At 72.7% G+C, this 115343-nt stretch carries 106 protein-coding genes; 43 read left to right on the top strand and 63 right to left on the bottom strand.

The features are described from left to right. Positions 1-23 precede the first annotated feature (23 nt). The 3 genes from V7S47_RS16755 (at position 24) to V7S47_RS16745 (ending at position 1622) form a co-directional block, all read left to right on the top strand. Positions 24-512 (top strand): GNAT family N-acetyltransferase, encoded by a 489-nt coding sequence (locus tag V7S47_RS16755; RefSeq protein ID WP_336562643.1) that lies wholly within the window; start codon positions 24-26, stop codon positions 510-512. A gap of 10 nt (positions 513-522) precedes the next feature. Next, a complete protein-coding gene (locus V7S47_RS16750; RefSeq protein ID WP_336562642.1) occupies positions 523-1272 on the top strand; it encodes a hypothetical protein in 750 nt (249 codons plus the stop codon). Positions 1273-1349: 77 nt separating this feature from the next. Then, positions 1350-1622 (top strand): hypothetical protein, encoded by a 273-nt coding sequence (locus V7S47_RS16745; protein ID WP_336562641.1) that lies wholly within the window; start codon positions 1350-1352, stop codon positions 1620-1622. On the opposite strand, the gene V7S47_RS16740 is transcribed toward V7S47_RS16745, so the two are convergent. The 11 genes from V7S47_RS16740 to V7S47_RS16690 form a co-directional block, all read right to left on the bottom strand. Beyond that, positions 1550-2335, bottom strand: a complete 786-nt coding sequence (locus V7S47_RS16740) for an ABC transporter permease (protein WP_336562640.1) — start codon at positions 2333-2335, stop codon at positions 1550-1552. The genes V7S47_RS16745 and V7S47_RS16740 overlap by 73 nt on opposite strands. Next, positions 2332-3123 (bottom strand): ABC transporter permease, encoded by a 792-nt coding sequence (locus V7S47_RS16735; RefSeq protein ID WP_090860125.1) that lies wholly within the window; start codon positions 3121-3123, stop codon positions 2332-2334. The genes V7S47_RS16740 and V7S47_RS16735 overlap by 4 nt, the downstream gene beginning before the upstream one ends. Positions 3124-3128: 5 nt before the next feature. After that, positions 3129-4097 carry an ABC transporter ATP-binding protein gene (locus tag V7S47_RS16730; RefSeq protein WP_442945356.1) on the bottom strand — a complete coding sequence of 323 codons (969 nt, stop codon included), beginning with the start codon at positions 4095-4097 and terminating at the stop codon, positions 3129-3131. Between the two features lie 113 nt (positions 4098-4210). Beyond that, a complete protein-coding gene (locus V7S47_RS16725; protein WP_336562639.1) occupies positions 4211-4786 on the bottom strand; it encodes a hypothetical protein in 576 nt (191 codons plus the stop codon). A 12-nt stretch (positions 4787-4798) separates the two neighbouring features. Continuing rightward, a complete protein-coding gene (locus tag V7S47_RS16720) occupies positions 4799-5797 on the bottom strand; it encodes an LLM class flavin-dependent oxidoreductase (protein WP_336562638.1) in 999 nt (332 codons plus the stop codon). Positions 5798-5860: 63 nt separating this feature from the next. Then, positions 5861-6229, bottom strand: a complete 369-nt coding sequence (gene mnhG / locus V7S47_RS16715; RefSeq protein WP_336562637.1) for a monovalent cation/H(+) antiporter subunit G — start codon at positions 6227-6229, stop codon at positions 5861-5863. Next, positions 6226-6528 (bottom strand): monovalent cation/H+ antiporter complex subunit F, encoded by a 303-nt coding sequence (locus V7S47_RS16710; RefSeq protein ID WP_090860129.1) that lies wholly within the window; start codon positions 6526-6528, stop codon positions 6226-6228. The genes mnhG and V7S47_RS16710 overlap by 4 nt, the downstream gene beginning before the upstream one ends. Continuing rightward, positions 6525-7091, bottom strand: a complete 567-nt coding sequence (locus tag V7S47_RS16705) for a Na+/H+ antiporter subunit E (protein WP_139175720.1) — start codon at positions 7089-7091, stop codon at positions 6525-6527. Before V7S47_RS16705 ends, V7S47_RS16710 begins: the two co-directional genes overlap by 4 nt. After that, positions 7088-8773, bottom strand: a complete 1686-nt coding sequence (locus V7S47_RS16700; protein WP_336562759.1) for a Na+/H+ antiporter subunit D — start codon at positions 8771-8773, stop codon at positions 7088-7090. Before V7S47_RS16700 ends, V7S47_RS16705 begins: the two co-directional genes overlap by 4 nt. A gap of 2 nt (positions 8774-8775) precedes the next feature. Next, complete coding sequence (locus tag V7S47_RS16695; protein ID WP_336562636.1) at positions 8776-9309, bottom strand: Na(+)/H(+) antiporter subunit C; 534 nt, start codon at positions 9307-9309, stop codon at positions 8776-8778. Beyond that, a complete protein-coding gene (locus V7S47_RS16690; RefSeq protein ID WP_336562635.1) occupies positions 9306-12185 on the bottom strand; it encodes a Na+/H+ antiporter subunit A in 2880 nt (959 codons plus the stop codon). Before V7S47_RS16690 ends, V7S47_RS16695 begins: the two co-directional genes overlap by 4 nt. Before the next feature lie 141 nt (positions 12186-12326). Here V7S47_RS16690 and V7S47_RS16685 point away from each other — a divergent pair, with 141 nt between their 5' ends. Beyond that, positions 12327-16862, top strand: a complete 4536-nt coding sequence (locus V7S47_RS16685; protein ID WP_336562634.1) for an ATP-dependent helicase — start codon at positions 12327-12329, stop codon at positions 16860-16862. Between the two features lies 1 nt (position 16863). After that, on the top strand, positions 16864-17679 hold the full coding sequence (locus V7S47_RS16680) for a DNA-formamidopyrimidine glycosylase family protein (protein WP_336562633.1): 816 nt from the start codon (positions 16864-16866) through the stop codon (positions 17677-17679). Positions 17680-17683: 4 nt separating this feature from the next. Here the strand turns inward: V7S47_RS16680 and V7S47_RS16675 are convergent, their stop codons facing one another. The 10 genes from V7S47_RS16675 to V7S47_RS16630 form a co-directional block, all read right to left on the bottom strand. Continuing rightward, complete coding sequence (locus V7S47_RS16675; RefSeq protein WP_090860136.1) at positions 17684-17992, bottom strand: helix-turn-helix domain-containing protein; 309 nt, start codon at positions 17990-17992, stop codon at positions 17684-17686. Between the two features lie 34 nt (positions 17993-18026). Further along, on the bottom strand, positions 18027-18530 hold the full coding sequence (locus V7S47_RS16670) for a CinA family protein (protein ID WP_336562632.1): 504 nt from the start codon (positions 18528-18530) through the stop codon (positions 18027-18029). A gap of 102 nt (positions 18531-18632) precedes the next feature. Next, the gene (locus tag V7S47_RS16665; RefSeq protein ID WP_336562631.1) at positions 18633-21974 is read right to left on the bottom strand and encodes an ExeM/NucH family extracellular endonuclease; all 3342 of its coding nucleotides are present in this window, start codon (positions 21972-21974) and stop codon (positions 18633-18635) included. A 76-nt stretch (positions 21975-22050) separates the two neighbouring features. After that, the gene (locus V7S47_RS16660) at positions 22051-24678 is read right to left on the bottom strand and encodes a bifunctional metallophosphatase/5'-nucleotidase (protein WP_336562630.1); all 2628 of its coding nucleotides are present in this window, start codon (positions 24676-24678) and stop codon (positions 22051-22053) included. A 194-nt stretch (positions 24679-24872) separates the two neighbouring features. Further along, positions 24873-25478 (bottom strand): CDP-diacylglycerol--glycerol-3-phosphate 3-phosphatidyltransferase, encoded by a 606-nt coding sequence (gene pgsA, locus V7S47_RS16655; protein ID WP_336562629.1) that lies wholly within the window; start codon positions 25476-25478, stop codon positions 24873-24875. A gap of 1 nt (position 25479) precedes the next feature. Next, positions 25480-26904 carry a 30S ribosomal protein S12 methylthiotransferase RimO gene (gene rimO, locus V7S47_RS16650; RefSeq protein ID WP_336562758.1) on the bottom strand — a complete coding sequence of 475 codons (1425 nt, stop codon included), beginning with the start codon at positions 26902-26904 and terminating at the stop codon, positions 25480-25482. A gap of 233 nt (positions 26905-27137) precedes the next feature. Next, positions 27138-27536: a universal stress protein gene (locus tag V7S47_RS16645; protein ID WP_336562628.1), complete on the bottom strand. Its 399-nt coding sequence runs from the start codon at positions 27534-27536 to the stop codon at positions 27138-27140. Continuing rightward, positions 27533-29059 carry a tripartite tricarboxylate transporter permease gene (locus tag V7S47_RS16640; protein ID WP_336562627.1) on the bottom strand — a complete coding sequence of 509 codons (1527 nt, stop codon included), beginning with the start codon at positions 29057-29059 and terminating at the stop codon, positions 27533-27535. The genes V7S47_RS16645 and V7S47_RS16640 overlap by 4 nt, the downstream gene beginning before the upstream one ends. Continuing rightward, a complete protein-coding gene (locus V7S47_RS16635; RefSeq protein ID WP_336562626.1) occupies positions 29059-29583 on the bottom strand; it encodes a tripartite tricarboxylate transporter TctB family protein in 525 nt (174 codons plus the stop codon). The genes V7S47_RS16640 and V7S47_RS16635 overlap by 1 nt, the downstream gene beginning before the upstream one ends. After that, a complete protein-coding gene (locus V7S47_RS16630) occupies positions 29580-30566 on the bottom strand; it encodes a Bug family tripartite tricarboxylate transporter substrate binding protein (RefSeq protein ID WP_336562625.1) in 987 nt (328 codons plus the stop codon). The genes V7S47_RS16635 and V7S47_RS16630 overlap by 4 nt, the downstream gene beginning before the upstream one ends. A gap of 86 nt (positions 30567-30652) precedes the next feature. On the opposite strand from V7S47_RS16630, the gene V7S47_RS16625 reads away from it, so the two are divergent. Both V7S47_RS16625 and V7S47_RS16620 read left to right on the top strand, forming a co-directional pair. Then, positions 30653-32284 (top strand): sensor histidine kinase, encoded by a 1632-nt coding sequence (locus V7S47_RS16625; protein ID WP_336562624.1) that lies wholly within the window; start codon positions 30653-30655, stop codon positions 32282-32284. Continuing rightward, on the top strand, positions 32277-32945 hold the full coding sequence (locus V7S47_RS16620) for a response regulator (RefSeq protein WP_336562623.1): 669 nt from the start codon (positions 32277-32279) through the stop codon (positions 32943-32945). Before V7S47_RS16625 ends, V7S47_RS16620 begins: the two co-directional genes overlap by 8 nt. Here V7S47_RS16620 and V7S47_RS16615 read toward each other — a convergent pair. Both V7S47_RS16615 and V7S47_RS16610 read right to left on the bottom strand, forming a co-directional pair. After that, the gene (locus V7S47_RS16615) at positions 32927-34627 is read right to left on the bottom strand and encodes a helix-turn-helix domain-containing protein (RefSeq protein WP_336562622.1); all 1701 of its coding nucleotides are present in this window, start codon (positions 34625-34627) and stop codon (positions 32927-32929) included. The genes V7S47_RS16620 and V7S47_RS16615 overlap by 19 nt on opposite strands. Then, positions 34624-37347, bottom strand: coding sequence for an FtsK/SpoIIIE family DNA translocase (locus V7S47_RS16610; RefSeq protein ID WP_336562621.1), 2724 nt, complete (start codon positions 37345-37347; stop codon positions 34624-34626). Before V7S47_RS16610 ends, V7S47_RS16615 begins: the two co-directional genes overlap by 4 nt. Positions 37348-37635: 288 nt before the next feature. Here V7S47_RS16610 and V7S47_RS16605 point away from each other — a divergent pair, with 288 nt between their 5' ends. Beyond that, on the top strand, positions 37636-40962 hold the full coding sequence (locus V7S47_RS16605) for a M4 family metallopeptidase (protein ID WP_336562620.1): 3327 nt from the start codon (positions 37636-37638) through the stop codon (positions 40960-40962). A gap of 103 nt (positions 40963-41065) precedes the next feature. After that, entirely contained in the window at positions 41066-41656 is a 591-nt protein-coding gene (locus tag V7S47_RS16600) for a hypothetical protein (protein WP_336562619.1), read from the top strand. Positions 41657-41662: 6 nt separating this feature from the next. On the opposite strand, the gene V7S47_RS16595 is transcribed toward V7S47_RS16600, so the two are convergent. Genes V7S47_RS16595 through dapA form a run of 3 tightly spaced genes read right to left on the bottom strand, consistent with a single transcriptional unit; the run spans position 41663 to position 44990 of the window. Further along, complete coding sequence (locus V7S47_RS16595; protein WP_336562618.1) at positions 41663-42334, bottom strand: hemerythrin domain-containing protein; 672 nt, start codon at positions 42332-42334, stop codon at positions 41663-41665. Between the two features lie 51 nt (positions 42335-42385). Further along, positions 42386-44071 carry a ribonuclease J gene (locus V7S47_RS16590; RefSeq protein ID WP_336562617.1) on the bottom strand — a complete coding sequence of 562 codons (1686 nt, stop codon included), beginning with the start codon at positions 44069-44071 and terminating at the stop codon, positions 42386-42388. Between the two features lie 10 nt (positions 44072-44081). After that, complete coding sequence (dapA, locus tag V7S47_RS16585) at positions 44082-44990, bottom strand: 4-hydroxy-tetrahydrodipicolinate synthase (RefSeq protein ID WP_336562616.1); 909 nt, start codon at positions 44988-44990, stop codon at positions 44082-44084. Between the two features lie 463 nt (positions 44991-45453). Here dapA and V7S47_RS16580 point away from each other — a divergent pair, with 463 nt between their 5' ends. Further along, complete coding sequence (locus tag V7S47_RS16580) at positions 45454-46707, top strand: HNH endonuclease signature motif containing protein (RefSeq protein ID WP_336562615.1); 1254 nt, start codon at positions 45454-45456, stop codon at positions 46705-46707. Between the two features lie 19 nt (positions 46708-46726). Here the strand turns inward: V7S47_RS16580 and V7S47_RS16575 are convergent, their stop codons facing one another. From V7S47_RS16575 to V7S47_RS16565, 3 genes are read right to left on the bottom strand one after another with little or no spacing between them, the layout of a single operon-like run. Continuing rightward, positions 46727-47590 (bottom strand): phosphotransferase family protein, encoded by an 864-nt coding sequence (locus V7S47_RS16575; protein ID WP_336562614.1) that lies wholly within the window; start codon positions 47588-47590, stop codon positions 46727-46729. Between the two features lie 19 nt (positions 47591-47609). After that, on the bottom strand, positions 47610-48527 hold the full coding sequence (locus tag V7S47_RS16570) for an LLM class F420-dependent oxidoreductase (protein ID WP_336562613.1): 918 nt from the start codon (positions 48525-48527) through the stop codon (positions 47610-47612). Between the two features lie 28 nt (positions 48528-48555). Then, on the bottom strand, positions 48556-49170 hold the full coding sequence (locus tag V7S47_RS16565) for a TetR/AcrR family transcriptional regulator (RefSeq protein ID WP_336562612.1): 615 nt from the start codon (positions 49168-49170) through the stop codon (positions 48556-48558). 98 nt (positions 49171-49268) lie between these two features. On the opposite strand from V7S47_RS16565, the gene V7S47_RS16560 reads away from it, so the two are divergent. Next, entirely contained in the window at positions 49269-50711 is a 1443-nt protein-coding gene (locus tag V7S47_RS16560; RefSeq protein ID WP_336562611.1) for an MFS transporter, read from the top strand. Here V7S47_RS16560 and V7S47_RS16555 read toward each other — a convergent pair. The 7 genes from V7S47_RS16555 to gcvT all read right to left on the bottom strand — a co-directional run bounded on the left by V7S47_RS16555 (position 50704) and on the right by gcvT (position 56497). Beyond that, entirely contained in the window at positions 50704-51444 is a 741-nt protein-coding gene (locus tag V7S47_RS16555; RefSeq protein WP_336562610.1) for a hypothetical protein, read from the bottom strand. The genes V7S47_RS16560 and V7S47_RS16555 overlap by 8 nt on opposite strands. Positions 51445-51469: 25 nt before the next feature. After that, positions 51470-51955, bottom strand: coding sequence for a dihydrofolate reductase (locus V7S47_RS16550; protein WP_336562609.1), 486 nt, complete (start codon positions 51953-51955; stop codon positions 51470-51472). Continuing rightward, positions 51952-52761 carry a thymidylate synthase gene (locus V7S47_RS16545; protein WP_336562608.1) on the bottom strand — a complete coding sequence of 270 codons (810 nt, stop codon included), beginning with the start codon at positions 52759-52761 and terminating at the stop codon, positions 51952-51954. Before V7S47_RS16545 ends, V7S47_RS16550 begins: the two co-directional genes overlap by 4 nt. Before the next feature lie 9 nt (positions 52762-52770). Beyond that, positions 52771-53601 (bottom strand): PhzF family phenazine biosynthesis protein, encoded by an 831-nt coding sequence (locus tag V7S47_RS16540; RefSeq protein WP_336562607.1) that lies wholly within the window; start codon positions 53599-53601, stop codon positions 52771-52773. 22 nt (positions 53602-53623) lie between these two features. Then, a complete protein-coding gene (locus V7S47_RS16535; RefSeq protein WP_336562606.1) occupies positions 53624-55030 on the bottom strand; it encodes a hypothetical protein in 1407 nt (468 codons plus the stop codon). 93 nt (positions 55031-55123) lie between these two features. Continuing rightward, positions 55124-55381: a hypothetical protein gene (locus V7S47_RS16530; protein WP_336562605.1), complete on the bottom strand. Its 258-nt coding sequence runs from the start codon at positions 55379-55381 to the stop codon at positions 55124-55126. Positions 55382-55384: 3 nt separating this feature from the next. Then, complete coding sequence (gene gcvT / locus V7S47_RS16525) at positions 55385-56497, bottom strand: glycine cleavage system aminomethyltransferase GcvT (RefSeq protein WP_336562604.1); 1113 nt, start codon at positions 56495-56497, stop codon at positions 55385-55387. A 40-nt stretch (positions 56498-56537) separates the two neighbouring features. Between gcvT and V7S47_RS16520 the strand changes: the two genes are divergently transcribed. Continuing rightward, positions 56538-58034: a leucyl aminopeptidase gene (locus V7S47_RS16520; protein ID WP_336562603.1), complete on the top strand. Its 1497-nt coding sequence runs from the start codon at positions 56538-56540 to the stop codon at positions 58032-58034. Between the two features lie 3 nt (positions 58035-58037). Here V7S47_RS16520 and V7S47_RS16515 read toward each other — a convergent pair whose 3' ends face one another. Together V7S47_RS16515 and V7S47_RS16510 are read right to left on the bottom strand one after the other, a co-directional pair. Then, positions 58038-58589, bottom strand: coding sequence for a hypothetical protein (locus V7S47_RS16515; protein WP_336562602.1), 552 nt, complete (start codon positions 58587-58589; stop codon positions 58038-58040). A gap of 37 nt (positions 58590-58626) precedes the next feature. Then, positions 58627-58998, bottom strand: coding sequence for a hypothetical protein (locus V7S47_RS16510; RefSeq protein WP_336562601.1), 372 nt, complete (start codon positions 58996-58998; stop codon positions 58627-58629). Between the two features lie 108 nt (positions 58999-59106). Between V7S47_RS16510 and lpdA the strand changes: the two genes are divergently transcribed. Further along, positions 59107-60501, top strand: a complete 1395-nt coding sequence (lpdA, locus tag V7S47_RS16505) for a dihydrolipoyl dehydrogenase (RefSeq protein WP_336562600.1) — start codon at positions 59107-59109, stop codon at positions 60499-60501. Between the two features lie 41 nt (positions 60502-60542). Continuing rightward, the gene (sucB, locus tag V7S47_RS16500; protein ID WP_336562599.1) at positions 60543-62351 is read left to right on the top strand and encodes a 2-oxoglutarate dehydrogenase, E2 component, dihydrolipoamide succinyltransferase; all 1809 of its coding nucleotides are present in this window, start codon (positions 60543-60545) and stop codon (positions 62349-62351) included. Positions 62352-62366: 15 nt separating this feature from the next. On the opposite strand, the gene V7S47_RS16495 is transcribed toward sucB, so the two are convergent. Continuing rightward, positions 62367-65498 carry a response regulator gene (locus V7S47_RS16495; protein WP_336562598.1) on the bottom strand — a complete coding sequence of 1044 codons (3132 nt, stop codon included), beginning with the start codon at positions 65496-65498 and terminating at the stop codon, positions 62367-62369. Positions 65499-65547: 49 nt separating this feature from the next. On the opposite strand from V7S47_RS16495, the gene V7S47_RS16490 reads away from it, so the two are divergent. After that, positions 65548-66447, top strand: coding sequence for a TIGR01777 family oxidoreductase (locus tag V7S47_RS16490; protein WP_336562597.1), 900 nt, complete (start codon positions 65548-65550; stop codon positions 66445-66447). Here the strand turns inward: V7S47_RS16490 and V7S47_RS16485 are convergent. After that, entirely contained in the window at positions 66428-66946 is a 519-nt protein-coding gene (locus tag V7S47_RS16485; RefSeq protein ID WP_336562596.1) for a hypothetical protein, read from the bottom strand. The genes V7S47_RS16490 and V7S47_RS16485 overlap by 20 nt on opposite strands. 81 nt (positions 66947-67027) lie before the next feature. Between V7S47_RS16485 and V7S47_RS16480 the strand changes: the two genes are divergently transcribed. The 4 genes from V7S47_RS16480 (at position 67028) to V7S47_RS16465 (ending at position 71027) form a co-directional block, all read left to right on the top strand. Then, positions 67028-67915 (top strand): alpha/beta hydrolase, encoded by an 888-nt coding sequence (locus V7S47_RS16480; protein WP_336562595.1) that lies wholly within the window; start codon positions 67028-67030, stop codon positions 67913-67915. Further along, complete coding sequence (gene lipB / locus V7S47_RS16475; RefSeq protein WP_336562594.1) at positions 67912-68637, top strand: lipoyl(octanoyl) transferase LipB; 726 nt, start codon at positions 67912-67914, stop codon at positions 68635-68637. Before V7S47_RS16480 ends, lipB begins: the two co-directional genes overlap by 4 nt. Positions 68638-69141: 504 nt before the next feature. Continuing rightward, positions 69142-70080 carry an ABC transporter ATP-binding protein gene (locus V7S47_RS16470; protein WP_336562593.1) on the top strand — a complete coding sequence of 313 codons (939 nt, stop codon included), beginning with the start codon at positions 69142-69144 and terminating at the stop codon, positions 70078-70080. Continuing rightward, on the top strand, positions 70077-71027 hold the full coding sequence (locus V7S47_RS16465; protein WP_336562592.1) for a hypothetical protein: 951 nt from the start codon (positions 70077-70079) through the stop codon (positions 71025-71027). Before V7S47_RS16470 ends, V7S47_RS16465 begins: the two co-directional genes overlap by 4 nt. A 4-nt stretch (positions 71028-71031) precedes the next feature. Here V7S47_RS16465 and V7S47_RS16460 read toward each other — a convergent pair whose 3' ends face one another. The 3 genes from V7S47_RS16460 to V7S47_RS16450 are packed head-to-tail and all read right to left on the bottom strand — an operon-like array spanning position 71032 to position 72601. Further along, complete coding sequence (locus tag V7S47_RS16460) at positions 71032-71676, bottom strand: collagen-like triple helix repeat-containing protein (protein WP_336562591.1); 645 nt, start codon at positions 71674-71676, stop codon at positions 71032-71034. Positions 71677-71735: 59 nt separating this feature from the next. Beyond that, positions 71736-72233: an SRPBCC family protein gene (locus V7S47_RS16455; protein ID WP_336562590.1), complete on the bottom strand. Its 498-nt coding sequence runs from the start codon at positions 72231-72233 to the stop codon at positions 71736-71738. Further along, positions 72230-72601 (bottom strand): ArsR/SmtB family transcription factor, encoded by a 372-nt coding sequence (locus tag V7S47_RS16450; RefSeq protein WP_336562589.1) that lies wholly within the window; start codon positions 72599-72601, stop codon positions 72230-72232. The genes V7S47_RS16455 and V7S47_RS16450 overlap by 4 nt, the downstream gene beginning before the upstream one ends. A gap of 84 nt (positions 72602-72685) precedes the next feature. Between V7S47_RS16450 and lipA the strand changes: the two genes are divergently transcribed. Together lipA and V7S47_RS16440 are read left to right on the top strand one after the other, a co-directional pair. Further along, on the top strand, positions 72686-73642 hold the full coding sequence (gene lipA, locus V7S47_RS16445; RefSeq protein WP_090860214.1) for a lipoyl synthase: 957 nt from the start codon (positions 72686-72688) through the stop codon (positions 73640-73642). A gap of 37 nt (positions 73643-73679) precedes the next feature. After that, positions 73680-74387 (top strand): DUF4191 domain-containing protein, encoded by a 708-nt coding sequence (locus tag V7S47_RS16440; RefSeq protein ID WP_336562588.1) that lies wholly within the window; start codon positions 73680-73682, stop codon positions 74385-74387. 4 nt (positions 74388-74391) lie between these two features. Here the strand turns inward: V7S47_RS16440 and V7S47_RS16435 are convergent, their stop codons facing one another. Together V7S47_RS16435 and V7S47_RS16430 are read right to left on the bottom strand one after the other, a co-directional pair. After that, positions 74392-75297, bottom strand: a complete 906-nt coding sequence (locus tag V7S47_RS16435; protein WP_336562587.1) for a hypothetical protein — start codon at positions 75295-75297, stop codon at positions 74392-74394. A 98-nt stretch (positions 75298-75395) separates the two neighbouring features. Then, positions 75396-75803, bottom strand: a complete 408-nt coding sequence (locus V7S47_RS16430) for an RDD family protein (RefSeq protein ID WP_244509504.1) — start codon at positions 75801-75803, stop codon at positions 75396-75398. A gap of 190 nt (positions 75804-75993) precedes the next feature. Here V7S47_RS16430 and glnA point away from each other — a divergent pair, with 190 nt between their 5' ends. Beyond that, the gene (gene glnA / locus V7S47_RS16425; protein ID WP_090860183.1) at positions 75994-77421 is read left to right on the top strand and encodes a type I glutamate--ammonia ligase; all 1428 of its coding nucleotides are present in this window, start codon (positions 75994-75996) and stop codon (positions 77419-77421) included. A gap of 620 nt (positions 77422-78041) precedes the next feature. After that, positions 78042-78371 carry a LuxR C-terminal-related transcriptional regulator gene (locus tag V7S47_RS16420; RefSeq protein WP_336562586.1) on the top strand — a complete coding sequence of 110 codons (330 nt, stop codon included), beginning with the start codon at positions 78042-78044 and terminating at the stop codon, positions 78369-78371. Between the two features lie 652 nt (positions 78372-79023). On the opposite strand, the gene V7S47_RS16415 is transcribed toward V7S47_RS16420, so the two are convergent. After that, positions 79024-79608, bottom strand: coding sequence for a response regulator transcription factor (locus V7S47_RS16415; RefSeq protein WP_336562585.1), 585 nt, complete (start codon positions 79606-79608; stop codon positions 79024-79026). A 208-nt stretch (positions 79609-79816) separates the two neighbouring features. Between V7S47_RS16415 and V7S47_RS16410 the strand changes: the two genes are divergently transcribed. From V7S47_RS16410 to V7S47_RS16385, 6 genes are all read left to right on the top strand, one after another. Then, the gene (locus V7S47_RS16410; protein ID WP_336562584.1) at positions 79817-80623 is read left to right on the top strand and encodes a sigma-70 family RNA polymerase sigma factor; all 807 of its coding nucleotides are present in this window, start codon (positions 79817-79819) and stop codon (positions 80621-80623) included. A 54-nt stretch (positions 80624-80677) separates the two neighbouring features. Continuing rightward, entirely contained in the window at positions 80678-80821 is a 144-nt protein-coding gene (locus tag V7S47_RS16405) for a hypothetical protein (protein ID WP_336562583.1), read from the top strand. Between the two features lie 44 nt (positions 80822-80865). Continuing rightward, on the top strand, positions 80866-82443 hold the full coding sequence (locus V7S47_RS16400; protein ID WP_336562582.1) for an FMN-binding glutamate synthase family protein: 1578 nt from the start codon (positions 80866-80868) through the stop codon (positions 82441-82443). Between the two features lie 14 nt (positions 82444-82457). Then, entirely contained in the window at positions 82458-83054 is a 597-nt protein-coding gene (locus V7S47_RS16395) for a cysteine hydrolase family protein (RefSeq protein WP_336562581.1), read from the top strand. 437 nt (positions 83055-83491) lie between these two features. Continuing rightward, the gene (locus tag V7S47_RS16390; protein ID WP_336562580.1) at positions 83492-83722 is read left to right on the top strand and encodes a hypothetical protein; all 231 of its coding nucleotides are present in this window, start codon (positions 83492-83494) and stop codon (positions 83720-83722) included. After that, positions 83719-84948: a sensor histidine kinase gene (locus V7S47_RS16385; RefSeq protein ID WP_336562579.1), complete on the top strand. Its 1230-nt coding sequence runs from the start codon at positions 83719-83721 to the stop codon at positions 84946-84948. Before V7S47_RS16390 ends, V7S47_RS16385 begins: the two co-directional genes overlap by 4 nt. Here V7S47_RS16385 and V7S47_RS16380 read toward each other — a convergent pair. Continuing rightward, a complete protein-coding gene (locus V7S47_RS16380; RefSeq protein WP_336562578.1) occupies positions 84935-85936 on the bottom strand; it encodes an FKBP-type peptidyl-prolyl cis-trans isomerase in 1002 nt (333 codons plus the stop codon). The genes V7S47_RS16385 and V7S47_RS16380 overlap by 14 nt on opposite strands. Positions 85937-86029: 93 nt before the next feature. Further along, positions 86030-86395, bottom strand: coding sequence for a hypothetical protein (locus tag V7S47_RS16375; RefSeq protein ID WP_336562577.1), 366 nt, complete (start codon positions 86393-86395; stop codon positions 86030-86032). A gap of 109 nt (positions 86396-86504) precedes the next feature. Here V7S47_RS16375 and V7S47_RS16370 point away from each other — a divergent pair, with 109 nt between their 5' ends. Beyond that, on the top strand, positions 86505-86951 hold the full coding sequence (locus V7S47_RS16370) for a hypothetical protein (protein WP_336562576.1): 447 nt from the start codon (positions 86505-86507) through the stop codon (positions 86949-86951). A 3-nt stretch (positions 86952-86954) separates the two neighbouring features. Here V7S47_RS16370 and V7S47_RS16365 read toward each other — a convergent pair whose 3' ends face one another. Then, the gene (locus tag V7S47_RS16365; RefSeq protein WP_336562575.1) at positions 86955-87191 is read right to left on the bottom strand and encodes a hypothetical protein; all 237 of its coding nucleotides are present in this window, start codon (positions 87189-87191) and stop codon (positions 86955-86957) included. Positions 87192-87332: 141 nt separating this feature from the next. Then, a complete protein-coding gene (locus tag V7S47_RS16360; RefSeq protein ID WP_336562573.1) occupies positions 87333-87737 on the bottom strand; it encodes an NUDIX domain-containing protein in 405 nt (134 codons plus the stop codon). 96 nt (positions 87738-87833) lie between these two features. On the opposite strand from V7S47_RS16360, the gene V7S47_RS16355 reads away from it, so the two are divergent. The 7 genes from V7S47_RS16355 (at position 87834) to V7S47_RS16325 (ending at position 93771) form a co-directional block, all read left to right on the top strand. Continuing rightward, a complete protein-coding gene (locus tag V7S47_RS16355; RefSeq protein ID WP_336562572.1) occupies positions 87834-88136 on the top strand; it encodes an STAS domain-containing protein in 303 nt (100 codons plus the stop codon). 29 nt (positions 88137-88165) lie between these two features. Continuing rightward, a complete protein-coding gene (locus V7S47_RS16350) occupies positions 88166-88861 on the top strand; it encodes a hypothetical protein (protein ID WP_336562571.1) in 696 nt (231 codons plus the stop codon). Positions 88862-88977: 116 nt separating this feature from the next. Continuing rightward, positions 88978-89748 (top strand): DsbA family protein, encoded by a 771-nt coding sequence (locus tag V7S47_RS16345; RefSeq protein ID WP_336562570.1) that lies wholly within the window; start codon positions 88978-88980, stop codon positions 89746-89748. Then, on the top strand, positions 89745-90359 hold the full coding sequence (locus tag V7S47_RS16340; RefSeq protein ID WP_336562569.1) for a vitamin K epoxide reductase family protein: 615 nt from the start codon (positions 89745-89747) through the stop codon (positions 90357-90359). Before V7S47_RS16345 ends, V7S47_RS16340 begins: the two co-directional genes overlap by 4 nt. A 93-nt stretch (positions 90360-90452) precedes the next feature. Continuing rightward, on the top strand, positions 90453-91952 hold the full coding sequence (locus V7S47_RS16335; RefSeq protein WP_336562568.1) for an arylsulfatase: 1500 nt from the start codon (positions 90453-90455) through the stop codon (positions 91950-91952). Further along, positions 91952-92872, top strand: a complete 921-nt coding sequence (locus V7S47_RS16330; protein ID WP_336562567.1) for a formylglycine-generating enzyme family protein — start codon at positions 91952-91954, stop codon at positions 92870-92872. The genes V7S47_RS16335 and V7S47_RS16330 overlap by 1 nt, the downstream gene beginning before the upstream one ends. Then, positions 92872-93771, top strand: a complete 900-nt coding sequence (locus V7S47_RS16325; RefSeq protein ID WP_336562566.1) for an HAD family hydrolase — start codon at positions 92872-92874, stop codon at positions 93769-93771. The genes V7S47_RS16330 and V7S47_RS16325 overlap by 1 nt, the downstream gene beginning before the upstream one ends. A gap of 260 nt (positions 93772-94031) precedes the next feature. Here V7S47_RS16325 and V7S47_RS16320 read toward each other — a convergent pair whose 3' ends face one another. After that, the gene (locus V7S47_RS16320) at positions 94032-94763 is read right to left on the bottom strand and encodes an SDR family NAD(P)-dependent oxidoreductase (protein ID WP_336562565.1); all 732 of its coding nucleotides are present in this window, start codon (positions 94761-94763) and stop codon (positions 94032-94034) included. Positions 94764-94864: 101 nt separating this feature from the next. On the opposite strand from V7S47_RS16320, the gene V7S47_RS16315 reads away from it, so the two are divergent. After that, positions 94865-95710, top strand: coding sequence for a LysR family transcriptional regulator (locus tag V7S47_RS16315; RefSeq protein ID WP_336562564.1), 846 nt, complete (start codon positions 94865-94867; stop codon positions 95708-95710). A gap of 6 nt (positions 95711-95716) precedes the next feature. Here the strand turns inward: V7S47_RS16315 and V7S47_RS16310 are convergent, their stop codons facing one another. The 7 genes from V7S47_RS16310 to V7S47_RS16280 all read right to left on the bottom strand — a co-directional run bounded on the left by V7S47_RS16310 (position 95717) and on the right by V7S47_RS16280 (position 101819). Beyond that, positions 95717-96313 carry an HAD family acid phosphatase gene (locus V7S47_RS16310; RefSeq protein ID WP_336562563.1) on the bottom strand — a complete coding sequence of 199 codons (597 nt, stop codon included), beginning with the start codon at positions 96311-96313 and terminating at the stop codon, positions 95717-95719. Beyond that, on the bottom strand, positions 96310-97575 hold the full coding sequence (locus tag V7S47_RS16305) for an MFS transporter (RefSeq protein WP_336562562.1): 1266 nt from the start codon (positions 97573-97575) through the stop codon (positions 96310-96312). Before V7S47_RS16305 ends, V7S47_RS16310 begins: the two co-directional genes overlap by 4 nt. Then, positions 97572-98903 (bottom strand): YcaO-like family protein, encoded by a 1332-nt coding sequence (locus V7S47_RS16300; RefSeq protein ID WP_336562561.1) that lies wholly within the window; start codon positions 98901-98903, stop codon positions 97572-97574. The genes V7S47_RS16305 and V7S47_RS16300 overlap by 4 nt, the downstream gene beginning before the upstream one ends. After that, positions 98900-99907, bottom strand: a complete 1008-nt coding sequence (locus V7S47_RS16295; protein ID WP_336562560.1) for a CocE/NonD family hydrolase — start codon at positions 99905-99907, stop codon at positions 98900-98902. The genes V7S47_RS16300 and V7S47_RS16295 overlap by 4 nt, the downstream gene beginning before the upstream one ends. Continuing rightward, the gene (locus tag V7S47_RS16290; protein ID WP_336562559.1) at positions 99904-100587 is read right to left on the bottom strand and encodes a hypothetical protein; all 684 of its coding nucleotides are present in this window, start codon (positions 100585-100587) and stop codon (positions 99904-99906) included. Before V7S47_RS16290 ends, V7S47_RS16295 begins: the two co-directional genes overlap by 4 nt. Positions 100588-100652: 65 nt before the next feature. Then, positions 100653-100772, bottom strand: coding sequence for a streptamidine family RiPP (gene amiA, locus V7S47_RS16285; protein ID WP_244509448.1), 120 nt, complete (start codon positions 100770-100772; stop codon positions 100653-100655). 90 nt (positions 100773-100862) lie between these two features. Further along, on the bottom strand, positions 100863-101819 hold the full coding sequence (locus V7S47_RS16280; protein ID WP_336562558.1) for an ABC transporter substrate-binding protein: 957 nt from the start codon (positions 101817-101819) through the stop codon (positions 100863-100865). 31 nt (positions 101820-101850) lie between these two features. Here V7S47_RS16280 and V7S47_RS16275 point away from each other — a divergent pair, with 31 nt between their 5' ends. From V7S47_RS16275 to V7S47_RS16260, 4 genes are read left to right on the top strand one after another with little or no spacing between them, the layout of a single operon-like run. Further along, the gene (locus tag V7S47_RS16275) at positions 101851-102843 is read left to right on the top strand and encodes a FecCD family ABC transporter permease (protein WP_336562557.1); all 993 of its coding nucleotides are present in this window, start codon (positions 101851-101853) and stop codon (positions 102841-102843) included. After that, positions 102840-103826, top strand: coding sequence for a FecCD family ABC transporter permease (locus tag V7S47_RS16270; protein WP_336562556.1), 987 nt, complete (start codon positions 102840-102842; stop codon positions 103824-103826). Before V7S47_RS16275 ends, V7S47_RS16270 begins: the two co-directional genes overlap by 4 nt. Further along, the gene (locus V7S47_RS16265; RefSeq protein ID WP_336562555.1) at positions 103823-104611 is read left to right on the top strand and encodes an ABC transporter ATP-binding protein; all 789 of its coding nucleotides are present in this window, start codon (positions 103823-103825) and stop codon (positions 104609-104611) included. The genes V7S47_RS16270 and V7S47_RS16265 overlap by 4 nt, the downstream gene beginning before the upstream one ends. Continuing rightward, a complete protein-coding gene (locus V7S47_RS16260) occupies positions 104608-105270 on the top strand; it encodes a nitroreductase family protein (protein WP_336562554.1) in 663 nt (220 codons plus the stop codon). Before V7S47_RS16265 ends, V7S47_RS16260 begins: the two co-directional genes overlap by 4 nt. On the opposite strand, the gene V7S47_RS16255 is transcribed toward V7S47_RS16260, so the two are convergent. The 5 genes from V7S47_RS16255 to V7S47_RS16235 all read right to left on the bottom strand — a co-directional run bounded on the left by V7S47_RS16255 (position 105271) and on the right by V7S47_RS16235 (position 114697). Beyond that, positions 105271-106524, bottom strand: coding sequence for an APC family permease (locus V7S47_RS16255; protein ID WP_336562553.1), 1254 nt, complete (start codon positions 106522-106524; stop codon positions 105271-105273). Between the two features lie 198 nt (positions 106525-106722). Next, positions 106723-107745 (bottom strand): NADP-dependent oxidoreductase, encoded by a 1023-nt coding sequence (locus tag V7S47_RS16250; protein ID WP_336562552.1) that lies wholly within the window; start codon positions 107743-107745, stop codon positions 106723-106725. Between the two features lie 28 nt (positions 107746-107773). After that, on the bottom strand, positions 107774-110224 hold the full coding sequence (locus V7S47_RS16245; protein WP_336562551.1) for an excinuclease ABC subunit UvrA: 2451 nt from the start codon (positions 110222-110224) through the stop codon (positions 107774-107776). A gap of 124 nt (positions 110225-110348) precedes the next feature. Then, positions 110349-113177 carry a phosphoenolpyruvate carboxylase gene (gene ppc / locus V7S47_RS16240; RefSeq protein WP_336562550.1) on the bottom strand — a complete coding sequence of 943 codons (2829 nt, stop codon included), beginning with the start codon at positions 113175-113177 and terminating at the stop codon, positions 110349-110351. 59 nt (positions 113178-113236) lie between these two features. Continuing rightward, positions 113237-114697: an MFS transporter gene (locus V7S47_RS16235; RefSeq protein WP_336562549.1), complete on the bottom strand. Its 1461-nt coding sequence runs from the start codon at positions 114695-114697 to the stop codon at positions 113237-113239. Between the two features lie 122 nt (positions 114698-114819). Between V7S47_RS16235 and V7S47_RS16230 the strand changes: the two genes are divergently transcribed. Next, a complete protein-coding gene (locus V7S47_RS16230) occupies positions 114820-115068 on the top strand; it encodes a hypothetical protein (RefSeq protein ID WP_336562548.1) in 249 nt (82 codons plus the stop codon). The last annotated feature ends 275 nt before the right edge of the window (positions 115069-115343 follow it).

Genomic DNA, 115343 nt, shown 5'->3' with positions numbered 1-115343 from the left:
CGACGACGGCGGAGAATGGGCCCATGCCTGTGCGCTCCGCCACTCCCGCCGACCTGCCCGCGATCAAGGCGATCTACGACGGGCAGGTCGCCGGCGGCATCGCGACCTTCGACCTGGAGCCGCCGCCGGTGTCGTACTGGGAGCACCGCCTGGCCAGCACCGACCGCGGCGACCACCTGCTCGTGGCTGACGAGGACGGCGTCGTCGGCTACGCCTACTCGTCCGCCTACCGCCCGCGGCCGGCGTACCGCCACACCCGCGAGACCTCCGTGTACGTCGACCCGGCCGCCCACGGCCGCGGCCTCGGCCGGGCGCTGTACGACGAGCTGCTGCGCCGCCTGCGCACGGACGGGATGCGGACCGCCGTGGCCGTGGTCGCGCTGCCCAACCCGGGCAGCCGGGCGCTGCACCGGGCGTGCGGGTTCGAGCCGGTGGGGGTGCTGCGCGAGGTCGGGCACAAGTTCGACCGCTGGATCGACACGGAGTGGTGGCAGATCGCCCTGGCGGGGTAGACCTCCCCTCGTGCCGATCCCCCGCCGTCCTCTCGCGATCGCCGCTCCCCTCGTCGCGCTGCTGCTCGCCGCCTGCGCCGTCCGCGGCGGCGCGCAGACCGTCACGGACTTCGAGGACTGGCTCGCCGAGCACCCCTTCGAGGGCATGGCGGTGGCGGACGCGACGAGCGCGGAGGCGCTGCCGTTCGCGGGCAGCGCCGACATCACCGTGACCGTGGCGGGCACCGACGTCGGCGCGGCCGCAGCGCACGTCTGCGACTTCGACCCGCCGGGAGCGGCCACCCTGGCGCTGTCGGTGTCCGCCGACGGGCTCGCCGTGCCCGTCGACTGCGACGATCCGGCGGCCAGCGCGACCACCTGGGAGGTGGTGGCCGGGATCGACGGTCTCACCGACGTCGCGATCGCGGCGCCCGAGACCGTCGCGGTCTTCGACGACACCGAGGCCGCCCTCGCCGGCTGGGACGCGCTGCGTCGACTGCGGTCCGCGTCGTACACGGTCGAGGGGCCGACCTGGGTCCTCACCGACCGGCCGGGCACCAGCGCGGCGGCCCGGGCCGTCGCGCGCGACGCGCTGTCCTCGATCTACATCGTCGAGCGGGTGAGCGTCCTCCCCGCCACCGAGTCCGGGCCCGAGCACGTCGATGTCGAGGTGGCCTTCGACGCCCCGCTGCTGGAGCGCGAACTGCTGACCGGGCACCCGGAGCGACGCGACCTCGTCACGGTCCGGGAGGGAGCCCGGGTGGGCGGCCAGACGCCATAGCCCGTCCGGGCCTGGTTCCCGCTGGGGTCCCGGCGCAGGCTGGACGTCCGAGACGGGAGAGGGACGAGGTGGTCGCGATGCACCCGAGCGTGGTGGAGCGCCTGCAGCACGGCGTCGACGAGGCGGCGACGCTCGCCTGCCGGGCCCTGCTGGAGCTGCAGGAGCACCGGCGGTCGCCGGACCCGCGGATGCGAGCGGCGTACCACGCCGTGCACGACCTCATCGGCGATCTCGGCAGCCTGCGGATCGGACTCGCCGTCCTGGAGGAGGACCCGGCTCAGGTGAGCAGCAGCGCGTCCAGCCGCCGTCGTACGACGAGCAGCCCGACCAGGCCCATCACCAGCAGGTAGACCACCGAGATCGCCGAGTCCCACGAGAGCGCGCCGGTGGTGAGCTCGCGGCAGAGCACCACCCCGCGGTAGAGCGGCGTGCACTCGACCACCCAGCGCAGCCAGCCGTCGAAGGCGGTGACCGGGAAGAAGGTCGCGGAGAAGAGGAACAGCGGGACCTGGACGAGGGTGACCTTGTCGAAGTCCTGCCACGAGGTCATGTAGGTGGTCAGCGCCATGCACACCGCGCTGAACGCGAAGCCGATCAGCAGCGCGGCCGGGAAGGCCAGCACCGCCCACCACGAGTCGATCAGCCCCATCGCCAGCATGACCAGCAGGAAGGCCAGCGAGTAGCTCCCGCCGCGCAGCTGGCCCCACAGGATCTCCGAGCGCGCGATGTCGCCGGTGGTGAGCGGGGTGGCGAGCAGCTGGTCGTAGAGCTTGATGAACTTCAGCTTGAAGAACACGTTGAAGGTCGAGTCGAGCAGCGCGCCGTTGAACGCCGAGGCCGCGAGCATCGCCGGGGCGACGAACTCGGCGTACGGCACCTGGCGGCCGTTGAACTCGAAGGTGTCGATGAGCTGCCCGACGCCGATGCCGATGGACAGCAGGTAGAGGACGGGCTCCAGGAAGCCGGTCAGGAAGAGCTTCCAGGCGTCCTTGTAGACGAGGTAGTTGCGCAGCACCAGCAGGCGCATCGCCTGGGTGCTCGACAGCGGCTGGACGGCGCTCACGAGACCAGCCGCTTCCGCAGCCCGGCCAGCGCCCAGAACCAGCCGGCGACCAGCAGCACCACCAGCACCGTCACGTTGACCGCGGCCGTCGACCAGTCGACGGTGTCGAGGCAGAACATCCGCGACAGGTTCACGCCGTGCCACAGCGGCGTGAGGCGCGCGGCCCAGGCACCGACGTGGCCGAGGTTCTCGACCGGGAAGAACGCGCCCGAGAACAGGAACAGCGGGAACACCCCGATCCGGAACAGCACCCCGAAGGCCTGCTCGTCCTCGAGCCGGGCGGTGAACCCGTAGACCCACACCGCGAACGCCATCCCGACCAGCACCTGCGAGGCGAACGCGACGAACGGGCCCCACCACGACTCGAAGACGCCGAACGGCGCCAGCACCAGCATGTAGACGCCGCAGGTGGTGACCAGCCGGAACAGCACGAAGGTCATCGTCGCGCCGGCGAGGTGCTGGACCTGCAGCGGCGTCGCGAGCATCGAGTCGTAGACGCGCTGCCACTTGATCAGCCCCATGACGGGGTACGTCGTCTCCCCCACCGCCGTCTGCATGGCGTGCGCGGCGACCAGTCCCGGCACCACGAAGGCGAGGTACGACGTCGCGCCCTCCAGCTGGTCGGGGTCACCCTCGATGAAGCCGCCGAGGAGGACGCCCATCGCCACGACGTAGAACAGCGGGGCGACGAAGGAACTGATGACCGACGCGCGCCAGGTGCGCTTGTAGACGGTGAGCCAGTAGTCGGCCTGGCGGCGGACGCCGTCGGCGAGGGCGAGATCGGGCATGGACGTCAGTCCACGAGGGTGCGGCCGGTGAGGCGGAGGAAGACGTCCTCCAGCGAGGAGCGTCGTACGAGCGTGGCGACGGGTGTCAGGCCGCGCTCGTGGACCTTGGCCACCACCTCGTCGCCGTCCTCGCTGTAGACGAGCAGCCGGTCGGGCAGCACCTCGACCCGGTCGCCCAGGTCGGCGACCTTCTCGGCCAGCGCCTCGTGGCTGTCGCCCTCGTCGGCGACGCCGAAGCGCAGCTCGGCGACCTCGCGGGTGGAGTGCTCGCGGATCAGCTGCAGCGGCGAGCCCTCGGCCACGATCCGACCCTTGTCCATGACGACCAGGCGGTCGCAGAGCTGCTCGGCCTCGTCCATGTAGTGGGTGGTGATGACCAGCGTGACGCCGGCCTGCTTGAGCCGGAACAGGCGGTCCCAGAGCACGTGCCGGGCCTGCGGGTCGAGACCGGTGGTGGGCTCGTCGAGGAGCAGCAGGTCGGGGCGGTTGACCAGGCTGCGGGCGATGGTCAGCCGGCGCTTCATGCCGCCGGAGAGGTCCTCGACCTTCGCCTTGGCCTTCTCCGTCAGCTGCACGAACTCCAGCAGCTCGTCGACCCGGTCGTTCACCTCGCCCTTCGGGATCCCGAAGTAGCGGCCGTAGATGTAGAGGTTGTCGCGCACGTTCAGCTCGACGTCGAGGGTGTCCTCCTGCGGGCACACGCCGAGCCGACCGCGGATCGCCGGGCCGTCGACCGCGGGGTCCATCCCGAGGATGCGCAGCTCACCCCCGCTGACCGGCGAGACCGCGGCGACCATCCGCATCGTCGAGGACTTGCCGGCGCCGTTGGGGCCGAGGAAGCCGAAGGCCTCGCCCCGTCGTACGTCGACGTCGATGCCCTTGACGGCCTCGAACTCCGCGCCGGGCTTGCCGAAGGTCTTGCGCAGGCCGCGCGCCAGGACCATGGAGTCCGGATCCACCGAGATGTCGGGCACGGGCAGCACCCTAAGCCCGGGTGAGCGCTTGACGGTGAACCTCGTCCGCGCGACCGCACCGGAAGCAGTGTCGGGACCCACGACGCCGCTGGGTGGGCGGGAGCGCCGCGGGCTCAACCCTCGGACAGGCCGAGCCGCAGCACGATCTCCTCGGCCGCCTCCACGGCGGTCAGGTCGGTGTTGTCGATGCGCAGGTGCGGATGGTCGAGCGGGAACGGCAGGTCCGGTCCCGTCGAGAGCCGGTAGCGCCGGCCCCAGTCGACGAGGTGCTCCCGGGCCCAGGCGACGTCCCGCTTCGAGGGCTTGGCCGCCAGCCGCAGCTCGGTGCCCTCGCGCGCGAGCCGGGTCGCCTCGTCGGCGTACAGCTCGACGAAGTCGACGCGACCTCCGGCCGCGACGACCAGGTCGACGACGCCCGCGACGTAGGCCGTGTCCTCGGGGACGTCGAGACCCCACGCGTAGGTGAAGACGAGGCCCGGCAGTCCGCTGGCCAGCGCCTCCTCCAGGATGCGGCGCCGGAACTCCTCCTTCAGCGTCTCGAAGGCCGGAGTGCCCCAGTCGAAGACCTCGAGCAGGGGCTCGATGGTGGCGTGGTTGTGGAGGAGCCGGTACGGCGTCCGCGCAGCGACCTCCCGGCCGACGGCGAGCTTGCCGACGGCCTGCGGGCCGAACAGGAGGACCAGGTGCACGCCTCCAGCGTGTCAGGCGGTCGCCACCGATTTCCCGCTGATCGCCTCGGCGGTGAGCTCGATCGAGCGCAGCCGGCTCTCCGTGTCGGGCGCCTGGTGGGCGGTGATCAGCTCGTCGGCGTCGACCAGGTCGCGGAAGCCGTGCAGGTACTCGGCGACCTCGGGCGGTGTGCCGAGGGCGACGTAGGCGAACATCTGGTCGACCTGCTGGCCGGCACCGCGGCGCAGCAGGACGTCGGCCTCGACGTCGGAGACCTCCCGACCGCCGGCGAAGAGCGCGACCGCGAACGAGCGGCGCATCGCCTCGTGGCTGGCCCTGGCCTGCTCGACGGTATCGGCGGCGATGACGTTGACCGCGGCGATGACATGGGGCGCGTCCAGCTGGGCCGAGGGGCGGAACTCACGCCGGTACGCCGCCACGGCGGCCTCGAGGGCCTGCGGCGCGAAGTGGCTGGCGAAGGCGTACGGCAGGCCGAGCCGGGCGGCCAGGTGGGCGCCGAACATCGACGAGCCGAGGATGTAGAGCGGCACGTGCGTGCCCTTGCCCGGGGTGGCGTCGACGCCCGGGACCCGCGACTCCCCCGCCAGGTAGGCCTGGAGCTCGAGGACGTCCTCGGGGAACCGGTCCGAGGAGCTCGGATCGCGACGCAGCGCGTACATGGTGTTCTGGTCCGAGCCGGGCGCCCGGCCGAGACCGAGATCGATCCGGCCGGGGTACATCGCCTCGAGCGTGCCGAACTGCTCCGCGATGGTCAGCGGCGCGTGGTTCGGCAGCATCACGCCACCGGCCCCCAGCCGGATCGTGCTGGTGTGGGCACCGACGTGCGAGATCAGCACGCTGGTCGCCGAGGACGCGATGCGCGGCATGTTGTGGTGCTCGGCGTACCAGACGCGCTCGTAGCCGTGGGCCTCCGCGCGCTGCGCGAGCGCGACGCTGGCGGCGATGCTGCTGCCGACGCTCTCGCCCTTGGCGACGGGAGCGAGGTCGAGCACGGACAGCGGGATCTGCATGAGGAGCCTTCCGATCGGGGTCTGCTGCAGGGACAACAACCGTGGGTCCCGCACCCTTCCCGGCTACGGCGCGCCGCGCGGCTCCTGCCAGTCCGCGGCCTCGTCGCCGAGCTCGTCGACCACCAGCAGGTCGTGGCGCACCTGGCCGGCCCGGAACGCCGCGCGCCCGACCATGTGGCTGGCCACGACGCTGGTCGACATCTGCAGCACCACCACGAGCGCCAGGATGCCCAGCGCGGACGGCTCCCGCAGCCTCAGCGCCACCCCCGCCAGGACGAGCACCAGGCCGATCACCTGCGGCTTGGTGGCGGCATGCATCCGACTCAGCAGGTCGGGCAGCCGCAGCACCCCGATCGCGGCGACCAGGGCGAAGCCCGCGCCCGCCAGCAGGCAGGCCGCGGCCAGGGCGTCCGCGACGTCGGTCCAGCTCATCGCTCGGCCCCCCGCTGATCGTCGTCGTCCTCGGCGGCGACGTCGTCGCTGCCGCTGGCGTACCGGGCGATGCTCACCGCGCCGACGAAGCCGACCATGCTCAGCGCAAGCAGCAGCGGCAGGGCGACACTGGAGTCGCTGCTCGCAGCGTGCAGCCCCACCCCGCAGATGGTCACCGCCATCAGCACGTCCAACGCGACGCTGCGGTCGAGGATCGTGGGGCCGACGGTCATGCGGACCAGGAGCAGGACCCCGGCCACGCCCAGCATGGCCGCGGCCAGCGTGATGACGACGCTCATGCGGTCCTCCCGGAGTGGTGGTCGTCGCGTGGCACGAACGCCGCCAGGAAGCGCTGCTCGACCGCGAGGGCCTCGGCGCGGAACCTCTCGGCGCGCGCCCGGTCGGGGGTGTCGAGCACGTGCAGGTAGAGCGTGTGGGTCGAGCGCCGGGCCTCCACGACCACCGAGCCGGGGACCAGCGAGAGGATCGTGGCGACCCCGGTGAGGACGAAGTCCGAGGAGCTCTCGAGGTCGACGGCGACCACCGCGTTGCGCACCGGTCGGCGCCGCAGCACCACCGCCGACACCTGGAGGCTGGCCCGGACGACGTCGACGAGGAACCCGCCCGCCAGCACCGCGAGCGGCCACGGGCGGACCCGCGCGAAGAGGGCGATCGGAGGCAGCGGGAAGACCAGGCAGACACCGACCGCGACCAGGACACCGGACCCGACCACCAGCAGGCTGAGGTCGCGCCAGAGGATCGACCAGACCACGGTCAGCCAGACCACCGACAGGGGCTGGACGGCCCGGTGCCGGGTCGGCCGGGTCGTGCCGTCGCGGCGGGTGCGCATGCGCGGGCTCACGGCTGCTCCCCCTCTGGACCGTCCGGCAGCACGACCTCGACGTACGACGAGGGGTCGAGCAGGTCCTGCGCGGCCCGGTCGGAGTAGGCGAAGAGCGGGCCGGCCACCACCGTCAGCGCCACGCTCAGCGCCACCAGCGAAGCCGCGGGGACGACCATGCTGGCGGGCAGGTGGCGGATGTCCTCCCCGGCCTGGATCAACTGGTGGAAGTCGCGGTCGGAGCGCTCGTCACCGTCACCGCCGAGCCGGCGGGCGTCCTCGATGTCGCCGGTCGAGACCACCCCGGTCGCGGTGTGGACGTGACCCCGGTGCCGGGTCCCCTCGACGACGTCCTCCTGGTGCCCGAGGCTGACCAGGGCCTCGTGCGCCTCCTCGGGGGTGCGCCAGAACGCGACCGCCCAGGTCTTGGCGACGGCGTACAGCGTCAGGAGGCTGGTCAGCACCCCGCCGACGACGAGCACCCAGGCCAGGCCGCTCCCGTGCTGCTGGGCCGCCTGGAGCAGGCCGACCTTGCCGATGAAGCCCGAGAAGGGCGGGATGCCGGCCAGGTTCATCGCCGGGACGAAGAAGAGGACCGCCAGGAACGGGGCGACCCGGGCGAGACCACCCATCCGCAGCAGCGAGGTGGTGCCCGTACGGCGCTCGACCAGTCCGACGATCAGGAACAGCGCGGTCTGCACGGTGATGTGGTGGACGATGTAGAAGATCGTCCCGGAGACGCCGGCCCGGTTGGCCAGCGCGATCCCCAGGACCAGGTAGCCGATGTGGCTGACCAGGGTGAAGGACAGCATCCGCTTGACGTCCGACTGGGCGATCGCGCCGAGGATGCCGATCACCATCGTCAGCAGGGCCGCCCAGAGCAGCAGGTCCGTGAGCGGGCTGTCGGGGAACAGCAGGGTCTGCACGCGCAGGATCGCGTAGACGCCCACCTTGGTCAGCAGGCCCGCGAAGACCGCGGTCACCGGCGCCGGCGCCGTCGGGTAGCTGTCGGGCAGCCAGAACGAGAGCGGGAAGACCGCCGCCTTGATGGCGAAGGTGGTGAGCAGCAGCAGCTGGAGCATCAGCGCGACGTGGTCGGGCAGGTCGGCGATCCGCCCGGCCAGGTGCGCGAGGGTGAGGGTGCCGGTGGCGGCGTACACGACGGCGATCGAGATCAGGAACAGCGTCGAGGACAGCAGGTTCACCAGCACGTAGATGGTGCCGGCCCGGATCCGGGTGGCGGTGCCACCCAGGGTCAGCAGCACGTAGCTGGCGAAGAGCAGCATCTCGAAGCTGACGAACAGGTTGAACAGGTCGCCGGCCAGGAACGCGTTCGCGACACCTGCCACCAGGACCAGGAACGTCGGGTGGTAGATCGAGAGCGGCGCCCCCTCCTCGTCCTCGGTCATGCCCTGGCCGATGGAGTAGCCGAGGACGGCGAGGGTCACCAGCGCGCTGACCAGCAGCATCAGCGCGGCGAGCCGGTCCGCTACAAGGACGATGCCGAGCGACTCGGGCCAGCCGCCGACCCACTGCGTCTGCGGCCCGGACGTGTCGGCCTGCACCAACAGCACCGCTGCGACGGCCACGATGCCGACCAGGACCACGATGCTGACCCAGCGTTGGATCCGGGGGTGGTGGCCGAGGACCAGCGAGACGCCGACGCCCAGCAGGGGCAGCGCGACCGGGAGCGGCACGAGCATGTTCACGGGCGCTCCTCTCGGTCGTCGGGGTGATCGGTGTGTTCGGCGTGGTCGGGGTCGAGCGGCTCGTCCGGCTCCTTCGGGGGGCCGAGCTCGTCGGGCCCCGGCTCCTCGCGCGGGTCGTCGGACCCGTCCGAGTCCGTGACCGCGGCGTACGCCTCCGACGTCACGTCGGCCGTGGCCAGCCGCCGGATGGTGGCGTCCTCGACGTCGTCCTGCACGTCGTCGTGACCGTTGAGCTGCCAGCTGCGGTAGGCCATCGCCAGCACGAAGGACACGGTGGCGAGGGTGATCACGATCGCCGTCAGCACCATGGCCTGCGGGAGCGGGTCCGCCATCGGCTCGCCGCCGCCCTCCCCCACGATCGGCGGCGATCCCGCCGGTCCGCCGGCCACCAGGAAGGCGATGCTGACGCCGTTGCCCATCAGGACCAGCCCGACGAGCACGCGCGAGAGGCTGCGCTCGAGCAGCAGGTAGACCCCGCAGCCCAGCAGCGCCGCCGAGATCAGGATCAGGGTCAGGTTGGCGTCGTTCACGCGGACACCTCCGAGGTGGCGGCGTCGACCGCGCGCCGCTCGCGCAGCACCTGCCGGTCGACGTGCGAGCCGAGGGCCCGGAGCAGGTCGAGGACCAGGCCCACCACCACCAGGTAGACGCCGACGTCGAAGATCGCCGAGCTGACCAGGTGCAGGTCGCCCAGCAGCGGCACGTGCAGGTCGACGACGGCGCTCTGCAGGACCGAGCCGCCGAACGCGAGCGGGGCGAGCGCCGAGACCGCGGCCAGGGCGAGCCCGCTGCCGATCAGCCGGCCGGCGTCGACCGGCGCGGCCTCGTCGAGCTCGTAGCGGCCGCCGGCCAGGTAGCGGATCACCAGCGCGAGCCCGGCGACCATGCCGCCGGCGAACCCGCCGCCGGGATCGTTGTGCCCGGCGATCAGCAGGTAGACCGAGAAGACGATCACGGTGTGGAAGACCATCCGGGTGATGACCTCGAAGATGATCGACCGCTTCTCCGGGGGCAGGGTCCGCGGGGCGGGGAGCCACGCGCGCCGGCCCGGTCGGGTCGTCTGCTTGCGCACCCCGGCCGGGAACGGGATCTGGCTGACCCGCCGGATCCCGGCGCCGCGGGTGTCGATGAAGACCAGGCTGGCGACGCCGGTCGCGGCCGCGACCAGGACGGAGATCTCGCCCAGGGTGTCCCAGGCCCGGACGTCGACCAGGATGACGTTGACGATGTTGTAGCCGCCGCCGTACTCCACCGCCTCGGCGGGCAGGGCGGTCGACACCGGCTCCGCCGTACGGGCGGCGACGCTGACGAGCATGAACCCCGCGGCGGCCACGGCGACGCCGAGGCCGAGGGCCATCCGCCAGTAGCGCTGCCGGCTCAGCGGCCGGTCGGTGAAGTACTGGGGCATCCGGCGCAGCGCGAGCACGAAGACGACGACCGTGAGGGTCTCGACGAGGACCTGGGTGAGCGCGAGGTCGGGTGCCCCGTGCAGCACGAAGATCATGGCGGTGCCGTAGCCGGTCGCCCCGGCGAGCAGGACGGCGCGCAACCGCCGCCGCGACCGGACCGCCAGCAACGCCGCGGCCACGACCACGACGCCGATCACCGCCTGCACCGGGGTGTCCCAGGCGCGCACCGAGACGCCGTCCCAGGCGCCGAGCAGCGTCGAGCCGGGGAGCAGGACCACGACCAGCAGGATGATCCCGAGGTACGCCGAGGCCGAGCCGCGCTGGACGACCGCCGTCACCTCGACGGCGGTGCGGTCGAGCAGTCGTACGCCGCCCCGGTAGGCGTTCTCGAGCGAGTAGCCGTGGGTCAGGCCCGCCTGCAGCCGCTCGACCGGCGTACGCGCCAGGACGAGCAGCGCGCCCAGGGCCAGCGTCACCAGCGTGGCGCCCAGCGGCAGCCCGACGCCGTGCCACAGCTCGAGCGCCGGGTGGTGGTCGCCCGCCGGCACCGTGTCGGCGTACGACGCGATCGCGCTGGTCAGCGGGCCGCCGGCGAACCCCAGCGCCAGGGAGCCGACCGCCAGCACGACGGGTCCGATCGCGAAGCCCGCCCGGACCGGCCGGACGACGGGCTCCTCCTCCACCGGCCGGTCGCCGAAGGCACCCCAGACGAAGCGGACGGAGTACGCGACGGTGAGAGCCGAGCCGAGCACCACCCCGGCGAGGAGCAGCCACCCGGCCGGCCCCGCCAGCCCGGTGCCGTCCCCGGTCCGCGCGACGTCGACGAGCGCGACGAACACGCTCTCCTTGGCGAGGAAGCCGAGGGTCGGGGGCAGTCCGGCCATCGAGGCGGCGGCGATCGTCGCGGCGACCGCGACCACCGGCATCCGACGCCGCAACCCGGTCAGGCGGCGCAGGTCGCGCGTGCCGGCGCACCGGTCGACGACGCCGACGATCAGGAACAGGGTCGCCTTGAACAGCGCGTGGGCCAGCAGCAGCCCGAGCCCGGCGACCAGGGCGCTGCGCGAGCCGAGGCCGAGCACCAGGATCAGGAACCCGAGCTGGCTGACGGTGCCGTAGGCGAGCAGCAGCTTCAGGTCGTGCTGGCGGAGCGCGCGGATCCCCCCGAGGAGCATGGTGCTGAGCCCGAGGATCAGCAGGACGGCGCGCCACCCCGCGACGTCGGCGAACGCCGGCGCCAGCAGGGCGACCAGGTAGACGCCGGCCTTCACCATCGAGGCTGCGTGCAGGTAGGCGCTCACGGGGGTCGGCGCGGCCATCGCGGCGGGCAGCCAGAAGTGGAACGGCAGCAGCGCCGACTTGCTGACGGCACCGACGAGGAGCAGGTGGACGGCGACCACCACGGCGGTGCCGCCCGGCGGGTCCGCCAGGATCGCGCTGATCCGGTGGGTGCCCGCCTCGTGGCCGAGCACCAGGGCGCCCACCAGCATCGCCAGGCCGCCGAGCGTCGTGACGACGAGGGCCTGGATCGCCGCCTGCCGGTTGGCCCGGCGCGCGGGGTCGTGACCGATCAGCAGGAAGGAGAAGACGGTCGTCAGCTCCCAGAAGACGTAGAGGAGCAGCAGGTCGTCCGAGAGGACCAGCCCGAGCATCGCCGCCACGAAGGCGGTCAGCACGCCGGCGAAGCGCCCGGCGCCGAGGCTGTCCTCGTGGAAGTACCAGCCGCAGTACGCCAGCACCACGGCGCCGACCCCGAGCACGACCAGGGCCATCAGCCACTGGAGCGGACCGAGCCGGAGGGCCAGCTCCATCCCGACGGTCCCGACCCACGGGTGCACCTCGACGAGCGGGTCGCCGTCGAGTACGGCGGGCCCCTGCGCGGCCACCCAGACGGTGCCGGCGAGCGGGGCGAGGGACAACAGCGAGAACGCCCGGCGACCCATCCGGAGCACCAACCACGGCGCGACCGCCGCGAGGACGAACAACGCGACGACCACGAACAACAACAGGGTGGGGCCTCTCGGGGACGCGGGGTGGCGGGTGGTCTCCTCCATTCTGTCCACCGGGGGCAAGAACAGCCATGGGGTCCACCACCCATCCCCTGGGTCCTGTCGGTGGCGTCGGACACACTGGGCGACATGCCCGACGCGCTCGCCCGGTTCAGCGCCCCGACCCGCACCTGGTTCGGGGCGGCGTTCGCCGAGCCCACGCCCGCCCAGGCCGGGGCGTGGGAGGCGATCGGCGCGGGCCGGCACGCGCTGGTGGTGGCGCCGACCGGCTCCGGCAAGACCCTGAGCGCGTTCCTGTGGAGCCTCGACCGGCTGCTCTCCGGCACGCCCCCGGATGACAAGCAGCGGCGCTGCCGGGTGCTCTACATCTCGCCGCTCAAGGCGCTGGCGGTCGACGTGGAGCGCAACCTGCGCGCCCCGCTGACCGGCATCCGCCACACCGCCGACCGGTTGGGCGAGCCGGTCGCCGAGGTCCGGGTCGGTGTCCGCTCCGGCGACACCCCGGCCGCCGAGCGGCGCAAGCTCGTCTCCGCGCCGCCCGACATCATGATCACCACCCCCGAGTCGCTCTTCCTGATGCTGACCTCGCAGGCCCGCGAGTCCCTGCGCGGCGTCGAGACGGTGATCCTCGACGAGGTGCACGCGGTCGCCGGCACCAAGCGCGGCGCCCATCTCGCGGTCACCCTCGAGCGCCTCGACGCCCTGCTCGATCGGCCGGCCCAGCGGATCGGGCTCTCCGCCACGGTCCGCCCGCTGGAGGAGGTCGCCCGGTTCCTCGGCGGCACCACCCCGGTCGACATCGTCGCGCCGCCCTCGGCCAAGGAGTGGGACCTGAAGGTCGTGGTCCCGGTCGAGGACATGACCGCCCCCGAGCAGTACGACGAGGACAGCGACGAGCCGACCCGTGCCCAGTCGATCTGGCCCCACGTCGAGGAGCGGGTCGTCGACCTGATCGAGCAGCACCGCTCGACCATCGTCTTCGCCAACTCCCGGCGGCTGGCCGAGCGCCTGACGGCCCGGCTCAACGAGATCGCCACCGAGCGGGCGGGCGGCGAGCTGGAGGACGGCGCGGTCCCGGCGCAGGTGATGGCCCAGTCGGGGCAGTCCCAGGGCGCCGAGACGGTGATCGCCAAGGCCCACCACGGCTCGGTCTCGAAGGAGCAGCGGGCCCTGATCGAGGACGACCTCAAGCGGGGTCGGCTCCCCGCCGTGGTCGCCACCAGCAGCCTCGAGCTCGGCATCGACATGGGCGCGGTCGACCTGGTCGTCCAGATCGAGTCGCCGCCCAGCGTGGCCAGCGCGCTGCAGCGGGTCGGCCGGGCCGGCCACCAGGTCGGCGAGGTGTCGCGCGGGGTGCTCTTCCCCAAGCACCGTGGCGACCTGGCCCAGACCGCGGTGGCCGTCGAGCGGATGCGCAGCGGCGCCATCGAGTCCCTGCGGGTGCCGGCCAACCCCCTCGACGTGCTCGCCCAGCAGGTCGTCGCGGCCACCGCGCTCGACGCCTGGGACGTCGACGAGCTCTTCGCCCTGGTCAAGCGGGCCGCTCCGTTCACCCAGCTGCCCCGCTCGGCGTACGACGCGACCCTCGACCTGCTGAGCGGCCGCTACCCCTCCGACGAGTTCGCCGAGCTCCGCCCGCGGATCGTCTGGGACCGGGTGGGTGGTGTGCTGACCGGACGGCCGGGCGCGCAGCGGCTCGCGGTGACCAGTGGCGGCACCATCCCCGACCGCGGTCTGTTCGGCGTGTTCCTGGTCGGCGACGGCAGCGGCCGCCGGGTCGGTGAGCTCGACGAGGAGATGGTCTACGAGTCCCGGGTCGGCGACATCTTCGCCCTGGGCGCGACCAGCTGGCGGATCGAGGACATCACCCACGACCGGGTGATGGTGACGCCGGCGCCGGGCATCCCGGGCCGGCTGCCCTTCTGGAAGGGCGACGCCCTGGGCCGGCCCGCCGAGCTGGGCGCGGCCATCGGCGCGTTCACCCGCGAGCTGGCTGGGATGTCGAAGGAGAAGGCGGTCGTCCGGGCCCGCGAGAACGGCCTGGACGCGTGGGCCGCCGACAACCTGGTGGCCTACCTCCACGAGCAGCTCGAGGCGACCAACGTGCTGCCCAGCGACACCACCCTGCTGGTCGAGCGGTTCCGCGACGAGCTGGGCGACTGGCGGTTGGTCGTCCACTCACCGTACGGCACGCCGGTCCACGCGCCCTGGGCGCTGGCCATCAACGCCCGGCTGCGCGAGCGCTTCGGCGTCGACGGCCAGGCGGTCGCCTCCGACGACGGCATCGTGATCCGGGTCCCCGACACCGACGCGGAGCCGCCCGGCGGGGAGCTGCTGGTCTTCGAGGCCGACGAGATCGAGCAGCTGGTCACCCAGGAGGTCGGCGGCTCGGCCCTGTTCGCGTCCCGCTTCCGCGAGTGCGCGGCCCGGGCCCTGCTGCTCCCCCGGCGCGACCCGGGCCGGCGCTCCCCGCTGTGGCAACAGCGCCAGCGCGCGGCCGCGCTGCTCGAGGTCGCCTCGCGCTACCCGTCGTTCCCGATCGTGCTGGAGGCGGTGCGCGAGTGCCTTCAGGACGTCTACGACCTCCCCGCCCTGGTGGCCCTGATGCGCCGGGTCGACCGGCGTGAGGTGCAGGTCTCCGACGTCGCGACGCACGCCCCGTCCCCGTTCGCGCGGAGCCTGCTGTTCGGCTACGTCGCCCAGTTCATGTACGAGGGCGACTCCCCCGTCGCCGAGCGCCGGGCCGCCGCGCTCTCCCTCGACCAGGGGCTGCTGGCCGAGCTGCTGGGCCGAGCCGAACTCCGCGAGCTGCTCGACCCCGAGGTGCTGGCCGAGGTCGAGGCCGAGTTGCAGCGCCTCGCCCCCGACCGGCGGGCCCGTGACGCCGAGGGCCTGGTCGACACGCTGCGCCTGCTCGGCCCGCTCACCACCGAGGAGGCTGCGCTCCGCTCCGTCGAGGGCGCCGCCACCGGGGCATGGCTGGCCGACCTCACCGCCAGCCGCCGCGTCGTCGAGGTGCGGATGGGCGGCGAGGAGCGCTGGTCGGTCGTCGAGGACGTGGGCCGGCTGCGCGACGGCCTCGGTGTCCCGGTGCCGCCCGGCACGCCCGACGCGTTCACAGATCCCGTCGAGGACCCCCTCGGCGACCTCGTCGCCCGGTTCGCCCGCACCCACGGCCCGTTCACCACCGACCAGGTCGCGGCCCGGCTCGGGCTCGGCGCGGCGGTCGTCCGGCACACCCTGCAGCGGCTGGCCGCCCAGGGCCGGGTCCTCGACGGGGAGTTCCGACCCTCCGGCTCGGGCTCGGAGTGGTGCGACGCGGAGGTGCTGCGCAAGCTGCGCCGCCGCTCGCTGGCCCGGCTCCGCAAGGAGGTCGAGCCGGTCGAGCCCGCCGCCCTCGGCCGCTTCCTGTCCGCCTGGCAGCACGTCGACACCGGTGGACGCGGTGGTCCCCGCGGGGTCGAAGGCGTGCTCAACGTCATCGACCAGCTGGCCGGCTGCCCGGTGCCCGCCAGCGCCCTTGAGCCGCTGGTGCTGGGCTCCCGGGTGCGCGACTACGAGCCGTCGTACCTCGACGAGCTGACGGCGTCCGGCGAGGTGATCTGGGCCGGCCACGCCTCGCTCCCCGGCTCCGACGGCTGGGTCAGCCTCCACCTCGCCGACCAGGCGTCGCTCACGCTGCCCGAGCCGACCGCCTTCGAGCACACCGAGCTGGCGCAGGCGGTGCTCGACGCCCTCGCGCCCGGTGGCGCCTGGTTCTTCCGCCAGCTGGCCACGAGCGTCGGCTCGACCGACGACCAGGCGCTCTCCGCGGCCCTGTGGTCGCTGGTGTGGTCGGGCCGCGTCAGCAACGACACGCTCACGCCGCTGCGCGCGCTCACCCGCTCCGGCTCGGCCAGCCACCGCACCAAGCGCCCGCCCGCGCGTCCGCGGATGTCCTCCACCACCGGCGTGCGCGGCCGGATGCCCGCCCGCACCGGGCCCCCCGAGACGGCCGGCCGCTGGGCCCTGCTGCCCGAGATCGACACCGACCCGACGCGGCGGGCCCACGCGACCGCCGAGCACCTCCTCGACCGGCACGGCGTGGTGATCCGGGGCGCGGTGATGAGCGAGCGGGTGCCCGGCGGGTTCGCCGCCGCCTACAAGGTGCTCGCCGCCTTCGAGGAGTCCGGGCGCTGCCGGCGCGGCTACTTCGTCGACGGTCTGGGTGCCGCCCAGTTCGGCACGGCCGGCGCCATCGACCGGCTGCGCACCTTCAGCGAGCTGCCGACCGACGCCAAGCCCACCGCGGTCGCGCTCGCCGCGACCGACCCGGCCAATCCGTTCGGTGCCGCACTCCCCTGGCCCGAGGCGACCGGTGAGGGTGGCGGCCACCGCCCCGGCCGCAAGGCCGGCGCCCTGGTGGTCCTGGTCGACGGCCGGCTCACGCTCTACGTCGAGCGTGGCGGCCGCACCCTGCTCACCTGGTCCGATGACCCCGACCTGCTGACCCCCGCCACCGCCGCGCTGGCCGACTCCGCCCGCCGCGGGTCGCTGGGCCGCCTGACCGTCGAGAAGGCCGACGGCACCCAGCTGCTGGGCACCCGCGGGTCCCCGCTGCGGGAGGCGCTGCAGGCCGCTGGGTTCGTCGTCACGCCGCGGGGCCTGCAGCTCGGGAGGTCGTGAGGTGCCGGAGGGCGACACCGTCTACCGCGCGGCCCGGCTGCTCGACCGCTCGCTGTCCGGACAGGTCCTGACCGCGACCGACTTCCGGGTGCCCCAGCACGCGACAGCCGACCTGGCCGGCGGGACCGTGCTGGCCACGCTCAGCCGCGGCAAGCACCTGCTGACCCGGATCGCCGGGCCGGACGATGCGCGCTGGACGCTGCACACCCACCTGAAGATGGAGGGCGCCTGGCGGGTCTACGACCCCGACCGGCCCTGGAAGCGGCCGGCCCATCAGGCCCGAGTCGTGCTGCGCACCGACACACGGGTCGCCGTCGGCTTCTCGCTCGGCATCGTCGAGCTGCTCCCGACCACCGGCGAAGGCGACGTCGTCGGTCATCTCGGGCCCGACCTGCTCGGCCCCGACTGGGACGAGGACGAGGCCCTGCGCCGCCTCCACGAGGACGACACCCGGCCGCTCGGCGAGGCGCTGCTCGACCAGACCCGACTGGCCGGGATCGGCAACATGTACATGGCCGAGCTGTGCTTCGTCTCGGGCGTGCACCCGGCGACGCCGGTCGGCGAGGTCGGCAACCTGCCGCGGCTGGTCCGCCGGGCGCGCCAGATGCTCGAGCTCAATAAGGAGCGAGCGGTCCAGTCGACCACCGGCGACCTCCGCGAGCGGGAGCGGATGTGGGTCTACCGGCGTGACCGCTCGCCCTGTCGCCGCTGCCGGACCCCCGTGCGGGTCGAGCAGCGCGGGCCGGCCGGGCGCGAGCGGGCGTCGTACTTCTGCCCGTCGTGCCAGCCCGAGCCTCGGCTGCAGGACGACCGCTGAACCGTCAGGCGGCGGAGGCGACGACCTGGCCGGCCGCCGGACGTGCTCCGACGGTGATGGGGGTGGCGACCAGTGCGGCCTCCTCGACCGCGACGGCGTCGGAGACCTCACGCAGCACGTCGGAGAGCGCCACGTCGAGGGCGGTGCACAGCGAGGCGAGCAGCTCGGAGGAGGCCTCCTTCTGCCCGCGCTCGATCTCGGAGATGTAGCCCAGGCTCACCCGCGCCTCGGCCGAGACCTCACGCAGGGTCATCCCACGCTCCATGCGCTGGGCACGCAACACGTCGCCCAGCTGTCGGCGGAACAGCACCATGCGGGGTCTCCTCTCTGGCCTGTGTGGCCCAACGCTACCCGAGTCCTGCTTCTTCCCTCCGGAGGATGCCAGCGAGCGCCGACAGGGCTTCGTCACAGGTCCGGTCCGTGATGCCGGCTCGATCACCCGACAGCTCCAGCGCGACGGCCTCCAGCAACCCCGGCCCGGCGATGCCGACGAAGACGGTCCCGACCGGCCTGCCCTCCTGCTCGTCCGGGCCTGCGACTCCCGTCGTGGCCAGCCCGTACGACGCCCCCGTGCGCTCGCGGACGCCGGCCGCCATCGCGCGGGCGCACTCCGCGGAGACCACGCCGTACCGCTCGACGACCTCGTCCGGCACGCCCAGCAACGTCTGCTTCAGCTCCGTCGCGTAGGCGACCACGCCGCCCCGGTACGTCGCGGAGGCGCCCGGGGTCTCGGTGAGGCGAGCGGCCAGCCGACCGCCCGTCAGCGACTCCGCGGTCGAGACGGTGAGCCCGGCGTCCCGCAGCAGCCGGTGCAGGGTGCTCGCCTGATCCCGACCGGCCCGTGCGCGCATGGGCGCAGCGTAGCCAGGGGTCGGAGGCGAGGGTCACACCCTCCGAAATCGGCCGGTGGGAGCCGGTCCTGAGGACCGACTCCCACCGTGGTGCTGGTGCTGCTACCGCTTGCGGACCTTGATGGTCAGCTTGTCGGTGCTCCGCTCGAGCAGGTCGCTGCCCAGGTACTGGATCGTGACCCGCTTGGCGCCCCGGCTGCCGAACTTCTTCAGCCGCAGCATCGCGCGACCGTTCCGGACCGTCACCGTCCGGGTGCCCTGCCCCTTGACCGTGATCCGGGCCTTGCCCGTCGCTCGCACGCCGTCGGCACCGGCGACGCGGACCACGATGGTGGCCCGGGTCCGGTCGGCCACGACCTTCTTGGGCTTCACCGTGCCCCGGGTGACCGATCGGGCCTTCGCGACGGTCGCGATGAACGACGCCGATGCTGCGGCGTACGTGTCGTCCCCGGAGTACGACGCCGTCAGCGTCGTCCGTCCGGGAGCGAGCGACCGGGCCGGCAGGACCACGGTGGCCGTCCCGCCGGAGACCGCCGCCACCCCGAGGACCCGCGTCCCGGCCTTCACCTGGACCGTGCCGGTGGCGGTCGGGTCGACCGTCACCTTCACGGCGACCCGCTTGCCGTAGGTCCCGCTCACGTTGCTGACGGCCAGGCCCGCGGGCAACGGGTCGGTGGTCAGGTCGAGCCCGACGATCTCGGGGTCGTGGTCGGAGGCTCCGAACTGGTCCGGCGCGAAGAACTGCGTGACGTTGTAGTTGAAGCGCCCGTACTGGAAGGCCACCGACTCCGGGGAGTTGATGTTCCAGATGTCCGCGCCGGTCACGAGCGCCTGAGCCGCCTCGTTGGCGTACACGTGGTCGAGGGAGCCGGCAAGACCATTGAAGAAGTAGGTCTCCTCACCCTCGGTGTCCGACTCGACCTGGGCGTAGCCACCGGCCTCGATGACCTGGACCGGGTCCTCCTTCGAGTACGAGTTGAAGTCACCGGCGAGGAACAGCGCCTCGACCCCCCGTGCTGACCGGAAGGCGTCCGCGAAGGTGAGCAGGGCGCCGGCCTGGCGGACTCGGTCACCGTTGAACGCACCCTGCACGCCGTTGGCGTTGTCGCCGGTCGCAGGCGGAGTGCTGTCGCCCTTCGACTTGAAGTGGTTCACGATGACGCCGAACGCCTCGCTGTCCGGGGCGCCCGCCTTCTTGAAGGCCTGCGCGAGCGGCTCCCGGGCGTTGTCGAAGTTCTCCTCGTCCTTCAGGACCAGCGACGCACCGACCGGGGTGACGTCGGCCGACTTGTAGATGAAGCCCGTGCGGATGACGTCCTCCTGTGCCGGGAGGGGAAGGTCCGCTGCCGCCGGCGAGGGCACGTACGACCAGGTGCCGGCACCGGCGTCCGCGTTGAGCGCCGTCACCAGCTTGGCGATGGCGTCGTCACGGTCCTTGCCGAACTTGACCGAGTTCTCGAGCTCCTCGAGCGAGACCACACTGGCGGTGAGCTTGTTGATGGCGGCGACGATCTTGGCCTGCTGGCGCTCGAAGCTGACCTGGGTGGCCGCACCTCGGGGTCCGTTGCCGCTGCTGGCCGACGGGTTGCCGCACTGGTTGCTGCCGATCGGCGTGCCCGCGCGGTCGTTGAAGTAGGTGCACACGTTGCCGCCGCCGGCCGCGACATACGCCTGGCCGGTCGTCGGGAAGTAGTTCAGGACGTTGAACGTCGCGATCCGGATGTCGCCACCGACGTCGGCGGGGGCGGCGTTCTGCGTCCGCGTGTTCGCGAACTCGGCCACGTCGGTCCCGAGGCCTTCGACGGGGGTCGTCGGCTGCAGCTTGTAAAGGCCGTTGCGGTGGTCGACGACGAAGCTGCCCTTCAGCGTCGCGGCGGCGCCGGCCCGCACCGGGTGCGAGGCGTCGATCCACGACGACGGAGTGCCGGACGCCGTACCGCCGAAGTTCTGGCTCTTCCCGTCGTCGAGGGTGACCAGGCGGGCGGCGTTCTGGTCCCGGAGGGCCTCCCACGCGCCGGTCTGGAAGTCCTCGACCTCGGTGGGCTGGACGAGGGGCCCGGTGCCGGTCGCCAGGCCGATCTCGCCGAACTGCCACGTCGCGTAGCTGTTGGTCACCGTGTACGCCGCGTCGCTCGGGTCGACCAGCTCGCCCTCGTGCGCCTCGCGCTCCTCGGGGGTGGCGAACCACGGGGTGACGAGAGGGGTCACCGTTCCGAGCGCCGGCGTCACGGGGATCCACTGAGCGTTCGTGACCTGGGTCAGGCTCGCGGTCACTCCGCCGGCCGCGGACTCGTACTCGGCCGCGTTGCCGACCACCTCGACCGAGTCACCGATCTCGGGATAGTCCTCGAAGCCGGCGCCGCCGTAGACGAAGATGCCGTCGGACGCTCCGGGAGTGGAAACGGGCCCCGGCGCCTGGATGTTGAACCCGTTGAAGCCGCCGGTCTCGTAGACAGCGGTCACGACGCCGCGCGCCGTCAACGACTGGCCGATGATCGGGCTGATCGTCGCGTTGGCGCCCTGGATGTCGGCGATGGCGCGCAGCTGACCGGCGGGCGTCACCGTGATGGTGAAGGTCTCGGTGTCGGACTTGGCCGGGGTCGAGCTGTCGGTGACGGTGAGGGTCACGGTCGCGGTGCCGGTCGCCGTCGCCGTGCCGGTGATCCGATCACCGTCGAGGGACAGGCCGGCAGGCAGGCCCGTAGCCTCCCACGTCAGCGGCGCGGTGCCACCGCCGACCGACAGCTGAATGGGCTGGATGGGCCGGTCGACGACGACGGAACGGTCACCCGGGTCCTCCGCCGCGAATCCCTCGGTCTCGCCCAGGGCGTTCGTTGGGCTGGGGGTCCCCGGGGCGAACTCGGTGCTGTTGTTGTCGGCGTCCGGAGCGGTCCGGGTGACCGACTGCGAGTTGCTCATCGCCGGCGCGGCGGTGGTCTCGAAGGTGTTGCTGTTGACACCGACCAGGTCGACGACCGCAGCGCTGCCGGAGAAAGGCCCGGCCGCCGGGTTCTGGGCGACGATCGTGTTGGCGAGGATGGCGGTGCCGTTGGTGCCGCCCATGGCGATCGTGCCGGTCGCATCGGGAGTGGGCAGCGGCCTGGTGCCGCCGGTCCCGTCGGCCTGCTTGACCAGGTAGTAGCCGTTGGCGGGGACGCTGCCGCTGAGGGGGGTCACGTTCGCCGCACTCGTGCTGGACGCTCCGCGCCACTGCACCGACCAGCCGTCGACGGACACCGCCGATCCGGTCGGGTTGTGGATCTCGATGAAGTCGCTCTTCCAGGTGGCGCCGGAGTTGCCGCCACCGCCGTAGACCTCGCTGATGACGAGCGAGGTCGAGACTGCGGATGCGGACGGGGCGACGACCGAGACCCCGGTCAGAGCGACCGCGAGTCCTGCGGTGCCGGCGAGCGCCCGACGGGCGCTCCTACGTGCTGAGGGCATGACACAGCCTTCCGAGAGGGAGGAGAGGGATGTGGCGAGGGGCCCGCCGGCGCGAACCGGCGGGCCCCTCGTGGTGCTACTTGCGCTTGACCTTGATCTTCACCGAGGTGGCGGCGGGCGAAGCCAGCGAGTTGCCCAGGTACCTGACCCGGACGTTCTTGGTCCCGGTCGAGCGGAACGGCTTCAGCACGACGACCGCCTTGCCGTTGCGGACCGTGGCGTTGTACTTCACGCCGCCGATGGCGACCTGGACCTTGCCGGTGGGCGTGTAGCCGGTGGCGGAGACGAGGACACGGAGGCGGACCCGGGTCTTCTTGACCACGACCCGCTTGGCCGCCTTCACGACCTTGACCCTGGGCGCGGCCTTAGTGACCACGGCCGAGGCGGTGGCCGTCGAGTCGGCGGCCTGCGGGCCGGTGAACCTCACCGAGACCGGGGTGGTGCCGGGCTTCAGGGTCTTGGCCGGGACCGTGAGCGTGGCCGCCCCATTGGTCACGGCGCCCGTGGCGACGACCTTGCCGCCGACGACGGCCTGGGCGGTGCCGTTGGCCGGCGCATCCGACGTCACCTTGACCGCGACCGTGCTGGGCCGGCCGTAGGCGGACCGGGCGACCGTCGCCGAGACCGTCGACTCCGCCTTGGCGATCGGGAAGTCGACCGTGGTGCCGCTCGGCTGGGCGACCAGCTCGATCGTCTTGCCGTAGGCGTCCTCCGGGACCGTGAGGTCGACGTCGGCCGCCCCGTTGGTGACCGGGAAGGAGCCGAGGCTCGTCGCCGCGCCGCCGAGGACCGCGCGGGCCTCGACGGTGGTGTTGGCCGGGGCGCCCTGGGACGTCAGGTTGAGCTTGCTCAGCTGGAGGTCCAGCACGGTGCCGGGCACGAGCGGCTCCGTGGGCAGACCGGTCGCGAAGACCTGGCGACGGGCGAAGGTCGGCGCCTTGGCCTGGCCGTTGCCGAAGTAGCCCTCGATCCACAGGTCGCGGTCGACCTTGGCGGTGTCGCGGTTCGTGCCGAGCTTGAAGGCGCGGAAGTTGTCACCGCCGGCAGCCAGGAACGAGAACGTCGACACGACGTACTCCTTGGCCGGGTCGAGCGGCTGCCCGTCCACCGTCACGCTGAGGATGTTGTTGCCGACCGGGGAGGTGGCCGACGTGTCGGGCCTGGCGACGACCTGGACGTTCTTGGAGAGGCCGAGGTGCAGGAAGGGCCGCGACGGGCGCGTGACGCCGTCGGCGGTGGTCTGCCACTGCTGCTCGAGGACCTGCTTGAACTCCGCACCGGTCAGGGTGACGTAGGAGATGTTGTTGGCGAACGGCAGGACCGCGTTGGCCTCCTCGAAGGTCACCACCCCGTCGGCGTCCTGCGGGCTGCCGGCCAGGTTGGCGGCGTAGAGCAGCTCGTTGCGCAGACCGCCCGGGTTGACGACGCCGATGACGGGCGTGGGCAGGCCCGGGATGTCGGTGATCGGGGTGTCCTTCAGCGCGTCGGCCACGAGGTTCCCAAGCGCCGACTCCGAGAGCCGGTCGTCCCGGCTGCCACCGGTGTACTTGCCGTTGGTGTAGGCACCGCCGGTGTAGGCCGTCGTGACGTCGGCGGTGATGTTGCCCTCCGGCACGTCGCCGACCACGTTGGCGGCCGTCTCAGCGGCGCGGGTGATGGTGTCGACATCGGCGACGACAGGGTCGGCGAGGTTCTCGGTGGTGCCAACCGTGACCAGGCTCGACGCGTCGACCGTGACCGCGTCTGTGGTCGGGTCGACGGTGAGGTCGACGCGGCCGAGCTTCTGGCCGTAGGAGCCGGTCTGCACAATCGGTCGTGTCCCGCCGCCCGGCTTCGGCGCGGTCCAGGAGTACTCCTTGTGCGTGTGGCCCGTGAAGATGACGTCGACCGCACCGGCGGTCTGGTTGACGATCTTGGCGAACGGGCCGCCAGCCGCGATCTCGTCCTCGAGGGACGACCCGTCGGGCGTCCCAGCGCCGGCGCCGTCGTGGTAGGTGGCGACGGTGACGTCGCAGGTGCCGGCGGTCTCGAGCTGGGTCGCGACGCGGTTGACCGCGTCGACAGGGTCACCGAACTCGAGGGTGCTGATCCGGTCCGGGCTGACCAGGGTGGGGGTCTCCTGGGTGATCGCGCCGATCACGCAGACGTTGACCCCAGCGACCTGGTGGGTCGAGTACGCCTGGACGCCGGGCGGGAGAGTCTGGGTGCCCTTCAGGTAGACGTTCGCGCCGAGCAGCGGGAAGTCCGCCTTCCGGTACTGCGCGTTGCCGTCGATGACGTTGGCCTTCAGCCAGTCGTAGCCCTTGTCGAACTCGTGGTTGCCGAGAGCCGAGGTGGCCAGGCCGAGCCGGTTCAGCACGTCGATCGTCGGCTGGTCGTCGGTGAAGGACGAGTTGAACAGCGAGGCGCCGATGTTGTCGCCCGCCGACAGGAGCAGCACCGGATCGGCCTCGGCGGCGTTGCGGATGCCCTGGATCGTGGTGGCGAACTCGACGGTGCTGTAGGTCGTCGCGTCGCCGCTGCCCGAGCCACCGTCGGACGAGATGCGTCCGTGGTAGTCGTTGATGTCGAGCAGGGTGAAGCTGACCGGCGCTGCGTGGGCCGCAGGCGCCGTGGCGACCGACAGGACTGAGGCCGCGAGGCCCAGTCCGAGACCGGCGGCGAGACCGCGTCGCGCGCGCCGGGTGCTGGGGGTTGAGGACACGAAGAAGACCCTTTCGAAAGGACGTGGGCGGACCCAGGAGGGCTGCACCCTAACCCCGAATCACGGTCCGGAGTCCGGGTGATCGTGTGAACGGGGCGTAACGCTTTGACCCCAGTTCATCTGGCCCGTTCGCGTCACTTCCAACTGGTCACAAAGGACCAGGGGATCTTTGGCGGAACTTCACCTTGCCCGCGTCACCGCAGGTTCGCGCGCTGCTTCCAGACGTCGCGGAAGAACTCGTAGCCCGACCACAGCGTGAGGGCCACGGCGACCGCCAGGCAGGCCTGCGAGACGTAGAAGAGGACCTCGCCGGGCGTCTGCAGACCGCTGGCCAGGTCGTCGTCGCGCAGCGGCAGGGTCAGGCCGCCGAGGGCCAGCGCCTGGAAGGTCGTCTTCAGCTTGCCGAGGTCCTTGGCCGCGATCACGACCCGCTTGAGCACCGAGAGCCGCAGCAGCGTCACGCTCCACTCGCGCAGCAGCACCACGATGGTCACCCACCACCAGATGTCGCCGACGATCGAGAGGCCGATGAAGGCCATCCCGGTGATCGCCTTGTCGGCGATCGGGTCGGCGATCTTGCCGAAGTCGGTCACCAGATTGCGGGCGCGGGCGATGTCGCCGTCGATCTTGTCGGTGATCATCGCGACCGCGAAGATCACCCAGGCCACCAGGCGCCACTGCACCGACTCGCCGCCGTCGATGAGGAGGGCCCAGGCGAAGAACGGGACCAGCACGATCCGCAGGGTCGTGAGGATGTTGGGCAGGTTGAAGTTGCTCACCCGCTGCTCGGTCCCGCTCACCTCAGGCCTCCCCCTCGACCGGCTCGGCGATCAGGTCGACACCGTCGGTGCCGACCACGACCGCCCGCACGATCGACCCGATCGCGGCCGTCGACCCGGACAGGTAGGTCGTGCCGTCGACCTCGGGGCCCTGGTGGGCGGCGCGACCCGCGACGCCCTCGTCGGTCGACTCGACCAGTACCTCGAGGACCTCGCCGATCCGCTCCTCGGCCCGCTGGGCGTTGAGCTCCTCGACGAGCGACTGCACGTGCTCGGTGCGGGCGCGGACCTCGTCCTCGTCGAGCTTGCCGTCGTACGTCGCGGCCTCCGTGCCGTCCTCGTCGGAGTAGCCGAACACGCCGGTCACGTCCATCCGGGCGGCGACCAGGAAGTCGCAGAGCGTCTCCAGCTCGGCCTCGGTCTCGCCGGGGAAGCCGACGATGACGTTGGAGCGGACGCCGGCGGTCGGGGCGTAACCACGCACCTGGTCGAGCAGGCCGAGGAAGCTCTCCGGGTCGCCGAAGCGGCGCATCCGGCGCAGCACGGTCGCGCTGGCGTGCTGGAAGGACAGGTCGAAGTAGGGCACCACGCCGGGCGTCGTCGCGATCGCCTCGATCAGACCCGGGCGGGTCTCGGCGGGCTGGAGGTAGGAGACCCGGACCCGGTCGACGCCGTCGATGGCCGCGAGCTCCGGCAGCATCGTCTCGAGCAGGCGCAGGTCGCCGAGGTCCTTGCCGTACGACGTGGAGTTCTCCGAGACCAGGAACAGCTCGCGCGCACCCTGGCTCGCCAGCCACTGCGCCTCGAGCAGCACGTCGGCCGGCCGCCGGCTGACGAACGAGCCGCGGAAGGCCGGGATCGCACAGAAGGTGCAGCGACGGTCGCAGCCGCTCGCGAGCTTCAGCGGGGCCATCGGTCCGCCGTCGAGCCGGCGGCGCAGGCCGCGCGGGCCGGTGGCCGGGCCGCCGAGCCCCACGTCGCCGCTCGTCGCGACCGCGTGACCGGGCACGCTCACCGTGGAGGCGTCGCGAGCGGTGGGCGAGATGGGCAGCAGCCGGCGCCGGTCCTGCGGGGTGTGCGCCTGGTGCTGCTCCCCCGCCACGATCGAGCGCAGCCGCGCCGCGATGTCGGGGTAGTCGTCGAAGCCCAGCACCGCGTCGGCCTCGGGCAGCGACTCGGCCAGGTCCTTGCCGTAGCGCTCGGCCAGGCAGCCCACCGCGACCACGGCCTGCGTACGGCCGCCGTCCTTGAGGTCGGCGGCCTCCAGCAGGGTGTCGACGGAGTCCTTCTTGGCCGCCTCGACGAAGCCGCAGGTGTTCACGACGACGGTGACGGCGTCGGCCGGGTCGTCGACCAGCAGGAAGCCGTCGGCCTCCAGCCGGCCCGCGAGCTCCTCGGAGTCGACCTCGTTGCGGGCACACCCGAGGGTCACGAGGGCCACCGACAGCAGGTCGCGGGCAGGGGGCGTCTCAGTGGTCTGGCTCATGATCGTTCCCGAGTATGACGCTCCGGACCTCCAGGTCGCGAACTGCGGGACGCTGGTTGAGGTGTGAGGGCCTCCGGGCCCGAGCCTCGAAACCCGGTGAGCCGTACGGCGACCCCGATCGAGGTCGCCGTACGGCAGGACGGGTTTCGAGGCTCCTCCGCTCGTTCCTCGCTCCGGAGCATCTCAACCGGCGATCAGACCGGTTCCGTGTCCGGTTTCACGGTCAGCACCGGGCAGACCGCGCCGAGGATGACCCGCTGGGCGACGCTGCCCATCAGCAGCTTGCCGACCGGCGTCCGGTGCCGCATGCCCAGCACGATCAGGCGGACCCCCTCCTCGCCGGCCACGCGGAGCAGCTCGTCGGCCACGTCGGACGCGACCACCTGGCGGACCTCGTAGGAGATGCCGTCCAGGTCGTCGCCGACGTGCTCGAGGACCTCGGGGGCGGCGTACCGCTTGTCGACGTAGGCGTCGCCCTTCGAGCCGTTGACGACCAACAGGCCGTAGCCGCGCAGCCGGGCCTCGGCGGCGGCGTGACGCACCGCCGCCTTGCCGAACTCGTCGGGGGTGAACCCCACCAGGATCGTGCTCATCGCTCCACCATCTCCTTCTCGTGCTCGATCTCGGCGTGGGTCGGCGTGGGCCGCACCCAGCGCACCACCAGGGGAACCACCAGGGCCAGGACGACGAGGGCGTAGACGATCACCGCGAGCGGCTCGTTGACGAGGCCCGAGGCGGAGCCGCCGGAGATCGCCAGCGCCTCACGCAGCTTCTGCTCCATCAACGGCCCGAGGATGACCCCGAGGATCAGGGGCAGCACCGGGAGCCCGAAGCGTCGCATCGCCAGGCCGAGGAGCCCGAAGACCAGGAGCAGGAGCAGGTCGAACCAGTCGAGGTTCGTCGCGTAGGCACCCAAGGAGGCGAAGAACAGGATGCCGGCGTAGAGCTGCGGACGCGGGATCCGCAGCAGCTTCGCCCACAGCGGCGCCAACGGGAGGTTGAGCACCAGCAGCAGCGTGTTGCCGATCAGCAGGCTGGCCAGCAGCGTCCACACCAGGTCCGGCTGGTCGTCCATCAGCGTCGGGCCAGGAACGATGCCGTAGCTCTGGAACGCCGCGAGCATGATCGACGCCGTGGCCGTGACCGGCAGGCCGAGCGCCAGTAGCGGCACCAGGGTGCCGGCGGCGGAGGCGTTGTTGGCGGCCTCCGGGCCGGCGACGCCCTCGATCGCGCCGCGGCCGAACTCCTCGGGCTTGCGGGCGAGCTTCTTCTCGGCCAGGTAGGACAAGAACGTCGGGGTCTCGGCACCACCAGCCGGGATCGCGCCGAACGGGAACCCCAGGGCGGTGCCCCGCAGCCACGGCCGCCACGAGCGGCTCCAGTCCTCCTTGCTCATGAAGGGCTGGCCGACCGGCGTGATCTGCAGCGGCGTACGTCGCAGGTGGGCCGCGACCCACAGGGCCTCGCCGAGGGCGAAGATGCCGACCGCGACCACGACGATGTCGAGGCGGTCCGCGAGCTGCGAGGTGCCGAAGCTGAGCCGGGGCTGACCGGTGTTGAGGTCCAGGCCGACCAGGCCGATCGTCAGCCCGAGGAAGAGCGCGATGAAGCCGCGCAGCTTGGAGCTGCCGAGGACCGCGGTGACGAGCACCAGCGACATCACCGTGATGGCGAGGTACGACGGCGCCCCGATCTCGACTGCGATGTCGGCCAAGGCCGGCGCGAAGAACACCACGCCCATCGTCCCGATCGTGCCGGCGATGAAGGATCCGACCGCGGCGGTCGCGAGCGCCTGGGCGGCCCGCCCCGCCTTGGCCATCTTGTTGCCCTCGATCGCCGTCATCACCGAGGACGACTCCCCGGGTGTGTTCAGCAGGATCGAGGTCGTCGATCCGCCGTACATGCCGCCGTAGTAGATGCCGGCGAACATGATGAAGGCCTGGGTGACCTCCAGGCCGGCCGTGACCGGGAGCAGGAGCGCGACCGTCATCGCCGGGCCGATGCCGGGCAGCACGCCGACGAAGGTGCCGAGCAGCACGCCGATCGCGGCGTAGAGCAGGTTCTCGGGGGTGATCGCGGCCGACAGGCCGTCGCCGAGCAGGGACAGACTCTCCATCACAGGATCCCGTCGAGAAGGCCGGGGCTCAGGGGGATGCCGAGCCCGACGTAGAAGCCGTACCAGCTGACGACCGCCAGGACGGCACCGACGAGGACGTCACGGATGAGGGTCGCGCTGCCGAGCGCCCAGGCGCTGCCGGCGAAGAGCAGTGCGCCGGAGATCGCCCAGCCGAGGACGCTGATGGTCGCGATGGTGAAGACCATGACGCCGACGAGCTTGGCGACCGTGGTCCAGTCGGAGGGCACGGTCAGGTCGATGTCCTCCCCGTCCTCCGCCTCCGGACGCGAGCCGCGCAGGGTGGCGACGACCAGCAGCACGGCGAGCAGCAGCAGGACGGCGCCGACGACGTACGGGAAGACGCGGGGGCCGACCGGGTCGGCGAAGCCGACGTCGAGGGTGGTGGCGTCGTAGACGGTGTAGCCGCCGATCACGGCCAGGGCACCGGCGAGGCCGAGCTGGCCGCGGTCGATGCTCCCGGCGGTAGCCGTGTCGGGGGTCGTGGTGGTCCGGGTCTCGGTCACAGCAGACCGACCTCCTCCAGCGTGGACGCGACACGCGCGTCCTGGTCGTCCAAGAACTCGCCGAACTCGTCGCCCGTCTTCAGCGCGTCGGTCCAGCCGTTGTCCTCCAGGGCCTGCTGCCACTGGTCGGTGTCGTGCATCTCCTCGACGAACGCGATCAGTTCGTCGCGGCGTGCGTCGGAGATGTCGGGCGGCGCGAGGATGCCGCGCCAGTTGGTGAAGACCAGATCGATCCCGGACTCGGTCAGCGTGGGCGCGTCCTTGACCGACCCGCCGGTCAGCCGCTCCTCGCCCGAGACCGCCAGGACCCGCAGCTCGCCGGCCTCGATCTGACCCTCGAACTCACCGAGCCCGGAGAAGCCGACGGCGATCTTGTTGCCGAGCAGCGCGCTGGTCAGCGGGCCGCCGCCGTCGTACGCCACGTAGCGGACGTCGGACGGCTCGATGCCGATCGCCTCGGCGAGCTGCATCGGGAACAGGTGGTCCGGCCCGCCGGGGCTGGAGCCGCCGCCGACGGCGATGCCGGAAGGGTCGGCTTTCCAGGCGGCGACGAAGTCGTCGATGCTCTCGTACGGCGAGTCCGCGGGGACCAGGACTCCCTCCTGGTCCTCGATCAGCTGGGCGATCGGGGTGGCGTCGGTGACCTTGTAGGGCAGCGCGAAGGAGTACGCCGACCCCACCACGCCGAGGCCCATCGTCATCAGCGTGTGCTCGTCGCCCGCGGCGCCCATCAGCCGGGTGAGCGCGACCGAGCCGCCCGCACCAAGGATGTTGGTGACCTCGAGGTCGCCGCCCGTGACGTCGTTCTGCTCGAAGACGCTCACGGCCGCGCGGCCGGTCTGGTCGTACCCGCCTCCGGGGCTGTTGGGGATCCACATCGCGATGTCGCGCGAGTCGTCGCCACGGGTGACCCCGCAGCCCGCGGTCACCGTGACCGCGACCAACGTGGCAGCGGCCGCGACCGCTCGTGTTGCCGTCAGCATGTCTCTCCTGTCAGGTTCAGGTGTGACGAGCATCCCCACTGGTGTGGCGGCCGTCACGCTTCGGTAACCAATGGAGGTTGTGGAACTTGTGGTCACGGCTGCCGCGACTGAGCCTCGCGGCGCAGGTCCTGCTGCTCCAGCTCGTCGTGCTGCTCGTGGTCGTGCTGGTCTCGGCCGTCGTCTCCCTGCGGCAGGCCGACGCGTCGTTCCGCGAGACCCGGGGCGACCGGCTGCGCGCCACCGCCGAGAACCTGGCGTCCACCGCGGTCGTCCGGGACGCGATGGAGATGGCGGGCGACCGGAGCGCGCTGACGTCGTACGTGCAGGACCGGGCGGACCTCGTGGGGGCCACCGCCGTGTACGTCGCGGACGCCACCGGGACCGTGGTCGTCGGCACCGATCCCACCCGCCGCGGCCGCCCGGTCGACCTCGGCGACCGCAGCGTCCTGCAGCGGCGCGCCTGGACGGGTGACATCGAGGACCGGGGCGAGCGGGCCATCGCGGCCGAGGTGCCGGTCCTCTCCGACGCTGACCCGGATCCCGGGGATGCGGCGCGGCGGCCGCCGGCCGGGACGCTCGTCGGCGTCGTCGTCGTCACCGAGGACTACCCGGCGCTGACCGAGCGGCTCGGCGAGGCCACCGATGACCTCGTCACGTTCCTGGCCCTCGGCCTGGCCCTGGGCGGCGCCGGCTCGTGGCTGCTGTCGCGGCTCATCAAGCGCCGCACCCGCGGCCTGGAGCCGGCCGAGATCGCGGCACTCGCCGACCAGCGCGAGGCGCTGCTGACCTCGATCCGCGAGGGGCTGGTGGCGATCAGCGCCGACGGGGTGGTGACGGTGCTGAGCGAGAGCGCCCGCGAGCTGCTCGACCTGCCGGCCGACGCCCAGGGGCGCCCACTGTCCTCGCTGGAGCTCGAGCCGCGGGTGCTCGACCTGCTCTCCGGCGACGACCAGGTGCAGGACGCCGTACTCCTCGTGGCCGGGCGCCTGGTCGTCGTCAACCGCAACCCGGTCGAGGCGTCCGGCCGGGCGGCCGGGACGGTGGTCACCCTGCGCGACCGCACCGAGCTGCTCGCCATGCAGAGCGAGCTCAGCGCGCGCCAGGGCGTCACCGAGACGCTGCGCGCGCAGACCCACGAGTTCAGCAACCAGCTGCACACCATCTCGGGCCTCCTGCAGCTCCAGGAGTACGACGAGGCCGGCCGCCTGATCGGCACCCTCACCCGCCGCCGGGCCGCGATCAGCGACGCCGTGACCGGGATCGTCGAGGACCCCGCCGTCGCCGCGCTGCTGATCGCCAAGACCAGCCTGGCCGCCGAGCGACGGGTGGAGCTGCGCCTCGGCGAGGACAGCGCGCTCCCCCGGCTCGGCCCGGACCTGTCGGCCGACGTCGGGACGGTGCTCGGCAACCTGGTCGACAACGCCGTCGACGCCGTCGCCTCGACCGGTCAGCCCGGCACGGTCGACGTACGGCTCCTGGTCGACGGCGACGAGCTCGTCCTGCAGGTCGCCGACACCGGCCCCGGCGTACCGGCCGACCACGTCGCCTCGGTCTTCCGGCGCGGCTTCACCACCAAGCCCTCCGACGCCAGCGGCCGCGGGGTCGGACTCGCGCTCGTCCAGGTCGTGTGCGAGCGTCGGGGCGGCTCGGTCTCGGTGCACAACGAGGGCGGGGCCGTCTTCACCGCCCGCCTGCCCGCCGAGGACCTCCATGACTGATCTTCGAGTGCTCGTCGTCGACGACGACTTCATGGTCGCCTCGATCCACACCCGCTTCGTCGACCGCACCGACGGCTTCACCGTGGTCGGTCAGGCGGCCACCGGCACGACCGCGCTGGCCGAGGTCGAGCGGCTGGCCCCCGACCTGGTGCTGCTCGACGTCCACCTCCCCGACCTCAGCGGGATCGAGGTGCTGCGTCGGTTGCGCGGCGGCGGCAACGACGTCGGCGTCATCGTGGTGACCGCGGCGCGCGAGGCCGACACGGTCCGGGCCGCCGCCGCGAGCGGGGCGGCCCACTACCTCGTCAAGCCCTTCGAGTACGACGACCTGGTCGCCCGCCTGCTCGCCTTCCGCCAGTCCCACCGGGCGCTGGCCGGCGGCGCCGTCCCGGACCAGGACGACATCGACGCCGTCTTCGCCCCGGTCGGGCGCAGCCGGGTCGCGCTGCCCAAGGGGCTGAGCGCCGAGACCGCCGCCCTGGTGCTGGCCGCCCTCGACGAGGGCGAGCTGTCGGCGGCCGAGGCCGCCGAGCGGGTGGGGGTCTCCCGGGTCAGCGCCCGGCGCTACCTCGAGCACTTCGTCGCCGATGGCCGCGCCGCCGTCCGCCTGCAGTACGGCGGGGGCGGGCGGCCCGAGCGACGCTACCGGCGCACGACGTAGGTCTGGGTCGCCCGCTCGCCGGTGTCGCCGATCGCCTCCGCGTCGCCGCCCCCGAGCGCGACCTCGAGCGAGCCGTCGGAGCTGGTGACCTTGATCGGCGTCGCGACCTTCTTCAAGGTCTTGACCTGGCCGAAGGCGAGGTCGCCGGTGAAGACCAGCTCGCCCTTGCCGTCGACCACCTTGACCGCCGCGCCACCGCCGGCGGCGTCGAGCCGCAGCGACGTGACCGAGCCGGTCCCGCTGCTGGTGAGGCCCGCGGAGCCGTCCAGCGGCGGCTCCTTGTCGAGCGCGACCGGGCCGTCCATGAACAGCCGGGCGATCGACCAGGCGAGCACCAGCACCATCACGGCAGCGACCAGCACCGACCAGTTCGGTCCGCCGCGGGTGCCGCGGAGCGAGCCGTGGGCACCGGTGGCGAGCTCGGCCTCGAAGACCTGGCGCGCCTCGACGGGCGCGTCGGCGTACCGCTCGTCGTAGACGGCGAGGAGCGGGGCCGCGTCGATGCCGACCACCCGGGCCAGCGTGCGCAGGTGGCCGCGGGCGTAGAAGTCGCCGCCGCAGGGCGCGAAGTCGTCGACCTCGATCGACTCGATCACGTGCGGGCGGATCCGGGTGCGCTCGGCCAGCTGGTCCACGCTGAGCCGCAGCCGCTCGCGGGCCGCCGCCAGCTGCGGTCCGACCACGGGGTCGACCGCGGGCTCGGGCGCCTCGAGATCGTCGATGCGCGGGAGCGCGACCGCCGTCGGCTCGGGCGCCGGGTTGACCGCCTCCTCGACCAGGTCGACCCGGCCGGGGCTGCGCAGCGCCCGCACCGCGGTGTGCTCGACGTCGTCGTCGGCGGTGACGGTCAGGTCGCTGCGGACCTCGATCCGGGCCGCCGTCGCGGGATCGCGCACCGGCTCCGGGGTCGGCGTCGTCGCCGCGACCTCCTCGGCGACCAGCTCGTCCTCGGCCCGCGCCTCACCCGGGGTACGACGCAGCCGCGCCAGCTGGTTGATCGCGCCGGCCAGCCACGGCCGCGGGTCCGGCAGCCGCCGCTCCCCCGCGCCGTCCGTCTCCTCCGCCGGGTCCTCCCCTGGGGAGGAGTCCGCCGAGTCGGCGCACATGTGCGCCGACTCGGCGTCGTCGTCCACAGGCTCGGCGGCGGCGGCGTCCTCCGCGGCCGACTCCGGGGAGGCGGAGTAGTCGTCGTACACCTCGACGACCTCGGCCGCGCCGGCGGCGAGCTCGTCGAGGGCCGCGGTCAGGTCACCGGTCGCGCCGGTGACCCGGGTCGAGAGGGAGAGCGGTACGGCGAGCGGCTCGCCGTCGTATGGGAAGACCTCGAGGCGTCCGTCGCGCAGCAGGCCCGTGCGGGGCAGGTGCTCGAGCGCCTCGACCGCGTCCCACGGCATGCCGTGCCAGGCCCGGCCCTGGCGGACCCGGAGGCCCTGGGCGTCGGCCACGAGCAGCGGGGTGCGGGCGTCGACGAAGGCCTGCAGCCAGGCGGCGGCGACGGCGCCCATGACCAGGCACAGCGCCCAGTCGAGGAGCGCGCCGGAGCCGCTGGCGCGCGAGAGGTAGAGGATCGCCACGACGGCGGCCACGCCCCCGATGGCGCCGGCCAGGCCCGCGTTGCGGCGGACGGTGATCTCGGGGGCGGTCTCGGTGTCGGTCTCGTGGTCCATCAGCTGCTCGCTCACATCTCCCCCTGCAGGGTCGCGATGACGCCGTCGATCTCGTCGGGCTTGACCAGCACGTCGCGGGCCTTCGAGCCCTCGCTGGGCCCGACCACGCCACGGCTCTCCATGATGTCCATCAGCCGGCCCGCCTTCGCGAAGCCGACCCGGAGCTTGCGCTGCAGCATCGAGGTGGAGCCGAACTGCGTCGACACCACCAGCTCGATGGCCTGGATGACCAGCTCCATGTCGTCGCCGATGTCGTCGTCCAGGTCCCGCTTCGAGGCGGCGGGCGCCGTGACGTCCTCGCGGTACGTCGGCTCCAGCTGCCCCTTGCAGTGCTGGACGACCTGCGCGATCTCGGCCTCGGTGACCCAGGAGCCCTGCACGCGGACCGCCTTGGACGAGCCCATCGGCAGGAACAGCCCGTCACCCTGGCCGACGAGCTTCTCGGCGCCCGGCTGGTCGAGGATGACCCGACTGTCGGCCAGCGACGAGGTCGCGAAGGCCAGCCGGGACGGGACGTTGGCCTTGATCAGGCCGGTGACGACGTCCACCGAGGGCCGCTGCGTGGCGAGCACCAGGTGGATGCCGGCCGCCCGGGCCAGCTGGGTGATCCGGACGACCGAGTCCTCGACGTCGCGCGGGGCGACCATCATCAGGTCGGCGAGCTCGTCGACGATCACCAGCAGGTACGGGTACGGCGTGAGCACCCGCTCGCTGTGCGCGGGCACCTCGACCTTGCCGGCCCGGACCGCCTTGTTGAAGTCGTCGATGTGCCGGAAGCCGAAGTTGGCGAGGTCGTCGTACCGCATGTCCATCTCGCGGACGACCCACTGCAGCGCCTCGGCGGCCTTCTTGGGGTTGGTGATGATCGGCGTGATCAGGTGCGGGACGCCCTCGTAGGCGTTCAGCTCGACCCGCTTGGGGTCGACCATGATCATCCGGACCTCGTCGGGCGTGGAGCGCATCAGGATCGAGGTGATCATCGAGTTGATGAACGACGACTTGCCGGAGCCGGTGGCGCCGGCGACCAGCAGGTGCGGCATCTTGGCCAGGTTGGCGACCACGAAGCCGCCCTCCACGTCCTTGCCGAGGCCCGCGATCATCGGGTGCGTCGCCGAGCGCGCCGTCGAGGAGCGCAGCACGTCGCCGAGGGAGACGATCTCCTTGTCGACGTTCGGGATCTCGACGCCGACCGCGGACTTGCCGGGGATCGGCGAGAGGATCCGGACGTCCGCCGAAGCCACCGCGTAGGCGATGTTCTTCTGGATGTTCATGATCTTCTCGACCTTCACACCGGGGCCGAGCTCGACCTCGTAGCGCGTGACCGTCGGGCCGCGGGTGTAGCCGGTGACCTGGGCGTCGATGGAGAACTCGTCCAGCACCTGGGTCAGCCGGTCCACGACGGCGTCGCTGGCCTTCGACTTGGCCTTGTGGACCGAGCCGGGCTTGAGCACCTCGTCGGCCGGGAGCGAGTAGACGATGTCGCCCGACAGGGCCAGCTGCTCGACGCGCGCCGGTAGCGGGGTGTGCGGAGGCGGCTGCAGGTCGCCCCGGCTCTCGCCCGCGTCGCGTACGGCGGGCCGCTCGACGGTGTCGTCGGGCCCGCGCTCGCGGACGGCTTCGGAGACCTCGGTCTCGGCGCCCGGGTCCACGTCGCCGGGGTCGCCGGGGTCGCCGGGGTGGTCCGAGGAGAACAGGTCGACCCCGACGTCGTGCGGGTCGTCCTCCTCCAGCGCGACGTCGATCGCGTCCTTCTTGCGACCGCGCTTCTTGACCTCGCGGTCCTCCAGCACCGGGGTGTCGTACGCCGGGTCGCCCATCTCGGGGTCGATCTCGTCGTCGTGGCCACGCCGGCCGCGAGCGGAGTCGTCGTCCTCGTAGTGCCGGCCGAGCAGCCGGTCGCCGAGGTCGCGGAGCCGGTCCGGCACCTGGTAGAGCGGGGTCGCGGTGACCACGAGCACGCCGAAGAAGGCGACCAGCGCCAGCAGCGGCACCACGACGTACGGCGTGCGCAGCAGGTCGAGGAGCACCGAGGACACGACGAAGCCGATGGCCCCGCCGGCGCTCTGAAGCGACGAGGTGTCTCCGTCGACCGGCTCGGGCGAGCCGTTGGCGATGTGCACGATCCCGAGCACGCCGAAGGCGACGGCCGTCCAGCCGATCACCTGGCGGCCGACCGGGCCGTTCTGCTCCGGGTCGCGCAGGGTCCGCCAGCCGACCCAGACCAGGACCAGCGGGACGAACCAGCCGATCTTGCCGACCGAGCCGGCGACCGCCGTACGGGTGAAGTCGAAGACGCCGCCCCCGGGCTCGAACCACACGGCCGCGGCGACCACGACGGCCAGCCCCATGAGGAAGAGCCCGGCGCCGTCGCGCCGGTGCGCCGGGTCGAGGTCGCGGGCGCTGCGACCGATGCCCCGCGCGGCCGCGCCGAGTCCGTGGGCGATGCCCAGCCATACCGTCGCGAGCCCGCGGAAGAGGGCGGTGAAGAGTCGGGCGACCGGTCCCGGCCCGCTGCGGACGGCGCGCGGGGCCGGACGCGAGGTCCGAGCCCGGGTGCTCTTCGCAGGGGCGCGCTTGACGGGTCGCTTGGCCGGCTGTCGGGCCGACTGCTTGGTGGGTTGCTTGCCGGTACTCCGGGCGCGGGGGGTCGAACCGCTTCGTCCCGAGCCTCGCGACCCGGAAGTGGACGTGCTCTTGCTCCGCGACCCCGGCGGGGAAGACGTACGGGTCGCCATGGTCCCGACCCTAGGCGATCGTCACACCAGTCACAGGGACCTCAGGAGTGACGGGCTGGCGTGTCGCCCACCTCTGCGCGTCCTCGTCCGGACACCTTCCGTCCCCCGACTCTCACCACCACGAATTGTCCTGCGCCCCTAGACCTCGTCCGGCGCGTGTCCTTAGGGTGCCGCTGGGGCCGGGCGTACTCCGTCCGGTCGACTACATCCACTCGGAGGGGTAGCAATCTCGTGAATTTCCTCAGGCAAGGTCTGACCCTTGCTCTTCTCGGGGCAGGACTGGCCGCCGTGCCGCTCGCCTCATCGGCTCCGGCTTCCGCCGCCGACACCACCCTCGTCCAGCGGTTGCGGGACGATGCCCAGGGCACGGCCCGGGTCACGACCGAACGGGCCACGGGCCGCGTGGGCTTCGCCCGCGCCACCGACCTGCTCCCGTCGGCCTCGGCCGACTCGAAGTCCACCGCTGCGGCCAAGGCGGACGCGTACCTGGACAAGTACGCCTCCGCCTTCGGCGCCCGTCGCGGCGAGCTGCGGCAGGCGGACGTGACCGCGGACGCCTACGGCTGGACCGTCGACTACGACCAGGTCTACCGCGGTGTCGAGGTATTCGGCTCCCGACTGCGCGCGCAGTTCGACAAGCAGGGAGACCTGACGTCCGTCAGCGGCTACGCCGCGCCCGACCTCGACCTCGCCGTCGACCCGCGCCTGAGCGAGGACGACGCGGCCGCCAAGGCCGTCTCGCTGGTCACCAACGCCCCGAGCGGCGTCGACCCCGACATGCCCGCGTCGTACACCGCCGGGGCCAAGGCCGTCTCCACGAAGCTGAACGTCTACCGGATGGGCTCCACCCGCGGCGTCACCGGTGCGCCGGTCCTGTCCTGGGTCGTCGAGGTCTCCAACGGCAGCACGGTTCGGGAGACCGTCATCCTCGACGCGCAGACCGGTAAGCCGGTCAACCGTTGGTCGATGATCGCCCACGCCCTCGACCGCGAGCTCTACGAGGAGTCCTTCGCCCCGGCCAACCAGGTCTGGAAGGAGGGCGACCCCTACCCGGGCGGTCTGGACGTCGACCAGGCCAGCGAGGTCGCCGGCACCGGCGAGGCCTACTGGATGTTCATGAACACCTTCGGTCGCGACTCCTACGACGGGAAGGGCTCGAAGATGATCACGGTCAACAACGACCCGACCATCGAGTGCCCGAACGCCAACTGGAACGGAAAGACCACCAACTACTGCTCCGGAGTCTCTTCCGACGACACCGTGGCGCACGAGTGGGGTCACGCCTACACGGAGTACACGTCCGGCCTGATCTACCAGTGGCAGTCGGGCGCGATGAACGAGGCCTACTCCGACATCTGGGGTGAGACCGTCGACATCCTCAACGACCGCTACAACGAGAGCCCGGCCGGTCCGCGCACGTCCGGCCTCTGCTCGAAGTACACCCGCGGCGCCGTCGGCGTGCGGATCAACGCCCCGGCCGACATCGCGGGCGACTGCGACTCGGCGCCGGCCTCCTTCGGGCCGGTGTTCGACAAGACCGGCGTGACGACCGACCTCGTGATCGGGACGGATGCCGAGAACACCGAGGGTCCCTCGGCCACGGACGGCTGCACGGCCTTCACCAATGCGGGGGCGATCAGCGGCAAGTTCGTCTTCGTCGACCGCGGCACCTGCGGCTTCGCCGTCAAGGCCGCCAACGCCGAGGCGGCCGGCGCCACCGGCATCGTGGTCGGCAACAACACCACGGGGGCCCTGGTGTCCATGTCGGGCGACGCGGACATCTACGGCGTGATGGTCGACCAGGCCAGCGGCACGAAGATCAAGGCCGCCACCGGCACCGTCAACATCACCGTCAAGGACGTCGAGACCGCCGACAAGGACGACTCCTACCGCTGGCTCTCGGGCGAGGCCGACCCTGCCTTCGGTGGCGCCATCCGCGACATGTGGAACCCGACCTGCTACGGCGACCCGGGCAAGGTCTCGGACGCCGAGTACTACTGCGACAGTTCCGACAACGGCGGTGTGCACAGCAACTCCGGCGTGGTGAACCACACCTACGCACTCCTGGTGGACGGGGGCACCTCCAACGGCGTCACCGTGCCCGCCATCGGTCTCGACAAGGCGGCCAACCTGTTCTGGCGCACGCAGACCACCTACCTCACTCCGACCTCGGACTTCGCCGACCTCGCTGACGGCTTGGCCGCGTCCTGCACCGACCTGACCGGGAAGCCGATCAACAAGGTGACGCTCGGGTCGAGTGCCACCGGTGGCGGTCCGGCCACTCCGCAGGCGGCGACACCCATCACTGCGTCCGACTGTGCCGCGGTGAACGCCGTGGCCCAGGCCACCGAGCTCCGGGTCGAGCCGGTGCAGTGCAACTTCCAGCCGCTGCTCGCCAAGAACAACGTGTCGGCGTGCGGCGACGGCTTCACCTCGGAGACGACCTACGCCGAGGACTTCGAGGACGGCCTCGCGGGCTGGACCGCCGACGAGCAGACGGTCTTCCCGGGCTCGAGCGGCATGCCCTGGGAAGCCACGACCAAGGCTCCCGACCACACCGGTGGCGCCATCTACGGACCCGACCCGGCTCGTGGCGGCAGCTGCCTCGGCGACGCCGAGGACCGGTCGGTTCGCAACGGGCTGGCGAGCCCGGCGATCGAGTACCCGGCGGGCAAGGCACCGACCTTGTCCTTCGACCACTACGTGGCCACCGAGGTCGGCTGGGACGGCGGCAACGTCAAGGTCAGCGTCAACGGCGGCGCGTACGCGCTGGTCCCGACCTCGGCCTACCTCTTCAACGGACCGGGCGCCGCGCTCGCGACCGCCGGGGCCGGCAACACGAACCCGATGGCCGGCCAGCCGGCCTTCACCGGCACCGATGGTGGCGAGGCCACGGGCTCGTGGGGCACGTCCATGATCAACCTCAGCCGGATCCCCGGCGCGAAGCCGGGTGACGACCTGAAGTTCCGCTTCGACATCGGGCGTGACGGCTGCAACGGCGTCGACGGGTGGTACGTCGACAACGTCGAGGTGACGATCTGCAAGGTCACCTCGACGATCAAGGCGGCGCAGGTCCCGGCGCGCTCGACGTACGGCAAGGCCAGCCGCCTGGACGTGTCGGTCGCCGGCAACAACCCCACCGGCACGGTGACGGTGACCGAGGGCAAGAAGCAGCTCGGTACGGCGACCTTGGCCCAGGGCAAGGCGAGCATCGCCCTGCCCGCCAAGCTCGCGGCCGGTCGTCACCAGCTGACGGTGTCCTACTCGGGCGACGCGGCGAACGCCCCGGCGCGCACCTCGGTGACTGCCCGAGTCGCCAAGGCCAGGTCGCGCACGACGGCCTCGGCGACGCCGAAGCGAACCACGGTGGGCAAGTCGGTCCGGATCAAGGCCAAGGTGAGCGTGGCCGGCGGAGTGAAGCCGGTCGGCAAGGTCGTCGTGACCCTGAAGGGCAAGCGAGTGGTCTCCGGCAAGGTCGGCAGCGACGGCCGAGTGACCCTCGTGGTCAAGCGGCTCCGCGCCGGTGCGCACACCTTCCTGGTGACCTACCGGGGCAGCGCCTCGATCGAGCCCAGCAAGGACCGGGTCAAGATCCGCGTGGTCCGTAGGCGCTGACGCACGACCAGCACCACCCAGGGAGCCCCGCCGGACGTCGTCCGGCGGGGTTTCCGCCTTCCGGGGCGCGGGAACTGGCCCTCCGAGAGGAAGGACCGGCGCGGTGACCGATGGCTCCACGTCCCGCCACCGTTGGGGGTGGGCACTGATCCTCCTCGGCGCGCTTCTCGTCGTCGTCGGCGCCGTGGGCGTGGTCAACCCCTTCGGCCTGGTCTGGGTCGCGCGGCTGCTCGACCACCCCTACCCGATGGGCGTCGCCGCCGCCCTGCTCGTCACCGTCGGCATCCGACTCCGGCTCGACCGGGTCCTGACCCGGCTCGCCCTCGGCTCGATCTGCCTGGCGGCGGGCCTGGGCTGGGGTGCGGCGTGGCTGGTCTCCCCCGGCGAGGACGGGGCGGTCGCGACGTCGCCGGCGCCCGACCGCGCCGAGTACGAGGCCGTCGTACGCGAGGCGGGCAGCGACGACGAGCCCGCCTGGCGGGTGTCAGTGCGCCAGACCGGCTCCTTGCTGGCCCGGGAATGGCCGGTCGGGTGCGCGAAGAGCGGCCTCCCGGAGGAGGCGTTCGACCGGGTCCGCTGGGCCGGGCCGGACCTGCTGGTGGTCGAGTTGGGCGAGCGGTCGCTGCAGGTCGACGTCGACCCCGCTACCGGGCGCCCCCAGCGCGGCACCGGCCCGGGCTGGACCCGCTGCTGAGTGCGCTCAGGCCCAGTCGGCGTAGTTCTGGAGGGTCAACGCCGGCACCCGCGCGGCCGGCGTACCGGCCCACAGCTCGCGGAAGCGTCGCGCGTAGGCCCGGCGCAGCCCGTGCAGGAGCCGGGGTACGGCGGGCAGCCGGGCCAGCACGGTCGCCCGGGTCCGGGCGTCCGCCCCGTCGACCAGCCAGTGCACCTCCAGCGGCGACCGCTCGTGCTGGCGGTGCCACGACGCCCACTGCGCCGGCGACAGGCTCCGGGACGCCGCCGGGACGAGCTCGGCCTCCTCGCGCTCGAGGTGCGGCAGCAGCACGGAGTCGAGCTCGGTCAGCGCGTGCAGCAGCACCTCGCTGCCGGCGCCGTCGCGGTACTCGCGCGCGGCCTCCTCGAGCAGTCCCACGGCCGGGGAGATGGCACCGTGCTCGGCGTCGACCGTCGCGACCAGCGGCGCCACCGCCGGGTCGTGGCGCACGACCAGCGGGTAGAGCGCGTCCTCGGCCTCGTGGTGACGGTGCAGCGCGCCCATCAGCCAGAGGACGTGGTCCCCGAGCGCCGTACGGCGGACACCGGAAGCGCCGTCGGCGACGACGATCCGGGTCCGGACCAGGTCACGCCGGAAGGCCGCGTGGGCCGTCCGGATCATCGAGGGGTCGGCCGTGGGAGCTGCCTCGGTCGCCATGGCCCGAGTCTCGGGGGCCGAGGTCGAGCGCCGTCAGCGAACAGATCACGATCAGGCCTCGATGACGACCGGGATGATCATCGGCCGGCGCCGGTGGGCGGTGTTGACCCAGCGACCGACGACCCGTCGTACGGTCTGCTGCAGCTGGTAGGCGTCGGTGTTGCCCTCGGCGATCGCCTGGTCGAGGGCGTTGATGATCGGCTGCTTGATCTCGTCGAAGGACGCATGGTCGAGCGCGTTGCCGCGGGCGTGGATCTCGGGCCCGGCGGCGACCTTGCCGCTGACCGAGTCGACCACGACGATGATGGAGATGAAGCCCTCCTCGCCGAGGATCCGGCGGTCCTTGAGGTCGGACTCGGTGACGTCGCCGACCGACGAGCCGTCGACGAAGACGTTGCCGCACTCGACCTTGCCGACGATCCTGGCCACGCCGTCGACCAGGTCGACGACGACGCCGTCCTCGGCGATGACGACGTTCTCGACCCCGGTGGCCCGGGCCAGGTCGGCGTTGGCCAGCATGTGCCGGATCTCGCCGTGCACCGGCAGCACGTTGCGGGGCTGGACGATGTTGTAGCAGTAGAGCAGCTCGCCGGCGCTCGCGTGACCGGAGACGTGCACCATCGCGTTGCCCTTGTGGACGACCTTCGCGCCCCAGCGGGCCAGTCCGTTGATCACGCGGTAGACGGCGTTCTCGTTGCCGGGGATCAGGCTGGAGGCGAGCAGGACGGTGTCGCCCTCCTCGATGTGCACGAAGTTGTGGTTGCGCTGGGCGATCCGGCTCAGCGCGCTCATCGGCTCACCCTGCGAGCCGGTCGAGATCAGCACGACCCGCTCGGGCGGCAGGGTGGCCAGCTCCTTGGCCTCGACCAGCACGCCCTCGGGCACCTTCAGGTAGCCCAGGTCGCGGGCGATCGCCATGTTGCGGACCATCGAGCGGCCGACGTACGCGACCTTGCGCCGGTGGGCGACCGCGGCGTCCAGGACCTGCTGGACGCGGTGCACGTGGGAGGCGAAGCAGGCGACGATGATCCGCTGCTGGGACTCGCGGAAGACCTGGTCGATGACCGGCGTGATCTTCTTCTCCGACGGGGTGAAGCCCGGCGTCTCGGCGTTGGTCGAGTCGGTCAGGAAGAGGTCGACGCCCTCCTCCCCCAGCCTCGCGAACGCGCGCAGGTCGGTGATCCGGCCGTCGAGCGGCAGCTGGTCCATCTTGAAGTCGCCGGTGTGCAGCACCATCCCGGCGCCGGTGCGGATCGCCACGGCGAGCGCGTCCGGGATGGAGTGGTTGACCGCGACGAACTCCAGGTCGAACGGCCCGAAGGTGAGCTTCTGGCCCTCCTTGACCTTGTGGTGCACGGTCTCGCGCAGCCGGTGCTCGCGCAGCTTGCTGTCGAGCAGCGCCAGGGTCAGCTCGGACCCGACGAGCGGGATGTCCTGCCGCTCGCGCAGGAGGTACGGCGTCGCACCGATGTGGTCCTCGTGCCCGTGGGTCAGCACCAGGGCCTCGACGTCGTCGAGCCGGTCCCGGATCGAGCTCCAGTCCGGCAGGATCAGGTCGACACCGGGCTGGTGGTCCTCGGGGAAGAGCACGCCGCAGTCGACGATGAGGATGCGGCCGTCGTACTCGAAGGCGGTCATGTTCCGACCGACCTCGCCGAGCCCGCCGAAGGCGGTGACCCGAAGCCCTCCCTTCGGCAGTGCCGGCGGCGTGGAGAGCTCGGGATGAGGGTGACTCACAGGACGTCCTTTACAAGAGGCCGGCGGCCGTCAGCCCCTCCCTCAGAGCGGCGACCTCCGCGTCGTCCAGGGCCGCGAGCGGCGACCGGACGTTGCGGTTGTCGAGCACCCCGAGGATCTGGAGCCCGGCCTTGGCGGTGGTGGCTCCGTAGTTGGCGACGCCCATGACGGCGTCGATCGCGGGGAGCAGGCGCGTGAAGATGTCGAGGGCAGCGACGTGGTCGCCCGCCCAGTAGGAGTCGGCCATCGCCTTCAGCTGGTCGCCGGCGACGTGGCCGACGACGCTGACGAACCCGACGGCACCGTGCGCGAGCCAGCCGAGGTTGGCCTCGTCGTCGCCGGAGTAGACCGCGTAGCCCAGCTCGCGGATCCGCACCCCGCGTGCGAAGTCGCCGACCGCGTCCTTGACCGCGACGACCTGCTCCCAGGAGATGGCCTGCTCGTAGGTCTCCAGCGCGATGGTCGAGCCGGTACGGCCCGGGACGTCGTACAGCATGACGGGGAGCTCGGCCGCGTCCACCACCTGGCGGAAGTGCTCGAGGATGCCCCGCTGGCCGGGCTTGTTGTAGTACGGCGTCACGAGGAGTACGCCGTCCGCGCCGTTCTTGCGGGCCTGCTGGGCCAGCAGCGTGGACGTGCGGGTGTCGTTGGTACCGATGCCGGCCACCAACGTGATGTCGCCACCGACCGCGTCGCGCACGGCCGCCAGAACCTCGCCGTCCTCGTCCGTCGTCGTCGTCGGCGACTCCCCGGTGGTGCCCGACACGACGAGCCCGTCGTTGCCGTGCGCCACGAGGTGCCGCGCGATCCGCGCGGTCGCGTCGAGGTCCACGGAACCGTCGTCGTGGAAGGCGGTGGCCATCGCCGTGAGCACGTGACCGAAGGGCGCCTCGGGCGCGGAGGTGGTGCCGGACGTCATGGGAGCCAGGCTATCCCTCCCCCGCCCCCGATCACCGCATCCGCCCCAGCAGTCCCCTCCAGCACTTCCCCTCCGGTGGTTCCCTCCGGTGGTCGAGCAGTGAAGGACGAAGTCCTGAACGCCCGTCGAGACCCCCGCAACCAACAAGCAACCTCCGGCAGGTCGGCCCCCGCCGCCGGTCCCTGCCTCCGGTGGTCGAGCAGTGAAGGACGAAGTCCTGAACGCCCGTCGAGACCCCCGCAACCAACAAGCGACCTCGCGGTAGGCCGGTCCCTGCCGAGGCGTCTGCTCGGTGCACCAGGTCGGTTCAAAGACTTTTTACAGAGACAAGGGGGCTCACCGTCCACTGTGATCAAGGGCCATCACGAGCCTGCTTCTAGCTTTCGGACTCTTCGGGTCGACCGTTCGAACAAGGCTGTGAACAACCCCCACATTCGATTACCTGTTCGACTAGAATGAAGGCATGGCTCGGGACCTCGACGACTGCGACACCGTACCCGCGGTGCTCGCCTTCGTGCGCGCCCGACGCACCGTGCAGCTCCAGGCCGAGGCCGACCAGCTCGCCGCCGCTGTCACCTGGGCGGGCATGCACTCCACCGACTCCCTGCACGATGCCGCCGCGGTGTGGATCCCCGGCTGCGAGGACGAGATGGCCATCGCGGGCCCCGGCGCACCCCTCATCGCTGAGTTCTCGGTGTTGGAGTTCTCCGCTGCGCTGGGGATGTCGTCGGACTCGGGGCGGATCTACCTCGGCCACGCCGTCGAGCTCGCCCACCGCCTCCCCAGGGTCTACGAACGCGTCCAGTCCCTCGACCTCCCGGTCTGGAAGGCCCGCCGGATCGCCGCGGAGACCATCGACCTCCCTGAGGACGGCGCCGAGTTCGTCGACACCCACGTCGCCGCAACCGCGCACAAGATCTCCATCGCCCAACTCGACCGCACCATCGAAGAAGCGCGGACCCGTTTCGACCCCGAGGCCGCGGCCCAGCGGGCGCGGGATGCGGCCGAGGTGCGGCACTTCGACATCGAGGTCCAGCAGGTCTCCTACGACGGCCACGTCGAGGTCCGCGGAACCCTGGATCTGGTCGACGCACTGGATCTGGAGGACGCGGTCGCTCGGGGTGCGACCCACCTCGGCACCATCGCCGACGGGCTGTCGCTCGACGTACGCCGGTCCATCGCGGTCGGTGACCTCGCCCGACGCCAGCTCACCCTCGACCTCAACGCCGAGCCCGACCCCGACCGGAAGCGACCCCGCCAGGTCGTCGTGCACGTGCACCTCGCGGACGCCGCGATCGCGCGGGTCGAGAACACCCGGTCGATGATCTCGGTGGAGCAGGTGAAGGGCTGGTGTCAGGACGGAGACAGCCAGGTCGTCATCAAGCCCGTGATCGACCTGGCCGACCACGTCCACGTGGACGCCTACGAGGTCCCCGACCGGCTCAAAGAACGCCAGGCCCTGCTTCAACACTCCTGCGTCTTCCCGTGGTGCCGACGCAGGGCCAGGTCCTGCGACCACGACCACAGCGACCCCGCCTCGAACGGCGGCGCCACGTGCGACTGCAACATCGCCCCACTCTGTCGACGACATCACCGCGCCAAGACCCACACGCGCTGGCGCTACGACAAGGTCGACGACACCACCTTCATCTGGCGATCACCCAACGGACTGATCTTCCGACGCGACCACACCGGCACCACCACCCCGCAGCCCTGACCGAGAACCCTCGGCAGGGCTACGGACGCGCCCACGCGACCAGGTCGTGGAGCCAGGCGTCGAGGCGGGTCAGCTGCTCGTGCCGGCCGAACAGTGCCTGCCTCCCCGGAGGAGGCAGGAACCCGACGGCGTCCATGACGAACCAGTGCGGGTGCGGCGCGTCCGTCGCGACGTCGCCGTACGCCTCGACGAAGGCGCGGGCCCGGTCCGGGCCGAGGTCGAGCGCGAGGTTCGTGGCCGCGTGCGCGGCGTCGAGCCAGGCGGGGCCGGTCGACGCCTCGACCCAGTCGACGACGCCCGAGATCGTCCCGCCGCGCCACAGCAGGTTGCGGTGGCTGAAGTCGCGGTGCAGGAAGGTCGAGACGTACGGCGGAGCCTCGCCGGCGAGCAGGTCGAACGCGCGCTCCCAGGAGGCCGGGTGGGCCGTCCAGGACGGGACCACCCTCTTCGCCTCCCACGCCCAGGACTGGAAGGTCCGGAACGGAACCGCAGGACGGACCGCGTGGATCACGGCCAGCGCCTCAGCCATCGCCGCGAGGGCGCCGTCGTCCAGGTGACGAGCCGGCACACCCGGCAGGCGGGTCATCAGGTGGGCGGCCACGCCCGCCGAGTCGCCGGCGGCATCCAGCGCGATGCTCTGCGGGGCGGGCACGGGGGTCGAGGCCAGGTCGTGCATCGCCTGCCGCTCACGACGCGTCAGCTCGGCCCCGTGGTGGCGCCACGGCTCCTCGGTCATCAGCCTCAGCACGGCCCGCGTGCCGTCCCCGGCAGAGATCGCCAGCATCGTGGACGTGAGGCCGCCGGTCAGCTCGTCGACGTCGACGACGGGCGCACCCAGGACCGTCGCCGCCCAGTTCAGGGCCTCGACGCGAGGGTCCGACACGCCCGGCACGAGCCTTCGCTCAGACGTGCGGCATGACCTCGGCGGCGACCAGGCGCAGGTGGTCGAGATCTGCGAGGTCGAGGACTTGGAGGTAGACCCGCTCGGCGCCGAGGGCGGCGTACCGGCTGATCTTGTCGACGACCTCCTGCGGGGTGCCGGCGAGGCCGTTCTCGCGGAGCTCGTCGGGCTCGCGCCCGATGGCGGCGGCACGGCGGGTCACCTCGGCCTCGTCGGCGCCTACGCAAAGAACAAGCGCGTTCGACCAGGTCATCGTGGCGGGGTCGCGGTCGATCGCCTCGCAGGCGGCGGCGACCCGGGCGAACTGGGCCTCGGTGGTCGCCTCGTCGACGAAGGGCAGGTTGAACTCGTCGGCGTACGACGCCGCGAGGGCCGGCGTGCGCTTCTTGCCGAGGCCGCCGATCAGGACGGGCGGCTTGGCCTGGGTCGGCTTGGGCAGACCGGGCGAGTCCGCCACCTGGTAGTGCGTGCCGTCGAAGCTGAAGCCGCCCGAGGTCGCCCACAGGCCGGTGATGATCGCGAGCTGCTCCTCGAACCGGTCGAAGCGCTCACCGGTCGAGGGGAACGGGATGCCGTACTTGGTGTGCTCGGCCTCGAACCAGCCGGCGCCGATGCCAAGCTCGACCCGGCCGCCGCTCATCTGGTCGACGTTGGCGACGCTGATGGCCAGCGGCCCGGGGTGACGGAAGGTCGCGCTCGTCATCATGGTGCCGAGTCGGATGGACGAGGTCTCGCGGGCCAGACCGGCGAGCGTGATCCAGGCGTCGCTGGGGCCGGGTAGTCCCTCGGTGCCCATGCCGAGGTAGTGGTCGGAGCGGAAGAACGCCCCGAACCCCAGCTCCTCGGCCTCGAGGGCCACGGCGAGGAGGTCGTCGTACGTCGCGCCCTGCTGAGGCTCGGTGAAGATGCGCAGCTCCATGCGGACCAGCCTGGCAGACCGCTGCGCGTCAGCCGTCGGCGCTCCCCACGATCGCGCGCACCAGGCGCTCCAGCTCGGTGCGCAGCAGGTCGACGTCGCGGGTGATCAGCGGCTCCCCGGGCACCAGCGAGCGCAGGAGGGTGACCCCCGAGAAGAGGGCGAAGAGCAGCTCGGCGCGCAGCTGCGCCGTGGCCGGATCGAGCGACGGGTCGGCCCACGAGCGCCGCAGCCGGTCGATGACCGCGATCAGTGCCTCCTGGCGCAGCCCGCTCACCCGCTCCTCCCCCGCGCCGGAGCCACGGATCAGGAGCAGCAGCGGGTGCTCGTGACCGAACTCCGCCCACGCGTCGGGCGCGAGGCTCGCGATCATCGACTCCACGATGGCGTCGGGCGCGAGGTCCGATCCGTCGTCGAGCACGTCCGAGGACTCCTCGACGACCGCCGCGAAGAGGCCGTCCTTGGAGCCGAAGTAGCGGGAGATCAGCGAGACGTTGACGCCGGCGTCGGCCGCGATGTCCCGGGTGGTGGTGCGCTCGTAGCCGAGCACCGTGAACCGCCTCCGGGCCGCCCGCAGCAGGGCGGCGCGGGTCGCCTCGGCGTCGCGCGGACGACGGGGCGAGACGGGCGGCGGTGACGGGTTCACCCCGTCATCATGCCCGATGTAATCGCTCGTTTGACAAGTTGACCACGTCATCCATAGCGTTCATGTCAACGCCTGTTTACATATTCCGGAAGGACCCGATGAGCCACCCACCCGCCCCGTCGCCGATGCGCGCCAACCTCGAGATCGCCGCGATCGGCCTCGGCGCCCTGATGGCGTCGCTCTCGCAGACGCTGATCATCCCGGTGCTCCCGGTCATCGAGACCGACATCGGCGCCTCGACCACCCAGTCGTCCTGGCTGCTCACCTCGACCCTGCTGGTCGGCGCGGTGGCCGTCCCGATCATCAGCCGGCTCGCCGACATGTTCGGCCGCCGCCGGATGCTGCTGGTCGCCCTGCTGTCGCTGGCCGCGGGCTCGCTCATCGACGCGCTCACGACCGACCCGACCGTGATGATCGTGGGCCGCGCCCTGTGCGGGCTCTCGGGCGCGTCGATCCCGCTCGGCATCAGCCTCCTCCACACCCAACTGCCGCCCGCCCGGCGCGGCTCTGCCACCGCGCTGATCAGCGCGATGCTCGGCATCGGCGGCGCGCTGGGCCTGCCGCTGGCCGGCCTGCTCGCCGACAACGTCGACTACCACGTGCTGTTCTGGATCGGCGCGGTCGGCGCGGCCGTCAGCGCCGCCCTCGTCGTAGCCCTGGTCGACGAACCGGCCGTCGGCGACCCCGGACGGATCGACTGGTCGGGCATGGTCCTGCTCGCCGGCGGGCTGGTCGCCCTGGTGCTGCCTCTCTCCCAAGCCTCGAGCTGGGGCTGGGGCTCGGCGAGGACCGTCGGCCTGCTCGTGCTGTCGGTGCTGCTGCTCGGCCTCCTCGTCGTCGTCGAGCGCCGCGTCCGCAACCCGCTGGTCGACATGCGCACCCTCGGCCGGCCCCCGATCGTGATCACCAACGTCGCCTCGCTGTTCTTCGGCTTCGCGCTCTTCGCGAGCTTCGTCGGCACCGCGACCTACGTGCAGATGCCCGAGGAGACCGGGTACGGCTTCGGCTCCTCGGTGCTGACCGCCGGCCTGTGCCTGCTGCCCAGCGGCATCCTGATGCTGGTCCTGGCCCCGGTCACGGCCCGGTTGATCGGCTCCTGGGGTCCCGGCCGGGTGCTCGCGGTCGCCGGTCTGATCCTGACCGGTGGCCTGTTGCTGCGCATCGTGCTGGTCGGCGAGCTGTGGCACGTCGTCCTCGGTACGGCGATCATCGGCGCGGGCACGGGCATCGGCTACGCGAGCCTTCCGGCGCTCATCAACGCGCACACCCCGGAGCGCGAGCTGGCCGCGGCCAACGGCATCAACACCCTGGCCCGCTCGCTCGGCAGCACCCTGGCCAGCGCCCTCGGCGGCACCCTGCTCGCGTCGTTCACGGTCAGCGTCGCCGCGCTGGGCGGGGCGGAGCTCCCGTCGCTGACCGCCTACCGGGTGCTCTTCGGGATCTGCGCGGGCGCGGCGTTCCTGGCCAGCCTGGCCGGGCTCGCGCTGGCGTCGCCGAAGGTCGACAGCCCGCAGACGCAGGAGCGGCAGCCGGTCAGCTGACCCGGAGTCGTCGCGCGACCAGGCGCCGGGGCCGCCCGACCGACGTCCCGATCGCCGCGCCGAGCACCGGGCACAGCACGCTGCTCACGACGGTCCCGGACACGGTCGGCAACGCGACGAACAGGACGCCCACGGCCGCGAGTGCCGCGGCCAGGCCCTGCGTCGTGGCCAGCACGGTGGCCCGCCAGGCGATCCGCCAGGCCCGGCTCTCGCCGCCCGCCTCGGGCAGCGGGAGCCGGGCGAGGTGGTCGCCCATCAGGTGCGCCACGAGAAGGAAGCCGGCGTACCCGCCTGGGAGCCACCAGGCGCGGTCCTCCTGCGCGACCGCGGCGCCGAGGCCGAGCAGCACGAGCAGGAGCGGGGCGCCGTACCGGAGCAGCGGGCTGAGCAGCTCGGTGCCGCCGGCCAGGCCGGGACCGGAGTCGTGGGGACCGCGCTCGCCGGCCACCTGGTCGGCGAGCACGACCAGCACCACGGCGAGACCGGCCAGCGGGAGCGCGATCACGAGACCGCCGATCGCGTCGGTGACCTGGGTGGCGAGGCCCACCACCGTGACGACGACGGCCGGCGCGACGACGACGGCGCGCGACCGGACCAGCCGCTCGAGGCGTCCGTCCAGGTCGGGTACGTCGGCACCCGGGACCACGACGCCGAGCTCGCGGGCGAAGGCCCTCCCGCGCTCGCGACGACGGTACGCACGCCGGGGCGTCGACGGTCCCGGGGCGGCGGTCATGGCGGCAGCGTAGGCGTCGACGGGCTCAGGAGCGGGAGAGGTGCACGACCTCGAAGCCGTCGTGCACCTCCCGGTCGACCTCGACCCACGCGGTGCGGTCGAAGTCCGGGTAGTGCACGTCGCCCTCCGGCTCCAGCGGGATCTCGGACAGCACCTGCTCGGTGGCGACGCTCAGCGCGGCGGCGTACACCTGGGCGCCGCCGGCGACCATCACGTCGCCCGGGAGGTCGTCGGCGAGCGCGAGCGCGGCGTCGAGGTCGTGGGCGACGAGCACGCCCTCGGCCGTCCAGCCCGGGTCGCGGGTCAACACGATGGTGGTGCGACCGGGCAGCGGCCGGCCGATGGACTCGTACGTCGTGCGGCCCATCACCAGCACGTGGCCCATGGTGAGCCGCTTGAAGACGGCCTGCTCCCCCGGGACCCGCCAGGGGATGTCCGGCCCGTTCCCGATCACCCCGTTGCGGGCGACGGCGGCGACCAACACCACGCGTCGGGGCGTGCCCCGGCTCATACGGCGATCGGCGCCTTGATGCCGGGGTGCGGGTCGTAGCCCTCGAGCCGCAGGTGCTCCAGGTCGAAGGCGTCGAGCTCGGTCACCGACCGGTCGAGGTGGAGCGTCGGGAGCGGACGCGGCTCGCGAGTCAGCTGGAGCGCGGCCTGGTCGAGGTGGTTGAGGTAGAGGTGGGCGTCGCCGAAAGTGTGCACGAAGTCGCCGACCTCCAGCCCGGTCACCTGGGCGACCATGTGGGTCAATAGGGCGTACGACGCGATGTTGAACGGCACGCCCAGGAAGACGTCGGCGGAGCGCTGGTAGAGCTGGCAGCTGAGCCTGCCCGGCCCGAACTCCTGCGGGGCGACGTAGAACTGGAACATGGTGTGGCAGGGCGCGAGCGCCATGTCCGGGAGGTCGGCGACGTTCCACGCACTGACCAGGTGGCGGCGCGAGTCGGGGTTGGTGCGGATCTGCTCGACGACCTGCGCGATCTGGTCGACGTGCCGCCCGTCGGGCGTCGGCCACGAGCGCCACTGGTAGCCGTAGACCGGGCCGAGGTCGCCGTTGTCGTCGGCCCACTCGTCCCAGATCGTCACACCGCGGTCCTGGAGCCACTTCACGTTGGTGTCGCCGCGCAGGAACCACAGCAGCTCGGCGAACACCGAGCGGGTGTGCACCTTCTTGGTCGTGACGAGCGGGAAGCCCTCGCTCAGGTCGAACCGGAGCTGGTGACCGAAGACCGAGCGGGTGCCGGTGCCGGTGCGGTCGCTCTTCTCGACACCCTCGTCGAGGACCCGGCGGAGAAGATCGAGGTAGGCCTGCACGGGCCCAGCCTAGGCGTCGAGACCGACGGTGCCGACGATGGTGGTCCGGGTGTCGCCTCCCACCCACACCTCCTGCCCCTCGCGCCTCACGTGCACCCGACCGGCCCGGCCGAGCACCGTCCCCTGGCCCGCGACGTACGACGAGGGCAGCCTCGAGCCGGCCAGCCACTGGCCGATCCCCGCGTTGAGCGAGCCGGTGACCGGGTCCTCCGCCGGGCCGTAGCCGGGGCAGAACGCCCGGACCTCGATGGCTAGCGGGCCCTCGTCGTACGGGCCGACGACGCCGATCTTCAGGTCGCCGAAGGCTGCGAAGTCGGGGTCCAGCGCGAGCACGGCGTCCGCCGAGTCGAGCAGCACGCCCACCCAGCCCGGCCCGTTGTCGATCCAGGTCGACTCGACGACGGCCGACTCCGGCAGCCGCAGCGCCCGACCGATCGCGCCGAGGTCGGTGGCGGAGACCGGCCCCGACCGGGTCAGCGGCGGGGCCTGGAAGGAGAGCCGGCCGGCCTCGTCGCGGCGCAGCCGCACCAGCCCGGCGCCGCACTCCTGGACGACGTCGTCCCCCGCCGGCACGCCGCCGGCCTCGAGCCAGGCGTGCGCGCTGCCGAGGGTCGGGTGTCCGGCGAACGGGAGCTCCCCGCCCGGCGTCCAGATCCGCAGCCGGTAGTCGGCACCGGGCATCGTCGGCGCCAGCAGGAAGGTCGTCTCGGAGAGGTTGGTCCAGCGGGCGAACGCCGCCATCGCCTCGTCGTCGAGGCCGTCCGCGTCGTGCACGACGGCGACCGGGTTGCCGAGCAGCGGAGCCGCGGAGAAGACGTCGACCTGGCGGAAGGGAAGCACGTCACGACGGTAGACGTCCGGCTCAGCGCGCGAACAGCGGGACCGGCCCCGCGGCGGGGATCCGGGTCCCGGTGGAGCAGTCCCCGGTGCCGAGCACGCAGGTGCGCAGCTCCCAGGACCCGGCCTCCGAGCGTCGACCGATGCCCGGGTCGGCGGGCTCCGGCCGGTCCGCAGGTACGACGGCGAGCACGATCGTGCCCTCGTCCGCGAGCCGGGCAGCGACCACCCGCTCCCCCGGGGCCACCCCGGTCGCCGGTCGACCACCGAGGATGTCGAGCGCGACCCGGTCGCCGCGAGCGGTGGTGACCAGCGCGAACCGCCCGTCGTCGGACAGCTCCCCGTCCTGGCCGACCTCGACGGTCCCCGGGCGCTCGCGCTGGGACCACAGCAGCACCCGTCCCCGGTCGCCCCGCAGCAGCATCGTCCCGGCCCGTACGTCGAGCAGCGGCAGCGCGCGCAGCCGGCGTGGGTCACCGTCAGGCAGCAGCACGGCGACCGACCCGTCGGTCGAGTTGTAGTAGAGCCGGTCGTCGTCGACGGCCACCGGTCGCAGGGACGTCCCCGCGACCCGTGCCGCCTCGTCGTCGCGACGGACGTCGTGGACCACCAGGTCGCCGCTGGCCCGCTCGCGCCAGACCACCAGGCCCCCTCCCGCCGAGCCGGTCAGGCCGGCGTCGGGATCGGCCCGGCCGAGAAGCTCCCGACGACCGCGCCCGTCGACCCGGACCACCCGACCGCCGGCGTCGAGGTACGCCGCCCCGCCCGGGACCTCGACGAGGTCTACGACCGGACCCGTGTCGACGACCGCCCGGCGCAGGTGCAGCTCGCCGCCGGCGACCCAGGCCACGGCGACCGGGTTGTCGGCCGCCCGGACCGGCAGCGGCGCGAGCGCCGAGGGGTCGCGTCGCTCGTCGGCACCCGACAGGGCCGGGACGACGGCGGCGGTCGCCACGGCCGCCGCGGCCAGCGCCGCCCCGACGCCGAGCGCGACCCGGCGTCGGCGTCCCGGTCGGTGCGGCACCCGCCGTCGGCGCACCTCGTCCAGCGGCGGCGCCAGCACCGGCACCGCGGCCGCGGCCCGGTCGAGGAGATCGCTCCCGGCCCGCACCGTCGCGACCCGCTCGGCCTCCGGCATCCGGTCGAGCAGCACGGCCGCGGCCACCCGGTCGGGGTCCTCCGACGACGCCGCCACCCCCACCCACCACGAGGTACGGCGCCGCTCGGTCCAGGCGGTCAGCACCGCCTCGGGGACGACGACGTCGGCGTCACCGCGGCGCACCGTGGCCGCCCACGACCTACGGCAGCGCGCGAGCCCGTCGACGACGACGTCCTCGACCAGCTCGTCAGGACAACCGAGGAGCGCGAGCTCGCGCACCAGCGCCGGCCAGCGCGCGGCGACGTACGCCGTGAAGTCGTCCTCCGGCCGCATCCGCGCTCCTCCCGACGTCGCGCCTCAGGACGCCTGGGGAAGGGGTTCGGAGCCGCCGCCGTCGCGGATCGGCGGCACCGGGACGACCATGGCTCAGGCGTGCAGCGACATCGGGCCGTAGACCTGCCGGTCCAGCTCGAAGAGCGTCACCGCGTCGACCCCCTCGGCGGCGAGGTCGGACCAGGTCTCCCCGACCCAGGACTCGGCGTCGGCCTGGCTGGGGAAGCGCTGGTCGGCAAGCTCCCCCTCGACGACGACCTCGGCGCCGGTCGCGTCCTCGAGGCGCCAGCGCCACGGGCGCTCGGCGGGCGTGGGCTGGCGGAAGGTGGGCGGCTGGTCGGGCAGGTTCACGCGTCAGTCCTCTCGCACGGACGGGTCGACGAAGGGCGGCTTCGTCAGCTGGAAGATCTCGCGGCGGCCCCGGATGTCGACCCCGACCTCGGCGTCCTCGGCCACGAACGCCGGCAGCAGCGCCAGGCCCACGCCCTTGCGCAGGGTCGGCGAGAAGGTGCCGGAGGTGACCTCGCCCAGGAGCACGTCGGCGCTCAGCGAGACCGACATGTGCGGGCGCGGGATGCCGCGCCCGGTCGCGACCAGGCCGCGCAGGACCCGCTTCGGACCCTCGGCCCGCTCGGCGAGCAGCACGTCGCGCCCCCAGAAGGCGTCCTTCTTCCAGCCGACGGCCCAGCCGAGTCGGGCCTCGTTGGGCGTGACGTCGAGGGAGATGTCCTGACCGTGCAGCGGGTAGCCCATCTCGGTGCGCAGCGTGTCGCGCGCCCCGAGCCCGCAGGCGAGCATCCCGTGCGGCTCGCCGGCGGCCACGAGCGCGTCCCACAGCGGCTCGGCGACCGCGACCGGCGCGACCAGCTCGTAGCCGCGCTCGCCGGTGTAGCCCGTGCGGCACACCACCACGGTGGCGTCCTCGAACGGCGCCTCCGCGAACGACATGTAGTCGTGGCCGACCGGCAGCCCGACCGCGGTCAGCACCTCGTCGCTGAAGCGGCCCTGGACGGCGAGCACGACGTGGTCGCGGTGCTCGTCGGTCACGGTGACGCCGTCGGGGGCGCTCGCCTCGAGCCGGCGGACGACCTCGGCGGTGTTGGCCGCGTTGGGCACCAGCAGCACCCGCTCGTCGTCGTGCCAGTAGACGATGAGGTCGTCGACGATCCCGCCGGTCTCCTCGTCGCAGCACAGCGTGTACTGGGCCTTGCCGGGCCGGATCTTGGCCAGCGAGTTGGTCAGCGTCGCGTCGACGTACGACGCCGCGCCCGGCCCGGAGACCGTGGCCTTGCCGAGGTGGCTGACGTCGAAGATGCCGACCGCCTCACGCACCGCGGTGTGCTCCTTGACCACACCGGTCGGGTACTCCAGCGGCATCGACCAGCCCCCGAACTCGGCGAACTTCGCGCCGAGTGCGGCGTGCCGGTCGTGCAGGGGCGAATGGAGCAGGGCCGGCTCGTCAACCATGGCCGGGAACCTACCCCAGCGCGCGGACTATCCTGCCCCGGTGACCTCCTACACGCTGCGCACCGCCAGCCCTGCCAAGACCCGAGCGGACGCGGTGGTGGTCGGCGTGGTCCAGGGCGCGAAGGGCGCCGACCTGGCCGCAGGCGCCGACGACGTCGCGAAGGCGTACGGCCGCAAGCTGCGTCCGCTGCTCGCGACGCTCGGCATCGCGGGCAAGGCGGGCGAGATCGTGAAGGTGCCGACCAGCGGCACGCTGTCGTCCCCGCTGCTCGTCCTGGTCGGGCTCGGGAAGGACCCCGGGCCCGCCGCCGTACGACGGGCCGCGGGCGCGGCCGCCCGCGCCGTCACCAACGCCGCCTCGGTCGCGCTGGCGCTGCCGGCCGACTCCCCCGCGCTGGTCCGGGCCGTCACCGAGGGCTGGTCGCTCGGCGGCTACACCTTCACGTCGTACAAGAAGGCGACGACGAGCACCGCGGCCGGCGACGTCGTGGTCCTCGCGCCCGGCGCCCGCAAGAAGGACGTCGTCGCCGCGTTCGAGGAGGCCCAGATCGTCGCCCGGGCCGTGGCAGCCACCCGCGACTGGGTCAACACGCCCCCGGGAGACCTCACCCCGCCGGCCTTCGCCGACGCGGTCGTCGCGGCCGGCAAGGAGCTCTCCCAGGGCCGCGGCGCCCCGAGGGTCAAGGTCACGGTGCGCGACGAGAAGGAGCTCGCCGAGCTGGGCTGCGGCGGCATCCTCGGCGTCGGGCAGGGCTCGGCCGCGCCGCCGCGGCTGGTCGAGCTGACCTACGCGCCGCGCGGCGCGAAGACCCACCTGGCCCTGGTCGGCAAGGGCATCACCTTCGACTCCGGCGGCCTGACCATCAAGCCCGCCGCCAGCATGAACGAGATGAAGTCCGACATGGCCGGTGCCGCTGCCGTCGTGCAGGCGACGTTCGCCATCGCGGCCCTCGGCCTGCCGATCAAGGTGAGCGCCTTCGCGCCGATGGCCGAGAACATGGTCTCGGGCGCCTCGGTGCGACCCGGTGACGTCCTGACCATGTACGGCGGCACCACGGTCGAGGTGCTCAACACCGACGCCGAGGGCCGCCTGGTCCTCGGGGACGCGCTGCTGCGGGCCAGCGAGACCGAGCCCGACGTCATCCTCGACGTCGCGACCCTGACCGGTCACATGGTCGTCGCCCTCGGCGACAAGATCGCCGGGGTGATGGGCGCCGACGACATCGTCGACCAGGTCCTCGCCGCCGGCCGCGCCGCCGGCGAGGAGCTCTGGCCGATGCCGATCCCCGAGCACATGGACGAGCGGATCCACAGCAGCAAGGTGGCCGACCTCGCCCAGCACGACTGGATCCGCTGGGGCGGCGGCCTGTTCGCCGGCGCGTTCCTGCGCGAGTTCACCGGCGGCCTGCCGTGGGCCCACCTCGACATCGCCGGGCCGGCCTTCGCCTCCGGCGGGCCGTCCGGCCACGTCACGTCCGGCGGCACCGGCTTCGCGGTGACCACGCTGGTCGAGTACGCCCGGACGCTGAGCGCCTGACCGTCAGTCCAGCGCCGGCAGCTGCGCGCGGCCCCGGTCGACGAGCAGGAACGGCGTGTCGATGTCGGGCGTGCCCTCGCTGATCCGGGCCGGTGCGAAGGCGCCCTCGTCGCTGACGACCAGGTAGCGCGCGGCCCGGACCCGGAGCAGGTACGTCGGGTCGCCGCCACTGGACCGGCCCGCGTCGCGGAAGGCGAACAGCTGGTTGCGGTTCGCGGCGTCGCAGGCCGTCGCCCGCACGCGCTTGCGGGTCAGGGCCAGGCAGAGCGGCTTCCCGCCGCGGCGGACCTGGGCGGTCTGCAGCCAGAACCGCTGGCCGCGCACGCGCGTCGCGACGAACGTCGTACGACGTCCCCACCGCTCGGTCGAGCTCACCTGCCCGCGGCGGTCGACCGACAGGGCGAACTCCTGTCCCTCCGGGCTGAGGGTGATCTTCCGCTCCCCCGAGAACGGGTCGGGCGCCGCTGCCTGCGCAGCCGGGACCAGGGCGAGGGTCGCGGCCGCCACGGTGGCGGCCGCGAGGAGACGTCGGACGGGTCGGGTGAAGGTGCTCATGCCCGTGTGACCCGGACCTGAGCCGAAAAGTTGCGGGTCAGCCGCCCTGTTGGCGCTGCTGCAGCTTCTGCCGGCGGTTGTAGTCGCGCATCCGCTGCGGGATGCCGACGACCGCGGCGTCGTACGACGGCACCTGGTAGGTGTTGCAGAACTTGTGGGCCCAGGCCACCGACGGCACCCGGCGACGGGTCCACTCCCCGTCGTGCGCCACCAGCAGCAGTGTCACGTCGCTGACCGCGGTCCGTGGCTCGACGAACCCCTCGACGCCGCGTCGCTCGGTCACCCACTGGTGCAGGTGTGCCTCGTCGACCTTGTCTGCGGCGCGCACCTGCGTCGACCCGGTGCGGAAGCCGTCGCTGGCCGGCTTGCGCATGCGCGTGCCGCGACGGAAGCGGTCTGTCCAACCCATGGTGCCTAGTCTGCCCCGTCGCCCCAGGTCGCGCGGCCGGACCCGCGAACTGGACGGTGGACGGGGGTGCAAAGATAGGACTCGCGCTCCACGACAGACGGAAGGACGATGGTGGCCGACCCCGACGTACCCGGCGACTTCGACGTACTCGTGCTGGGTGCAGGATCCGGTGGCTACGCCTGTGCTCTTCGTGCCGCCCAGCTCGGCCTGCGGGTCGGTCTGGTCGAGAAGGGCCCGCTCGGCGGCACCTGCCTGCACGTCGGGTGCATCCCCACCAAGGCCCTGCTGCACGCCGCGGAGGTCGCCGACAGTGCCCGCGACTCCGCGCAGTTCGGCGTCCGCGCGACGTTCAACGGCATCGACATGGCGGCGGTCAACAGCTACAAGGACGGCGTGGTCGCGCGGCTCTTCAAGGGCCTCGCGGGGCTGATCAAGAGCCGCGGCATCACCGTCATCGAGGGCGAGGGCCGGATGACCGGCCCTCGCGAGGTCACCGTCGGCGGCGCGACGTACTCCGGGCGGCACCTCGTGCTCGCCTCCGGCTCCTACTCCCGCAGCCTGCCCGGCCTGGAGGTCGACGGCGAGCGGGTGATCACCTCCGAGCACGCGCTGCGCCTCGACCGGGTCCCGGCGTCGGTCGTGGTCCTGGGCGGTGGCGTGATCGGCTCCGAGTTCGCGAGCGTGTGGCGCAGCTTCGGCGCCGAGGTCACGATCGTCGAGGCGCTCCCCCGCCTGGTCGCCGCCGAAGACGAGGCGTCCTCGAAGGCCCTGGAGCGCGCGTTCCGCAAGCGCGGCATCGCGTTCCGCACCGGCACCTCCTTCCAGAGCGTGGCGCACACCGACACCGGTGTCGCGGTCACGGTCGAGGGGGGCGACGTGATCGAGGCGGAGCTGCTGCTCGTCGCTGTGGGACGCGGCCCGCGCACCGAGGGTCTCGGGTACGACGAGCAGGGGGTCGCGCTGGACCGCGGCTTCGTGCTCGCCGACGAGCGCTGCCGCACCAACCTGGACGGCGTGTTCGCCGTGGGCGACATCGTGCCGGGCCTCCAGCTCGCCCACCGCGGCTTCGCGCAGGGCATCTTCGTCGCCGAGGAGATCGCCGGGCTCGCCCCGCGGCCGATCGACGAGGCCGGCATCCCCCGGGTCACCTACTCCCACCCCGAGCTCGCCTCGGTCGGCCTCACCGAGGCCGCCGCGGCGGAGAAGTACGGCGCCGACGCGATCGAGACGCTCACCTACGACCTGGGCGGCAACGGCAAGAGCCAGATCCTCAAGACCCAGGGCTTCGTCAAGCTCGTACGCCGTACCGACGGCCCCGTCGTCGGGATCCATCTCGCCGGCGACCGGGTCGGCGAGCTGGTCGGCGAGGCCCAGCTGATCTACGGCTGGGAGGGGTACCCCGAGGACGTCGCCCCGCTCGTGCACGCCCATCCCACCCAGAACGAGGCTCTCGGCGAGGCGCACCTCGCTCTCGCCGGCAAGCCGCTGCACGCCCACTCCTGAGAAACCACCTCGAGAATCACCGAAGAGACGAAGGAACTCCATTGGCCACCGAAGTCAACCTCCCAGCCCTCGGGGAGTCCGTCACCGAAGGCACCGTCACCCGTTGGCTCAAGCAGGTCGGTGACACGGTCGCGGTCGACGAGCCGCTGCTGGAGGTCTCGACCGACAAGGTCGACACCGAGATCCCCTCCCCGGTCGCCGGCACCCTGCTCGAGATCAAGGCCGAGGAGGACGACACCGTCGAGGTCGGCGCGATCCTCGCCGTGATCGGCGACGAGGGCGAGTCCTCGGGCGATGCCTCCGACTCCGCCGAGCCCGAGGCCCAGCCGAAGGACGAGGAGCAGGCCGAGAAGAAGGCCGAGCAGGAGCAGGAGGTCGTCGAGGAGACGGGCGAGCTGCCCGCCGGCGACGAGACCCCCGAGGCCGACAAGGGCGCGGACGAGAAGCCCGCCGCCGAGACGAAGTCCGCCGGCGGCTCCGGCACCGCGGTGACCCTGCCCGCCCTGGGCGAGTCGGTCACCGAAGGCACCGTGACGCGCTGGCTGAAGTCGGTCGGCGACGAGGTCGCCGTCGACGAGCCGCTGCTGGAGGTCTCGACCGACAAGGTCGACACCGAGATCCCCTCGCCCGTCGCCGGCACCCTGCTGGAGATCAAGGCCGAGGAGGACGAGACGGTCGAGGTCGGTGCCGAGCTCGCGATCATCGGCGACGGGTCCGCTGCTCCCGCCGAGCCGGAGCCCGAGCCGGAGCCCGAGCCGGAGCCGGAGCCGGAGCCGGAGCCCGAGCCGGAGCCGGCCCCGAAGGCCGAGGAGCCCAAGCAGGAGCCCAAGCAGGAGCAGACCCCGCCGCCGGCCTCCGCGCCCGACGCCGCCCCGGTGACCCCGAGCCCGCAGACGCAGCCCGCGTCGGCCTCGACCACCGACAGCGCCGGCTACGTCACGCCGCTGGTGCGCAAGTTGGCCGGTCAGCACAACGTCGACCTGTCGTCGGTGTCCGGCACCGGAGTCGGCGGCCGGATCCGCAAGCAGGACGTCCTCGAGGCTGCCCGTGCGCAGGAGGCTCCGGCCGCCGCGCCCGCCGCCGCCGCGGCTGCCTCCTCCGCTCCGGCGGCGAAGGCTCCTTCGGTCTCGCCGTCGCCGCTGCGCGGCACGACCGAGAAGGTCAGCCGGCTGCGCAAGATCATCTCGGAGCGGATGGTGGGCTCGCTGCAGACCTCCGCCCAGCTGACCCAGGTGGTCGAGGTCGACGTCACGAACGTGGCCCGGCTGCGCGAGGCGAAGAAGGGCGAGTTCCTGGCCCGCGAGGGCGTGAAGCTCACGTACCTGCCGTTCTTCACCAAGGCGGCCATCGACACGCTGAAGGAGCACCCGAAGCTCAACGCGACGATCGACGTCGACGCGGGCGAGGTGACCTACTACGACCGCGAGAACGTCGCGTTCGCGGTGGACACCGAGAAGGGCCTGCTCACGCCGGTCGTCAAGGACGCGGGCGACCTGTCGATCGCCGGTCTGGCCAAGAAGATCGCCGACGTCGCCGAGCGCACGCGCACCAACAAGATCGGTCCGGACGAGCTCGGTGGCGGCACCTTCACCATCACCAACCTCGGCAGCTTCGGCGCCCTGTGGGACACCCCGATCATCAACCAGCCGCAGGTCGCCATCCTGGGCCCGGGCGCGGTCGTGAAGCGCCCGGTCGTGATCGACGACCCCAACCTGGGCGAGACGATCGCGGTGCGGCACATGGTCTACCTGGCCCTCACCTACGACCACCGCCTGGTCGACGGGGCCGACGCAGGTCGCTTCCTGCGGGATCTGAAGAAGCGGCTGGAGGCCGGCGTCTTCGACGTCTGACCTGCACCACCGGTCTCACTCTGGGCCGCGCAGCCTCCGGGCTGCGCGGCCCAGTTCTTCCTGGGCCTCGACCACGGCGACCCGCAGGCCCGCGACCGCACCCGGGTGCGGGAGTTCGCCGGCCCACGCCGGCTGCTCGACCTCGGCCGCCAGGTCGGCGAGCCGGGTCAGCCCGAGGTTGGCGGCACTCCCCCGCAGCGAGTGCGCGGCCCGGGCCACGTCGGCCGCCGCACCGGTCGCGACGGCTGCCTCGAGGGCATCGAGCGACTCGGCGGACGACAGCTCGAAGCGGTCCACCATCATCTGCACGATCTCGAGGTCGACGCCCTCGTCCTCCACCAGCGTCCGCAGCCGTACGACGGCGTCGCCGCTGTGCACCCAGCGGGCCAGGGTGCTGTCGAGCAGGGCCGGCACGACCGGCTTGGTCAGGAAGTCGTCCATGCCCGCCTCGCGGCAGCGCTCCCGCTCGGCCTCCGTCGCCGCGGCCGTCATGGCCACGATCGGGATCCGCGCGACGTCGCCGTCCAGCGCCCGGATCGCCCGGGTGGCGTCGAAGCCGTCCATGACCGGCATCTGGCAGTCCATCAGCACCGCGTCGAACCCGTCCGGGTCCTCGGTGAGGGTCGCGACCCCGGCCGCGCCGTTGTCGGCCAGCGCCAGGTCGTAGCCGAGCCGCCGCAGGATGCCCTCGGCCACCAGCTGGTTGACCGGGTTGTCCTCGACCACCAGCACCCGGCCGAGCGAGCCGGCCTCGACCACGTCGTCGGTGGGCGTCGGGTCCGCCTCCGGCAGCCCGCGGCCGGCCAGCGTGGCCAGGGTGTCGAGGAGCCGCGACGGGAAGACCGGCTTGGCGAGGTAGCCGTCGATCCCGGCGTCCGCGAGCCACTCGCTGGTCGGCTCGGTCGCCGAGGAGAGCAGGGCCAGGCGCAGCCCGTCGTACCGCTGCTCCTGGCGGATCGTCCGGGCGAGCTGCTCGCCGTCCATGCCCGGCATCATGTAGTCGAGCAGCCCCACGTCGTACGGCGCACCCGCGCGAGCGGCGGCGTCGAGCTCGACGAGGGCGTCGTACGGCGACGCGACCGTGTCGACCCGCACACCCCAGGCGGCGAGCTGCTCGGCCACGATGAACCGGTTGGTCTCGTTGTCGTCGACCACCAGGACCCGCAGGCCGTCGACGACCGGCGAGCGGGCCGGCTCCTCGACGCTGCCGTCGCCGCTGGGGGCGTCGAAGCGCGCCGTGAACCAGAAGGTGCTGCCGGCGCCGAGCTCGCTCTGCACGCCGATCCGGCCGCCCAGCGCGGACACGATCTGCTCGCTGATGGCCAGGCCGAGGCCGGTGCCGCCGTAGTCGCGGGTGGTGGAGCTGTCGGCCTGGGAGAAGGCGTCGAACAGGCGCCCCTGGACGTCCTGCTCGATGCCGATGCCGGTGTCTCGGACCTCCACGCGCAGGTCCGAGCCGCCGGTGCTGGTGGCCCGGACGACGACCTCGCCCTCGTGGGTGAACTTCACCGCGTTCGCGACCAGGTTGGTGATCACCTGGCCGAAGCGCACCGGGTCCCCGCGCACCAGGGCCGGCACGGACGCGGCACTGCTGACGACCAGCTCCAGCTCCCGGGCGCTGGCCCGCTCGGCCAGCAGGCTGACGCTCTGCTCGATCACCTGCCGCGGGTCGAAGTCGACCTCCTCGAGGTCGAGCCGGCCGGCCTCGATCTTGGACAGGTCGAGGATGTCGTTGACGAGCGACAGCAGCGCGCGCCCGGCCTGGTCGACGCCCTCGGCCAGGCGACGCTGGTGGGGCGTGAGCTCGGTGCGGCCGAGGAGCTCGCTGAGCCCGATCACGCCGTTGAGCGGGGTGCGGATCTCGTGGCTCATCGTGGCCAGGAACTCCGACTTCGCGCGGGACGCCTCCAGGGCCGCGTCGCGCGCCGCAGCCAGCTCGTTGGCGCTGGCCTCGCGCTCGCTGACATGGGAGAGCAGCGTGAGCATCTGCCCGAAGATGGCCAGCTCGGAAGGGCGCGGCGGCAACGCCGAGCGGCTGTCGGAGGTGACGACGCAGACCACCCGGCCGGCGTGCACGACCGGGCCGGAGGTGAGGTAGGTGCCGCGCGGTCCCTGCTCGGTCAGGACCCGCACGGACTCGACCGCCCGGGCACCGAGCGCCTGGGCGGCGGCGATCTCCTCGGGCCCGAACTCGTCCCAGCCGGTGTCGAAGTGCAGGAGCTCGCCGGAGCCGGGGACCGGGAAGGTGACCTGGACCGCCGGCCACTGGGTGTAGGGCCGGACCACCTCGTCGGAGGCCAACAGCGCCTCGGGCAGGGTGCGGGCCTCGTTGGCCGCCTGGGCCATCGCGCTGAGGAAGGCCAGGCCCTGCTCGGTCTCCTTGGCCTCGGTGACGTCCTGGACGGTCCCGCCGGAGCGGGCGACGGACCCGTCCGGGGCTCGGAGCACCCGGCCCCGGATCCGCAGCCACCGCGTCGGCAGGCCACGGGGCCGGTCGAGCCGCGCGTCGACGTCGACCGTGTCGCCGCCGGCCGCGACGGCCGCGGTCATCTCGTCGAAGAGCGGCTGGTCCTCGGGGTGCACGCGGGCCCGGAACGCCTCGGTCGACGGCGTCACGGACGGGTCGGTCTCCAGCACCCGGTAGAGCTCCGCGGACCAGCGCATCACGCCGTCCTCGCCGCGCTCCCAGCTGCCGAGCCGGGCGATGGACTGGGCCTCGGCCAGCTGCAGCTCGCCCCGGCGCAGCTCCTCGAGCATCCGGCGCTGGTCGCTGTGGTCGCGCACCCGGTGCAGCCAGCCACGACGTCGTCCCTCGCCGTCCAGCACGGGCGAGTGGCTGACCTGCGCCCAGAAGGTGCTGCCGTCGACCCGCACCAGCAGGCACTCCAGGTCGTCGCCGGCCGCCCCGTCGCGCAACCGCGCGAGGTGGCCGACCAGCTGGCCCCGACCCTCCTCGTCGAGGGCGTCGAAGGCCGAGAACCCGACGACCCGGTCACGGTCGAGCCCCATCATCGCGACGAACCGGTCGTTGGCCCAGATGGTCGATCCGGCGTCGTCGAGGACCCACAACCCGTCGGGAACGGCCTGCAGGATCCATGCGTCGAGCTCCCCCAAGCCCGTCGGCCCTTCCGGGCTTCCGAGGTGCATGGGGACATCATCGGCCATCGGGCCTTGGCTGTGGTGCGAACCTGGACGCATGCCGTCGCAGACCATCGTCATCGCCGGGGCCTCGGGCTTCCTGGGCCAGCACCTCACCGAGGCCCTGCGCGGCCGCGGGCACACCGTCACCACCCTGGTACGACGGGCCGCCTCCGGTCCGGGCGAGTCCACCTGGGACCCGTACGCCGGCCGCTACGACCGGCCGCTCCTCGAGGCCGCCGATGTGGTGGTCAACCTGGCCGGGACCCCGACCCTGGGCAACCCGCACTCCGAGAGGTGGGCCCGCGAGCTCCGGGAGAGCCGGGTGACGACCACGCGGGTGCTGGCCGAGGCCGTCGCCGCGGCCGGCGGGCGGGCGTCGTACCTGGCGGGGAACGGGATCTCCTACTACGGCGACCACGGCGACGCCGTCCTCACCGAGGCCTCCGACAGCCGGGGGCAGGCGCTGCTGACCCAGGTCACCCGCGAGTGGCAGGCGGCGGCCGAGCCGGCCGCGGAGGCCGGCGCCCGCCTGGTCGTGCTCCGCACCGCTCCGGTGATGGACCGGCGCAGCGCCCCGCTGAAGCAGCTCTCGCTCCTCTTCAAGGCCGGTCTGGGCGGCCGGCTGGGCTCGGGCAAGCAGCACATGGCGATGGTGTCGCTGGCCGACTGGGTCGGCGGGGTCGTCCACGCCGCCGAGCACGCGACGCTGGCCGGTCCGGTCAACCTCTGCTGCCCGGAGACGCCGACCAACGCGGAGTTCACCCGCACCCTGGCCCGGCTCGTGCACCGGCCCGCGTTCGCGGCCGTGCCCGGACCGCTGCTGGGCCTCGCGGCCGGCCCGATGGGCCCGGAGCTGCTGGGCTCGCTCAACGTGCGCCCCGCCGCGCTCGAGGCGGCCGGCTACTCGTTCGAGCACCGCGACGTCGAGGCGGTGCTCAGGGCCGGGCTGGCCTGACCTCGGCGACCCGCCACACCCCGGCGACCTGCTCGAGCACGATCCGGCGGGTGCTCCAGCCGTCCCGCGGCAGCGCCGCCCGGTTACGACGACCGACCGCCCGCCCACCGGCCAGCCGATCGGTCACCCGCAGCTCCCAGCGACCGCCGCCGGGCGCCGCGGCCCGCACGTCCAGCACCTGCATCCGCAGGCCCGTGACCCGCACCCCGCGCGCCGTCCACCGACGCAGCATCGCGACGTCCGCGCGCCCGGCCCGGCTGCCCGGCACGTAGAGCTCCGCCAGCCCGTCGGCGTCCCCGGCCGCCCAGGCCGCGGCGCGGCGCCGGTCCCAGTCGGCCAGCACCACGACCGCAGCGGTTCGCGGCTCGGCCGGCTCGGGAACGGCCGCCGCCACCCGCGGGGCGGGCCGTCGCGCGTCGACGACCGCGAGGGCCGACGCGCCGACCACCGCGGCCGCGAGCACGGCCAGGACGAGGAGCAGCAGGCGCGGCGCGGTCATGCGTCCGTTCCTACCGGCGCCGCGCGCGACCCGCGACCGCTCCTCCACAGGAGCGGCCCGCCGTCCTGCCACACTTCCGCCGTGCCCCGCCTCTCCCGCCGCGCCGTCCTACTCGGTGGCGGCACCGCCACGGTCGTCGTCGCGGCCGGGGCGACCGGCGTGCACCAGGGGATCCTCCCGGGCCGGGTCTGGGCCCAGGCCCACCTGGGGCTCAACGGCGAGCCCGGCGTGGTGCCGGACGCCGAGATCGTCCCACCCACCGTCGGCTCGTTCCGGTCGACGCACCGCGGCGGCGCCTCCACCTCCTGGTCCCTGCTGCGGCCCGCCGGCGTCCACGGCCCCCTGCCGCTGGTGGTCGCCCTGCACCCCCTCGGCGGCGACCACGCGCAGCCCTCCCGCGAGCTCGGCCTGTCCCAGTTCCTCACCGCGCACGTCGAGGAGGGCGGCACGCCGTACGCCGTCGCGACGGTGGACGGCGGCCGCGACTACTGGCACCCCCGGGCGTCCGGTGACGACACGTCGGCGATGGTCGTCGACGAGCTGCTCCCGATCCTCGCCGGCCAGGACGTCGGGACCGAGCGGATCGGGCTGCTCGGCTGGTCGATGGGAGGGTACGGCGTCCTGCGGCTCGCCGGGCTCCTCGGGCCAGCGCGGGTCACCGGCGTGGCCGCGGCGAGCCCCGCGCTGTGGACCGACGCCGACGACGCGTCCGGGACCGGCTTCGCCGACGCCGAGGAGTACGAGCGCTACTCCGTGATGGGCCGCCAGGCCGACCTGGCCGGCATCCCGGTGCGTCTCGACTGCGGGACGGGCGACCCGTTCTACCGCGCCACCGAGGAGTACGCCGAGGGCTTCCCCGACGACGCCGACGTGACCGCCACCTTCGAGCCGGGCGCCCACGACGGCGGCTACTGGCGCCGGGTCCTGCCGGACCAGCTGGACTTCCTCGGGCGTACGCTCGAGGGGTGAACTTCGAGGACGCCGGTCTCGTCGACTACCTCGCTGCCTGGGACCTGCAGCGCGAGGTGCACGCCCGGGTCGCCGACGGCGAGCAGCCCGACACGGTGCTGCTGCTGGAGCACCCGCCCGTCTTCACGGCCGGCAAGCGCACCCAGCCGCACGACCGGCCGCTCGACCCCCACGGCGCTCCCGTCCTCGACGTCGACCGCGGCGGCACCATCACCTTCCACGGCCCCGGCCAGCTGGTCGGCTACCCGATCGTCGCGCTGCCCGACCACGTCCTGGTCGTCGACTACGTGCGCCGGATCGAGGAGGCGCTGATCGCGGTCTGCGCCGACCTCGGTGTCACCGCCGCCCGGGTCCCGGGTCGCAGCGGCGTGTGGCTGCGGGCCGACGATCCGGCGACCGGCACCCGCCCCGAGCGGAAGATCGCCGCGCTCGGCATCCGGGTCAGCCGCGGCGTGACCATGCACGGCTTCTCCCTCAACTGCGACGTCGACCTCTCCTGGTTCGACCGGTTCGTGCCCTGCAGCATCGACGACGCCGGGGTCACCTCGCTCTCGGCCGAGCTCGGCCGCGACGTCACGGTCGCCGAGGTCCTCCCGTCCGTCCGACGCCACGTGGCCGAGCTGCTCGCGTGGGCGCCGTACGACGCGACGCCGGACTACGACCCCCGACCCGACCCTGCGAAGGGTCCGCGGATCGAGCTGTTGACGCCGTCCCCGCGCTGAGCCGGATCGGCGCCGGATGTACGCGGACCTCGATCTGTCCGGGTGGCACCCCGACTTCCGGTCGGCGGATGAGCAGCTCGGTCGGCACGCCGCCCGGCTTCGGGCGCTGGCCGGCGTCCCGGTCGTCGAGGCCTGGGGGATCTGGTGCCTGGAGTACGACGAGTGGTTCACCGACCTGCCCGTCGTCCTGCGCCTCGGTGACGGGTCCCACTCGAGCTGTGTTGGCTCTGAGCCCGCGAGCCCCCCAGCGGTCAGCTGTCCACCGTGGGGCGCGGCTCGTCGGTGGACCACGCACCGCCCCGTACGGCGCGCCCGCGGACCCGCCGGAGCGGCGGTGCCTCATCCACCCATCGGCCCGACGAATGGGTGCACAGCTCACCGCCGTCTCGGGCGTGCCGCGCTAGACCGGTGGGCGCGTCCGGCCGGGACGCAACCGATCGGCCTGGTTACATCGTCTGACCTTCGACCGGACGACCGCCGGTCGACGCCGACGAAGGGCAGCGCGTGACGGACCTGGTGATCGAGACCTCGGGACTCCGCAAGGAGTTCATCTCCCGCAGGAGCAAGCGCGTGGCCGTGCAGAGCCTCGACCTGGCCGTGCCGGCCGGCGGGGTGCACGGGTTCCTCGGGCCGAACGGCTCGGGCAAGACCACGACCATCCGGATGCTGCTCGGCCTGGCCCGGGCGACGCGGGGCGAGATGCGGCTCTTCGGCCAGCCGGTCCCCCAGCAGCTCCCGGACGTGATCGGCCGGGTCGGCGCGGTGGTGGAATCGCCGAAGTTCTCGCCGAACTTCTCCGGCCGCCAGAACCTCCAGCTGCTCGCGCGCTCGATCGGCGTCCCCGACAGCCGGGTCTCGACGGCCGTCGAGACCGTCGGGCTGACCGGTCGCGACCGCGACCGCTACAAGTCCTACTCGCTCGGCATGAAGCAGCGCCTCGCCATCGCGGCCACGCTGCTGAAGGAGCCGAGCCTGCTGATCCTCGACGAGCCGACCAACGGCCTCGACCCGGCCGGCATCCGCGAGATCCGCGACACCATCCGCACCCTGGGCGAGTCCGGCGTGACGGTGCTGCTGAGCTCGCACATCCTGGCCGAGGTGCAGCAGGTCTGCACCTCCGCGACGATCATCGGCAACGGCCGGCTGCTGGCCTCGGGCACCGTCGACGAGCTGCTGGGCGACGGGACGTCGTACCGCGTCGCCGTCCCCGACGCCGAGGCCGCCGCCTCCGCGCTCACCGCGGCCGGGCTGGTGAGCGCGTCCGACCCGGCGGGCGGCCTGCGGGTCGAGACCGACGACCCCGCCGCCGTCACCCGGACCCTGGCGGGAGCCGGGATCTGGCTCTCCGAGCTGACCCCGCTGCGGCCCGACCTCGAGACGTTCTTCCTCCAGCTCACGGCCGGGGACAACCTCGGCACCTCCGGGCAGGAGGAGGTCCGATGAGGTCCCTGATCCGCGTCGAGCTGACCCGGCTGCGCTGGCGCCGGGCCGTCCTGCTGCTCCTCGTCGCCTCGGTCGTGGTCCCGGCCGTCATCGCGATCGCGATGATCTGGGACACGCGGCCGCCGTCGGCCGACGAGCTCACCCGCATCGACGAGCTCGTCGCGCAGGAGCGGGAGTCGCCCGAGGTCCAGGAGCAGCTCCAGGACTGCCTGGACCACCCCGAGAACTGGGGCTTCGACCAGTCCACGACCGACCTCCAGACCCAGTGCGAGGAGTCGACGCTCCCCCAGCCCGAGTGGTTCGGCAGCTACACGCCCCTCGACCTGCGCGAGCAGCTGCAGTACGGCGACGGGCTCGGCGTCGTCACGGTGCTGACCCTCCTGCTGATGCTCGCCGGCACGACCTTCGTCGGGCACGACTGGGTCAGCGGCTCGATGAGCAACCAGCTGCTCTTCGAGCCGCGCCGCGGGCGGATCTGGGCGGCCAAGGGCCTGGTGGTCACCCTCGTCTCGCTCGTCGTCTCCGTGGTGGTGTCCTCGGCGTACTGGCTGACCCTCTGGCTCGTCGCCCGCTCGCGCGACCTGGGGTCCAGCAGCGACCTGCTCGGCGACTGCCTGGAGTTCGGGCTGCGCGGCGCCCTCTTCGCCACGGCGGCGGCCCTCGCGGGCTTCGCCCTCACCATGCTGTTCCGCAGCACGGTCGCGACGATCGGCGTGCTGTTCGCGCTGTCGGTCGGCGGTGGGCTGCTGATCGCCCTGCTCGGGCTGGACGGCCAGTGGCAGCCCGGTCCCAACCTGGAGGCGATCGTCAAGAACGGGACGACCTACTGGGACTACGACACCGAACGGACGCTCTCGGCCCTGCACGGCGCCGTCTACTACGGCGTCCTGGTCGTCGGCACCGCCGTCGCCTCCGTGGCGTCGTTCCGCCGCCGCGACGTGCCGTGACGACTCAGAGCGCCGCCTGCGTGTAGGCGTAGGTCCCCGAGAAGTAGGTGTCCCCGACGATCGTCGGCGACCAGGCCACGAAGAACCCGAACTTGGTCGGGGCGGCCGCGGTGTGGCTCGCCGGACCCAGGAAGGGGTTCGCGGCGCCCTGCGGGTAGATGCACAGCGTGTCGACCGGCGCGGTCGGCACGTGAACGGTGCCCGCGCACGTCTCCCCCGGCGTCACCCCGTCGACGTAGACGGTCCCCGGCGCCGAGCTGCCCGGGATGGGGAAGCTGGCGACCGCCCGCCAGTCGCTCCCCGCGGCCGGCGTGTGGAAGTCGCCACCGACGTATCCCCGCACCGTCTCGCCGGCCTCGAGGGTGGTCAGCGCGGACCGTCCGGGCTCACCCTGCAGACCCGGGAGGCCGGGCTCGCCCGGTGCTCCGGCCGCGCCGGGGACGCCCCGGAGGCCCTGCGGGCCGCGCGCCCCCGCGGGGACCTGGCCGGTCTTGAAGTCCTTCCTCAGCAGCGACCCGTTCTTCACCTGCTTGGAGGTCACCGAGTTCTTGGGCAGCTGCACGGCGGCGTACGACGTCCCGCCCAGCGCGACGAACAGCGCCAGGAAGGCGACGGCGTTGGTGCGGACGAAGCCCATCAGCGTTCTCATGCCGCGAACCTAGGGAGTCCGACGCCGACCGCGGGATGGCCCGAAGGGGCCAGAGATTCTCAGGACCGGGAGCGGTAGTGCTCCTCCATCGCCGGGTAGTAGTCGCGGTCGAAGTCGATCGCGGCGACGTCGCCGCCGGTCTCGGCGGCGACCAGGCGGTCGAGGTAGTACTCCCAGCCGGGACCGACGCTCCCGGCCTGGGCGGGATCGATGCCCGGCTGGCTGAAGGTCAGCGTGGTGACGCCGTCCGACTCCGCGAGCTCGAGGTCGAGCGACCAGGCGTCCTCGCCGTGGGTCGAGACGCGCAGCGTGCGCGGCGGGTCGCACTCCCGGATCTCGACGTCGTCCGCGGTGACGTCCTTGCCCTCCGCCGTCATCCGGAACGCCACGACGCCGGAGGCCGGGTCGCCCGTGAAGGTGCCGATCCAGCGCTCCAGCCGACCGCGCTCGGTCACCGCGGCCCACACGTCCTCGATCGGCGCCGCGAAGGTCCGGGTGATCACCAGCCGGGGACGGCCGCCCTCGTGCTCGATGCGACCGGTCGGCGGGCGGGTCATGCGCTCTCCTCCTGGGTGGGGGTCCGAGTGGGGCGCCGGCCGGGGCTCGCCCGGCGCTCGCGGACGGTACGGCGGACCTCGGTCTCGAGGGCGTCCAGGGCGTTCGCGGTCAGCGGTCCCGGCGTCAGCGCCCGGAGCAGCTCGTGCACCGGCGCCAGTGCCTCCGGCCGCAGCGCGTAGTGCCGCTCCCGGCCTCGCTCGCTCGCGGCGATCAGGCCGGCTTCGCTCAGCACCCGCAGGTGCTTGCTGACCGCCGGGCGGGAGACGTCGTACGACGCCGCGAGGTCGACGACCCGCGCCGGACCGGCCGCCAGCCGCGCGAGCAGGGACCGGCGTACCGGGTCGGCCAGGGCGGCGAAGACGTCCACGGCCGAACGGTAACCCACTGGTTACCGATGCGTCGACCTTCCCGACTCCGGCCGGCCGCGACCCCCGGCGTACAGTTGGTGAACGTGACGCAAGCCCCCGCTTCCTCCGACGGTCTCGCCCAGGGTCGCAAGCTCCTGCGCCTCGAGGTCCGCAACGCCGAGACCCCGATCGAGCGCAAGCCGGAGTGGATCAAGACCCGCGCCAAGATGGGCCCGGAGTACACCGAGCTGATGGGCCTGGTGAAGTCCGAGGGGCTGCACACGGTCTGCCAGGAGGCCGGCTGCCCCAACATCTTCGAGTGCTGGGAGGACCGTGAGGCGACCTTCCTCATCGGGGGCGACCAGTGCACGCGGCGCTGCGACTTCTGCCAGATCGACACCGGAAAGCCGCAGCCGCTCGACCGCGACGAGCCCCGCCGGGTCGCCGAGTCCGTGCAGAAGATGGAGCTGAAGTACGCCACCATCACCGGCGTCGCCCGCGACGACCTGGCCGACGGCGGTGCCTGGCTGTACGCCGAGACGGTCCGCGCGATCCACGAGCTCAACCCCGGCACCGGCGTCGAGAACCTGATCCCCGACTTCAACGGCAAGCCCGACCTGCTGGCGGAGGTCTTCGAGTCGCGGCCCGAGGTGCTCGCCCACAACGTCGAGACGGTGCCGCGGATCTTCAAGCGGATCCGCCCGGCCTTCCGCTACGAGCGCTCCCTCGACGTGATCACCCAGGCCCGCGCGTTCGGGCTGGTGACCAAGTCCAACCTGATCCTGGGCATGGGCGAGACCCGCGAGGAGGTCTCCCAGGCGCTGCGCGACCTGCACGAGGCGGGCTGCGACCTGATCACGATCACCCAGTACCTCCGCCCCTCGGTGCGACACCACCCGGTCGAGCGCTGGGTCAAGCCGCAGGAGTTCGTGGAGCTGCAGGCCGAGGCGACGGAGATCGGCTTCGCCGGCGCGCTGTCCGGCCCGCTCGTGCGTTCGTCGTACCGCGCCGGACGGCTGTACCGTCAGGCCATCGAGGCGCGCTCCGGCGCGACCGCCTGAGACCCCGCCCCGCCCAGCAGATAGGCAGCAGCACCGCATGGCCAACCCGAACCCCGCCGCCGACATGAGCCGGCGGCAGCAGTTCGTCGAGACCTACCGTCTCACCAAGAAGACCGATCCCCGCATCGGCCTGGTGCTGCTCGGCACCTTCCTGGTCTCCGGGGCCCTCGGCTTCGCGATCTTCTGGCTGCTGCCCGGCTCTGGCGTCATCGCCTGGATCATGTCGATCGTCGGCGCGCTGCTGCTCGGCCTGCTGGCCACGATGATCCTGTTCGGCCGGCGCGCCCAGAACTCGGCGTACTCCCAGATGGAGGGTCAGCCCGGCGCGGCCGCGGCCGCGCTCCGGATGCTCCGCCGCGGCTGGGTCACCGAGCCCGCGATCGCGTTCAACCGCCAGCAGGACGTCGTGCACCGTCTGGTCGGCCCTCCCGGCATCGTCCTGATCGGTGAGGGCAACCCCACCCGGGTCCGGCAGCTCCTCACCGCCGAGCGCCGCAAGCACGAGCGGGTCGTGGTCGACGCGCCGATCCACGACATCGTCTGCGGTCGCGGCGAGGGCGAGGTGCCGCTGCCCAAGCTGGTGCGGCACGTCCAGAAGCTCGGCCGTCAGGTCAAGGGCCCCGAGATCACCGACATCCTCAACCGCCTGAAGGCGATCGACGCCCGCCGCGGCACCATCCCGCTGCCGAAGGGCCCGGTGCCGACCAGCATGAAGGGCATGCGCGGCAACCTGCGCGGCCGCTGACGGATCAGCCGGCGGCGAGTCCGCCGGCGCCCGGGAACTCCGTCACCTGGTCGGCGGGCGGCGCCTCGATGTCGACGTCCTGACCCCAGTCGCTGAAGTCCATGGTGACCGAGCCGAGGCTCTCGCCGAGATCGACCGACATCCGGCGGAACGACCCGTCGTCGGTGGCGAAGAGCATCCGGTAGGTGATGGTCGGGGCCATCGACTCGGTGCCCGGCGCCCCGGAGGGCAGGCCCTGGCTCTCCAGGACCTTGGCCGCGTCCACGGTCACGGCGTACGCATCGGCGGCGTCTCCGTCGACGTCCTCCTCGCCCTCGTAGACCACCGACTCCAGGGCCTCGCCGAAGCTCTCGAACATGGCCTTCGGGTCGAGCTGGCCGGTCAGCGACTGCCCCAGCGGGTTGTCGGGGTCGCTGAGGTCGATGGTGAAGAACTTGTCGTCGGCGCCCATGCCGGGGATCTTCATGAACATCGCGCCGTCGACGATGCGCATCTCCACGCCGGCCGCCGGCATCCCGGCGCCCTTCATGGTCAGCGCCATCTCGGCGGGGTTGGTGGAGTAGTCGGCCACGCCCTCGGCGCTCATCTCCCCCGTCGCGAGGGACATCGCCATCGACATCCGCGAGGTCCCGCCGGCGAAGGCGTCCTCGAACAGCTTCACGAACTCGGCCGGCTCGATCTCGTCGCCCTCGGCCGCGCCGTCCACGACGTCGTCGGCCGGCTCCCCCAGCTCGGGCACCTCCGGCGCGTCCGCGCTCTCGTCGGGCAGGTCCGGCGTCGAGACGCCGGCACTGTCGCTGACCACCCCCGGACCGGGGTCCCCGTCCGAGCAGGCGGCCAGGGTGGTGAGGGCGAGCGGGAGGACTGCGGCAGCGGCGAGCCGCCGGGCCGGGAGGGTACGACGCGACACGGGCGTCCTTTCGACGGGAGTAGCCGGGGAGGTAGCCGGAGGATGACCGGCGCAGGGGGGTCCGAAACCGGTCGGGGCGTCCTGGTTGAGGAGCACTCTCACCGGCCGGCGAGCCGGCGCCAGGTCTGCAGGTCGACGGTGGCCGAGCCGGCCAGGATGTCGTGCAGCCCGCGGCCGTCCGGACGGTAGACCAGCGGCGGGATCACCAGGGCGATCAGCACCGAGCGCATCAACGCCTGGAGCAGCCCGATCGGCCGCGGGTCGCCGTCCACGCGTACGACGCGCAGCCGGGTGGCCAGCTTGCCGAAGGACCCGCCCACGAGCGCGGTCAGCAGCGCGGACTCGACGACGTACACCCCGAGGACGAGGAACGACCCGCGACTGCCGGTCTCGAAGTAGGCGTCCTGGATGATCAGGATGACGACCAGCGTCGACGCGAGCCAGTCGACGAGCAGGGCCACCACGCGGCGCGCCCAGCTGGCGGTCTCGAAGGTCGGCGACGTCACGCCGATCAGGGTAGTGGGGCCTGCCGTCCGCGCTCGGTCCGGCATACCTGTTACCTGGGTGAAACAACCCGGCAATGGCCCCGACATGACCGCTGCGTTAGGTTCGTCGCACCGGCCGGCGCATCGTGGCACCGGCCTCCACCGCTGACTTTGCCGGCTGGGGCCCCTCCGCCGCAGCCAAGGAGGATGAATGTTCCAGAACAGCGAGGAGCTGCTCAAGTACATCAAGGACGAGGGCGTCGAGATGGTCGACGTCCGCTTCTGCGACCTGCCGGGTGTCATGCAGCACTTCACCGTGCCGGTCTCGTCCTTCGACCAGTCGGTCTTCGACGACGGGCTGGGCTTCGACGGTTCGTCGATCCGCGGCTTCCAGGCGATCAACGAGTCCGACATGTCGCTGTTCCCGGACCCGACCACGGCGTACATCGACCCGTTCCGCAAGTCGAAGACGCTGAACCTGAACTTCTTCATCCACGACCCGATCACGGGCGAGGCCTACTCCCGCGACCCGCGCAACATCGCGCGCAAGGCGCTGGCCTACCTGGAGACCACCGGCATCGCGGACACGGCGTTCTTCGCCCCCGAGGCCGAGTTCTACATCTTCGACAACGTCCGGTACTCCACCGGCGTCAACGAGGGCTACTACCACATCGACTCCGTCGAGGGCTGGTGGAACTCCGGCAAGGAGTCGGACACCGAGGCCAACCTCGGCTACAAGACCCGCCTCAAGGGCGGCTACTTCCCCGTCGAGCCCTACGACCACTACAGCGACCTGCGCGCCGACATGGTCAAGAACCTGGAGGCGTCCGGCCTCCTCGTCGAGCGGGCCCACCACGAGGTCGGCACCGCCGGCCAGGCGGAGATCAACTACCGCTTCGACACGCTGCTCAAGGCTGCGGACGACGTGATGAAGTTCAAGTACATCATCAAGAACACCGCCTGGGAGCAGGGCAAGTCGGTCACCTTCATGCCGAAGCCCATCTTCGGCGACAACGGCTCGGGCATGCACGTGCACCAGTCGCTGTGGAAGGGCGGCGAGCCGCTCTTCTACGACGAGACCGGGTACGGCGGCCTCTCCGAGACCGCCCGCCACTACATCGGCGGCATCCTCAAGCACGCCCCGTCGCTGCTGGCCTTCACCAACCCGACGGTGAACTCCTACCACCGTCTGGTGCCGGGCTTCGAGGCGCCGATCTCGCTCGTCTACTCCTCGCGCAACCGCTCCGCCTCGGTCCGGATCCCGATCACGGGCTCCAACCCGAAGGCCAAGCGCGTCGAGACCCGGTTCCCGGACCCGTCGGCCAACCCCTACCTCGCCTTCGCGGCTCTGATGCTCGCCGGCCTCGACGGCGTCAAGAACAAGACGGAGCCCGCCGCGCCGATCGACAAGGACATCTACGAGCTCCCGCCGGACGAGATGGCCGAGATCGACCAGGTCCCGACCTCCCTGGGCGCCGTCCTCGACGCCCTCGAGGCCGACCACGAGTACCTGACCCAGGGCAACGTGTTCACCCCGGACCTGATCGAGACCTGGATCGACTTCAAGCGCACCCAGGAGATCGCGCCCGTGCAGCTGCGGCCGCACCCGCACGAGTTCGAGCTGTACTACGACATCTAAAAGCGGGGTTGTCCTGACCTGCGCATAGTCGCCTAGAACAGCGGCTGACCTGCGGAAACGTCTTCCAACGTTTTCTACGGTCAGCCGCTGTTTCTCGTTGCCTTGAGTACCCAATGCGCCCCAGGCGCCACATAGAGGTGACCGCATGATGCTTTGAACACGCAAGCTGCTCAGCGCGTCGCGCAGTCGAATGTCTCCGGCTATCGGGACGATGACGGTCATGGCAGAGAGCATGCTCGACGGCGTCAGCAGATGGCTCGAGGCGAGCCGCAGAACGCTCGAGCTGCGTATCGCGCGCGAGTTCAAGCGGCAAGGAGCAACGACTGTCGAGCCGTCATTCAACTACGCCGACCCTCTGACGGCTGGAGAACGCGAGGGCGATGTCCTTAAGCACTTGCCGCCTCGCGTTTCCGCAGGTCAGCGCCTTGCGCGCCCACGATCGCCGTAATTCCGAACCCGCTTCGGCCGGATACCCCGGGCCTATATCACAGCGTGCCTGACCTACGTTTCCGCATTGCGAAGAGGGCGACACCAGCGGACTCGACATCCTCACCGCCAAGACCGGGTCTCGCGTCCTGCTCATCGGCAGCTCCCTCCGTCCCGACCTCACGGCCAAAGGCTTGGCGCACGGCGTCGACGGGTTCGTCGACATCACCGCGCCTATCGACGAGGTCGCGACCGCTCTCGAATCGGCCGTCACCGGATGGTCTGACGGCGACGCCGGGTCCGAGCCGGTAGTCGGGTCCAGCCAAGTTGCACGCCTCGACCTGATGGCAGGGGACGTCGGCCTGTCCGAGCGGGAACACCAGGTACTGGGACTGATCGCCCAGGGTTGCACGAACAGGGAGATCGCCGAGCAGCTGTTCATCGGCGTGAACACGGTCAAGACGAACATCCGCAGCATCTACTCCAAGATCGGTGCCACGAACAGGGCGACCGCAGTCGCGTAGGCCATCGAGCACGGCCTCCCCACCCGATGACATCCCCACCCCACAGGGTGGGACTCGAAGGCACATCTCGGGGACACCGGATGGACGTCGCTACCTGCAGCGGATGAAGCTCATCCGACTCAGGTGACGCCGCACCCCGGCCTGCCAGCGCGGCATGGTCGAGGTGCGCCTCTCAGGCTCGACCGAGAAACAAGCGGACGGATGCAGGAACATGCGGGAGAGGATGGACAAGTCGCGAGAGCGGTAGCAACGTAGAGGCCCCGAGAATCGTCCAGGGGACCGCTCGGGTTCCGCGACCACTGCGGAGAAGGGTGCACCGAATGACCAACGTCTCCTACGACGCGATGAGTCGTCGCCTCCGGATCGAGGGAACTTGCACGACTGCCGACCTTCATCTCGTGAAGGATGCCGTGTGCGCGTTTCAACCCCTGGCAGGCGACATGATCATTGACCTCACGGCCTCGACCCACCTCTCGGGCGAGGTCGCAGACTTCCTTGTCCGGACGCAGACACAGGCCAAGAGCCGCGGAAAGCACGTAGTACTTCTCCGGCGACTCGACGGACCGGTCGATCGCGCCCTCACGGCAGCCGTTGGCGAGGTCGGTCGTTCGCACTCGGGGGCGCCAGGCGCCGCTCCCTGATCTGAGGTCGCTCAGAGCTGCCGGTCCAGGTACCAGAGGATCGCCTGCGCCCTCGTGTGGACGCCCATCTTCCGGTATGCCCTGCGCAGGTGGGTCTTGACGGTATTGATGCCGATGAACAGGTCCCGTCCGATCTCGGCGTTGCTCATCCCCGCCGCCAGACGTGCGATCACCTCGAGCTCTCGTCCGTTCAGCACGTTCGTGGCGCCCTGGGGGAACGGCAGTACGGCTCGGGGACTCTGGGCATCAGGCTCACGCACCACCGACAGGACGACCTTGAACAGCTCGTCCACGGAGCTGTTGAGGGGAAGCGTGCCTACGAGGTTGGCGGCCCGTGCACGACCCGCCAGATGTGTACTCGGGTCGTGCACGATCCCGACGACTTTCGCACTCGTACGAGCCAGATAGGGCAGGTCGTCGCTGCTCGGATCCACCAGCCCTGCGAGGTCGTAGAGGACCACGTCCGGCTCGGCGGCGTCTCCGGCACCAGGAGACCTCTCGAGCACCTGAACCTCTGGTCGCTGCTCCAGGATGGCCCTGAGACCGAAGCGAACCACCTGGTATCGGCTCACCACCGCAACACGTACCGGACTCACCCTCCTTCTCTACCCGGGTACAAGACGGCGATCAACCCTCAATGCCGTGATCATTGGTCCCCAGCCCGCCCCTCAGACGTCACCTGTCCAGGATCGGACAAGGCGGTCGGTCTGCCGCCGGGGATGTCGTAGCTATTGACCGTCACCCGGAGAGGTGGTTCTTGGGCCCACGGCGTTTCCGGCTCGCGGCGCGGGGCACGCGAGAGCTATGACGACGCATGCCTCGGGAACCGCCGTCCGGCTCTCCGACAGGGAGCGAAGCGAGCGCACCAGGGAGCTGTTCGCCTGCGTGGCCGAGGCAGCTCCCGATCGACGTCAGCACCTCCTGAACGAGATCGTCGAGATCAACCTGCGGGTCGCTCACGCCATCGCTCGGCGTTTCGAGGGACGTGGCATCGCCCTCGACGACCTGGAGCAGGTCGCGGCCATGTCACTCGTCCGCGCGGCGAGCAAGTTCTCGCTCAGCCACGAACGTGACTTCCTTTCGTACGCCGTGCCGACGATCTCCGGCGAGCTGAAGCGATACTTCCGCGACCACGGCTGGATGATCCGTCCACCCCGCCGCATCCAGGAGGCCCAGTCCAACGTCTTGCGACTGCACCACACCGGCCACCAGGACGGCACGCCTATGACTCCCGCGGAGATCGCCGCGGACCTCGACATCCCGGTCGAGACCGTGCACGAGGCCCTGCGCGCCGAGGGCCTCTTCCAACCTGCCTCCCTCGACCGCCCGGTGCACGGCGAGACGGACGAGCCGGGCATGACCTTGGGCGACATGCTCGCCGAGGACGAGGACGACCATGACGTCTCCGAGGCACGCCTGCTGCTGCGGCCCGTGCTCCGCCAGCTCTCGGAGCGCGATCGACGGATCTTGGCCCTGCGATTCCTGGAGGACCAGACCCAGTCCGAGATCGGCGACGAGATCGGACTCTCACAGATGCAGGTCTCCCGGCATCTCAGCCGCATCCTTCGGGACGCACGCCGCGAGATCGGTGAGGATGCCTGGCACCGGTGACGCGCCACCCTGGCGGGTGAGTCACCCGCCACCGGGCCGGGGTACCCGATCGACATGGTTGCCGTTCTCGTCCTGCTCGTGCTGCTGTTCGGGCCCGCCCTGGGGTACGCGCTGATCGTGGGGCATCGCCGGCAGACCTCATCGATGCTGGCGGTGGAGTCCGTGGTCGACGACGAGGTGCAGGGGGCCGGGTCGTGAGGTCGTCGTGGCCGCTGGCGGGTGCTGCGGCGGCGATCGGAGCCGTGGCGACCCACGATCTGCTGCAACGCCGACACGCGATCCTCCGCAACTTCCCGGTCCTGGGTCACGCACGGTTCCTGCTGGAGGCCATCGGCCCGGAGCTGCGGCAGTACATCGTGGCCGCCAACGACGAGGAGCGTCCTTTCAGCCGAGACCAACGCCGCTGGGTCTACGCCTCCTCGAAGCTGCAGAACAACTACTTCGGGTTCGGCACCGACAACGACCTCGAGCACAGCGACGGCAACGTCGTCGTCCACCACCGCACGTTCAGTAGGTCCTACCCCACCCACGGGGTCGTGGGCCAAGTAGCCGCCCTTCCGGCTGCCAAGGTCCTCGGCGGCCCGCGTGGCCGGCGCCACGCCTTCCGCCCCGACTCGGTGGTCAACATCTCTGGGATGAGCTTCGGCTCCTTGTCCGGCAACGCCATCGAGGCTCTCAACCGGGGTGCAGCCTCGGCCGGGGTCCTGCACAACACCGGCGAAGGCGCAGTGTCCCCCCATCACCGGCACGGTGGCGAGCTCGTGTTCCAGGTCGGTACCGCCTACTTCGGCTGCCGCGACGAGCAGGGACGGTTCGACCTCGGCCGGCTGAAGGACCTCGTCGCCGGCGCACCCGTCCGAGCGATCGAGATCAAGCTCAGCCAAGGCGCCAAGCCCGGCCTCGGTGGGGTGCTGCCGGCCGAGAAGGTCTCGCGAGAGATCGCGGACACGCGCGGCGTGCCGATCGGGGTCGACTGTCTGAGCCCTTCGCGACATTCGGAGTTCGACGACGTCGACTCGCTCCTCGACTTCATCGAGCTGATCGCGGACGAGACCGGACTGCCGGTCGGCATCAAGTCCGCGGTCGGCGACCTGGGCTTCTGGCGCGACCTGACCGACACCATGGCGAGCGAGAGCCGGGGGGTCGACTTCGTGACCATCGACGGCGGCGAAGGGGGCACCGGCGCCTCACCCCTCGTCTTCACCGACTCCGTCGCCCTTCCCTTCCGCCTCGGCTTCGCCCGGGTGTACGCCGAGTTCGCCCGCCGCGGACTGCACGAGGACGTCACCTTCATCGGGGCAGGCAAGCTCGGCCTGCCTGACAACGCCCTCGTCGCCTTCGCCCTCGGTGCCGATCTGGTCAACGTCGGCCGGGAGGCCATGTTCGCCGTCGGCTGCGTCCAGGCCCAGAAATGTCACACCGGAGGCTGCCCCACGGGCGTGGCGACCCAGAACCCCTGGCTCACACGCGGACTCGACCCCGTCTCCAAGGCCGATCGGGTCGCCAACTACCTCAAGACCCTGCGCCGCGACCTGCTGAAGGTCTCCGAGACCTGCGGCGTCGAGCACCCCAGTCTCATCGGACCCGTCGACATCGAGGTCCTCTCCACCCTCTCCGAGGGTCGTCTCCTCCACGACGTATACGGCTACGAGCCCGGGTGGAGTCTTCCGTCTGTCGACGACCGCCGGTCGATCATCGAGATCATGAGCCGTACCGAGGAGCCCGAGAGCCGCACCGAGGGCCCGCCCGAGACCTCCGAGACCGGACCGCCCGCTCGTGAGGCCGCGGGGTCGGGTGGGCTCGACGCCAGCGGGATCTGAGTGGTCGGCCTGCGATGAAGGAACTGGATCTCGGACGACGTCATGCGCTCGTGGTCGTCGACATGCAGCGCGACTTCTTCAACGACAGCGAGCTGGCACGATGCCGTGACGACCTCGTCGCGGCCTGCAACCGGCTCATCGACGCCGCACTCGACATCGGAGCACCGGTCTTCGACGTGCGGACCGTGCATCGGGCGGACCGTTCGACCTGGTCGCTGAACATGCACGAGGACGGTGCCGGCATGACCGTCGAGGGCACCGCCGGGGTCGAGCGGGTGGCTGGGCTCCATGAGGGGACCGAGATCATCCACAAGACCCGAGACAGTGCGTTCCACCGCACCGCGCTCGCCGACCGGCTCCGAGAGCTCGGCTCCGACATCGTCCTGCTCTGCGGCGTCTCGACCGAGTCGTGCATCGCCGCCACCGCCACCGACGCCTACGCCCACGACCTCCGAGTCATCCACGTCGCCGACGCGGAGGCCTCGATCGACTGGAACCTGCACGAGCGGACGCTCGCGCTGCTCCACGATCAGTACCGCCAGCCCCGCGCGTCCACCGACGAGGTGCTCGCATCCCTGACGGGTGCCGCCGGTGCTCCTCGATGTCCGTGAGCTGCCGACGCAACGTCGGGCCGGTACGCCAACGGTCTCGAGGCCCGTCGGCATGTGATACCCCTCCCCCCCCCACGTCTGCGCAGGCAGTCCGGCCACCGCGCACGGTGAAGCCTCCGTACCCCGGCAACTTGAGCACGAACAGGGCACGCGCTCGGAGTACTCGCTGATCGACGCGCATCTCTAAAGGTCAGCGGGCTGTGACCAGGCAGGCGACCACATGCCCCGAACCCGCCAGATCCGATACTTCCTACGGGCACACGAAAAGAGCCCCTGGCCTGCGTTTCCGCAGGTCAGAGGCCCTTCGTTTCCCCGGCGGCAGATGAAGGATTCGAACCCTCGAAGGCTACGCCGGCGAGTGGTTCGTCGTCTGCGACGGCCCCGACCGTGCGGCGGCCCTCGTCGCCGCGGAGCTGCCCGGGCAGGAGCGGAGACCGATGGAAGGCCGGGAGTACGACGCCGTCTGGACCCTCGAGCCCGAGGTGGTGCGGACCGCCAGCCGGGTGTGCGCCGCGGTGGGCCTCGCTGCTGGCGCGATGGACGCCGAAGGCCTCACTCATCACCTGGCCATGCCGGTGTCGTACCGTCCTGATCCTCTTCGGCCTGTCCTGCTGTTCAACCGCATCGTGGCCTACCTCGACAGGAGCTCACGGGACGGCGAGCGGTGACGAGGCCCGACCTCGACGTCGCCGAGGGACGGTCGTTCGACCACTACGCCCGGTTGGTGCATCGATTCGTGCGGGTGCCGGTGGCCCTGGTCACCCTCGTCGGGTCCGACCGCCAGGTCTTCGCGGGCGCCCTCGGCCTGCCGCAGCCCTACGCCACGACCCGGCAGACACCGCTCTCGCACTCGTTCTGCCAGTACGTCGTCGCCGACCGCGCCCCGCTCGTCGTCGCCGACGCGCGGAGCGACGACCGGCTGGCCGCGAACCGCGCGATCCCCGATCTCCAGGTGATCGCCTACGCCGGCTGGCCCCTCACCGACGCCGACGGCACGGCGGTGGGGTCGCTCTGCGCGATCGACCACCAGCCTCGGACCTGGAGCGACGACGACCTGGAGACCCTGCGCGACCTGGCCCGGGCCTGCTCCACGGAGCTGCGGATCGCCCCGCGAGTCACGCACGAGGCTGCGCACCGCGACGGACGGGAACGACGTACGTCCACCGCGGACGACGCGGGCTCTCCCGCGCGCCTTCTCCATGTCGAGGACGACCTCGTCGCCACCGTCTCCCACGAGCTGAGGACCCCGCTGACCTCCATCGTGGGCAACCTCGAGCTCCTTGCCGACGAGCTCAAGGACCCCAGCGCGACGGTCAGCCGGACGCTGGCGACGATCGAGCGGAACGCGCACCGCCTGCAGGCCCGCATCGCGCAGCTCCTCGACACCGCCGAACGACGCCGGGCCCTCGCCCTGGTACCCACCGACCTGTCGAGCCTGGTCGCGCAGCTTGCGTCGACCTTCGCCGAGCAGGCGACCGCAGCCGGGGTCACCCTCGTGCTCGACGCCCCACTCCCCCAGCCCGCCGTCGTCGACCACCCCCGCATCGAGCAGGCCGTCGAGAACCTGGTCGGCAACGCGCTCAAGTACACCGACCGCGGGGGCACCGTCAGCATCCGCTGCGACGGGGGCCCGGACGAGGTCCGCATCACCATCGCGGACGACGGCATCGGCATGACGGACGCGGAGACGGCCCGGGCCTTCGACAGCTTCTGGCGCGCCGACGCGGTCCGTCGTACGACGGCGCCGGGTGTCGGCATCGGTCTTTCCCTGGTGCGCGACATCCTGCACGCGCACGGTGGAACGGTCTCGATCACCAGCAAGCCCGGCGCCGGCACGACCTGCACCCTGACCGTCCCTCGCGCGGCAGGCGGCGAAGCGCCTACTCGGCCTTGACCACGTCGATCACGAACCACAGCGTGGCGTTGCCGGGGATCGCGTCGCCGCTGCCCTGCGCGCCGTACCCGAGGGCCGGCGGGATCTGGAGCAGCACGCGGCTGCCGACCTTGACGCCGGTGAGCCCGGTGGTCCAGCCGGGGATCAGACCGTTCAGCGGCGAGTTGAGGGGCTGGCCCTTCGAGTAGCTCTCGTCGAACGGGGCGTCGGCGTCGTACGTCGAGCCGAGGTAGTTCACCGTGACCGTGTCGGAGGCCTTCAGGGCCGCGCCCGTCCCCTCCTTCAGGACCACGCGCTGGACCGGGGTGTCGAGCGCGGGCTCCTCGATGCCCGTGAAGTCGAGACCGGTGACCGTGCCGCCCTTCTCGACCACGGACGGCTGCTCGTCGGGCGCCACGTCGTGGGCCTTGTCGTCGGTGGGCGTCGGCGCGACCGCCGCCTTCTCCACCAGGTCGGCGACGACCACCAGGCTGTCGGTGGGGTCGATGCCCAGCTGGTTCTCCCCGTCGCCGAGCACCTCGCTCGCGCTGGTGACGGCGGCGACGCGGGAGCCGTAGGTCTGTCCCTCGAACAGGGCGGCGAAGACGGCGTCGACCTGGCCCGGGTTGTTCGGGATGGACTCGGGCGCGCCGTTGTCGTAGTCGCTGAAGACCTGCTCCTGGCTGGTGCCGTTGCCGATCCACAGATAGGTGCTGACGGTGTCGCCCTCGGCGACCTTCTCGCCGTCACCCTCGACCAGGGTCGTCACGACCGTCTTCTCCGGGGTCTCGATCGCGGAGCTCCACTCGCCGGTGATGCCCTCTCCCACCTCGCCGGTGAACGAGACCTCGTCGAGCTTCCCGGCCGCGGCGGGGGCTTCCGACGACGACGCCTCCGAGGCCGAGTCACCGGCGTCACCGGAGTCGTCGGCTCCCCCACAGGCGGCGAGAGCGGGAACGAGGAGGACGGCGCCCAGGGCGGCCGTCGTACGGCGGTGACGTCGAAGCACAGGAGACCCATCGGTCGAGTGGAGCGGACCGCGCCACGCTAGTGGCCGTTCCTGAGGGTTGCCTGGGCGTCCCGCGCGCGCCGGCCCGGAGGGTCAGGACGGGACCGGTGGTGGGACGCGGAGCCGCGCCAGGTCGTCGGGCAGCGGCGGGCAGCCGTCGTCGACCCAGCCGGCCAGGGCCTCGGTGTGCGCCCGGTAGTGGACGCCGCCGAACCAGGTGTCGCGGCGCTCGCCGCGGCCGAGGTGCTGGCGGACGAGGACGAGGTTGCTCCGTGCGCACCGGTCGAGGCAGTCGACCACGCGCACCCGGACCCGGTCGGACGCGACGGCCTCCAGTGCGGCCCGCTGCCCGTCGTGGTCGGTGCTGGGGTGCTTGCGCTCGCTGCCGCAGCAGCATCCCCGGCAGAGGGAGACGGTGATGTCGGGCGATCGGGCGGGGTCGGTGCTCCTCGTCGTCACCGGCTCACCGTAGCGAGCGAGAACTGGGGAAAGAACGGTGGATCCGCCCGCCTCCCGAGGCCACGTCCCTACGTTCGTGCGGGGGACACTCACTCGAGAGGCGAGACCGATGAAGCAGCTGCTGATGACCATCGTCGAAGATCCCACCCCCGACGGCACCACGACGGCGATCTCGGAGACGGAGCTGCTCGTCCTCGCCGGCGGAGTCCTCGTGGCGGGCGCCCTCGCGGTCTGGGCCGGCTGGCTCCTGAACAGCCACTACCGCTCGTCTCGGAGCAAGGACGACCAGGGGAAGCTGGTGGGCACGCGGAAGATCGACGTCACGCTCGCCCGGGTCGTCGGGCTGCTGTCGGTCGGCGCTCTGGGCACCGTCGGGCTGGGCATGTCCATCGCCGTGGACAGTGACCTCGTCGCCGCCTACTTCACCCTGCTCGGCTCCATCGCCGGCTACCTCATCGGCGCGAAGACAGGCACGGCGCAGACCACCGAGAGGACACTGGACGACACGGGCGAGACCCTCGCGACGACGCAGGTGCAGACGCCCACGCTGGGGTAGCGACTAGCCGGTGAGTCGATCCGGACCCGGCCCGGACCCGTCCTGGTTCACCGGCATGCAGCTGACCGTGATCCGCAGGGCGCCGAGGTCCCCGATGAGGTCGTGGACCTGGCGGTAGGCGAGCCTCATCGCCGGGTCCGGTGAGTAGCGGAGATCGCCCAGCGCCAGGAGTGCGTGGCACGCGTGCTGCGCCACCTCGTTGATGCCGCCGTCGATCGCTGTGAGCTCTGTGTCGCGCATGGACCCCCCGTAGTCGTCACGACGGAGTCTGCGTCCAGGTGGGGTACCTCCAGGCCGAGAACCCGTGCTGTCTTCACTACAACTAGGTACGCGCAGCGTTCGCTCAGATACGTCCCGCGTCGCCACGACGTACGTCAACGCTCAGCCGCCTCGGGGCCCTGCCGATGCTGAGAGGGTCGAGCGCACGAGTTCGTGGGCGAGGGGAGGCAGCGTCTCCAGGTCGAACCAGCCGAGGTCGTCGTGCTCCTCGGGAGCGGCGTTCACCGGCGTCCCCTGCCAGTCGTGCACGAGCCACGCGCTGAGGAGCACCAGGTCCCCGGCCGGTCGGACGGTCAGCCGGCACAGCGGCGACGACGAGGTCGTCCCGACGCGCACACCGAGCTCCTCGTGCAGCTCGCGAGCGAGGGCGACCTGCTCGGTCTCCCCCGCCTCGACGACTCCTCCGGGCAGGTCCCACACGTTGGGGTAGGCGCGCTTGTCCGGCCTCCGGTGCACGAGGAGGACCCGTCCTGCTCGGACCAGCGCCCCGACCACGACCTCGACCATCCGCCGATCACAGCACGGACCTCCGACAGGCCCGCGACATCCGTTCGGGGCGACCAGGGTCACCACCCTCCCGAGGGCGCTCGATACGGTTTACCCATGAGTGAGACGAACCTGGAGTCGCGACGCACGGACGAGGGTGTCCTGGTGCTGTCGGGCTCGATCGACGAGGGACTCGCGCCGGAGCTGCTGGCTCTGCTGCTCGACGCGCTCGCGGAGGGCCCGCTGACGGTCGACCTGTCCGACGTGGACTACCTGCCCAGCGTCGCCCTCAGCTCCCTGATCGCGGCCTGGCACGCGGAGGGCGTGCACCCGATGACCCTGCAGGCCCGGACCGGCAGCATCAGCCAGCGGGTGCTCACGGTGACCGGCCTGCCGCACGACCAGCTCGACCCGAGCTAGCCTTCCGGCCCCCTGTCAGACTGGAGGCCGTGGAAGGACGGATCGACGCGGGCGTGTGGTGGTGCCGTGCCCTCCTCGTCGCCGCAGTTGCGTTCTTCCTGGGTGTCGCCGGCCACGTGACCGCCGACGGCCTGCTGCCCGGCCCGGCCACGCTCGCGGTGCTCCTCGCGTTCACGGTGCTGCTGAGCCTGCCGCTGCTCGCCCGGCCCGCGTCCCGGCTGCGGCTGGTCGCGATGACCGTCGGCGGGCAGGCCCTGCTGCACCTCGCGCTGACCGTGTCCGGCGGGCACGTCGGTGACCGGTCCGCGGGGGCGGCCGCCGTACCCCGTCGTACGACGGCGCTCAGCGACCTGCCGGTCGTGGGCGGGCAGCGACAGGGCTCGCTCCTCGACGCGTACGCCGCCGCACCCGGCGGCCATCCCGCCTCGACGCCGACCCTGCCCGTCGGTCACCTCCTCCACGACCTGTCGGCCCACGCGCCGATGATGGCCGCGCACCTCGCGGCGGCCGGGCTCGTCGGGCTCTGGCTCGCGTACGGCGAGCGCTGCCTCTTCACGGTCCTCGCGCTGACCGGGCGGCGGGTCCTCCTGGTCCCGCTGCTCGTGCTGCCCGTTCTCGAGGAGCCCGCGCGCCGATACCCGGTCGTCGTGGCGCCCCGGCCGGACCTGCGCTCGCGCTGGCTCGCCCAGCCGCTCTCGCGGCGCGGACCGCCGCTGTCGGTCTGACCGCCTCCCACCTCGTCGTCGACGTCAGGAGGGGGCGCGGTCGCGCGCGCCCATCTCCCGGACCACCGGTCCGGGCTCCCGACCCTGCCCTCCGGGGCGATCGCAGAGGAACACCCATGTCCAAGAAGAACACCCCACGCCTGCCCGATGTCTCCGCCGAGGGCCGCCAGCCGGCCCGCTCCCGCCGCGAGGAGATGGAGCGGCTGATGGCCGAGCGCAAGCAGCAGGAACGCCGCCGCTCGATCCGCGTCCAGGCCCTCGTCGGCGCGCTCGTCGTGGTCCTGGTCGTCGGCGTCACCGTCGTCGTCCTGGCCAGCCGGGGCAGCGACGAGCCGGCCGCCGTACCACCCGGTCTGACCTCCGACGGGGCGATCCGGTTCGGGGCGGCCGACGCCACCGTCACCGTCCAGGCCGTCGAGGACTTCCAGTGCCCGGCCTGCCAGCAGTTCGAGGCCGCGCTCGGCAGCACCCTCGCCGAGTACCGGGCCAGCGACGACGTCGCCGTCGAGTACCGCCCGATCGCGTTCCTCGACAACGCGTCCTCGACCGAGTACGCCAGCCGCGCGCTGAACGCCTCGATGTGCGTCCTCGCCGACGCCGGGGCGGACGCCTGGATGACGATGCACGAGTCCCTCTACGCGCAGCAGCCCGCCGAGGGGACGGCCGGGCTCGACGACGCCACCCTCGCCTCGATGGCCGTCGACGCCCGCGCGGACGAGGACGCCGTCGGGCCGTGCATCACCGACCGGCGCTACGACGACTGGATCCAGCAGCACACCGACGACGTCATGTCGTCCGGCGTCAGCAGCACCCCCACCGTCAGCGTCAACGGCACGCAGGTCGAGGCCGCGCAGCTCGCCTCCGCCGTCGAGGCGGCCCGCTCGTGACCGAGCCGTACGACGACGACGCCGGACGGCCGGTCCCACTCCGGCCGTTCGGCGTCGGCCTGGTCGTGCTGGGCGGCATCGGGCTGCTGGCGGCCTTCACCCTGGTCGTCGACAAGGTCCGGCTGCTCGAGGACCCGTCGTACACGCCGTCGTGCAACTTCAACCCGGTGCTGTCCTGCGGCTCGGTGATGCGGACCGACCAGGCGTCGGTCTTCGGGTTCCCCAACCCGCTCCTGGGGCTGGTCGGCTTCAGCGTCGTGGTGACGGTCGGGGTCGTGCTGGCCACCGGGACCCGCGTCCCGGGCCGGCTGCTCACCGGGCTCGCCGGCGGCGCCGCCCTCGGCCTGGCCTTCGTGCACTGGCTGGCCTTCCAGAGCCTCTACCGGATCAACGCCCTGTGCCCGTGGTGCCTGGTCGTCTGGGCGGTCACGATCCCGATCGCCGTCTGGTCGGTCCTGGTCGCGCTCCGGGTGAACCTGCCGGACGGGCGCGGCCGCCGGGTGGCCGAGGCCGTCTGGTCGGTCCGGTACCTCGTGGTGCTGGCCTGGTACCTGCTGGTGGTCGTGCTCGCGCTGGTCCGGTTCTGGGACTACTGGAGCACTCTGGGGTGATCGCCGTCGGCGGCCGGCCCTCACCCAAGTCGGGTGAGGTGCCGGCTCGGCGGCCCGCCTAGCGTCCGGAGCCGGACCGACGAGGAGGCGACCGTGCCCGACCGACCGAACATCCTGATCATCTGGGGCGACGACATCGGCATCAGCAACCTGAGCTGCTACAGCGACGGGCTGATGGGCTACCGGACCCCGAACATCGACCGGATCGCCGCGGAGGGCATCCGGTTCACCGACTACTACGGCGAGCAGAGCTGTACGGCGGGCCGCGCGGCGTTCATCACCGGCCAGAACCCCTACCGCACGGGCCTGACCAAGGTCGGCATGCCGGGTGCGGACGTCGGGCTGCGGGCCGAGGACCCGACGATCGCCACCGCGCTGAAGAATCTGGGCTACGCCACCGGACAGTTCGGCAAGAACCACTTCGGCGACCGCGACGAGTTCCTGCCGACCGCGCACGGGTTCGACGAGTTCTTCGGCAACCTCTACCACCTCAACGCGGAGGAGGAGCCGGAGCTCTACGACTACCCGTCGGCGGAGGACTTCCCGGACTTCCGCGAGAGGTTCGGCCCACGAGGCGTGATCCACTCCTGGGCCCAGGACGACGGCACCCAGCGCATCGAGGACACCGGCCCGCTCACGAAGGAGCGGATGAAGACCATCGACGACGAGGTCGTGCCGGAGGCGCTCCGCTTCATGGCCGACGCGCAGGAGAGCGACACGCCGTTCTTCGTCTGGCTCAACACCACCCACATGCACTTCCGCACCCACATCAAGGACGGCAGCCGCGGTCGGGCCGGCCGCTGGCAGTCGGAGTACCACGACACGATGTGCGACCACGACGACCTGGTCGGCTCGGTGCTCGACCACCTCGACGAGAACGGCCTGGCCGACAACACGATCGTCATGTACTCCACCGACAACGGGCCGCACATGAACAGCTGGCCGGACGCCGGGATGACGCCGTTCCGCAGCGAGAAGAACTCCAACTGGGAGGGCGCCTACCGGGTGCCCGCCATGGTCCGCTGGCCGGGCCACCTCCCCGCGGGCGAGGTCCGCAACGGGATCGTCAGCCACAACGACTGGTTCGTCACCCTGCTGGCCGCCGCCGGGGACGCCGACATCGCCGACCGGCTCCGCCAGGGCACCGACCTGGCCGGGACGTCGTACCGGGTGCACCTCGACGGGCACAACCAGCTCGACTACCTGACCGGCGCCGCGGACCAGAGCCCCCGCCAGCACTTCTTCTACGTCTCCGACGACGGTGACCTGACCGCTCTGCGCTTCGACCACTGGAAGTTCATCTTCCTCGAGCAGCGCGCCACCGGGACGCTGCAGATCTGGGCCGAGCCGTTCACCGAGCTGCGCTTCCCCAAGCTCTTCAACCTCAAGACCGACCCGTACGAACGGGCCGACATCACCTCCAACACCTACTACGACTGGGTGCTCGACCATGTCTGGTTGTTCATCCCGGCGCAGGCCTACGTCGCCCGGATGCTGCAGACCCTGGTCGAGTTCCCGGCTCGTCAGGAGCCCGCCAGCTTCAACGTCGAGCGGATGATGGAGAAGCTCAGAGCCGGCGTCGGGAGCAGCTGATGACCCCTGTCGCCCTGCCCGGCGGCACGTTCACGATGGGCTCCGACGAGCACTACCCGGAGGAGGCCCCTACCCACCCCGTGCGGGTCGGGGCGTTCACGATCGACGCCCACCAGGTCACGAACGCGGAGTTCGCGCGGTTCGTCCGCAAGACCCGCTACGTGACCGTCGCGGAGCGGGCGCCCGACCCGGCGGACTTCCCCGGGGCACCGCCGGAGAACCTGCAACCCGGCTCCCTGGTCTTCACCCCCACCCCCGGCCCGGTCGACCTCCGGCACGTCAGCCAGTGGTGGACCTGGACCCCGGGCGCCTGCTGGTCGGCACCGGAGGGGCCGGGCAGCTCCGTGAAGCGCCGGCCCGACCACCCGGTGGTCCACGTCGCGCTCGAGGACGCGCGGGCGTACGCCGACTGGGCCGGCGCCGACCTGCCCACCGAGGCCGAGTGGGAGTATGCCGCCCGCGGCGGGCTGGAGGGGGCCGCGTTCACCTGGGGCGACGAACCGCGTCCCGGAGGGCGGATCATGGCCAACACCTGGGACGGCCCGGACTTCCCCTGGCGGCACACCCGCGAGAGCGGGTTCACCCGCACCGCGCCGGTCGGCAGCTTCCCCGCGAACGGGTTCGGGCTGTTCGACATGGCCGGCAACGTCTGGGAGTGGACCGCCGACTTCTGGACCGACCGCCACCCCGACGCCGCCGCGAAGCCCTGCTGCGTGCCGGTCGACCCACGCGGCGGCGATGCCGAGCGGAGCCTCGACCCCGCCCAGCCGCAGTTCCGGATCGCCCGCAAGGTCGTCAAGGGCGGCTCGCACCTGTGCGCCGACAGCTACTGCCTGCGTTACCGGCCGGCCGCCCGGCGGCCGCAGATGGTCGACACCGGGACCAGTCACCTGGGGTTCCGCTGCGTGAGGAGGACCTGATGACCGAGCCGCTGCTGCCGTCCTGGCGCCCGGGGCCGACCCGGGACGCCGTGGTGGCGTTCCTGGACGCGTCGACGGAGGTGGCGGCGCCGGACCGCGTTGCGTGCTTCGACAACGACGGCACCCTGTGGTGCGAGCGGCCGAGGTACGTGCAGCTGGACTTCTTCGTCGATGCCCTGTGCGCTCGCATCGCCGGCGACCCCGAGGTCGGCGAGCGGGCCGAGTTCGCCGCCCTGCTGTCCGGCGACCAGCAGGCGATCGGCGAGGTCGGCCTGGAGCGGATCGCGATGGCGCTCACCGGTCTCTTCGCCGGGATCTCCCCGCAGGAGTTCACGGCCCGGGTCCGCGAGTTCATGGCCCGCGCCGAGCACCCGACCCTGGGCCGGCGGCACCGCGACTGCACCTACCGGCCGATGATCGAGCTGGTCGACGAGCTCCGTCGTCGCGCCTTCGACGTCATGGTCGTCACCGGCGGCGGGACCGAGTTCGTCCGCGCCGTCAGCCAGGACCTGTACGGCGTCCCGCCGGAGGCCGTGGTCGGCACCCTGATCGAATACGACTACCTGCCCGACCCGCCGCGCCTGGCGCGCTCGACCCGGCTGGTCGGCGCCGCCAACGAGGGGGCCGCGAAGGTCGCCAACATCCAGACCGAGCTGGGTCGCCGGCCGATTCTCGCGGTCGGGAACTCCGGCGGCGACCGCGAGATGCTGGAGTGGGCGACCGCGGGCGACGGCCCCACCCTGGCCCTGCTCGTCGACCACGACGACGCGGATCGCGAGTTCGCCTATGTCAGCACCGCGCAGACCTTCACCGAGCCCGAGCCGATCACCGCCGTCGCCGACCGCCTGGGCTGGACCGTGGTCAGCATGAGGCGGGACTGGGCGACGGTTTTCGGCTGAGCCGAGCTTCCGGCCCCGTCAGGTGCGTGCCCCCTCGGTGGTTGACCAGGTCGCGCTAGCGACCGTGTCGAAACCCCCGCAGCCCGAGAGCGCACGTTCCCCCTCCCCCGCCGCCTCGGCCGGTCGCGGGCCGCGGATCCGTCAGGGTCGCCGTGGCTTGGCTTGCTACCGGGACCAGGACCGCAGGTGGTCGCCGTCGGCGGCCGGGCCGCGGACCACTCCCTGCCGCCCGCCCGGAGTACCCCACTGACGTGATGCGTTCACCAGGGCTGGACGCCCGTCTCGTCGCGGAAGGTGCCGGTCGGTCCCCCGTCGGGAAGCGTCGCGAGCTCCAGGAAGATCGCCGCCCCCTGCTCGGGCGTTCGGAGGCCCTGATGGCCGTTGAGGTCGGTCGCGACGTAGCCGGGGCAGCCGGCGTTGACCAGCACGCCCTCGTCGGCCAGCTCCTTCGCGTACTGGACCGTGATCGCGTTGAGGTAGGACTTGGTCGGCGAGTACGCCGCCGAGAGCGGTCCGTACGGCTCGGCCTGGGCGGTCTGCAGGGTGAGCGAGCCGACGGTGCTCGAGACGTTGACGATCCGCGGCGACGCCGCCCGGCGCAGCAGCGGGAGCACCGCGTTGGTGACCCGGATGACGCCGATGACGTTGGTGTCGACGACCTCGCGGACCTGGTCGGCACTGACCCGGGTCGGCTCCTGCGGCATCCCGCCGGTGATGGCGGCGTTGTTGACCAGGACGTCCAGGCCGCCCTCCTCCTCCTCCAGCAGCGCCGCGGCAGCCGCCACGCTCGCGTCGTCCGTGACGTCCAGCGGTACGCCGAACACGTCGTGGCCCTCGGCCCGCAGCTTCGCCACCGCGTCGTCGCGGCGGCCGGCGTCCCGGGCACCCACGCCCACCCGGAAGCCGAGGCGGGACAGGCCCGCCGCGATCTCGTAGCCGATGCCCTTGTTGGCGCCGGTGACCAGCGCGGTCCTCTTGTCGTTCTGTGTCATGCCTCGATCGTGGCCGCGGCACCCGGCCGCGCGCCAAGACCGCCTGGGTCGGCAGGCATACCGCGCCGGTATGACACCAGGTGAGGGGTAGCGTCGGGGTGGTGGAGACCCGCGAGCTGCGCTACTTCGTCGCCGTCGCCGAGGAGGCTCACGTCAGCCGGGCGGCCGAACGGCTCGGCATGGCGCAGCCGCCGCTGTCCCGGGCGATCGCCCAGCTGGAGCGACGCCTCGGCGCCGAGCTCTTCGTCCGTACGCCGCGCGGCGTGACCCTGACCAGCGCCGGGGAGACCTTGCTGCGCGAGGGCCGGGTGGCGCTCGCCGCGGTCGAGGCGGCCGAGCGGCGGACCCGCCGTACCGTCGCGGCGGCGGGGCGGGCGTCGGTGGTGCTCACGGCCAAGGCCGGCGCGTCCAGCGAGCTGATGGCCAAGCTGCTCGACGCCTACGCCGCCGAGCCGGACGCGGTCGACGTCGAGGTGCTGCTGAGCCCGCCCGGGCACCAGGCGCCGATGCTGCGCGACGGGCGCGCGGACGTGGCCATCCTGCACCGGCCGTTCGACGACACCAGCGGCTTCGACGTCGACCCGCTGCTGGTCGAGGACCAGGTGCTGATCCTGCCGGGCGGGCACCCGGCGAGCCGCCGGTCCTCGATGACGCTCGCGGAGGCAACCTCGATCCCGGGCCTGCCGCTCCCCCGCTGGCCGAACCTCGACGGCAGCTACCCCGACGGGCCCGGCCCCGAGCTGCGCGACCTGACCCAGGTGCTGCAGCTGGTCCGGCTCGGACGCGCGGCGATGGTGCTGCCCGAGTCGGCGCAGGCCAACCTGCGCGACGGGCTGGTCGTCCTCCCGATCGCGGACGCGCCGCGGGTCACGACGGTCATCGCCTGGCCGCCGCACAGCACCTCGACCGGGGTGGCCGGCCTGGTGCGGACCGCCGGGCGGCTGTGAGCGGGCTCAGCTGAGCCGGCCGCCGTAGTCCGGCAGCTTGAACCGCCGACCGGTGTGCCCGCCCTGGAGGTCGGTGAGCCGGTTGCCGACCGAGGCGACGATCGTGAAGCCCCGGCGCTCGAGGGCCTTGCGGCAGCGCAGCTTGGACGCCTGCAGCGGCTCCGAGGGGCTGCGGCGCACGCAGATGCCGCGGTAGCGGTAGCCGGCCTCGCGCAGCACCTCCGGGACGCCCTCCAGCTGAGCCCGGGTGCGGCCCGTGGCGAAGTGGACGGTCATCCCGAGGGCGGCCGCGCGGCGGGCGAACGCCCGCGTCCGCTTGACCGGCCGCGGCCAGGCGTAGTGGCTGGCGATCGAGGTGTTGTCGATGTCGAGGACGACGGCCAGCCGCTCGCCGGGCTGCGCGGCCGCGGCCCGGCGACGGAGGAAGCCGCGCGAGCCGCTCAACGACCGGTCCACGTCGCGCAGCCAGGTGGCCTTGCTCGGCAGGCCGTCGGCCCGCTCGGCACCCGTCCCGTCCGGGGCCGCCACGCTCGCCCCCGCCGGGGCGGCGGCGGTCAGCGCGAGGGCCAGCACGGTGAGCAGCACGATCACGCGGCGGGTCATGACGTCACCCTAGGCGCCTCTCCCGACTCCAGTGCGTCCAGGCGCGGGAACCGCGGAACGCCGGCCAGCAGCGCGCCCACCAGGCTCGCGAGCAGCCCGACCGCGGCGACGCGGAGCGCCCACTCCGTGCCGGCGGCGCCGGCGACGACCCCACCGAGCGCGGCCCCGAGGGGGCTGCCACCCCAGGCGATCAGCCGGGCGGTGGTGTTGACGCGCGACTGCAGGTGGTCGGGCGTGACGACCTGACGGGCGACGATGCCGTTGACGATCAGGGTGGTCATCGCGAAGTTGAGCACGGCGAGCAGCGGCAGCGCGGCCAGCACCGTCGTGGTCAGCGACAGGGTGAGCAGCGTGACCAGGCCGACGGCGAAGCCGGAGGTCGTGATCAGCCCGACGCCGAAGCGGCGCTGGACGCGCGGGAGGGCGAGGCTGGCGACGAAGGTGCCGACGGCCCCGGCGGCGAACAGCCAGCCCAGGGCCGGCGAGTCCGAGGCGAGGCCGAGCTGCTCGACCCCGATCACGACCAGCAGCCCGGACACCGCCCCGCCGGCGAGGCTGTTGCCGGCGCCGAGGACGGTCAGCCACCGCACCACCGGAATCGCCCACAGATAGCGCAGGCCCTCGGCGACCTCGGCCCCCAGCCGCCGGCCCGGGACGACGTCCGGGACGGTCTCGCTCCCCGGCCAGCGCAGCCGGGCCGTGATCGCGGCGGCCGCCAGGTAGGCCAGGCCGTCGAGGCCGAGCACGAGCGCCGGCGGGAGCGTGGTGACCAGCAGCCCGCCGATCAGGGGGCCGACCAGCCCGATCGCCGTCCCGACGGTCACCAGGGTCGAGGTCGCCGACGCCACCCGGTCGCGACCGACCATCTGCGGGACGATCCCGAAGGTCGCCGCGTCGGCGAACACGAACAGCGTCGAGACGACGGTGGCGAGGCCCAGCAGGTAGGGGAAGCCGAGCACGCCCAGCGCGTCGGCGAGCGGGACGCTCAGCAGCGCGAGTCCGCTGGCGGCGCCCGTCGCGACCAGCACCCGGCGGCGGTGCCAGCGGTCGACGAGGGCGCCGGCGGGCAGCCCCACCACCAGGTACGGCGCGGTCTCGGCCGCCGCGATCAGCGCGGTCAGGGTGGCGCTCCCGGTGAGCCGGTAGACCAGCACCGGCAGCGCGACCAGGGTCAGCGCGTTCCCGGCCATGGCGACCGTGCGGGCGGCCAGGTAGCGGCGGTACGTCGGGTCCGCGAGCGCCCCGTCGGCGGCGCCCTTCACAGGCTGGGCGGCGGCAGCAGGAGCAGGGACGCAGGCGTCGGCGGCCGGCCCGCGACGTCGGCCCAGCGCGGCAGCCCGTAGTAGGGGAAGGCCGCGGGCGCGTTGGGGACGAGTCCTCGCGCGCAGACCCGCACCACCCGCAGCGGGGTGAGCGCGACGTCCGGCGTGGTCAGGTCGCAGACGACCACCTCGTGACCGGCCGCGCGGAGGGCGGCGCGCAGACCGGGCTCGGTCCCGGTCGGGAGCGCGTCGAGGCCGACCGTGGTCGGCGGCTCGGAGAACCGGGGCAGCAGCCGACGCTGCACCTCGGGATCCAGCCAGACCTGGGCCTGGGCGCCGAGGTCCCGCACCCGCGAGCACTGCTCCCCCGCCACGGCCAGGTAGTCGCGGTCCGGCCGGTGCGGGAGGTAGAGACCCTCCGAGAGGATGCCGGCCCCGATCGCCTCGAACACCCAGCCGTCGGCCTCGAGCAGGCCCTGGGTGAACACCCAGCTGTGGATCGCCTCCAGGGTGGCCTTGACCGCCGTCTCGGCCGGGTCGAGCTTGGCGGAGAAGCCGCCGGCCACGATCCCCGTCACCGGGTCGTGCACCACCGCCGCGACCACCGGGACTCCGAACCAGGCGGGCAGCGCCAGCAGGTGCACCTCCAGCCGCGACCCGGCCAGGTGCTCGCGCAGCCCCGGCACGCTGTCCGGGTCGATCCCGGCGGCCGGCAGGTCGAGGTGCCACCACAGCGAGAGGGCGTCGCGCTCGACGAGCTCCAGCAGCCCCCGCCGTACGGCGTCGTCGACGCCCTGGCCGGTGGCGATCCCGGCGTAGTTCACGTGGTGCAGGAACGGCTCGCCGCGCCGCGAGCCGGTCCGCCAGTTCAGGTGCGCCCAGGAGGCCGGGACCTGCACCGGACCGTCGTCGCCCGCCCCCGCGACCCAGGCGATCTCGGCGTCGTCGGTGAACCGGGCGAACGGGAACCCGGCGCGCTCGTGCTGCCAGTCGGCGAAGAAGCGCAGGTCGTCGGGGCCGAGCAGCCGGTGCCCGGCGGCGGCGAGCTCCCGTGCGGTCCCCCGCAGCAGCCCGTCCGGGACGTGGTTGCCGCAGTAGCGCTCGACCGCCTCGCCGATCGCCGCGATCCGCGCCCCCGCGGGGTCGCCGAAGGTGGTGCCGAGCGAGACCCGGTCGCTGGGCCAGTTGCCGTGCACGCGGGAGTCGGCCACCTCCGCGGTCAGGCCGACGTACGACGGCGGCAGTCCGTCGAGCCGGGCGACCGGGTGCAGGCCGGTGACCAGGCCGAACTCGGGGTCGACGAGGTGGTCGACGGGGAGGGTCGTCATGCCGTGAGCTCCAGGTGGTGGTCGGGGACGGGGGCGGCCGGGCGGTGCGACCGGGCGTAGCGGGGGAAGTCGTCGGAGGCGATCCGGATCTCGAGGCGGGCCCGATCAGCAGCGGTCAGCACCACCGGGCCGAGCGGGACGAGGCGACCGACCGCAGCACCGTGCGCCACCTCGCGGCCGTCCGCGACGAGCGAGACGCACCACTGGGCGTCGTCGGCGCCGTCGACCCGGAGCGCGGCCGCCACGGGTCGGTCGTGGGCGACGGTGCCGTCCCGGTCGATCGTCTCGGTGCCCGTCGGCGGCGCGCCGGCGAGGACGGCGTCGAGCCAGCGCAGGATCCGGGTCGCGCGGCGCGCGCCGGCCAGGCCGTGGTCCCACGGCCCGAGCACCAGGGCCGCGGGGCCGCCCCAGGCCGCCGCGAGGTCGACGGTGTCGTGGGCGAAGAAGTCGTCGGTGCCGCCGATCGCCAGGAGCGGGCAGTCCAGCCGGGCCACCTCGTCGGCCCGCTCGGCGTCGCGTCGGCGGGCCGCGACGACCTCGGCCCAGGGGCGCCGTACGTCGTGGGCGAGCCACCAGCCGATCCGTGAGGCCAGCTGGAGCACGCCGCCGCGGGTGCGCGCGGTCTCGCCGAGCCCGAGCGCGGGCACCGCGACCACCACCCCGTCGGGCCGCAGGTGGGCGGCGGTGGCCAGCGCCGCGTGGGCGCCGTACGACGTGCCGAGCAGCACGACCGGGGCGTCCGCCCAGGTCCGGACCCAGGTCAGCAGGGCCGGTCCGTCGTCGCCGCGGTCCTCGGCGTACGGGACGAACTCGCCGGGCGACGCGTGCCGGCCGCGGACGTCCTGGACCACCAGCCCGATCCCGTGGGCGGTCCAGCCGGTGGCCTCGGCCGCGTGCCCGGCGGCGCCGTACGGCGTGCGGGCGACGAGCACGGCCCGCGGGGGCCGGTCCGGCAGCCAGGTCCAGGTCGCGAGCCCGGCGACCGTGCTCCGGGAGGACCTCACCGCGGCGCGGCCGGGACCGGGAGGACCGGGTGCCGGGAGACCGTGAGGTCGCGCAGGTCGACGGCGACCACCTCGTGGGCGGGCCGGTCGGGGCGCAGCAGCTCGGCCGCGACCTGGACCGCGGCGAGCTCGAGCCCCGCGCCGGCCAGGAGCGGTACGGCGGCGGCGACCCGGCGGGCCCCGGCGGCGGGGGCGGTGCGGGGGTCGGCCGCGCGGTGCCGGGTGGCGGCCCGGTGCCGGGCGGCGACCTGCGGGGCGGGCACCGCGGGCGGCGAGAGCACGACGCGGTGGCCGACGACCCAGCACGCCGTGGTCGCGGCGGCGGGCAGCGCGTCGTCGTCGCGGGCCAGGACACTGACACCGCCGGGACCGACGACGGCGCCCATCCGGGTCAGCGCGGCGCGGAGTGCGGCGGCGAGCACGCCGTCGCCGTCCACGCTGAGGCGCGCGGGCGGTACGTCGACCAGGCCGGCCTCGACCAGGGCCTCCAGGGCCGCACGGGCCGGGTCCGAGGCCGGGTCGCCGCCCTCGGCGAGCGCGTCGAGCAGCTCGGCGGCGTCGTCGCCGCCGAGGTGGACGTGGTGGTGGGTGTCGCCGACGCGGAGCAGGTGGCCGTCCGCTGCGGCGTACAGCTCGACGCCGGGTCTGAGCCGGATGGAGGTCCGTTGGAGGGGGGTCATGGGTGTCCGCTCTCGGGGGCGGCCCCGTGCGTCGGGACGCACGGGGCCGCCGGTGGGTCCGAGGATCAGTCGGCCTCGGTGGCCTCGACCTCGTCGAACGGGTTCTCGACCAGCGCGTTGCTGTGGCCGGCGCTGTGCGTGGACAGCTGGACGCGCTGGGCGACGGGGGTGAAGAACTCGTTCACGGTGGTGCTCCTTCGGTGAGGGGACGCGGCCCCGTCCGGGACCGCGCCGAGAACGTATCTCGAGATGAGAATGGATCTCAATAAGCAATCTCAGTCCAGCTCGGCCTCGACCGCGTCGAGCACCAGGCCGAGCGAGATCGTGCCGCGTCCGGTGGCCCACACCGGCGCCTCGACCTCGACCACCCGCCCCTCGCGCGCGGCCGTCATGCCGGCCCAGACCGGGTCGGAGGCCAGCCGCTCGCTCAGCGGCTCGGTGTCGGCCGAGGCCGAGAAGGCCTGGGCGAAGACCAGGTCGGGGTCGGCCTTCGCGATCTGCTCGACCGCGATGCTGGCGAACGGGTCGGCCGCCGCCGGCCAGGGGTAGTCGCTGACCTCGGCGAGCAGCGAGCCGACGGGCGTCTCGACCGAGTCGACCCCCAGGCTCCCGGGCTCGCCGTACATGGACAGGGTCGTGAGCTCGCTGCGCTCCGTCGCCGCCTCCTCCACCCGCTCGGTGAAGGCGTCGGCGCGCTCGTCGGCCCGCTCACGCGTGCCGGTCAGGTCGCCCACGGTCCGCAGGAAGTCGACCGAGTCCTGCCACGACCGCGGATCCACGAGGTAGAGCGGGGCGATCCGCTCCACGGCGGGCCGCAGGCCGTCCTGGGCGCCGGCCAGGCCGATCACCAGGTCGGGGGTGGCCAGGGCGACGTCCTCGACGTTCTCCTCGCCGAACCCGCCCGTGATCTCGCGCATGTCGGCGTCGGGGCCGGCGTACCGCTCGTCGAGGGCGAGGGCGTCGCGGTAGGCGACCGGGGTAATGCCGACCTCGGTCAGCGCGTCGACGCAGATCATCGTGAGGCAGGCGATCCGCTCGACCGGCTCGTCGAGGGCGATCTCGACGCCGGTGTCGTCGGTGACCGAGACGGGCTGCGTCGCGGCCCCGTCGCCCCGGGGCTCCTCGGCGTCGTCGGCCTCCGAGTCGCCGCAGGCGGAGACGGCGGAGGCGGTGAGGGCGAGGGCGAGCAGGGCGGCCGCCGCCCGAGCGGTACGGCGGTGGGAATTGCGCATGGGTTCTCCTGTGGTGGACGATGAGGACGAAATGATAACCATTATCAAGCGCGTCGGAGTCCCCGGTCTCGCCGTCGCGGCGCTGGCGGTCTGCGTGCTGGCCGCGCTCTGCCTGGGCGAGCCGCGGCTGCGCCCGGCCACCGCGTTGGCCGCGCTGACCGACCCGGCGCACCCGCTGCGGGTCCCCGTCTGGGAGGTCCGCCTCCCCCGCGCGCTGCTCGGTCTGGTGGCCGGGGCCGGCCTCGCCGCGGCCGGGCTGCTGCTCCAGGACGTCCTGCGCAACCCGATCGCCGGCCCGGAGCTGCTGGGCGTGTCCTCGGGCGCCGCGGTCGTCGTCGCGACGATCGTCGTGCTGGGCCTCGGCGTGCCGCTCGTCGTCCAGCCGTGGGCGGCGCTCGCGGGGGCCGTGGTCGCCGGGGCCCTGGTCCTGCTCGCCATCGGCCGCACCCGCGACCCCGCCCACGTGGCGCTGGTGGGCGCGGCCGTCTCCGCCGCGTGCGGCGGGCTGGTCGTCGCCGTGGTCGGGCTCGGGACCCAGGGCAACGTGATGGTGCTCTTCCGCTACCTGCTCGGCAGCCTGGCCGCCCGCGGCTGGCCGCACCTGGAGACCGTCACGCCCCTCGTGGCCGCCGGCGTCGGCGCCGCCTGGCTGCTGCGACGTCGGGTCGAGGCGCTGACCCTGGGCGACGACGTGGCGGCCGGACTCGGCGTCCCGGTGACGCGCACCCGGGTCGCCGCCGTCGGGGTGGCCGCGCTGCTGGCCGCGGCGGTCGCGTCGGTCTGCGGTCCGGTCGCGTTCGTGGCCCTGCTCGCCCCACACCTGGCCCGTCGGCTGCTCGGCACGGTCAGCACCCGCCGGGTGCTCCCGCTCGCCGTCCTCCTCGGCGGCCTGCTCCTCGTGCTCGCCGACCTGGCCTCACGGCTGCTGCTGTACCCCGTCGAGCTGCCCGTCGGCATCGCCACCACGCTGGTGGGCGTCCCGGCCCTGGTCCTGCTGTCGCGTCGTACGGCGGTGCCCGCGTGAGGTGGCGGCTGAGGGCCCTTGTCGTACTCGCCCCCGTCGCCGGGGTGGCCCTGGTCCTGGCCCACCTGTTCCTCGGGCGCTCGGACCTCCCGGCGGCCGCGGTGCTGCGGGTGCTGACCGGGCGCGAGACGGAGCCGGCCTACGCGCTGATCGTGCTGGACTACCGCCTCCCCCGGGTGCTCGTCGGCCTCGGCGCCGGGGCCCTGCTCGCGGTGTCCGGGGTGCTCGTCCAGGCCGTGGTCCGCAACCCGCTGGCCGAGCCGGCGACCACCGGCGTGGGCGCGGGCGCGGCGCTGGCGGTGGTCGGCACGCTCGTGCTCTGGCCCGGCCACGCGCTCGCCTACCCGGCGGCGCTCGGCGGCGCCCTGGCCACCGGCGCCGTGCTGTACGTCGTCGGCCGCCGCTCGTTCGCCGTCACCGGGGTCCTGCTCGGCGCCGTCCTGGCCGCGCTCACCTCGCTGCTGCTGGTCGTGGACTCCGCCCCGATCTCGGTCGTCCTGCGCTGGCTGGTCGGCTCGCTCAACGCCCGCACGCCGCAGGACTGGACGCTGCTCTGGCCCTGGTTGGTCGTGGTCCTACCCGCGGCGTGGCTGCTGGCGAGCCGGCTCAACGTCTGGGCGCTCGGGGAGCCGGCCGCGATCGGGCTGGGGCTGCGGACCGGGCCGGTGCTGGCCGTCGTACTCCTGGTCGCGGTGGCCGGGGCCGCCGCCGCCATCGCCGCGGCCGGCGCGGTCGCCTTCGTCGGCCTGGTCGCCCCGCACGTCGGCCGGCTCCTGGTCGGCGCCGACCACCGGGTCCTCATCCCGGTCAGCGCCGTCCTGGGGGCCCTGCTGCTCAGCCTCGCCGACCTCGTCGCGTTCTCCGTGTCGGTGCAGCTGCCCGGGGTCGCGACCGACGTCTCCGGCGTCCCGGTCGGTGCCGTCACGGCGCTGATCGGCGCCCCCGTCCTCGTCAGCCTCGTCCGTCGGGAGAACCGAGCATGAGCACCCCCGAGCCCCCCGTCCTGGCCGCCCGCGGACTGTCGGCCGGTCACGCCCGCCGGGTCGTGGTCGCCGACCTCACCCTGGAGGTCCGGCCGCGGACCGTGACCGCGCTGGTCGGGCCGAACGGCTCCGGGAAGTCGACGCTGCTGATGACCCTGGCCCGGGTGCTGCGTCGGCAGGCCGGCGAGGTGCTGCTCGACGACCGGCTGATCGATCGGCTGCCGTCGACCGAGGTGGCCCGCCGGCTCGGGGTCCTCCCCCAGACCGCCGTGGTCCCGACCGGGGCGACGGTGCGCGAGCTGGTCGAGCAGGGCCGCTACCCCCAGCTCGGCCCCTGGGCGATGCTCCGTCGCCACGACGACGGCGCGATGCGCCGGGCCCTGGAGCTGACCGGCCTGACCCCCCTCGCCGACCGCCGGCTCGACTCCCTCTCCGGGGGCGAGCGGCAGCGGGCCTGGATCGCCATGACCCTGGCCCAGGAGACGGGCGTGCTGCTCCTCGACGAGCCCACGACCTACCTCGACGTCCGGCACCAGATCGAGCTGATGCGCCTGGTCGAGCACTTGCGCGACGACCACGGCCTGACCGTGGTGATGGTCCTGCACGACCTCAACCAGGCCGCCCGGCACGCCGACCGGATCGTCGCGCTGCGCGAGGGTCGGGTGCTCGCCGACGGGACCCCGCGGGAGGTGCTCACCAGCGAGACGCTCCGGTCCGTCTTCGACGTCGACGCGCTGGTCGTCGGCGACCCCGTCACCGGCCGGCCGCTCTTCGTGGCCCGATGAGGCTCGTCCGGGCCGTCCACGACGCCCTCAACGCGACCGCCGTCCCCCGCACGCCCGACCCCGCGCTGCTGCCCCCGCGCGCCGACGAGTCCCGGCGGCTGCCCGCTCCGGGGCGGGTCGACGGCTCGCTCGCGGAGGCACTCGAGGCACGGAGGTCGGCGTACTCCTTCGGGGCGGGGCAGCCGGCGCTCGCCGACCTGGCGACGCTGCTGCACCTCGGCGTCGGGACGGCCCCGCGCGCCGGCGGCCTCCCGTCGGTCGTGCCGTACGTCGTCGCACGCGGACCCGGCGAGCTCACTCCGGGCGTGCACCGGGCCGACCTGCGCCACCCGGTCCCGAACCTCGCGGTCCTGCGCGCCGGCGACCCCACGCCGTACGTCGCGGCCGCCCTCGACCAGCCGCCCTTCGCCACCCGCGCCCCGACGTGGCTGGCGCTGGTCGTCGACGTGGAGCGCACCCTGCGCCGCTACCCGCCCCGGCACTACCGGACCCTGCACCTCGACGCCGGCGCCGCGCTGCAGAACGTGCTGCTCGTCGCCACCGCGCTCGGTCTGCCCGCCTGCCCGGTCATGGGGTACGACGACGGCGCCTGGTCGGAGCTGCTCGTCCTGCCCGAGGGCGAGCTGCTGGCGGTGCTGGTCGCGCTCGGGCGGCGTTGATCAGCGGGCGTCGCGGCGCAGCCGGACGGCCCGGCCCACCACCCCGACGGCGAGGACCACGACCCCGCCGACCAGCGACGCGGTGGGCAGCGTGGCCACCAGGACCACGCAGCCGACCAGCCCGAGGACCGCGACGGCCCGGGGCGAGCGGCGCTGGGCGGCCGGCTGGCGCAGGGCGGAGAGGTTCGCCACGGCGTAGTAGACGAGGACGCCGCACGACGAGAAGCCGATCGCCTGGCGCAGGTCGGCGACCAGCACCAGCGCGACGACCAGCGCGGCGATGGTCAGCTGGGCGTGGTCCGGCACCCGGTGCTGCGGGCTGATCGACGCGAGCCAGCCGGGCAGGTCACGCTCGCGGGCCATGGCCAGGGAGGTCCGACCCACCCCGGCGAGCAGCGCGAGCAGGGCGCCCAGGGACGCGGTGGCGGCGCCGACGCGGATCACCGGTCCGGCCCAGCCGACCCCCGCGGCCTCGGCCGCGTCGGCCAGCGGGGTGATGGTCTGGGCGAGGTCGTCCCCGAGCGCGCGGACCACGACGACCGCGACGGCGCCGTACAGGACGACGGCGACGCCGAGGGCGACCAGGACGGCGCGGGTGAGGGTCGCCGGCTCGCGCACCTCCTCGGCCAGGGTGGCGATCCGGGCGTAGCCGGCGAACGCGAAGAAGAGCAGACCCGCGGCCTGGAGGACGCCGAGCGCCCCGCCGTCCACGGCCCCGAGGTCGCGCTCGCCCGGCGAGGCGGGATCACCGAGCGCGATCGCGACCGTCGTCGCGATGACCGCGACCAGCGTGACGACGAGCAGCACCCGGGCCACGGACGCCGTGCGCGTCACCCCGCGCAGGTTGGCGGCCGTCAGCAGCAGCACCGCCGCGACCGCCGCGCCGCGCATCACCCAGGCCGAGCCCGGGACGGCGTACGCCGCGAAGGTCATCGCCATCGCCGCGCAGGACGCGGTCTTGCCGACCACGAAGGCCCAGCCCGCCAGGAAGCCCCACCACTCGCCGAGCACCTCGCGCCCGTAGACGTAGCTGCCGCCCGACGAGGGGTACGCCGTCGCGAGCTGCGCGGTCGACACGGCGTTGCAGGTGGCGACCACCGCCGCGACGACCAACCCGATCAGCAGGCCCCGGCCGCCGGCCGCCTCGGCCGCGGGCGCGAACACCGAGAAGATCCCGGCGCCAATCATCGCGCTCAGCCCGACGACCACCGCGTCCGTGGTCCCGAGCCGCCGGGCGAGGGTCGGCGGGGTCACACGGGAAGCCTAGAGGGCGAGGTCCTCCGGCGCGTTCACCGGAACCGGTCCCCTGCCGGCAGCGGTCCACCTACGCTCTCGCCGTGCGAAGTCCGTCTCGTGGTGTCCGTGTCGTCCTGGGTGCGCTCCTGACCGAGCTGGCCGTCGCGGCCGGCCACAGCCCGGCGACCTGGAGCTGAGCGCCCGACCCGACCCGGATCAGTCGCCCGTGGGCTCGGCGACCTTGACCAGCATCTTGCCGATGTTGGCGCCGGTGAAGATGCCGTTGAGCGCGTCGACACAGGACTCGAGGCCGTCGTACACGGTCTCGCGGTGGACCAGCAGGCCCTGCTCGTCCCAGCCGCGCAGGGCCGCGAAGGCCTCGCCGAAGCGGGGCCACTCGTGCAGGGCGTTGAAGCCCTGCATGGTGGCGGTGCGCGCGAGCAGGTTGACGTAGTTGGCCGGGCCGGGGTGCTCGCCGGTCAGGTAGCTGGAGATGACGCCGCACAGCACCACCCGGGCGTTCGCGGCCAGCCGGCCCAGGACGGCGTTCAGCACGTCGCCGCCGACGTTGTCGAAGTAGACGTCGACGCCGCGCGGGCAGTGCTCCTTGAGCGCGGCGTCCAGGTCACCGCCCCGGTAGTCGAGGCACGCGTCGAAGCCGAACTCCTCGACCACCGTCCGGCACTTCTCCGGGCCGCCGGCGATCCCGACCACCCGCGCGCCGGCGATCTTGGCGATCTGGCCCGCCACCGAGCCGGTCGCCCCGGCGGCCGCCGACACCACGACGGTCTCGCCCGCGCGGGGCCGGCCCACGTCGTGCATCCCGAAGTACGCCGTCGCGCCCGTCGGGCCGTAGACCGACATGACCGCCCGGTGGTCGACGACGTCCATCCCCGTCACGGGCGTGCAGAACAGGTCGTCGCGGACGATCGTGTAGTCCTGGAAGCCGGAGAGCATCGTGACCACGTCGCCGACGGCGTACGCGTCGCACCGGCTCTCGACCACCTCCCCGATCCCGGCCGCGCGGACCACCTCGCCGAGCTGCACCGGCGGCAGGTAGCCCGGCTGGTCGTCCAGCCAGGTCCGGGCCGCGGCGTCCACGCCGACGTAGGTGATCCGGACCAGCGCCTCACCGTCGGCGGGCTCCGGCGCGGGCGAGCTGACCAGCTCGGTGTCCTCCGGAACGACCAGCCCCTGCGGTCGGCGACGCAGGACGATCTGACGGTTGGTGAGGGCCATGGCGCCGAGACTCCCCCACCGGGCGGGGTCAGTGCGGCGCGAGTCCCAGCCGTCGGGCCAGGTACGGCGCCGTCGCGCCGACGCCGGCCGCGGCGACGTCGTACGGCGTGCCGGTGGCGACCACCTTCCCGCCGGCGTCACCGCCGCCGGGACCGAGGTCGACCAGCCAGTCCGCGGTGGCGATGGTCGGCAGGTCGTGCTCGACCAGGACCACGGTGCTGCCGGCGTCGACCAAGCCGTGCAGCTGGCGCAGCAGCAGGTCGATGTCGGCCGGGTGCAGGCCGGCCGTGGGCTCGTCGAGCAGGTAGAGGGCGTGGCCGCGCCGGGCCCGCTGGAGCTCGGTGGCCAGCTTGATCCGCTGGGCCTCTCCCCCGCTGAGCTCGGTGGCCGGCTGGCCCAGGCGGAGGTAGCCGAGGCCGACGTCGCGCAGCGCCTCGAGGCTGCGGCTGATCCCGGCGGCGGCCCCGTCGAGGAAGGCCGCGGCCTCGTCGACCGACAGGGCCAGCACGTCCGCGACCGAGAGGTCGCGATAGGTCACCTCGAGGGTCTCGGCGTTGTAGCGGGCGCCGTGGCAGGTCGGGCACGGACCGTAGGTGCCGGGCAGGAACAACAACTCCACGGAGACGAAGCCCTCGCCGTCGCAGGTCTCGCAGCGACCGCCGGCGACGTTGAACGAGAACCGACCGGCGCCGTACCCGCGCTGGCGAGCCTCGGGCGTGGCCGCGAAGACCTTGCGCACCGCATCGAACAGGCCGGTGTAGGTCGCCAGGTTGGAGCGGGGGGTGCGGCCGATGGGGCGCTGGTCGACGACCACGACCCGGTCGAACGCCTCCGCTCCGGCGACCCGGCCGGTCTCCACCGCCTCGGAGACCTCGTCCTCGTCGGCCGGCGGCTCCGGCGCCTGTCCGAGCTCGGCGCGCACCACCTCGGCGAGCACCTGCGAGACCAGCGTGGACTTCCCCGAGCCGGAGACGCCGGTGACCGCGGTCAGGACGCCCAGCGGCAGGTCGACCGAGAGGTCGCGCAGGTTGTGGCGGGTGACCCCGCCCAGGTGCAGCCAGGCGCTCGGTGTGCGCAGCTCGTGCTCGAAGCGCGCCGCACGGCCGAACAGGTGGTCGCTGGTCGGCGACTCGCGCACGCCCTCCAGGCCGGCGACCGGCCCGGACCAGAGCACCTGACCGCCTCCTCCCCCGGCCGCCGGGCCGATGTCGACGACCCAGTCGGCCCGGCGTACGACGTCCAGGTCGTGCTCGACGACGAAGAGCGAGTTGCCGGCCGCCTTGAGCTGGTCGAGCACGCCCAGCAGCGGCTCGGCGTCGGCGGGATGGAGGCCCGCCGACGGCTCGTCCAGGACATAGACCACGCCGAAGAGTCCCGAGCGGAGCTGGGTGGCGATCCGCAGCCGCTGCGCCTCGCCCGGCGAGAGGGTGGTCGACGTACGGCCGAGGGAGAGGTAGCCGAGACCGAGGTCGAGGAGCAGGTCGATCCGGGCGACCAGGTCGGCGCTGATCCGGACGGCGACGTCGTCCTCGTCCCCGGTGGCCGAGGAGCGCAGCAGCTCGACCAGCTCGGTGAACGGCAGGGCGCCGAGGGCGGCGATCGACACGCCCGCGAAGGTGACCGCCAGGGCCTCGACGCGCAGGCCGGTCCCGTCGCAGACCGGGCAGGGCGTGCTGCGGACGAAGGCCAGCATCTTCGCGCGCATGGCGGCGCTGGCCGAGCTGGCCAGCACGTGGTGCACGTGGCTGCGGGCACTGCGGAACGTGCCGTGGTAGTCCCGCCCACCCCCGCCGTCCTTGTCCTGCGGCCGGATCAGCACCGACGGCTGCTCGTCGGTGAACAGCAGCCACTGTCGGTCCTTCGCGGCGAGCTCGCGCCACGGCCGGTCGACGTCGATGCCGAGGTTCTTCACGATCCGGCGCAGGTTGTGACCCTGCCAGGCGCCCGGCCAGGCCGCGATGGCGCCGTCGCGGATGCTCAGCGCAGGGTCCGGGACCAGCAGGTCCTCGGCCACGTCGTGGATGACGCCGAGGCCGTGGCACTCCGGACAGGCCCCGGCGGTCGTATTGGGCGAGAACGCCTCGGCCGCGAGGTGCTCGGCGCCGTGCGGGTAGCTGCCGGCCCGCGAGTAGAGGATGCGCACCAGGTTGGACAGCGTCGTGATGGTGCCGACCGTCGACCGCGAGCTCGGGGCGCCGCGCCGTTGCTGCAGGGCCACGGCCGGCGGGAGCCCGGTGATCTCGTCGACGTGCGGTGCCCCGACCTGCTGGAGCAGCCGTCGGGCGTACGGCGCCACCGACTCGAAGTACCGGCGCTGCGCCTCGGCGTAGATCGTGCCGAAGGCCAACGAGGACTTGCCGGAGCCGGACACCCCGGTGAACGCGACGATCGCGTTGCGAGGGACGTCGACGTCGACGTCCCTCAGGTTGTGCTCACGGGCTCCACGGACACGGACGTAGCCATCGAGGGGGTCACTCATCGTGACTGGTGGGTACCCGGCCGCCGCCTGCCCCGAACCGGCGCAATTGCGCCGGTTGTGGGCGCTGGATCGCCGTACCCGCCCGTAGCCGGCGCAATTGCGCTGGTCGTGGGGCGGCGGCCGGTCAGCCGGTGTTGCGCAGTCCGGCCGCGATGCCGTTGATCGTGAGCAGCAGCGCCCGCTGGAGCTCGGGACTGGCGTCGGCGATGTCGTCACCGGTCTCGCGGGCCCGGGCCAGCAGGGCGACCTGCAGGGCGTGCAGCGGGGCGAGGTAGGTGTCGCGGAGGTCGAGCGTACGGCGGAGCACGGGCGCGTGCTCGAGCAGCTCGGACTGCCCGGTGACCTCCAGGACCTCGGCCACCGTGCGCTCGTGCTCCGCGCGGATGGCCGCGAACACCTCGGCCCCGGACTCGGGGGCCAACGCGCGGACGTAGCGACCGGCGATGTCGAGGTCGGTCTTGGCCAGCGTCATCTGCACGTTGGACAGGAAGGTCCGGAAGAACGCCCACGAGCCGTACATCTCGCGCAGCGACTCGCCGCGACCGGCCTCGCGCGCGGCGGCCAGGCCGGAGCCGACGCCGTACCAGCCGGGCAGGATGATCCGGGACTGGGTCCAGCCGAAGACCCACGGAATCGCGCGCAGGTCGTCGAGACCGCCGGCGCCGCCGGGGCGCTTGGCCGGGCGGGAGCCGATGTTCATCGAGCCGAGCGCGTTGACGGGAGTCGCCTCCACGAAGAACGGCAGCAGCGCCGGGTCGCGGACCAGGGCCCGGTAGGCCTCCTGGCCGGCACCGGCCACCTGGTCCATGGCGGCGTCCCAGTCGGCGAGGACGTCGGGCGCCAGCTGCTGGTCGCGGTGCAGCAGGGTCGCCTCGATGACCGCCGCGAGGGCGCCCTCCAGGTTCCAGCGGCCGAGCCCGGGCAGGGAGTACTTGTCGGAGATGACCTCGCCCTGCTCGGTGATCTTGATCGGGCCCACCAGGCTGCCGTGGGGCTGCGCCATGATCGCCTCGGCGGTCGGGCCGCCGCCGCGGCCGACGGAACCGCCGCGGCCGTGGAAGAGCCGCAGCGTCACGCCGTGCGCGGCGGCGATGTCGCGCAGGGCCCGCTGGGCGCGGTGGATCTGCCACTGCGAGGCGGCGATGCCGGCGTCCTTCGAGGAGTCGGAGTAGCCGAGCATGATCTCCTGCACGTCACCGCGCGCGGTCACCACCCGGCGGTACGACGGGTCGCCCAGCAGCGCCTCGAGCAGCGGCCCGGCGAGCTCGAGCTCCGCGACGGTCTCGAAGAGCGGGGCGAAGCCGATCCGCGCGGTCGCCGGCTGCTCGGGCGAGCCGAGGTCGACCAGGCCTGCCTCGCGGGCCAGCACGACCGCCGCGAACAGGTCGTCGACGTCGTGGGTCATCGACACGATGTAGGTCTCGACGGTGTCCGCGCCGTACAGGTCGAGCGCCTCGCGGATAGTCCCCATCAGGTCGAGCGACGCGGTCGCCGCCTCGCCGAGGCCACTGACCGCGGCACCCGCCAGCGGGCGGCGCGAGCCCATCTCGGCCGAGAGCAGGGCGATCCGCTCGGGGCGCTCCAGCTCGTCGTACGGCGCGTCGAGCTCGCCGAGCCGGTCGAACAGCTCGGCCAGCGCCGCGTGGTGCTTGCCGCTGTGCTCGCGCACGTCCATGGTCGCCAGCTGGGTGCCGAACGCGACGGCGGTGCGCAGCAGCCGCAGCACCGTGCCGTTGCCGGTCAGGTCGTCGCCGTGGGCGAGCATCGAGTCGCGGACCAGCTGCAGGTCGGCGACCAGCTCGTCGAACGACGCGTAGTCGCGGCCCGGCTCGTGCGGCGTGCCGTTCACGACCCGGTCCCGGGTGCGCTGCAGACGGACCCGCACGAAGCTCAGCTTGAGCCGGTAGGGCTCGTCGGCGTTCAGCCGACGGATGGTGCTCCAGGTGACCGGCAGCGCCGCGGCGTCGACCTCGAGCGAGTCGCGCAGCGCCTCGCTGCACGGCACCACCCGGGTCGAGGACGTCATCTCGGTCAGCGCCTCCTCGACCAGGCCGACCAGCTCCGCCGTACCCGAGAGGAACTGCAGGCGCAGGATCTCCAGGGTGACCGCGGGCGTGACATTGGGATTGCCGTCGCGGTCGCCGCCGGCCCAGGTGCCGAACCGCAGCGGACGGGCCGTGGCCGGGAGCTCGAGGCCCAGGCGGGCGACCTGCCGGTCCAGCTCCTCGAGCAGGTCGGGGACGACGTCCTCCGCGATCGAGCGGAGGTAGTAGACCGCGGTCCGGGCCTCGTCGACCGGTTCGGGCCGGACCGCTCGCAGCTCGTCGGTCTGCCAGACCAGGTCGACCAGCTCCGCCAGCCGGCGCTCGTCGCGCGGCCGCTGGGACGCCGGCCGCGACCGGTCCTCCAGCAGCGCCACGGTCTCGGCGACCTTGCGCAGCAGCCGCAGCACCGTGCGGCGCGACGCCTCGGTCGGGTGCGCGGTGAACACCGGCCGGTACTCGACCTTGCCGAGCACCTCGGCCACCAGCGCCGTGTCGAGCTCGCCGGCCTCCACCGCTGCCGCGACCCGGTCCACCGTCTGGGCCAGCGGACCGGCGGCCTGGCCGGTCACCTCGCGCCACCGGTGCAGCTGCTCGGTCACGTTCACCAGTTGGAAGTACGCCGTGAACGCCCGCGCGAGCTGCACCGCCGTCGCGTCGTCAACCGACCCCAGGACCGCGACCAGCTCCGCGTCGTCCTGCCGGGCGAGCACCCGCACCCGCTCGACGAGGGCCAGCAGCTCCGGCCCCTCGTGCCGGCTCAGGGCCTCCCCGAGCAGCGTCGTCAGCTGCCGCACCGACGCGCGCAGCGCCGTGTGCTGCTCGTCGGAGGACACCCCCGACCCGAACTGGGCGACATCCGACTCACGCCGGTCCGCGTCGGTCATGTCCTGGGTACTCGCATCAGCCACGGGGGTCAGTCTCCCGGGTCCCCGCACCGGCTGGACGACAGGGCTGTGTCCATGAGATGTCAGTGCGCCTCCTCGACCGACCGGGAGTCGGTCAGCGTCAGCGCACCGGCGCCGGCGACCAGCCCGACGACCACCGCGAGGATCGCGTAGGTGATCCGCTCGCCGTGGAAGAACGACGCGACCAGGTCGCTGCTCCACACGCCCGCGGGGAGCCGGGTCGTCACCAGCGCGGCGATCAGGGTGCCGACGACCGCCGTACCGACGCTGGTGCCGACCTCCTGGGCCGTGTCGTTGAGGGCGGTGCCGATCGAGGTGCGGTTGGCCGGCATCGCGTCGACCAGGGCGACCGCGCAGATGGTCATCACCGTGCGCAGGCCGATCGTCATGGCGACCATGCAGACCGCGATGGCGGCGTACCCGTGGTCGACGCCCCACGACAGGCCCCCGAGCGAGCCGGCGAGGAAGCCGGCACCGACGAGGCAGGCGATCCGGTGGCCGAACCGCTTCGCGAGCCACTCGGACAGCGGCGTCGCGGCGATCATCGTGACGATGATCGGCAGGTTGGCCAGGCCGGCCCGGACCGGGCTCCAGCCGTAGGCGTACTGGAAGTGCAGGATCAGGCCGAACATCACGCTGGCCATCGCGATCGACGTACCGACCTGCGCGATGGCCGCGCCACGGACGGTGCCGCTGGAGAAGAGGCCGAGGTCGAGCATCGGCTCCGGCGTACGGCGCTCGTGGCGGACGAAGGCGAACCCGGCGGCCACGGCGCCGACGATCGAGGCGATGGTGATCGCGGAGAGCCAGCCGTGCTCGACCCCGCTGGTCAGCGACCAGCAGGCCAGGCCGATGGTGGCGATGCTGAGGACGGCGCCGGGCAGGTCGAGCCGGTCCTTCGTGAGGTCCTCGGGCCGATCGGGCGCGACGCCGCGCCGTACGCCGACGGCGGCGATCAGCGCGATCGGGGCGTTGACCACCAGCAGCCACTCCCAGCGCACGTGGGCCAGCGCGGTGCCGCCGAGCAGCGGGCCGAGGACGAATCCGGACATCCCGACGATGATCATCAGTGTCATGGCGCGCATCCGCAGCGCCTTGTCGTCGAACAGGCGGAAGACCAGCGAGTTGGTGATCGGCGCCATCGCCGCCGCGGCCAGGCCGAGCGCGGCGCGCAGGGCGATCAGCTCGCCGGCGGTCTCCACCAGGACGACCAGCAGGCTCAGCGACCCGAAGACCGCCAGTCCGACCAGCAGCACCCGGCGCCGCCCCAGCCGGTCGGCCATCGCGCCGGCCGTCAGCAGCAGCCCGCCGAAGGTGAGCGAGTAGGCGCCGGTGACCCACTGCAGCGCCGTCGTACCGCTCCCCAGGTCGCGGCCGATCGTCGGCAGCGCGATCGACAGCAGGGTGTTGTCGACCATCTCGACGAAGAACGCCAGGCAGAGGGCGGCCAAGGGGATCCAGGCCGCGCGGAGGGAGGTGTAGGTGCTCGACGGCGCGGACGTCGTCGCAGGGGTGGTGGTCATGGCGGTGACGCTAGGGAGCCGCCCTTCACGGCGGTTTCGAGCCGCTTTCACGTCGCCTTCACGGTCCGCGAACCCGACGATCTGAACCTGTTCAGTTAGACCGATCCGTGGGACCTTGGATCATGACGTGGACGCAGGACGTACCGCTCGTGCCCCGCTACGCACTGCTCGGCGCGGTCGGCCTCGGGGTGACGGGCGCCGTCGCCGGACTCGTCCTCGGGCTGGTCGCCCACCCCGCGACCGCCTGGTTCGCCGTACTGGAGGTCGGCGTTCCCGCCGCCCAACTCGGCCTCCTGGTGGGCATGGGCGCAGGCGCTGTCCGGGTCCGAGCTGGACGGATCGCCCGACGCATCGCCGGACCGACGACGTGAGTCCGTGGACGTGCACCGAGTCGACGAACTGTCTGCGGCCGTCCTCGAGCACCGGCAGAACCGCCGTCACCATGGCCCACCGGAGGGCGCGCGCCCGTGGCCCTGCCGAGGGTTCTCGGTCAGGGCTGTGGGGTGGTGGTGCCGGTGTGGTCGCGCGTGAAGGTCAGTCCGTTGGGGCTGCGCCAGATGAACGTGGTGTCGTCGATCTTGTCGTAGCGCCAGCGGGTGTGGGTCTTGGCGCGGTGATGTCGTCGGCAGAGTGGGGCGATGTTGCA

Origin of the sequence: Nocardioides sp. CCNWLW216 (assembly GCF_037120545.1) — a bacterium.
Lineage (GTDB): Bacteria > Actinomycetota > Actinomycetes > Propionibacteriales > Nocardioidaceae > Nocardioides > Nocardioides lianchengensis.
This window is presented reverse-complemented; position numbering and strand designations above follow the sequence as displayed.

Bases quoted from the DNA above. Each gene is read 5' to 3' on its own strand.
- V7S47_RS16710 (WP_090860129.1), bottom strand. From the start codon at position 6,528: ATGAGCGTCGTCATCACGCTGGCCGCGGCCATGCTGGGCGTGGCCGGG.
- V7S47_RS16490 (WP_336562597.1), top strand. From the start codon at position 65,548: ATGCCGTCGCAGACCATCGTCATCGCCGGGGCCTCGGGCTTCCTGGGC.
- V7S47_RS16390 (WP_336562580.1), top strand. From the start codon at position 83,492: ATGGAAGGCCGGGAGTACGACGCCGTCTGGACCCTCGAGCCCGAGGTG.
- V7S47_RS16580 (WP_336562615.1), top strand. From the start codon at position 45,454: ATGGCTCGGGACCTCGACGACTGCGACACCGTACCCGCGGTGCTCGCC.
- V7S47_RS16300 (WP_336562561.1), bottom strand. From the start codon at position 98,903: ATGACGACCCTCCCCGTCGACCACCTCGTCGACCCCGAGTTCGGCCTG.
- V7S47_RS16515 (WP_336562602.1), bottom strand. From the start codon at position 58,589: ATGAGCACCTTCACCCGACCCGTCCGACGTCTCCTCGCGGCCGCCACC.
- V7S47_RS16510 (WP_336562601.1), bottom strand. From the start codon at position 58,998: ATGGGTTGGACAGACCGCTTCCGTCGCGGCACGCGCATGCGCAAGCCG.
- mnhG (WP_336562637.1), bottom strand. From the start codon at position 6,229: ATGAGCTGGACCGACGTCGCGGACGCCCTGGCCGCGGCCTGCCTGCTG.
- V7S47_RS16550 (WP_336562609.1), bottom strand. From the start codon at position 51,955: ATGAGCCGGGGCACGCCCCGACGCGTGGTGTTGGTCGCCGCCGTCGCC.
- V7S47_RS16595 (WP_336562618.1), bottom strand. From the start codon at position 42,334: ATGGCGACCGAGGCAGCTCCCACGGCCGACCCCTCGATGATCCGGACG.
- V7S47_RS16355 (WP_336562572.1), top strand. From the start codon at position 87,834: ATGAGTGAGACGAACCTGGAGTCGCGACGCACGGACGAGGGTGTCCTG.
- V7S47_RS16345 (WP_336562570.1), top strand. From the start codon at position 88,978: ATGTCCAAGAAGAACACCCCACGCCTGCCCGATGTCTCCGCCGAGGGC.
- dapA (WP_336562616.1), bottom strand. From the start codon at position 44,990: ATGACGTCCGGCACCACCTCCGCGCCCGAGGCGCCCTTCGGTCACGTG.
- V7S47_RS16290 (WP_336562559.1), bottom strand. From the start codon at position 100,587: ATGACCCCCCTCCAACGGACCTCCATCCGGCTCAGACCCGGCGTCGAG.
- V7S47_RS16685 (WP_336562634.1), top strand. From the start codon at position 12,327: ATGCCCGACGCGCTCGCCCGGTTCAGCGCCCCGACCCGCACCTGGTTC.
- V7S47_RS16275 (WP_336562557.1), top strand. From the start codon at position 101,851: ATGATAACCATTATCAAGCGCGTCGGAGTCCCCGGTCTCGCCGTCGCG.
- glnA (WP_090860183.1), top strand. From the start codon at position 75,994: ATGTTCCAGAACAGCGAGGAGCTGCTCAAGTACATCAAGGACGAGGGC.
- V7S47_RS16485 (WP_336562596.1), bottom strand. From the start codon at position 66,946: ATGACCGCGCCGCGCCTGCTGCTCCTCGTCCTGGCCGTGCTCGCGGCC.
- V7S47_RS16250 (WP_336562552.1), bottom strand. From the start codon at position 107,745: ATGGCCCTCACCAACCGTCAGATCGTCCTGCGTCGCCGACCGCAGGGG.
- V7S47_RS16745 (WP_336562641.1), top strand. From the start codon at position 1,350: ATGCACCCGAGCGTGGTGGAGCGCCTGCAGCACGGCGTCGACGAGGCG.
- V7S47_RS16310 (WP_336562563.1), bottom strand. From the start codon at position 96,313: ATGACCCGCCGCGTGATCGTGCTGCTCACCGTGCTGGCCCTCGCGCTG.
- V7S47_RS16365 (WP_336562575.1), bottom strand. From the start codon at position 87,191: ATGCGCGACACAGAGCTCACAGCGATCGACGGCGGCATCAACGAGGTG.
- V7S47_RS16720 (WP_336562638.1), bottom strand. From the start codon at position 5,797: ATGCAGATCCCGCTGTCCGTGCTCGACCTCGCTCCCGTCGCCAAGGGC.
- V7S47_RS16440 (WP_336562588.1), top strand. From the start codon at position 73,680: ATGGCCAACCCGAACCCCGCCGCCGACATGAGCCGGCGGCAGCAGTTC.
- V7S47_RS16735 (WP_090860125.1), bottom strand. From the start codon at position 3,123: ATGCCCGATCTCGCCCTCGCCGACGGCGTCCGCCGCCAGGCCGACTAC.
- V7S47_RS16235 (WP_336562549.1), bottom strand. From the start codon at position 114,697: ATGACCACCACCCCTGCGACGACGTCCGCGCCGTCGAGCACCTACACC.
- V7S47_RS16230 (WP_336562548.1), top strand. From the start codon at position 114,820: ATGACGTGGACGCAGGACGTACCGCTCGTGCCCCGCTACGCACTGCTC.
- V7S47_RS16640 (WP_336562627.1), bottom strand. From the start codon at position 29,059: ATGGAGAGTCTGTCCCTGCTCGGCGACGGCCTGTCGGCCGCGATCACC.
- V7S47_RS16670 (WP_336562632.1), bottom strand. From the start codon at position 18,530: ATGCGCGCACGGGCCGGTCGGGATCAGGCGAGCACCCTGCACCGGCTG.
- V7S47_RS16555 (WP_336562610.1), bottom strand. From the start codon at position 51,444: ATGACCGCCGCCCCGGGACCGTCGACGCCCCGGCGTGCGTACCGTCGT.
- V7S47_RS16465 (WP_336562592.1), top strand. From the start codon at position 70,077: ATGAGGTCCCTGATCCGCGTCGAGCTGACCCGGCTGCGCTGGCGCCGG.
- V7S47_RS16665 (WP_336562631.1), bottom strand. From the start codon at position 21,974: ATGCCCTCAGCACGTAGGAGCGCCCGTCGGGCGCTCGCCGGCACCGCA.
- V7S47_RS16630 (WP_336562625.1), bottom strand. From the start codon at position 30,566: ATGCTGACGGCAACACGAGCGGTCGCGGCCGCTGCCACGTTGGTCGCG.
- V7S47_RS16280 (WP_336562558.1), bottom strand. From the start codon at position 101,819: ATGCGCAATTCCCACCGCCGTACCGCTCGGGCGGCGGCCGCCCTGCTC.
- V7S47_RS16675 (WP_090860136.1), bottom strand. From the start codon at position 17,992: ATGGTGCTGTTCCGCCGACAGCTGGGCGACGTGTTGCGTGCCCAGCGC.
- V7S47_RS16320 (WP_336562565.1), bottom strand. From the start codon at position 94,763: ATGACACAGAACGACAAGAGGACCGCGCTGGTCACCGGCGCCAACAAG.
- V7S47_RS16535 (WP_336562606.1), bottom strand. From the start codon at position 55,030: ATGCGGCCGGAGGACGACTTCACGGCGTACGTCGCCGCGCGCTGGCCG.
- V7S47_RS16620 (WP_336562623.1), top strand. From the start codon at position 32,277: ATGACTGATCTTCGAGTGCTCGTCGTCGACGACGACTTCATGGTCGCC.
- V7S47_RS16405 (WP_336562583.1), top strand. From the start codon at position 80,678: ATGGTTGCCGTTCTCGTCCTGCTCGTGCTGCTGTTCGGGCCCGCCCTG.
- V7S47_RS16455 (WP_336562590.1), bottom strand. From the start codon at position 72,233: ATGACCCGCCCGCCGACCGGTCGCATCGAGCACGAGGGCGGCCGTCCC.
- V7S47_RS16330 (WP_336562567.1), top strand. From the start codon at position 91,952: ATGACCCCTGTCGCCCTGCCCGGCGGCACGTTCACGATGGGCTCCGAC.
- V7S47_RS16495 (WP_336562598.1), bottom strand. From the start codon at position 65,498: ATGCACCTCGGAAGCCCGGAAGGGCCGACGGGCTTGGGGGAGCTCGAC.
- V7S47_RS16570 (WP_336562613.1), bottom strand. From the start codon at position 48,527: ATGGAGCTGCGCATCTTCACCGAGCCTCAGCAGGGCGCGACGTACGAC.
- V7S47_RS16245 (WP_336562551.1), bottom strand. From the start codon at position 110,224: ATGAGTGACCCCCTCGATGGCTACGTCCGTGTCCGTGGAGCCCGTGAG.
- V7S47_RS16360 (WP_336562573.1), bottom strand. From the start codon at position 87,737: ATGGTCGAGGTCGTGGTCGGGGCGCTGGTCCGAGCAGGACGGGTCCTC.
- V7S47_RS16395 (WP_336562581.1), top strand. From the start codon at position 82,458: ATGAAGGAACTGGATCTCGGACGACGTCATGCGCTCGTGGTCGTCGAC.
- gcvT (WP_336562604.1), bottom strand. From the start codon at position 56,497: ATGGTTGACGAGCCGGCCCTGCTCCATTCGCCCCTGCACGACCGGCAC.
- V7S47_RS16370 (WP_336562576.1), top strand. From the start codon at position 86,505: ATGAAGCAGCTGCTGATGACCATCGTCGAAGATCCCACCCCCGACGGC.
- V7S47_RS16645 (WP_336562628.1), bottom strand. From the start codon at position 27,536: ATGAGCACGATCCTGGTGGGGTTCACCCCCGACGAGTTCGGCAAGGCG.
- V7S47_RS16755 (WP_336562643.1), top strand. From the start codon at position 24: ATGCCTGTGCGCTCCGCCACTCCCGCCGACCTGCCCGCGATCAAGGCG.
- V7S47_RS16700 (WP_336562759.1), bottom strand. From the start codon at position 8,773: ATGCTCGTGCCGCTCCCGGTCGCGCTGCCCCTGCTGGGCGTCGGCGTC.
- V7S47_RS16560 (WP_336562611.1), top strand. From the start codon at position 49,269: ATGAGCCACCCACCCGCCCCGTCGCCGATGCGCGCCAACCTCGAGATC.
- V7S47_RS16460 (WP_336562591.1), bottom strand. From the start codon at position 71,676: ATGAGAACGCTGATGGGCTTCGTCCGCACCAACGCCGTCGCCTTCCTG.
- lpdA (WP_336562600.1), top strand. From the start codon at position 59,107: ATGGTGGCCGACCCCGACGTACCCGGCGACTTCGACGTACTCGTGCTG.
- V7S47_RS16260 (WP_336562554.1), top strand. From the start codon at position 104,608: ATGAGGCTCGTCCGGGCCGTCCACGACGCCCTCAACGCGACCGCCGTC.
- V7S47_RS16410 (WP_336562584.1), top strand. From the start codon at position 79,817: ATGACGACGCATGCCTCGGGAACCGCCGTCCGGCTCTCCGACAGGGAG.
- V7S47_RS16610 (WP_336562621.1), bottom strand. From the start codon at position 37,347: ATGGCGACCCGTACGTCTTCCCCGCCGGGGTCGCGGAGCAAGAGCACG.
- V7S47_RS16265 (WP_336562555.1), top strand. From the start codon at position 103,823: ATGAGCACCCCCGAGCCCCCCGTCCTGGCCGCCCGCGGACTGTCGGCC.
- V7S47_RS16325 (WP_336562566.1), top strand. From the start codon at position 92,872: ATGACCGAGCCGCTGCTGCCGTCCTGGCGCCCGGGGCCGACCCGGGAC.